At 46.6% G+C, this 115,343-nt stretch carries 91 protein-coding genes (1 of these 91 running past the window's edge); 60 read left to right on the forward strand and 31 right to left on the reverse strand.

Going from position 1 to position 115,343, the window contains the following annotated elements:
* A partial coding sequence (locus BGP75_RS19365; protein WP_143821117.1) for an ATP-binding cassette domain-containing protein occupies positions 1-480 on the reverse strand: 480 nt, incomplete at its 3' end.
* 32 nt (positions 481-512) lie between these two features.
* Positions 513-1,682 carry an ABC transporter permease gene (locus BGP75_RS19370; protein WP_369832145.1) on the reverse strand — a complete coding sequence of 390 codons (1,170 nt, stop codon included), beginning with the start codon at positions 1,680-1,682 and terminating at the stop codon, positions 513-515.
* A gap of 375 nt (positions 1,683-2,057) precedes the next feature.
* Between BGP75_RS19370 and BGP75_RS19375 the strand changes: the two genes are divergently transcribed.
* The 5 genes from BGP75_RS19375 to BGP75_RS19395 all read left to right on the forward strand — a co-directional run bounded on the left by BGP75_RS19375 (position 2,058) and on the right by BGP75_RS19395 (position 7,150).
* Complete coding sequence (locus BGP75_RS19375) at positions 2,058-3,017, forward strand: sugar ABC transporter substrate-binding protein (RefSeq protein ID WP_198939412.1); 960 nt, start codon at positions 2,058-2,060, stop codon at positions 3,015-3,017.
* A 292-nt stretch (positions 3,018-3,309) separates the two neighbouring features.
* A complete protein-coding gene (locus tag BGP75_RS19380; protein WP_076720538.1) occupies positions 3,310-4,155 on the forward strand; it encodes a MurR/RpiR family transcriptional regulator in 846 nt (281 codons plus the stop codon).
* 43 nt (positions 4,156-4,198) lie between these two features.
* Positions 4,199-5,020 (forward strand): 5-deoxy-glucuronate isomerase, encoded by an 822-nt coding sequence (iolB, locus tag BGP75_RS19385; protein WP_076720540.1) that lies wholly within the window; start codon positions 4,199-4,201, stop codon positions 5,018-5,020.
* A gap of 64 nt (positions 5,021-5,084) precedes the next feature.
* Entirely contained in the window at positions 5,085-6,083 is a 999-nt protein-coding gene (gene iolG, locus BGP75_RS19390; protein WP_076720542.1) for an inositol 2-dehydrogenase, read from the forward strand.
* Between the two features lie 209 nt (positions 6,084-6,292).
* On the forward strand, positions 6,293-7,150 hold the full coding sequence (locus BGP75_RS19395; RefSeq protein ID WP_076720543.1) for an ABC transporter substrate-binding protein: 858 nt from the start codon (positions 6,293-6,295) through the stop codon (positions 7,148-7,150).
* Positions 7,151-7,177: 27 nt separating this feature from the next.
* Here BGP75_RS19395 and BGP75_RS19400 read toward each other — a convergent pair whose 3' ends face one another.
* Positions 7,178-8,107 carry a LysR family transcriptional regulator gene (locus tag BGP75_RS19400; RefSeq protein ID WP_076720631.1) on the reverse strand — a complete coding sequence of 310 codons (930 nt, stop codon included), beginning with the start codon at positions 8,105-8,107 and terminating at the stop codon, positions 7,178-7,180.
* A 98-nt stretch (positions 8,108-8,205) separates the two neighbouring features.
* On the opposite strand from BGP75_RS19400, the gene BGP75_RS19405 reads away from it, so the two are divergent.
* Positions 8,206-9,090 (forward strand): MBL fold metallo-hydrolase, encoded by an 885-nt coding sequence (locus BGP75_RS19405; RefSeq protein WP_076720544.1) that lies wholly within the window; start codon positions 8,206-8,208, stop codon positions 9,088-9,090.
* Between the two features lie 198 nt (positions 9,091-9,288).
* Here the strand turns inward: BGP75_RS19405 and BGP75_RS19410 are convergent, their stop codons facing one another.
* Both BGP75_RS19410 and BGP75_RS19415 read right to left on the reverse strand, forming a co-directional pair.
* Positions 9,289-9,675 (reverse strand): VOC family protein, encoded by a 387-nt coding sequence (locus tag BGP75_RS19410; RefSeq protein WP_076720545.1) that lies wholly within the window; start codon positions 9,673-9,675, stop codon positions 9,289-9,291.
* 37 nt (positions 9,676-9,712) lie between these two features.
* On the reverse strand, positions 9,713-10,015 hold the full coding sequence (locus BGP75_RS19415; protein WP_076720632.1) for a Dabb family protein: 303 nt from the start codon (positions 10,013-10,015) through the stop codon (positions 9,713-9,715).
* A gap of 339 nt (positions 10,016-10,354) precedes the next feature.
* Here BGP75_RS19415 and BGP75_RS19420 point away from each other — a divergent pair, with 339 nt between their 5' ends.
* The 11 genes from BGP75_RS19420 to BGP75_RS19470 all read left to right on the forward strand — a co-directional run bounded on the left by BGP75_RS19420 (position 10,355) and on the right by BGP75_RS19470 (position 24,304).
* Entirely contained in the window at positions 10,355-11,374 is a 1,020-nt protein-coding gene (locus BGP75_RS19420) for a Gfo/Idh/MocA family protein (RefSeq protein ID WP_076720546.1), read from the forward strand.
* Positions 11,375-11,595: 221 nt separating this feature from the next.
* Positions 11,596-13,236, forward strand: a complete 1,641-nt coding sequence (locus BGP75_RS19425; protein WP_076720547.1) for an acyl CoA:acetate/3-ketoacid CoA transferase — start codon at positions 11,596-11,598, stop codon at positions 13,234-13,236.
* The gene (locus BGP75_RS19430) at positions 13,233-14,012 is read left to right on the forward strand and encodes an enoyl-CoA hydratase/isomerase family protein (protein WP_076720548.1); all 780 of its coding nucleotides are present in this window, start codon (positions 13,233-13,235) and stop codon (positions 14,010-14,012) included. Before BGP75_RS19425 ends, BGP75_RS19430 begins: the two co-directional genes overlap by 4 nt.
* A gap of 5 nt (positions 14,013-14,017) precedes the next feature.
* Positions 14,018-15,562: an aldehyde dehydrogenase family protein gene (locus tag BGP75_RS19435; protein ID WP_076720549.1), complete on the forward strand. Its 1,545-nt coding sequence runs from the start codon at positions 14,018-14,020 to the stop codon at positions 15,560-15,562.
* 203 nt (positions 15,563-15,765) lie between these two features.
* A complete protein-coding gene (locus BGP75_RS19440) occupies positions 15,766-17,046 on the forward strand; it encodes an ABC transporter substrate-binding protein (protein ID WP_076720550.1) in 1,281 nt (426 codons plus the stop codon).
* Positions 17,047-17,173: 127 nt separating this feature from the next.
* Positions 17,174-18,106, forward strand: a complete 933-nt coding sequence (locus BGP75_RS19445; protein WP_083704926.1) for a carbohydrate ABC transporter permease — start codon at positions 17,174-17,176, stop codon at positions 18,104-18,106.
* Positions 18,103-19,014 carry a carbohydrate ABC transporter permease gene (locus BGP75_RS19450; RefSeq protein ID WP_076720551.1) on the forward strand — a complete coding sequence of 304 codons (912 nt, stop codon included), beginning with the start codon at positions 18,103-18,105 and terminating at the stop codon, positions 19,012-19,014. The genes BGP75_RS19445 and BGP75_RS19450 overlap by 4 nt, the downstream gene beginning before the upstream one ends.
* Before the next feature lie 40 nt (positions 19,015-19,054).
* The gene (locus BGP75_RS19455) at positions 19,055-20,173 is read left to right on the forward strand and encodes an ABC transporter ATP-binding protein (protein ID WP_076720552.1); all 1,119 of its coding nucleotides are present in this window, start codon (positions 19,055-19,057) and stop codon (positions 20,171-20,173) included.
* Positions 20,174-20,248: 75 nt separating this feature from the next.
* The gene (locus BGP75_RS19460; protein WP_076720553.1) at positions 20,249-21,772 is read left to right on the forward strand and encodes a GMC oxidoreductase; all 1,524 of its coding nucleotides are present in this window, start codon (positions 20,249-20,251) and stop codon (positions 21,770-21,772) included.
* A complete protein-coding gene (locus tag BGP75_RS19465; RefSeq protein ID WP_076720554.1) occupies positions 21,772-22,569 on the forward strand; it encodes a 3-ketoacyl-ACP reductase in 798 nt (265 codons plus the stop codon). The genes BGP75_RS19460 and BGP75_RS19465 overlap by 1 nt, the downstream gene beginning before the upstream one ends.
* A gap of 151 nt (positions 22,570-22,720) precedes the next feature.
* Positions 22,721-24,304: a GMC family oxidoreductase gene (locus tag BGP75_RS19470; RefSeq protein ID WP_076720555.1), complete on the forward strand. Its 1,584-nt coding sequence runs from the start codon at positions 22,721-22,723 to the stop codon at positions 24,302-24,304.
* Between the two features lie 162 nt (positions 24,305-24,466).
* On the opposite strand, the gene BGP75_RS19475 is transcribed toward BGP75_RS19470, so the two are convergent.
* Positions 24,467-25,489 (reverse strand): LacI family DNA-binding transcriptional regulator, encoded by a 1,023-nt coding sequence (locus BGP75_RS19475; RefSeq protein WP_076720556.1) that lies wholly within the window; start codon positions 25,487-25,489, stop codon positions 24,467-24,469.
* A 222-nt stretch (positions 25,490-25,711) separates the two neighbouring features.
* Between BGP75_RS19475 and BGP75_RS19480 the strand changes: the two genes are divergently transcribed.
* From BGP75_RS19480 to BGP75_RS19520, 9 genes are all read left to right on the forward strand, one after another.
* Entirely contained in the window at positions 25,712-26,875 is a 1,164-nt protein-coding gene (locus tag BGP75_RS19480; protein ID WP_076720557.1) for a dihydrodipicolinate synthase family protein, read from the forward strand.
* Positions 26,876-27,031: 156 nt separating this feature from the next.
* Positions 27,032-28,168, forward strand: coding sequence for a glycerate kinase (locus BGP75_RS19485; protein ID WP_076720558.1), 1,137 nt, complete (start codon positions 27,032-27,034; stop codon positions 28,166-28,168).
* Positions 28,169-28,320: 152 nt separating this feature from the next.
* Positions 28,321-29,766 (forward strand): pyruvate kinase, encoded by a 1,446-nt coding sequence (gene pyk / locus BGP75_RS19490; RefSeq protein WP_076720559.1) that lies wholly within the window; start codon positions 28,321-28,323, stop codon positions 29,764-29,766.
* A gap of 343 nt (positions 29,767-30,109) precedes the next feature.
* Entirely contained in the window at positions 30,110-30,589 is a 480-nt protein-coding gene (locus tag BGP75_RS19495; RefSeq protein ID WP_076720560.1) for a GNAT family N-acetyltransferase, read from the forward strand.
* Positions 30,590-31,201: 612 nt separating this feature from the next.
* Positions 31,202-31,579 carry a hypothetical protein gene (locus BGP75_RS19500; RefSeq protein ID WP_076720561.1) on the forward strand — a complete coding sequence of 126 codons (378 nt, stop codon included), beginning with the start codon at positions 31,202-31,204 and terminating at the stop codon, positions 31,577-31,579.
* 62 nt (positions 31,580-31,641) lie between these two features.
* Positions 31,642-32,202: a DUF4124 domain-containing protein gene (locus BGP75_RS19505; protein WP_158070138.1), complete on the forward strand. Its 561-nt coding sequence runs from the start codon at positions 31,642-31,644 to the stop codon at positions 32,200-32,202.
* A 71-nt stretch (positions 32,203-32,273) separates the two neighbouring features.
* A complete protein-coding gene (locus BGP75_RS19510; RefSeq protein WP_369832147.1) occupies positions 32,274-33,134 on the forward strand; it encodes a DMT family transporter in 861 nt (286 codons plus the stop codon).
* 207 nt (positions 33,135-33,341) lie between these two features.
* Positions 33,342-33,590: a hypothetical protein gene (locus BGP75_RS19515; protein ID WP_076720564.1), complete on the forward strand. Its 249-nt coding sequence runs from the start codon at positions 33,342-33,344 to the stop codon at positions 33,588-33,590.
* 277 nt (positions 33,591-33,867) lie between these two features.
* Entirely contained in the window at positions 33,868-34,380 is a 513-nt protein-coding gene (locus BGP75_RS19520; RefSeq protein WP_076720565.1) for a universal stress protein, read from the forward strand.
* A gap of 132 nt (positions 34,381-34,512) precedes the next feature.
* On the opposite strand, the gene BGP75_RS19525 is transcribed toward BGP75_RS19520, so the two are convergent.
* A complete protein-coding gene (locus BGP75_RS19525; protein WP_076720566.1) occupies positions 34,513-34,785 on the reverse strand; it encodes a SemiSWEET transporter in 273 nt (90 codons plus the stop codon).
* A 371-nt stretch (positions 34,786-35,156) separates the two neighbouring features.
* On the reverse strand, positions 35,157-36,002 hold the full coding sequence (locus BGP75_RS19530; RefSeq protein ID WP_083704928.1) for an aspartate/glutamate racemase family protein: 846 nt from the start codon (positions 36,000-36,002) through the stop codon (positions 35,157-35,159).
* A 411-nt stretch (positions 36,003-36,413) separates the two neighbouring features.
* Here BGP75_RS19530 and BGP75_RS19535 point away from each other — a divergent pair, with 411 nt between their 5' ends.
* The 4 genes from BGP75_RS19535 to BGP75_RS19550 all read left to right on the forward strand — a co-directional run bounded on the left by BGP75_RS19535 (position 36,414) and on the right by BGP75_RS19550 (position 41,243).
* Complete coding sequence (locus BGP75_RS19535; RefSeq protein WP_076720567.1) at positions 36,414-37,361, forward strand: LysR family transcriptional regulator; 948 nt, start codon at positions 36,414-36,416, stop codon at positions 37,359-37,361.
* Between the two features lie 47 nt (positions 37,362-37,408).
* Positions 37,409-39,091: a transporter substrate-binding domain-containing protein gene (locus BGP75_RS19540; protein WP_076720568.1), complete on the forward strand. Its 1,683-nt coding sequence runs from the start codon at positions 37,409-37,411 to the stop codon at positions 39,089-39,091.
* A gap of 55 nt (positions 39,092-39,146) precedes the next feature.
* Entirely contained in the window at positions 39,147-40,568 is a 1,422-nt protein-coding gene (locus BGP75_RS19545; protein WP_076720635.1) for a sigma-54 dependent transcriptional regulator, read from the forward strand.
* Positions 40,569-40,649: 81 nt separating this feature from the next.
* Positions 40,650-41,243, forward strand: a complete 594-nt coding sequence (locus BGP75_RS19550) for a hypothetical protein (protein WP_076720569.1) — start codon at positions 40,650-40,652, stop codon at positions 41,241-41,243.
* A gap of 83 nt (positions 41,244-41,326) precedes the next feature.
* Here the strand turns inward: BGP75_RS19550 and BGP75_RS19555 are convergent, their stop codons facing one another.
* Entirely contained in the window at positions 41,327-41,740 is a 414-nt protein-coding gene (locus BGP75_RS19555; protein ID WP_076720570.1) for a hypothetical protein, read from the reverse strand.
* A gap of 521 nt (positions 41,741-42,261) precedes the next feature.
* On the opposite strand from BGP75_RS19555, the gene BGP75_RS19560 reads away from it, so the two are divergent.
* The 5 genes from BGP75_RS19560 to BGP75_RS19580 all read left to right on the forward strand — a co-directional run bounded on the left by BGP75_RS19560 (position 42,262) and on the right by BGP75_RS19580 (position 51,410).
* Positions 42,262-43,695 (forward strand): aspartate ammonia-lyase, encoded by a 1,434-nt coding sequence (locus BGP75_RS19560; RefSeq protein WP_076720571.1) that lies wholly within the window; start codon positions 42,262-42,264, stop codon positions 43,693-43,695.
* Positions 43,696-43,772: 77 nt separating this feature from the next.
* Positions 43,773-45,077: a dicarboxylate/amino acid:cation symporter gene (locus tag BGP75_RS19565; protein WP_076720572.1), complete on the forward strand. Its 1,305-nt coding sequence runs from the start codon at positions 43,773-43,775 to the stop codon at positions 45,075-45,077.
* Positions 45,078-45,585: 508 nt separating this feature from the next.
* On the forward strand, positions 45,586-47,226 hold the full coding sequence (locus BGP75_RS19570; RefSeq protein WP_076720573.1) for a methyl-accepting chemotaxis protein: 1,641 nt from the start codon (positions 45,586-45,588) through the stop codon (positions 47,224-47,226).
* Positions 47,227-47,512: 286 nt separating this feature from the next.
* The gene (gene nosP / locus BGP75_RS19575) at positions 47,513-48,676 is read left to right on the forward strand and encodes a nitric oxide-sensing protein NosP (protein WP_369832146.1); all 1,164 of its coding nucleotides are present in this window, start codon (positions 47,513-47,515) and stop codon (positions 48,674-48,676) included.
* Positions 48,669-51,410 carry a PAS-domain containing protein gene (locus BGP75_RS19580; RefSeq protein WP_233152982.1) on the forward strand — a complete coding sequence of 914 codons (2,742 nt, stop codon included), beginning with the start codon at positions 48,669-48,671 and terminating at the stop codon, positions 51,408-51,410. The genes nosP and BGP75_RS19580 overlap by 8 nt, the downstream gene beginning before the upstream one ends.
* Before the next feature lie 45 nt (positions 51,411-51,455).
* On the opposite strand, the gene BGP75_RS19585 is transcribed toward BGP75_RS19580, so the two are convergent.
* Both BGP75_RS19585 and BGP75_RS19590 read right to left on the reverse strand, forming a co-directional pair.
* Entirely contained in the window at positions 51,456-52,127 is a 672-nt protein-coding gene (locus BGP75_RS19585) for a response regulator transcription factor (protein ID WP_076720574.1), read from the reverse strand.
* A gap of 361 nt (positions 52,128-52,488) precedes the next feature.
* Complete coding sequence (locus BGP75_RS19590; protein ID WP_076720575.1) at positions 52,489-52,896, reverse strand: helix-turn-helix domain-containing protein; 408 nt, start codon at positions 52,894-52,896, stop codon at positions 52,489-52,491.
* A 202-nt stretch (positions 52,897-53,098) separates the two neighbouring features.
* On the opposite strand from BGP75_RS19590, the gene BGP75_RS19595 reads away from it, so the two are divergent.
* On the forward strand, positions 53,099-53,737 hold the full coding sequence (locus tag BGP75_RS19595) for a glutathione S-transferase family protein (protein WP_076720576.1): 639 nt from the start codon (positions 53,099-53,101) through the stop codon (positions 53,735-53,737).
* 217 nt (positions 53,738-53,954) lie between these two features.
* A complete protein-coding gene (locus tag BGP75_RS19600; RefSeq protein ID WP_076720577.1) occupies positions 53,955-54,977 on the forward strand; it encodes a substrate-binding domain-containing protein in 1,023 nt (340 codons plus the stop codon).
* A gap of 170 nt (positions 54,978-55,147) precedes the next feature.
* On the opposite strand, the gene norR is transcribed toward BGP75_RS19600, so the two are convergent.
* Complete coding sequence (gene norR / locus BGP75_RS19605; protein WP_076720578.1) at positions 55,148-56,707, reverse strand: nitric oxide reductase transcriptional regulator NorR; 1,560 nt, start codon at positions 56,705-56,707, stop codon at positions 55,148-55,150.
* Between the two features lie 262 nt (positions 56,708-56,969).
* On the opposite strand from norR, the gene BGP75_RS19610 reads away from it, so the two are divergent.
* The 15 genes from BGP75_RS19610 to BGP75_RS19680 all read left to right on the forward strand — a co-directional run bounded on the left by BGP75_RS19610 (position 56,970) and on the right by BGP75_RS19680 (position 75,388).
* Positions 56,970-57,416 carry a cytochrome c gene (locus tag BGP75_RS19610; RefSeq protein WP_076720579.1) on the forward strand — a complete coding sequence of 149 codons (447 nt, stop codon included), beginning with the start codon at positions 56,970-56,972 and terminating at the stop codon, positions 57,414-57,416.
* A 37-nt stretch (positions 57,417-57,453) separates the two neighbouring features.
* Positions 57,454-58,917 carry a cbb3-type cytochrome c oxidase subunit I gene (locus tag BGP75_RS19615; protein ID WP_083704929.1) on the forward strand — a complete coding sequence of 488 codons (1,464 nt, stop codon included), beginning with the start codon at positions 57,454-57,456 and terminating at the stop codon, positions 58,915-58,917.
* Positions 58,918-59,051: 134 nt separating this feature from the next.
* Positions 59,052-60,881 carry a nitric oxide reductase activation protein NorD gene (locus BGP75_RS19620; RefSeq protein ID WP_076720580.1) on the forward strand — a complete coding sequence of 610 codons (1,830 nt, stop codon included), beginning with the start codon at positions 59,052-59,054 and terminating at the stop codon, positions 60,879-60,881.
* Positions 60,882-60,955: 74 nt separating this feature from the next.
* Positions 60,956-61,732, forward strand: coding sequence for a CbbQ/NirQ/NorQ/GpvN family protein (locus BGP75_RS19625; RefSeq protein WP_076720581.1), 777 nt, complete (start codon positions 60,956-60,958; stop codon positions 61,730-61,732).
* A gap of 30 nt (positions 61,733-61,762) precedes the next feature.
* Positions 61,763-62,413 carry a cytochrome c oxidase subunit 3 family protein gene (locus BGP75_RS19630; protein WP_083704930.1) on the forward strand — a complete coding sequence of 217 codons (651 nt, stop codon included), beginning with the start codon at positions 61,763-61,765 and terminating at the stop codon, positions 62,411-62,413.
* Positions 62,414-62,417: 4 nt separating this feature from the next.
* Positions 62,418-62,717, forward strand: a complete 300-nt coding sequence (locus BGP75_RS19635; RefSeq protein WP_076720582.1) for a cytochrome C oxidase subunit IV family protein — start codon at positions 62,418-62,420, stop codon at positions 62,715-62,717.
* Between the two features lie 497 nt (positions 62,718-63,214).
* Entirely contained in the window at positions 63,215-63,688 is a 474-nt protein-coding gene (locus tag BGP75_RS19640) for an isoprenylcysteine carboxylmethyltransferase family protein (RefSeq protein ID WP_076720583.1), read from the forward strand.
* Between the two features lie 204 nt (positions 63,689-63,892).
* Complete coding sequence (locus tag BGP75_RS19645) at positions 63,893-65,485, forward strand: pyridoxal-dependent decarboxylase (RefSeq protein ID WP_076720584.1); 1,593 nt, start codon at positions 63,893-63,895, stop codon at positions 65,483-65,485.
* 174 nt (positions 65,486-65,659) lie between these two features.
* Positions 65,660-66,646: a carbon-nitrogen hydrolase family protein gene (locus BGP75_RS19650; RefSeq protein WP_076720585.1), complete on the forward strand. Its 987-nt coding sequence runs from the start codon at positions 65,660-65,662 to the stop codon at positions 66,644-66,646.
* A complete protein-coding gene (torT, locus tag BGP75_RS19655; RefSeq protein ID WP_198939413.1) occupies positions 66,643-67,851 on the forward strand; it encodes a TMAO reductase system periplasmic protein TorT in 1,209 nt (402 codons plus the stop codon). The genes BGP75_RS19650 and torT overlap by 4 nt, the downstream gene beginning before the upstream one ends.
* A 114-nt stretch (positions 67,852-67,965) precedes the next feature.
* The gene (locus tag BGP75_RS19660) at positions 67,966-71,499 is read left to right on the forward strand and encodes a response regulator (RefSeq protein WP_083704931.1); all 3,534 of its coding nucleotides are present in this window, start codon (positions 67,966-67,968) and stop codon (positions 71,497-71,499) included.
* Positions 71,486-72,433, forward strand: coding sequence for a diguanylate cyclase (locus BGP75_RS19665; protein ID WP_158070139.1), 948 nt, complete (start codon positions 71,486-71,488; stop codon positions 72,431-72,433). Before BGP75_RS19660 ends, BGP75_RS19665 begins: the two co-directional genes overlap by 14 nt.
* A gap of 39 nt (positions 72,434-72,472) precedes the next feature.
* Complete coding sequence (locus BGP75_RS19670; RefSeq protein WP_076720587.1) at positions 72,473-73,939, forward strand: hypothetical protein; 1,467 nt, start codon at positions 72,473-72,475, stop codon at positions 73,937-73,939.
* Between the two features lie 158 nt (positions 73,940-74,097).
* Entirely contained in the window at positions 74,098-74,865 is a 768-nt protein-coding gene (locus BGP75_RS19675; protein WP_076720588.1) for an NAD kinase, read from the forward strand.
* A gap of 37 nt (positions 74,866-74,902) precedes the next feature.
* On the forward strand, positions 74,903-75,388 hold the full coding sequence (locus BGP75_RS19680; RefSeq protein WP_076720589.1) for a paraquat-inducible protein A: 486 nt from the start codon (positions 74,903-74,905) through the stop codon (positions 75,386-75,388).
* A gap of 87 nt (positions 75,389-75,475) precedes the next feature.
* On the opposite strand, the gene BGP75_RS19685 is transcribed toward BGP75_RS19680, so the two are convergent.
* Positions 75,476-75,841, reverse strand: coding sequence for a hypothetical protein (locus BGP75_RS19685; RefSeq protein WP_076720590.1), 366 nt, complete (start codon positions 75,839-75,841; stop codon positions 75,476-75,478).
* A 294-nt stretch (positions 75,842-76,135) separates the two neighbouring features.
* A complete protein-coding gene (locus BGP75_RS19690) occupies positions 76,136-78,016 on the reverse strand; it encodes a methyl-accepting chemotaxis protein (protein ID WP_076720591.1) in 1,881 nt (626 codons plus the stop codon).
* Between the two features lie 353 nt (positions 78,017-78,369).
* Between BGP75_RS19690 and BGP75_RS19695 the strand changes: the two genes are divergently transcribed.
* The 3 genes from BGP75_RS19695 to BGP75_RS19705 all read left to right on the forward strand — a co-directional run bounded on the left by BGP75_RS19695 (position 78,370) and on the right by BGP75_RS19705 (position 82,176).
* Positions 78,370-78,579: a cold-shock protein gene (locus BGP75_RS19695; RefSeq protein ID WP_076720592.1), complete on the forward strand. Its 210-nt coding sequence runs from the start codon at positions 78,370-78,372 to the stop codon at positions 78,577-78,579.
* 841 nt (positions 78,580-79,420) lie between these two features.
* On the forward strand, positions 79,421-81,007 hold the full coding sequence (locus BGP75_RS19700) for an isocitrate lyase (protein ID WP_076720593.1): 1,587 nt from the start codon (positions 79,421-79,423) through the stop codon (positions 81,005-81,007).
* Between the two features lie 431 nt (positions 81,008-81,438).
* Complete coding sequence (locus tag BGP75_RS19705; RefSeq protein WP_083704933.1) at positions 81,439-82,176, forward strand: Crp/Fnr family transcriptional regulator; 738 nt, start codon at positions 81,439-81,441, stop codon at positions 82,174-82,176.
* Positions 82,177-82,266: 90 nt separating this feature from the next.
* Here the strand turns inward: BGP75_RS19705 and BGP75_RS19710 are convergent, their stop codons facing one another.
* Both BGP75_RS19710 and BGP75_RS19715 read right to left on the reverse strand, forming a co-directional pair.
* Entirely contained in the window at positions 82,267-84,444 is a 2,178-nt protein-coding gene (locus BGP75_RS19710; protein ID WP_076720595.1) for a malate synthase G, read from the reverse strand.
* A 195-nt stretch (positions 84,445-84,639) separates the two neighbouring features.
* Positions 84,640-85,581: a LysR family transcriptional regulator gene (locus BGP75_RS19715; protein WP_076720596.1), complete on the reverse strand. Its 942-nt coding sequence runs from the start codon at positions 85,579-85,581 to the stop codon at positions 84,640-84,642.
* A 515-nt stretch (positions 85,582-86,096) separates the two neighbouring features.
* Between BGP75_RS19715 and BGP75_RS19720 the strand changes: the two genes are divergently transcribed.
* A complete protein-coding gene (locus BGP75_RS19720; protein WP_076720597.1) occupies positions 86,097-87,278 on the forward strand; it encodes an NAD(P)/FAD-dependent oxidoreductase in 1,182 nt (393 codons plus the stop codon).
* 144 nt (positions 87,279-87,422) lie between these two features.
* On the opposite strand, the gene BGP75_RS19725 is transcribed toward BGP75_RS19720, so the two are convergent.
* Complete coding sequence (locus BGP75_RS19725; RefSeq protein ID WP_076720598.1) at positions 87,423-89,162, reverse strand: SulP family inorganic anion transporter; 1,740 nt, start codon at positions 89,160-89,162, stop codon at positions 87,423-87,425.
* A 170-nt stretch (positions 89,163-89,332) separates the two neighbouring features.
* Here BGP75_RS19725 and BGP75_RS19730 point away from each other — a divergent pair, with 170 nt between their 5' ends.
* Positions 89,333-90,175 carry a LysR family transcriptional regulator gene (locus BGP75_RS19730; protein WP_076720599.1) on the forward strand — a complete coding sequence of 281 codons (843 nt, stop codon included), beginning with the start codon at positions 89,333-89,335 and terminating at the stop codon, positions 90,173-90,175.
* A 96-nt stretch (positions 90,176-90,271) separates the two neighbouring features.
* Here BGP75_RS19730 and BGP75_RS19735 read toward each other — a convergent pair whose 3' ends face one another.
* Positions 90,272-93,037: a cation-transporting P-type ATPase gene (locus BGP75_RS19735; RefSeq protein ID WP_083704934.1), complete on the reverse strand. Its 2,766-nt coding sequence runs from the start codon at positions 93,035-93,037 to the stop codon at positions 90,272-90,274.
* Between the two features lie 311 nt (positions 93,038-93,348).
* On the opposite strand from BGP75_RS19735, the gene BGP75_RS19740 reads away from it, so the two are divergent.
* Positions 93,349-93,759 (forward strand): HPP family protein, encoded by a 411-nt coding sequence (locus tag BGP75_RS19740; RefSeq protein WP_076720600.1) that lies wholly within the window; start codon positions 93,349-93,351, stop codon positions 93,757-93,759.
* 46 nt (positions 93,760-93,805) lie between these two features.
* On the opposite strand, the gene BGP75_RS19745 is transcribed toward BGP75_RS19740, so the two are convergent.
* The 4 genes from BGP75_RS19745 to BGP75_RS19760 all read right to left on the reverse strand — a co-directional run bounded on the left by BGP75_RS19745 (position 93,806) and on the right by BGP75_RS19760 (position 99,716).
* Positions 93,806-96,124: an ATP-binding protein gene (locus BGP75_RS19745; protein WP_076720601.1), complete on the reverse strand. Its 2,319-nt coding sequence runs from the start codon at positions 96,122-96,124 to the stop codon at positions 93,806-93,808.
* Between the two features lie 100 nt (positions 96,125-96,224).
* Positions 96,225-97,733, reverse strand: coding sequence for an ABC transporter substrate-binding protein (locus BGP75_RS19750; RefSeq protein ID WP_158070140.1), 1,509 nt, complete (start codon positions 97,731-97,733; stop codon positions 96,225-96,227).
* A 191-nt stretch (positions 97,734-97,924) separates the two neighbouring features.
* Positions 97,925-98,884 (reverse strand): diguanylate cyclase domain-containing protein, encoded by a 960-nt coding sequence (locus BGP75_RS19755; protein ID WP_076720603.1) that lies wholly within the window; start codon positions 98,882-98,884, stop codon positions 97,925-97,927.
* 217 nt (positions 98,885-99,101) lie between these two features.
* Positions 99,102-99,716 carry a TetR/AcrR family transcriptional regulator gene (locus BGP75_RS19760; protein ID WP_076720604.1) on the reverse strand — a complete coding sequence of 205 codons (615 nt, stop codon included), beginning with the start codon at positions 99,714-99,716 and terminating at the stop codon, positions 99,102-99,104.
* A gap of 152 nt (positions 99,717-99,868) precedes the next feature.
* Here BGP75_RS19760 and BGP75_RS19765 point away from each other — a divergent pair, with 152 nt between their 5' ends.
* A complete protein-coding gene (locus tag BGP75_RS19765; RefSeq protein WP_076720605.1) occupies positions 99,869-100,729 on the forward strand; it encodes a crotonase/enoyl-CoA hydratase family protein in 861 nt (286 codons plus the stop codon).
* 110 nt (positions 100,730-100,839) lie between these two features.
* Positions 100,840-102,876, forward strand: coding sequence for an NADPH-dependent 2,4-dienoyl-CoA reductase (locus tag BGP75_RS19770; RefSeq protein WP_076720606.1), 2,037 nt, complete (start codon positions 100,840-100,842; stop codon positions 102,874-102,876).
* 61 nt (positions 102,877-102,937) lie between these two features.
* On the opposite strand, the gene BGP75_RS19775 is transcribed toward BGP75_RS19770, so the two are convergent.
* The 9 genes from BGP75_RS19775 to gloB all read right to left on the reverse strand — a co-directional run.
* A complete protein-coding gene (locus tag BGP75_RS19775; protein ID WP_076720607.1) occupies positions 102,938-103,705 on the reverse strand; it encodes a Crp/Fnr family transcriptional regulator in 768 nt (255 codons plus the stop codon).
* Positions 103,706-103,960: 255 nt separating this feature from the next.
* Entirely contained in the window at positions 103,961-105,124 is a 1,164-nt protein-coding gene (locus tag BGP75_RS19780; RefSeq protein WP_076720608.1) for a phosphoglycerate dehydrogenase, read from the reverse strand.
* A 116-nt stretch (positions 105,125-105,240) separates the two neighbouring features.
* The gene (locus tag BGP75_RS19785) at positions 105,241-106,362 is read right to left on the reverse strand and encodes a phosphoserine transaminase (protein ID WP_076720609.1); all 1,122 of its coding nucleotides are present in this window, start codon (positions 106,360-106,362) and stop codon (positions 105,241-105,243) included.
* A 355-nt stretch (positions 106,363-106,717) separates the two neighbouring features.
* Complete coding sequence (locus BGP75_RS19790) at positions 106,718-108,307, reverse strand: ABC transporter ATP-binding protein (protein WP_076720610.1); 1,590 nt, start codon at positions 108,305-108,307, stop codon at positions 106,718-106,720.
* Between the two features lie 59 nt (positions 108,308-108,366).
* Entirely contained in the window at positions 108,367-109,389 is a 1,023-nt protein-coding gene (locus BGP75_RS19795; RefSeq protein WP_076720611.1) for an ABC transporter permease, read from the reverse strand.
* 88 nt (positions 109,390-109,477) lie between these two features.
* A complete protein-coding gene (locus BGP75_RS19800; RefSeq protein ID WP_076720612.1) occupies positions 109,478-110,560 on the reverse strand; it encodes a microcin C ABC transporter permease YejB in 1,083 nt (360 codons plus the stop codon).
* Positions 110,561-110,563: 3 nt separating this feature from the next.
* Positions 110,564-112,363 (reverse strand): extracellular solute-binding protein, encoded by a 1,800-nt coding sequence (locus BGP75_RS19805; protein ID WP_076720642.1) that lies wholly within the window; start codon positions 112,361-112,363, stop codon positions 110,564-110,566.
* Between the two features lie 362 nt (positions 112,364-112,725).
* Positions 112,726-114,498: a LysM peptidoglycan-binding domain-containing protein gene (locus BGP75_RS19810; RefSeq protein WP_233152983.1), complete on the reverse strand. Its 1,773-nt coding sequence runs from the start codon at positions 114,496-114,498 to the stop codon at positions 112,726-112,728.
* A 146-nt stretch (positions 114,499-114,644) separates the two neighbouring features.
* A protein-coding gene (gloB, locus tag BGP75_RS19815; RefSeq protein ID WP_076720613.1) for a hydroxyacylglutathione hydrolase crosses the window boundary here: on the reverse strand, positions 114,645-115,343 show its 3' portion. It continues 111 nt past the right edge of the window; the window shows 699 of its 810 coding nt (coding positions 112-810); its start codon lies off the right edge, out of view — the gene reads right to left on this strand; the stop codon is at positions 114,645-114,647.

Here is a 115,343-nt window from a genome sequence, read left to right on the forward strand (position 1 = left end):
GGCTCGGGCAATGGCCAGGCATTGTTTCTCACCGCCGGACATGGTGCCGATGGCATGCTCCGGATCTCTCACATCAATTCCCATATCTGCCAGACCGGCACGGGCGATTTCGTTGGCACGCCTGGTGTCAAAGACCCTGAAAGGCCCCCATTTTTTGGTTAATTCTCTGCCCATAAAAAAGTTACGGGTCACACTCATCAGCGGGACCAGTGCCAGATCCTGATAAACTGTTGCGATCCCCGCGTCGAGCGCATCGCGAGGGGAGTTGAATATTACCGGCTTACCTTCATAGTAAAACTCACCTTCGCTGGGCTTGTGGACACCGGCCAGGGTTTTGATCAGGGTTGATTTACCGGCACCGTTGTCACCCAGCAGGCAATGAACTTCGCCGGCTTTGACCTGCATGTCGATATCTTTCAGGGCGATGACTGAACCGAAAAAACGGCTGACTTTTTTTAGCTCTAGAATGTATTCGCTCATGGTTTTTCTCCTTCCTTTGTCAGCTCAGTCAGTTAGCGCGTTTCAGTCACACGCTTACGGACGTAATTGTTGAACAACACGGCCATCAGCAGCATGACCCCCAGGAAGACCCGGAACCAGTCGGAATCGATTCCGGTAAAGAAAATACCCATCTGCACCACACCGAAGATCAGCGCGCCGAAACAAGCACCAATCACGGTACCGTAGCCGCCAGTGAGCAGGGCACCACCGATAACGGCGGCGATAATGGCTTCAAATTCCTTAAGCAGACCCCGGTCCGCAGCGGCGGAGCCAAACTCAAGCACCTGACAGGCGGCGTAAACGGTGGCGCAGAAGGCGGTAAAAACAAACAGCATGATTTTGACCCGATCCACCGGGACACCGACATTCCTGGCCGCTTTGTCATCTCCACCGGTAGCGAAGATCCAGTTACCAAATGAGGTGCGCAGTAAAACCCAGCTGCAAACAATTGCCAGTACAATCCACCAGATGACCACCATGGGAATACCTTCAACAATGGGTGTTCCATCGGCATAGGCTTCCAGCAAACCGGCATCGGCCAGCCATTGACAGAGTCCCTGGCCGATCTGACCACCAAACATGGGGGCCAGCCAGTCGTTCTCGGCCAGATCACTGACGCCACTGATAATGGTTTTATTGGTGAACAGAATAGAAAGGGCGATGGTGAGACCGCGAAGAATAAACAGAAAGGCCAGCGAGACGATAAAGGAGGGCAGGCCGGTTCGGACCACGGTGTAACCAATCAAGGCGCCGATGGCCATGGCACCGGTAAAGGCGAACAGAATACTTAACCAGACCGGCCAGCCCCAATAGGTGGCAGGGATGGCGATCATCATGCCGGCAAAGCCAATCATTGAGCCGATGGACAGATCAAATTCCCCGGCGATCATCAACAGACAGGCGCCAATGGCGATAATCCCAAGTTGGGCGGAAACGGTGGTCCAGTTCATGATTCCGTCAGCATTGAACATACCGGAGTCACCGGCTACCAGGGCGAAGAAGATAAACACCAGCAGAACGCCCGAGGCGGAGCCCAGCTCGGGACGATTGAGGAGCGTCCGGGTCAGAGAGACGCTGCGTACGCGCTCATCGGTCGCTTTTGAGTCGTTGTCTAGTGTGGTTGTCGTAGACATGATCTTTAACCTTGATTGTAATTGTTTTGTATTCTGGTCGTCGCTCATCGAGTACACCTCTTCCTACTTCATGTCTTTCCTACTTCTCTAAGGCCTGGTTTCAGCTTAGTACGAAAGGATTTGAAAGAGCTGATCGATAACCCGTAAATCAAGATAGAACAAATATTCCAAAAAAACAACACGTGGAATAAAAATCACAAAATGTTTTGTCTGTTCGTCATTTGCTTGTATGTGAATACTGGTGAATTGAAGTTTGTGCGTAAAAAGAGTTGACATCAGATGGCATAAAGGGGAAATTGTAAAAATGGAATAAAAATTCCATAAAGACAAAAACAAGAATAAACATTTATTTGTCAAATCTAAACAGGAAAGATGTGCATCTGATGGCTATTCCTGTCTCACCTCAATGCTGGAGGAGAACAAGTGAAAAAGATAATAAAAACCACGTCTGCGATCGTACTGGCAGGTATTGCTACAGCAGGTGCCATCATGGCGCCGGTAGTGGCTCAGGCTGCTGATGAGCGAATTGTAATGATCAGTCATGCTCCTGATTCAGATTCATGGTGGAATACCATCAAGAATGCGATTAAGGAAGCGGGAGACCATGTTGGTTCCAAAGTGGAATACCGAAACCCACCGACTGGCGACTTGGCGGATATGGCCAGAATTGTCGAGCAAGCGGTTGCAACTAATCCAGACGGTATCATCGTAACCATTGCCGATTATGATGTATTGAAAGGTCCATTGTTTAAGGCGAAGAAAAAGGGCATTCCTGTTATCACGATTAACTCGGGTACTCACCAGCAGAGTGAAGACCTGGGAGCATTATTACACGTAGGGCAGCCAGAGTACGACGCAGGATACGGTGCTGGCAAACAGGCCAAAAAAGCCGGGGTTACAAGCTTTCTATGTGTAAATCACTATATAACCAACCCTGCTTCCGTTGAGCGCTGTAAAGGTTTTGCAGACGCAATCGGTGTTGATCTGGATGGCAGTATGATCGATTCTCAAACCGACCCCACGGGTATTGAGAAAAAAGTACAGGCTTATCTGCGGAAAAATCCTAACACTCAGGCCGTGTTGACGCTGGGACCAACCTCCGCCCATCCAACAATCCGTGCGCTGGATAAGATGCGCCTTTCTGGCAAAATTTATTTTTCTACGTTTGATTTGAGTAATGAAATTGCCAAAGCAATAAAAGCCGGTACGATCAATTTTGCTATTGATCAGCAGCCCTACCTGCAAGGATACATTCCTGTAATGGCGCTGACTCTGTACAGTCGATACGGCATCATTCCGAGCAACAACATTAATTCCGGTCCTGGTTTTATCAATAAGGACAACATTGAACTGGTAGAAAAGCTGGCGGGAGAGGTTCGGTAGCTATAAATGGCGGTAGTTATAACTGTTGTCAGTTATTGCCACAGAGCTGGCTGCAGTGAAGGCTATCGCCTTTACTGCAGCTACCAATTTTCTCCTCAGGGAACGACTTACATAGAGTACAGGTAGCAACAACAAAGACGGGCGCTTGTAACCTCATGACGTTAAACCGTTGCGCTTAATTTAAAGGAAAATGAGATTGAATCAGGCAAAAATGGAAAATTTGTTCCATTTTGATTCTGACGCGTTTATAAAAGAGTAAAAGGGAGCTTGTTATCAGAATGAGGGTAGAGTTTTGGATAAAGCACCGGAAAATCTTAACGATTTAAAATCGGCTATTGCTGATGCCCACCCAGGGCTTAGCAAGCGTTTGAGGCAGGTCGCTCAGTACCTGTTGGATCATCCAAATGAAATTGCATTTGGTACTGTTGCCGTTATTTCGAAAGACGCGGGTGTGCATCCATCGACCCTGGTGCGGTTTGCTAATGCATTTGGTTATACCGGCTTTACCGAAATGCAACGCCTGTTCCAGCAAAAGCTGTTGAAAGAGTCACCCAGTTACACTGAAAGAATTCGTATAGCCAGAGAAGAGTTAGGTGAAGAGGGGGAAGAGTCGCCCACTCAGTTGTTAGGACAATTTTCAGCCGCTAATGCCAATGCTTTAGATCACCTTAAGAATACGATTTCGGGAGAGGATCTGGAGCGGGCGGTGGACATTCTTGCTCAAGCTGAGGCAACTCATATTGTTGGTGTACGAAGAGCCTATGTTGTGGCTAGCTATTTCTCCTACGCACTTTGCCATATTGACCGAAGAGCATTTTTGGTTGATGGGGTTGGCGGAATGTACCGAGAACAGGCAGGTTCCATGAGTAGTAATGACGCAGTTATCGCCGTCAGCTTTCATCCTTACGCTCAGGAAACGCAAAATGTTGCAAAAGCTGCAGCGGAAAAAGGTATACCGTTAATTGTGATTACAGATAGTCAGTTGAGTCCTCTGGCGTCAATCGCTTCTGTCTGCTTCACCATTAAAGAGGCAGAAGTGCACTCGTTCAGATCACTGACTTCATCGCTTTGCCTTGCGCAATCATTATCGATAGGTCTGGCCTACCGGCTGGACAAACAAAAAGCACTTACTGCCTGAGCAATCGCCTGAATGTCTCGGCAGAATAACAAGGTTAACGAACATGGCAGAATTGTTATCGAGACCGTCAGCCCCGGATGCATCAGGGTGTATTCAGCGTATTACTCCAGAATCAGCAGGTTGGGAATACGTGGGGTTTGAGGTCTATCAGCTTAAACCCGGTCAGGTGTTGGAACAGCAAACCGGTGATCAGGAAGTTTGTTTGGTTCTGGTTACCGGAAAAGGGGATATAAAAACAAATAAAGAAGAATGGCATGGTCTTGGTGACCGGATGAGTGTCTTTCACCAGCAGGCTCCTTACAGTGTTTATGTCCCACCGAAGGATAGCTATCGAATGGTTGCAACCACCGAAATGGAGCTGGCCGTTTGTAAGGCTCCGGCAGAAGGCAAGTTTCCAGCGCGGATTATCAAGCCTGAAGACTGTCAGTATGAGACTCGTGGTATTGGCACCAATCAGCGTCATGTATGCAATATTTTATTTGGTAATTTTGCGGCAGAAAAACTATTGGTGTGTGAGGTGATCACGCCCGATGGGAACTGGTCCAGTTATCCGCCTCATAAGCATGACCAGGATTCAGTGCCTGAGGAAACACGCCTGGAGGAAACCTACTATCATCGTATCAATCCTCCGCAGGGGTTCGCTTTTCAGAGGGTGTATACCGATGACCGCAGACTGGATGAAACCATGGCTGTTGAAAATCACAATGTGGTGATGGTACCCGAAGGTTATCACCCGGTAGGAACCCCTCACGGTTACGATCTGTATTACCTCAATGTGATGGCCGGACCCAAGAGAACATGGATTTTTAATAACGACCCAGATCACGAATGGATTATCGACGCAGATAAAAATAGAGCGTCCTAAATACTTTTATTACCTTTCCAGACAGTTTTTGCCCTGGTTGGCAGGGTGGCTACGGAGAACGAAAATGATTCGATTTGCGCTATTTGGTGCTGGCCGCATAGGCAAAATGCATGCTGACAATATTGCTGCTCATCCTAACGCTGAACTGCTTTATGTCTATGATCTGTACCAACCTTCTGCGACAGAAACAGCGGCGAAACATCAGGCTCAGGTAGCCGAGTCTGTTGAGCAGGCATTGAATGATGATCAGGTGAATGCCGTACTTATTGCCACGAGCACTGACACACATGTGGATCTATTGATCAAAGCGGCCAAAGCAGGCAAGGCTATTCTTTGTGAAAAGCCTATTGATTTGGATACTGACAGAGTAAATCGTTGCTGGGAAGAAATTAAAGATTGTGATGTGCCTATTCAGATCGGTTTTAACCGACGTTTTGACCCCAGTCATAATGAGGTCAAGCAAGCTGTTAGGGCCGGCGATATTGGTGAACTGGAGCAATTGATCATTACCAGCCGTGACCCCGGGCTGGCGCCTCTGGAATATCTTAAGGTTTCTGGTGGAATTTTTCGGGATATGCTAATCCATGATTTTGATATTGCGCGCTTTATTCTTGGAGAAGAACCGGTAGAGCTGCATGTAATCGGCAGCGCTTTGATTGATCCGGCTGTGGAAGAAATCGGTGATATTGACAGTGCGATGGTGTTGTTGAAAACAGCGAGCGGTAAACTGGTTCACATTAACGCTTCCCGTCGAGCAAGCTACGGTTATGACCAGCGTATCGAAGCTTTTGGATCTGCGGGAATGGTGCAATCCAATAATCAGACTGCAACTTCTGTCAGTCGTTATACGGAACAGAGCACAGCAGTTAAGGGACCCTTGTTAAATTTCTTTATCGATCGTTACGGTGCTGCTTACGATTTACAGCTCGGTGCATTTATCGATGCCGTCTCTGCAGGAGAGCCCGTTTCGCCATCATTCGAGGATGGCCACCGTGCTCAGCAACTGGCGGACGCTGCCCAGCAGGCTCTGGATACAGGTGAAGTTGTTAGGCTTCAATGGTAGCTGGTCGGTACTCGGTTTTTAAGGGTAAGTCTAAGAGGTGAGTTCAGGGGGGGGGGGGGAGCGGTAATGATTTATTGCTCAACCCATTTGTGTTCAGTCGGTTTATATTCGATCTTGTTTATACTCAATCTGTTTATTCTCAGTTTACATAGTTGTATCAGTGATATTTTTAAGGGAATATCCTAGGGTTCCAATAAGACGGGTGGCTTATGGGTCTCAAATTTCTCAGTTTTCTTTTCCTGATTACTTTTTTGTCTTTGGCGCAAGGGCAGCCTGTCACGGTGTCTTATCCACGCCCGGCTGATAATGTACGTTGGAGCTATCAGATCGATTTATTGAAGTTGGCGCTGGAGCATTCGGAGGCAGAATACAGGCTGGTTGAGTCAGAGCTTGTTATGACTCAGTCGCGAATGGTGGCTGAAATACGTAGTGATCGTTTATCTGTTGGTTGGATGGGAACTTCCCGGGAATTGGAAAAAAACATGATTCCGATCCGTATTCCTTTGATGCGAGGATTGTTAGGGTATCGTATCTGTATCATTCATGCCGATAATCAACCTTTGTTTTCCGCCATCAGACGCTTGGATGACTGGCGAAAAATAAGTATTGGCCAAGGATTGGGTTGGGCCGATGTCGGTATTTTGAAAGATGCGGGCTTTGATGTCTATGAAGCCACTTATCAATCGCTATTTCCTATGCTGGAAAATGGTCGTTTTGATTGTTTTCTGCGGGGGATCAATGAAGCCAATGCCGAGGTCGCTGAGTGGAAGGGGGCTAACCCCAATTTAACCGTTGAAGATAACCTGCTGTTAGTCTATCCCTTTGCAATGTTCTTTTTTGTCAGCAAAAATAACCCCCTGTTAGCCGATCAGATTGAAAAAGGGCTGGAAGCAGCCTACGCTGATGGCTCTTTTATGCAGTATTTTAATAATCACCCCAGTATTCGACGGATTCTTGAAGATACTCATGTAGCGTCCCGCCGCCGCTTTGATATCGACAACTCCTCCTTGTCTGAGGAAACTCGCCTTATCCCCTCTGTTTACTGGCATGATATAGAGAAGCCGTGATTGTCTGAAGACTCAGAAGAACGGACATTAATCTACCGGAAATCCTCTTGGCTGATAGTCCTTGTCCCAATCCGGTGTTCCTCCAAAACGTTTCACCAGAAAATCTAGGAACGTACGCAGTGTTGCTGGCATATGGTGACGCGATACATAGGCTCCCCATATGGTCAGTCCCGAAGGTTCCCAGTCAGGTAGCAATCTTGTCAACTTTCCTTCTCGAATGAGAGGGCCTGCCAGATAGGTGGGTTGTAATGCGATTCCTGCTCCGGCAATTGTAGCCCGGTTAAGCACCATCACTTCATTCGCGCTTAGATTTCCACTAACGGGTACATCAATCTCGGTGCCTTGTTTCTTAAAACGCCATTGCCCTTTACCGAAATTGGAATAGGTTAAACAGTTGTGATCCGTAATGTCTGCAGGGACTAACGGAGTGCCTTTGCGTTGAAGATAGTCTGGGGAGGCACAGACTACAGAGTGACAAGGGGCGATACGCCGAGCAACCATATTTGGATCTAATTCACCGGCGATACGGATAGCCAGATCGATACGGTTTTCAATCAGGTTAACGCTACGATCTTCTATCAGCAAATCAATGGAAACATCGGGATATAGATCCAGGTAGCTTGCTACTGCACTGGCGAGATGGGCCGAGCCAAAGGACATACTGGTGGTTACCCTTAACTGTCCATGAGGGGGGCCATCTTTTTGGCCTATTGAGCCTTGGAGATCTTCGGAAAGCTCCAGCATTTTCCGGCAGCGTAACAGACAGGCCTCTCCTGCCTCAGTCAAAGAGATTCGTCGAGTTGAACGTTGTAACAGGCGACAGCCCAACCAGCTCTCAAGCTCTTTTACGTGGCGTGTAACTTTAGCGCGAGACATCTCAAGATTATCTGCCGCAGCGGTAAAACTACCCCTAAGAGCGACTTCTGAAAACACTCGCATAGCTGCCAATCGGTCCATATGTTCACTTTTTTGAAACAAAGAAGTCTATTTTGCCCCGTTTATTAGATCGAAACAAGAAACTAGACTGACTGAAAATTCACTTGAGGAAAATTGTTATGATCAAGCTTAGAGCACTCTTATTACATGCCGTAATCATTTTATTTTCAGTGGGCCCTGCTATTGCCGATGAGCAAGATGGTGCTGCTCTGGAGATGAAGGTGTATAACTCTGATGCGGCGAGTTTTCATGTTAACTCGGTGTTACTTACGGGTAAGCGGGACGCAATACTGATTGATGCTCAGTTTACCCGTGCCCATGCTCACCGTCTTGTGGCCGAAATTCTGGACAGCCGCAAGAACCTGATAGCGGTCTATATCAGCCACGGAGACCCTGACTACTATTTTGGTCTGGAGATTATCAAGCAGGAATTTCCAGATGTTAAAGTGTATGCCAGTTCTCCAACTGTTTCCTGGATTAAAAAGACAGTTGATAAGAAAGTGGCGTTTTGGGGGCCAAAAATGGGAATGGAAGCTCCGTTATCTCCTGTTATTCCTGCAGTGTTACCGGGCAATAGCCTTGATTTAGAAGGACATAAACTTGAAGTAGTGGGCCTGAACGGCGAACAGCCCCAGCGTAGTTTTGTCTGGATACCAGCCCTTAAGGCTATCGTTGGTGGTGTTAATGTTTTTGCCGGTTTGCACCTGTGGACTGCGGATACTCAAAGCAAAGAAGAGCGTGAAGCCTGGGCTGGAGTGCTGGACAGAATGATCGCTCTTAATCCGGATACCGTGGTTTCGGGCCATGCTGCTGTAAATGCTCCTCAGGATGCTTCTCAGATCACCTATAGCCTGGACTATTTAAAAGTTTATGAGAAAGCTCTGGAGAAGACAGAGACCTCAGAATCTTTGATTAAGCTTATGCAGCAGGCATACCCAGATGCAAAACTGGAGATTGCATTGGATATAGGCGCCAAGGTAAATAAGGGGGAAATGAAGTGGTAATGCTTATCTCGTAAAAGTCACCTCTTTGTCAGTAAGTTTCTATTAGGCCAGGCCGATTGGATTTAGTCGGCCTGTTCCTGTTGGCAGGTTCTTTAGTCGTAAACAATCAAGAAACTTTAACTCTGTCGGTTGCAGCGGCTTCGCAGACGGAGTTAAAGGTCTGACAAAATATCTCTGGTACTTACCACTTCTGGTTTTCTATTTTTCGTAAAGCTCTATAGGTAATTGATCCGGGTCTGGAAAAAAAGTGAAGCGCTTGCCTGTCAACTCATCCAGTCTGACAGGTTCTACAACGATCCCTTTTTTCACCAGCTCGGCCACAGCCTGATCGATATCGCTGACCTTAAATGCAATATGTCGAAGTCCCTGGGCTTCAGGTCGGGAAGGCCGTGCTGGAGGATTTGGGAAAGAAAACAATTCGATCTGAGTACCATCGGGCAGGGCCAGGTCCAGCTTATATGAATCTCGCTCTGTTCGATAAGTTTCCCGGATAATGCTGCCTGGAACGACTTCGGTATAAAAGTGTTTAGATCTTCCGTAATTCGAACAGATGATGGCTAAATGATGAATGCCGATGATGTCCACTGACTTACCTCCAGGATTTTTCCGAGCTGGGCTGCCGTTAGAAATCGATTACCAGTACGGGTTCGTTGCAGTCCTCTAACACTGCTGCAATCAGTTTTTTAACGACTTCGTGATCCGGGTGGGGGAGATAGTTGTCCCGCGACTGAGCGTCGGCAAATTGCATATAGAACGCGTGAGTATAACCCCGGGCGATTCCTTCAGGACTGTTGTTTTCGCCTCCGCAGTAGGATTCCAAACCGGGGATTTTGTTGACCAGAGCTGCCAGGGCATCAAACATGGCTGTTAACTGTTGTTCAGGTACGTCATTTCGGCATTTAAGCAATACCATATGGCTGATCATAATTATTTTTCCAGTGTTTGTGGCTCGTTTCATACGGGAACAGCCAAGCGGTGTTCCTGCAATAGTTTTCCGTCAGATAGCGGATTGTTTTAGTGAAAATGGCTATTATAAATTGGAACGTTATAATTGCAACCTAAAGAGTCGATTGGAAAGGATCGTTCTTTCTCAGAAGATAATGATTTACTTGTACTTGAACAGAGATAGCGATGTATTTATGAGAAAGTACTTGACTATTCTGAGTGTTTTTGAAAATAATTAGAACGTTCCAATTTGGAACGTTCTAAAATTACAACTAAATCTTGGATTACCAAAATTCAGATGCTCAGCGGGGTAAGGTTTATGAAAACTGGTTGGGGTTTTATCGGAGCCAGCACCATTGCAAAGCAATGGATGATCGATGCGGTCAGGGCTCAGCGAGGTCATGATGTTGTCGCGGTGATGAGTAGCGACTTGGCACGAGGTCAGGCCTACGCCGATGCAAACCAGATAGGCAAGGCCTATGACTTAGTTGAGGCTCTGTTGGCTGATGAAGAAGTCAATGCCGTTTATGTTTCTACAACCAATGAACTTCACAAGGACCAGGTTTTGGCTGCTGCCGCCGCGGGCAAGCATGTACTTTGTGAAAAGCCCCTGGCTGTTGAGCTGAATGATGCAGTAGAGATGGTCATCGCTTGCCGTAAGGCAGGTGTGGTGATGGGAACCAATCATCATCTGCGTAATGCAGCTACCCATCAAGCTATTCGTCAGCAGATCGAATCTGGCGTTATTGGTAACGTGGTAGGAATGCGAATATTCCACGCAGTTGAGCTACCTGGTAACTTGCAAACCTGGCGAATAAACAAACCCCAGGCTGGTGGTGGTGTGATTCTCGATATCGTAGTTCATGATGCAGACACCGTACGCTACCTTCTGGGAGAAGACCCTGTCGATGTGATGGCCTACGCCCAAAATGGGGGGATGGCCTCTGGGCTGGAAGATGGTTCTATGACCATCATGCGGATGCCTAACGGAGCCTTGGTTCAGTCCCACGAATCTTTTGTGGTACCTCATGCCGGTACGGGTCTGGAAGTGCACGGCACTAAAGGCAGTATTTTTGCCCGCGGAGTCATGACTCAGAAGCCCGTGGGCGAAGTTGAAGTGGTAACCGACCAGGGGCGCCGATTCCTTGATATCGACCATCACAATCTATATGTCCACTCTCTGGCTAAGTTTGCCACTGCTATTGAAGACGGAGGAGAGGCGGCTGTAACGGGTGTGGATGGTATTAAGTCGTTGGCTGTTGCTCTTGCTGTGTCGAAATCGGCCGCTGAAGGTCGACGTGTTGAGGTTAACTATCCGGATATCCCGCCGGGTACCTAAACCCTTTTGGCATCGTAAAAACGTTTTCGGAGACGTAAATATCTTTAGAGTCATAAACATTATAGGTGTCGTAAAAGCCTTTCGAAATCGTAATACATTTTAGCAATCGCAATACATCTTTCTTGTAGTCGTGATTTAACCAACAGGTCCGTCTATTCCATTCTTTATAACAACTTTCTCAAGGCGGCATTGCTTAGAGAGAGCCGTGAGAGAGGTCGAAAATGTCCAAGGTAATCTCATTTGAGCAGGCAGCCCAACTGATCGACGATGGTGACATTGTTACGGTGTCATCATCGAGCGGCTTGGGGTGTCCGGACCGGATGTTAAAAGCAATTGGTGAGCGTTTTAATAATGAAGGCGAACCAAAATCCATTACAACGATTCATCCCATCGCTGCTGGTGATATGTATGGCATTAAAGGGATTGATCACATCGCTAAAGAGGGGTTGTTGGCTAAAGTTATCGCTGGTTCTTACCCTAGCGGACCTTCCAGCATGGAAATGCCGGATATCTGGAAATTGGTCTCTGAGAATCGAATCCCCGCCTACAACGTACCTAGCGGGATTCTCTTCGATATTCATCGGGAAGCGGCAGCCAGACGTCCTGGTGTTATGACATCGGTTGGATTGGATACTTTTGTCGACCCCAAGCGACAAGGCTGCGCTATGAACGAACGAGCGCAAGCCGAGCCTATTGTTCGTCATGTTGAGTTTGATGGTTCTGATTACCTGTTCTTCCCGGCCATTTGTCCTAATGTCGCTATTATTAGGGCCACTTCCGCAGATGAAAAAGGCAATCTTTCTTTTGAGCAGGAAGGTGCTTATCTCGGTGGATTGGAACAAGCCCTTTGTGTGCGTAATAGCGGTGGTATCGTCATTGCTCAGGTTAAACAAGTCGTGCGTAATGGTAGTCAACGTCCCTATCAAGTGCACATTCCTAACAATCTTGTGGACTACATTGTTGTCGATCCAGAGCAAATGCAGACGACTCAAACACCCTACGATCCGGCTATATCAGGGGAGGTTTTACGTCCTGACAGCAGTTTCGAAACGGCTGAGTTTTCACCAGAAAAAATTATAGCGCGCCGGGTATCCCAAGAGTTGGCAGTCGGCCAGGCGGTGAATCTCGGCTTCGGTATCTCAGCCAATGTTCCCCGAATTCTGTTGGAAGAAGGACACGACACTAAAGTGACATGGGTCGTCGAGCAGGGGGCGGTAGGAGGGGTCCCGTTGCTGGGATTTGAATTTGGTTGTTCGGCTAATGCCGACAGCATCTTGCCCAGTCCTCAGCAGTTTACCTACTTTCAGGGAGGAGGATTTGATCAAAGTTTCCTGTCTTTTATGGAGATCGATGAAGTTGGAAACGTTAACGTGTCCAAGCTGGGGAAAAAACCCTATCTGACTGCGGGCTGTGGTGGTTTTGTGGATATTACAGCCCATGCCAGGAAAATTGTCTTCAGTGGCTTTTTTACAGCTGGTGCTAAGTACTTACTGGAAGATGGACGTATTGAAGTCATTCAGGAAGGAAAGTTCCAAAAGCTGGTGAAAGAAGTTGAACACGTGACCTTTTCTGGAGCCAAGGGGATAGAGCGAGATCAGGAGGTGCTCTATGTGACTGAGCGTTGCGTGATGAAGCTTACTGCACAAGGCCTGGAAGTTGTTGAGGTCGCTCCAGGAATCGATTTGGAGCGCGATGTTTTGGCCCAGGCAGGTTTTCCTCTGGTTGTATCTGCTCAACTGAAGTTGATGGATAAAGCGCTTTTTTTCCCGCAAACGTTTGGTCTCATTCTTGAACAAGCTCCAGATCCTTTACTCGGTCGCTGTGCAGAAAGCTCCAGATTTACAGAAGGAGTTGCTCTATGAACACAGGGCAAGTGACTGTTAACTGCGAAAATCATATAGCGGAAATCCTTGTTGATCGTCCAGAGAAACTTAACGCTCTGACGGTAGAAATGTTGGATGCCCTTTATGACGTGGTTTTGAAGCTGGATGAAGATAGCTTGACCCGGGTAGTGATTCTTCGCACAGGGGGGGAGCGGGCATTTTGTGTTGGTGCGGATATTCATGCCTGGGCTCAATACAGTCCTCTGGATATGTGGCGCACTTGGGTAAAGCGCGGGCATAGGGTTTTCGATGCGTTGGCCGGTTTACGCCAACCCGTGATCGCAGTCATACAAGGGCCGGCACTGGGGGGCGGGTTTGAGTTGGCGATGGCAGCAGACCTGCGTATTGCTGATGAGCAGGCCCATTTTGGATTACCCGAAACAGGGATCGCCACTTGCCCTGGCTGGTCTGGTTCTTATCGATTAGGCAACGTTATTAACTCAAGTTTGATTAAAGAAATGGTATTAACCGGACGTGTCTTCAGTAGTCATCGTGCTTATGTTCACGGATTGGTTAACGAAGTGGCTGATGCCGGGAAGGCTTTGCAGCAAGCTCGCTTTATGGCACAACAGATTGCCACACGAGCGCCGGTATCTGTGCAGTTGTCGAAACAGATGATAGATGCTGGAAGCGGCGAAAATACAGGCATGATTATCGAATCAATGGCCAGTGGGCTCAGTGCGTTAACAAATGATGCTAAAGAGGGCGTAAGTGCCTTTCGTGAAAAGCGTCAACCTAATTTCAACGGAGAATAAATAGCATGGCAAATCAGTCCCCTTCATCAGCAGGCTTACACTGGGTAGAGGGTCCTCGTGTGACTAAGGTGCCGAGCGAGCCTTTTGTTGGCCAGCTGTTTATTGACGGAGAATGGCGCGACGCCTCTGATGGCGGTCGTGTTACCCGTACCAGTCCTGCTTATGGGGTTTTAGCCGGAGACTATGCCAGGGCCACGATTGCAGACACGGAAGACGCTATTAATGCTGCTCGCAAAGCCTTTGATCACGGAGAATGGCCTAAGATGACAGGCGCCCAACGAGGGGCGATTCTTCATAAAGTCGCGGATCTGGTGATGGAACGGCAAGAAGAATTTGCCTTACTGGAGCTTATGGAATCCGGTAAACCGATCAGCCAGGCGCGGGACGAAATTGAGTGGGCTGCTGAACTGTGGCGCTATGCAGCCGTCTGCGCTCGAGGTCTTCATGGTGACAGTCATAACACCCTCGGTGAAGACATGCTGGCAATGGTTGTGCGTGAACCTATTGGTGTGGTCAGCGTGATTACTCCTTGGAATTTTCCGTTTCTGATCGTAAGTCAAAAACTACCCTTTGCTCTCGCAGCCGGATGCACGGCTGTAGTCAAACCCAGTGAATTGACATCTGGTACTACGGTGTTATTGGCAGAGTTGTTAAAAGAAGCTGGATTACCTGCGGGTGCCGCCAATATTTTGGTGGGTAAAGGTTCTGAGATAGGCTCCACCATGACCAGCCACAAAGAAATCGACATGGTGACATTTACCGGTTCATCAGCGGTGGGTAAGGCATTGAGTGCTTCTGCAGCACAGACTCTAAAAAAGGTGGCGTTGGAGCTCGGGGGTAAGAACCCGCAGATTATCTTCCCTGATTGTGATTGGGACGCTGCTGTTGATGCAGTGGTTTTCGGTGTCTATTTTAATGCGGGTGAATGTTGCAACAGCGGTTCCCGAATTCTTGTACATGAATCCATTGCGGAAAAGTTTGAGCAAGCGGTTATTGAACGTTCCCGCCAGGTACCTGTGGGTGATCCATTGTGTGAAGAAACTAAAGTCGGTGCGATTATCTCTGAAACTCATATGCAGACAATCAAAGGCTTTGTTCAAGGTGCCCGAGAAGCAGGAGCAAAAGTGACTCTGGGTGGTGAGCAATTGGAAACCGCGGGACTTTACATGCAACCCACCATTTTGTCTGCAGTTTCACCAGATATGGAAGTCGCCCATGAAGAGATCTTTGGACCGGTATTGAGTGTTCTGACATTTAAGGATCTGGACCAGGCAATAGAAATTGCAAACGACTGCCTGTACGGGCTCTCCGCTGGCGTCTGGAGTGCCAATATCGAAAATTGTTTGGCTATTGGTCGTAAGGTCAAAGCGGGTACCGTTTGGATAAATACCTGGATGAATGGCTACCCGGAGCTGCCTTTTGGTGGATACAAAGAGAGTGGGCAAGGTCGCGAGCTGGGGCGATTTGGTATTGAGGAATTTACCGAACTAAAAACGATTCAAATGCACATGGGACCCCGTACCGGCTGGTGGTTACCAAAAAATAAATAGCCAAAATAAATAGCCAAAAATAAATGCTGGTTGCCGACATCAATGATGCTGCTGAAATTACCTTAGTTAGAGCCGAAGCAACTTGATCTTTGTGTGATCAATTTTATTTGTCACATCTAGAAATTGGAACGTTACGATTTTGTGCTGGCCGCAATCAATGGCATCAAAGGGTGCCTTAACCTAAACGATGAGAGGAATCTCAAATGACCGCAAAAATAACTATTAAAAAGACATTTGGTGCCATTTTACGCAGTGCTTCACTGGCTGCTGTAACCAGTGCCGGGTTGGTCTCTGGCGTTCAGGCATCAGAAGTGGAAGTTTTACATTGGTGGACGTCTGGAGGTGAGGCTAAGGCTCTTGGTACCTTGAAGAGCACGCTAGAGTCTCAAGGGGTTGATTGGAAGGATATGCCTGTTGCCGGCGGTGGTGGTAGTAGTGCTATGACGGTTTTGCGTTCCCGTGTTATGTCAGGAAACGCTCCGACAGCTGTGCAGATGCTGGGGTTCGATATTCTTGATTGGGGTGAGCAAGGAGTTACCGCTGATCTGAATGATTTGGCCCGTGCAGAAGGCTGGGATCAGGTTGTTCCTAAAGCTTTACAGAAATTTGCCAAGATTAACGGCCAGTGGATCTCTGCTCCGGTTAACGTTCATTCCACCAATTGGGTCTGGGGTAATAAGGCGGTACTGGATAAAGTTGGTATTGCTGTTCCTGAAAATTGGAACGATTTTATTCATGCCATGCGAAAGGTAAAAGCCGCAGGGTACGTACCTTTGGCCCACGGTGGCCAAGCCTGGCAGGATGCTACCGTTTTTGATGGTGTAGTGATGGCGACCGGCGGTATCGACTTTTACCGTAAAGCATTGGTGGACCTGGATCAGAATGCGCTGTCTTCCGACACCATGAAAGAGGTATTTGAACGAATGCGTCAGCTCCGTGGTCTGGTGGATGATAATTACCCGGGCCGGGATTGGAATCTGGCCTCTGCCATGGTGATTAACGGCGAAGCGGCTTTTCAGATGATGGGTGACTGGGCTAAGGGTGAATTTCTTAATGCCGGCAAGACCCCTGGCGACGATTTCGTTTGTTTCCGCACGCCGGGTACTCAAGGCACAGTGACCTTCAATGCTGATCAATTTGCCATGTTTGAAGTAGGTCGGGATCGTCAGGATGCTCAGGTCAAAATGGCTAAGGCAGTATTGTCCCCTGAATTCCAGATTGCCTTCAACACCGTTAAGGGTTCTGTTCCTGCTCGTACTGATGTCTCAGATGAAGCTTTTGATGCCTGTGGCAAGAAAGCCATTGGAGACCTGAAAGAAGCGGTAGCCAGCGATAGTCTGGTAGGCAGTCTGGCTCACGGTCATGCCGCTCCAGCTGCGGTTAAGAATGCCTTCTACGATGTTATTACCGCTCACTTTAATGGTGATATGTCTGCTGCTGATGCTGTTAAGCAACTCGCGGCCTCAGTAAAGAATGCATCCTAAATGATACCACTCCCTTTGCTTGCAGCCTGGTCTTCTAACAACGTTGAGTAGGAGGGAGTGGGGTTCTTTCGATTTTTTTGACTTTTAGATCTGTAGTTTTGTGTATTTATGTGAATAGGAGAGTGTTATGAAACAGCTCGTAGATCGGACCCCGAGCTATTTAGCTGACGAGAAGCGCTCCGATAAGGCTATTGGCTGGATGCAGGATCAACTGCCCAAGCTGGTCCTGGCACCCTCTTTTACAGTTATTTTGCTGTTTGTGTATGGCTTTATTTTGTGGACGGTTTATCTGTCCTTCAGTGCTTCAAGAATGTTACCCAACTACGAATGGGTTGGATTAGACCAATGGGAACGTCTCTGGAATACCCTGACGTGGCAAATTGCCCTGGACAACCTTTTTATCTTCGGCAGCTTGTACATAGTGCTTTGTATGTTAATCGGTCTGATGTTGGCCATTTTATTGGATCAGAAGATCCGTGTTGAAGGCGGGTTACGAACCCTTTATCTCTACCCTATGGCATTGAGTTTCATCGTTACTGGAACCGCTTGGAAATGGTTTTTAAATCCAGGCCTGGGTCTGGAGCGCACCATGCACGAATGGGGTTTTGAGAGCTTCAAATTTGATTGGTTGATCGATTCTGAAATGGCCATTTATACCGTAGTGATTGCTGGTGTCTGGCAGGCTTCTGGGTTTGTGATGGCTATGTTTTTGGCGGGACTTCGAGGTATTGATAACGAAATTCTCAAAGCTGCACAAATTGATGGTGCACCCGCTTGGCGGATTTATACTCGTATTATTATTCCCCAATTGGGGCCTGTATTTATGAGTGCCTTTGTGGTGTTGGTTCACCTGGCCATCAAAAGCTTTGATCTGGTCATTGCTCTCACCGGGGGAGGTCCTGGCAATGCGACGGAGCTACCGGCGACATTTATGTATTCATACTCCTTTACCCGCAACCAAATCGGCGTTGGTGCCAGTAGCGCGGTATTTATGCTGGCAATTATCGCAGCCATCATCGTGCCTTATCTTTATTCCGAATTGAAAGGAGGCCGCAAATGAGCGCTCGATCTCAAGACCGTCCATCTCAAGACCGTCTATCTCAAGACAATGCCTTGCGTTCGGCTATCTATTGGCGTGCGCTGATTTACACACTGTTGATCGTTATCGCGGTTATTTATTTGGCGCCTCTGTTTGTCATGGTTGTGACATCATTGAAATCATTGGAAGAAGTGCGCCTTGGTAACATGATGGCGCTGCCGTTAGAAATTACCTTTGAGCCTTGGGTCAAAGCCTGGGGGACGGCTTGCCTGGGACTTGATTGTAATGGAATCAACGGTTATTTCTGGAACAGCATTAAGATGACTGTACCGGCAGTGGCGATAGGCACACTGCTGGGAGCCTTTAATGGTTATGTACTGACCAAATGGCGATTTAAGGGTCACAATATCGTCTTTGGAATGATGTTATTTGCCTGTTTTATTCCATTTCAGATTGTCCTGTTGCCCATGTCACAGGTGCTGGGAATACTGGGACTGGCGAATACGACTTCTGGCTTGGTAATGGTCCACGTGGTCTATGGTCTTGGTTTTACCACGCTGTTCTTTCGTAACTTCTATGAGGCATTCCCTGATGAGTTGGTTCGGGCAGCGATCATGGATGGGGCCAAATTCTTTACGATCTTCTGGCGTATTTTATTACCAAATTCTGGTCCGATTATTGTTGTTACCGTGATCTGGCAGTTCACCAATATCTGGAATGACTTTCTCTTCGGCGCTTCTTTTGCCTCTGGTGAAAGTGCACCCATAACCGTCGCGTTGAATAACCTGGTTAATAGTTCTACCGGGGTTAAGGAATACAACGTCCATATGGCTGCAGCTATTACAGCCGCCTTACCGACTCTACTGGTGTATGTGGTTGCCGGGCGTTATTTCGTGCGCGGTTTGATGGCCGGTTCGGTGAAAGGTTAAGACGATCACAAGAATAATTACAGCAATATAGGTAACAGTTATGGGTTTTTTAAATATCGATAACGTCATCAAACATTACCATGACGTAGAAGTACTAAAACGAATCAATATTGAAATTAGTCAGGGTGACTTTCTGGTATTGGTGGGGCCCTCGGGCTGCGGTAAATCAACCTTGCTAAACATGATTGCCGGGTTGGATGAGATTACAGATGGTGATATCTGGATCAATGGTAAACAAATGAAAGGGGTTCACCCATCTAAGCGGGATATCGCCATGGTGTTCCAGTCCTACGCTTTGTATCCCAACATGACTGTAGCGCAAAACATAAGTTTCGGTTTGGAGATGCGTAAAGTTTCAAAGCCAGAGCGTGAAACGGCGGTGTCGCGAGTGTCAAAAATGCTGCAAATTGAGCCCTTGCTAAATCGAAAACCCTCACAGCTCTCCGGCGGCCAGCGTCAACGGGTCGCTATGGGTCGAGCGTTGGTTCGTGATCCTCAGGTGTTTCTGTTCGACGAACCCTTGTCCAATCTTGATGCCAAATTGCGAGTAGACATGCGAACCGAAATCAAATTACTGCATCAGCGCCTGGACGCCACTATTGTCTATGTCACCCATGACCAGATTGAAGCCATGACACTGGCCACAAAAATTGCCGTAATGAATGGGGGTGTCGTACAACAATTCGGAACCCCCGAAGAAATCTATGATAACCCGGTCAATACTTTTGTTGCTGGATTTATGGGGTCTCCTTCTATGAATCTGGTTCCTGCCAAAGTTATCAAAGTTGAAGGTCGACTGAGTTATCAGATTGAGACCAAAAATGCAGGCGAGCCACTTCTGTTGCCTGTGGGGCGGGATGAAATGGCGATCAGCAAGTATCTGGATCAGGAGATAACAGTTGGCCTGCGCCCAGAAACTATTACCGATCCAGAAAGTGCCAATCACACTGAAGGAACAGTCCATGAGGCGAATCTGTTGGTGGATCTGACTGAACCTACAGGAGCCGATATGTATGTCGTTACCTTACTTGGTGGTCAGGAAGTGGTTGGCAGGATGAGAAATCGCGCAAAAGCTGCTGCGGGTGAAAATGCACGCTTTGCCTTTGATGTTTCACGCAATGTTGCTTTTGATAAGGCTTCAGGTGAACGTATTCAATGAGGCGCAGGTATTCAATAAAGCGAATGCATTTCATAAGAATTTAAACGGCTTTTTCGGATTTTGCAGGTTGAAGTTGTGAAACGAAATACTACTCAAAATGAATACGATATTGTCATTGTCGGCTCGGGTATTGGTGGCGCTACACTGTTGAATCGTTTGGCGGAAACTGGTGCCCGCATATTGTTGATTGAACGTGGACAGTCATTAGAAGACAGCTGTGCAGCACGGGACAGCAAGGCTATCTTTGTTGATGAGAAATTCCGTCCTGATGAGCAGTGGCTGGATGGCAACGGACAATGCTTTAACCCAGGTAACTATTACTATGTTGGTGGTAATTCCAAATTCTATGGTGCCGTTATGTTGCGCTATCGGGAAGAGGATTTTGGTGAGCTGGCGTTTGAAGAAGGTATATCACCAGCCTGGCCATTTAACTATCAGGAGTTAGCGCCCTTTTATCATCAGGCAGAAACCTTGTATCAAGTCAGAGGAAAGGAAGGGCAGGACTGTTGTGAGCCTTCCGGTGCCAAGGGATATATTGGAGAACCGGTAGCTGATGAACCTTCCATAGCGCGGGTTAGAGACAAGCTAGCAAAAGCCGGTGCTAAACCCTTTAGTCTACCTCTGGCATTGGATATTGACCGTTGGATGGATCGGGCTAAAACTCCCTGGGATGCTTTTCCAGATACGGGGACGGGAAAAATGGATGCGGAGTCGGCAGCTTTGAACCCGGTACTTGATTATCCAAATGTGACCTTGATGACAGATGCTTGTGTTCGCCGTTTCCACACCGGTGCTGATGGAAAGCAAATTCAGTCAGTTGAACTGGTGCATTCAGGTCAGGTACTCAGAATCAGTGCTGCCTTATTTGTGCTTTCTGCGGGAGCTATCAACAGCGCCGCGATTTTACTGCGATCCCGTAATGATAAAAATCCCGAGGGACTGGCTAACAGTTCTGGCCAGGTGGGACGAAACTTTATGAATCATAATTGTACTGCGCTATTGGCTCTGAATCCTTTTAGGCGTAACAGCGCGGTATATCAGAAAACGCTGGGCATCAACGATTTTTACCTTTCGGATGGCAGTGGTGGAGGGCCACTCGGCAATATCCAGCTGCTGGGGAAAATAGATGGCACGATGCTGAAAGCCAACCTAAAAGCTGCTCCACAATTTGCCATGGATTGGGTGGCGCGCCATTCGGTTGATTGGTATGTGATGAGTGAGGATCTTCCCAATCCGGATAGCCGAGTGATGATTGATAGTTCAGACCGTATTGTTCTGGATTGGCGTCGCAGCAACATGACCGCCCATCGCAAATTGTTAAAGAAGGCGAAGAGGCTGATGCGGGCGGCAGGTTTTCCTATCCTTCTCAGCCAGCCCTTTGATCGTCGAACCCCGTCCCATCAGTGCGGTACCGTACGAATAGGTAATGATCCTGGCAGCGCACCTTTGGATTCTTATTGTCGTAGCTATGACCATAAGAATCTTTTTGTGATGGATGCTTCCTTTCTGCCAACTTCAGCAGCAGTCAATCCGGCACTAACTATCGCTGCTCAGGCCTTGCGGGTTGCTGAGCATATTAAGATTACGGAGTTGCAGTAATGACGTCCTCAAATGAACTAAAGACTAAGACAGAATCTCGTCCAGTGGCCTTAGTGACGGGTGGTCGCCAGGGTATCGGATTGGCCATTGTTACCAGGCTTGCTGCGGCAGGATTTGATATTGCTTTTACGGCTCGCAGTTCCTCCGATAAATGTACTGAGATTATCGCTCAATGTGAAACTCTGGGTGCCAGAGCTAAATATATTTCCAGTGATCTCGGAGATGTGAGTAGTCATCAAACGCTGGTTGAGCAAGTCGTATGCTGGGGTGGTGGCTTGGATTGTCTGGTAAACAATGCTGGAGTTGGGACCCTGGTTCGAGGAGATTTGCTAGATCTGACTACTGAGTCCTTTGACCATGTGATTGGGGTTAATTTGCGGGGGACCCTATTTCTTTCCCAGGCGGTAGCCCGGTGGATGCTGGATAATCCTTCTGACCATTATCGGTCGATTATTTCCGTCTCATCAGTCAGCGCTTTGATGGTCTCACCGGAAAGGGCCGATTACTGCATGTCAAAGGCTGCTCTGGCGATGATGACCAAAAGCTTTGCCTTGCGCTTTGCTGCAGACAATATCGGCGTTTTTGAGTTGCGCCCCGGCATTATTCAAACCGGTATGACGGAAGCAGTGTCTGGAAAATATGACAAACGGATCGCTGACGGTTTGGTGCCAGCCAGGCGCTGGGGCATTCCAGATGATATTGGTCGCGCCCTGTTGCCTTTTGCTGTCGGTGATATGGCTTTTGCCAGCGGCAGTGCCATTGAATTGGACGGTGGACTTTCTATTAATCGGTTGTAGCCACCCATTAACAGGCGATATCCGTTAATTAACAGGCGATAGCCGCTAATTAATAGCTTATAGCGGATAATTAATAGCCTATAGCGGACAAATATTAGCCTATAAAAGACAGGTCGAGAGCAAGCATATCCTGTATTAAGGAATTTCTATAATGTACGACTACATAATTACTGGTGGTGGCCCTGCAGGCTGTGTACTGGCCAATCGGTTGAGTGAAAACCCCGATGTTCAGGTGTTACTTCTGGAGGCTGGAAATCCTGACTCCAACCCGTTGATCCATATGCCAGCTGGGTTTGCCAAGCTGACCGGAGAGTCAGCCACCTGGGGCTATTCGACAGTGCCGCAGAAGCACTTGGACGATCGTGAAGTCTGGTATCCACAGGGCCGAGTCATGGGGGGTGGTAGCTCTATTAATGCTCAGGTATATACTCGAGGTCACGCACTGGATTACGATGAATGGGCAAACGAAGAGGGTTGTGAGGGCTGGTCTTTTGAAGAGGTACTGCCTTATTTCTGTAGAGCGGAAGACAATATACGACTGAATAATCGTTACCATGGCGCAGATGGGCCTCTGAAAATTTCCGATCCCGTACCCCATAGGCTTACCAGTACATTTGTTCGTGCAGCTCAGCAGGCAGGATTTCCCTACTCATCAGACTTTAATGGTGAGACTCAGGATGGTTTTGGCTATTACCAGGTGACTAACCGTAACGGAAAACGCAGTAGTGCCGCCGTCTGTTATATAAAGCCGGTAATGAAACGATCGAATCTGACCATTATCACCAAAGCGGTGGTAACCAGGGTGCTGGTAAAAAATAATCGTGCCGTTGGTGTTGAGTATTCAAAGCGAGGCAGCAAAGACGTCTATCAGGCAATGGCTTCTCAGGAGGTGCTGGTGACATCCGGAGCCGTAGGGTCACCAAAGCTGTTACAGTTATCAGGGATTGGTCCTGCTGATCACCTGCGCTCATTAGGGATTGATGTCGTTCATAACCTTCCTTCTGTTGGTGAGAATTTCCACGATCATATGGATGTCTTTCTGGTCAGCGAATGCAGTGGTGATTACAGTTTTGACCGCTATAAACCCTTACATATGAATGCGTGGGCGGGATTGCAATATCTGTTGTTTAATACGGGTCCTGTCGCTTCCAACCTCTGTGATGGTGGTGGCTTCTGGTACGCTGATCCAGAGGCTAGATCTCCTGATATCCAATTCCATTTTCTACCGGGATCCGGTCTGGAGCACGGCCTGAAAAAGATCCGCAATGGGGTTACGTTGAATTCGGCCCTGTTACGACCTAAGAGCCGTGGAACTGTTCGCTTGCGTACCTCAAATCCGGCAGATACCCCGCTGATTGACCCAAATTACTGGGCAGAGGAATATGATCGGAAGATGTCAGTTGAAGGCTTTAAACTGGCTAGGGAAATTATGTCTCAACCTGCCTTTAAACCCTTTATAAAACAGGAAACCATGCCTGGTTCAGAATTAAAAACCGATGAACAGATAATGGCTTACGCACGCCGATACTCAAAGACCGACTATCATCCTGTGGGAGCCTGTAAAATGGGTGGTGCCAATGATGAGCGTAGTGTCGTGGGGCCTGATTTACGGGTCAGGGGGATAGAAGGGTTAAGGGTTGTAGATTCTTCAGTGATGCCACGGATCGTCAGCTCAAACACCAATGCACCGACGATTATGATTGCAGAAAAAGCGGCGGATATGATTCGGCTCTGATTATTTATACCGTTATCTTCTGTTTGTTGGTGATTTTTGAACACTTATGGAATTTGAATATAAATGGAAATACTACACTTTCGATTCATTGCGATAGGAATAGCCTCTGTGGTGCTGATATAGCATTAAAGGTCTGCTTTGCTTCAGCGTCTTTTTTATTCCCTAATTTTCGACAGCTAGTCGAGAGGACTCTCTTACTATGACTTTAGGTAAAACAGACTGATTGGAAAAGGGTCGATCAGTATTTTTCAGACGCTGCATCAGACTGTCTGCAGCCAGTTTTGCCAGTTGATCGGTAAAAACGTGAACACTGGTCAGTGGTGGGCTGAAGGCACTACAGGCCATTACATCATCAAATCCGGTTACGGCGATATTCTGACCAACTTTAAGGCCTGCTCTATCCAGTCCGAAGCAGGCCCCAAACGCCACAATATCACTGTAACAAACAATCCCTTGAGGCGGTTCGCCCTGCTTGATGCGCTTTTCGATAGCGATGCTGGCAGCTTCCTGGGTGGGTGCACAGGGAATTACCTCAATGTTTTCAGCTTTTATCCCGGCTTTTTGGACGGCAGCAGTAAAGCCATTGAGACGTTGCTGATAAACAGGAGTGTGGGGGAGGCCCCCTAGAAATACCAGGCGTGTCATGCCTTGCTCCAGCAGGTGTTGTGTTACTGCTAAAGTGCCGTTGATGTTATCCGGGGCAATGTAATCGCACTCTCCTCCATCAATGGGTCTCATGACACTGACAACCGGAACGCCTCTGGATATATGCGGATCCAAATCACTTTGTGTTGTGCCAAAGACGGGACAGATTAGAATTCCTGCTGCACCATGTTCACAAAAGGTGCGTATGACTTTGTCCTGTTGATGGGTATCTTCTGAGGTATTCGCCATCATCACCACATAGCCGGAATCAGTGAAACTGCGTTCCAGAGATACAGCCAGCTCGGCGAAAAAAGGATTAGTCAGGTCATTAATAACCATACCAATCATTTCTGATGAACGACGACGAAGGTTGGCTGCTGCTCGGTTGTAGACGTAACCAATTTTCTTTGCAGCCTTCATTACTTTCTTGCGGGTTTCAGGCTTGATTTTTGGACTGTCCTGTAGTGCTAAAGACACGGTCGATTTAGATACACCTGCGGTTTTTGCCACATCAGAGATAGTTAGGTTCTTTTGGCTCACGACGACCCCTGGTAAAGTAATGTTGACTGCGCTGAATCGTTCCACTTGAAAATCAAAGAGTGTTGTTGTAACGTTCTAACGGTGTTCAAGCTTAGCAAAATCAAGCCAAGCCCACAACTGAGCTATTCTATCTTAAACCTATAGATAAGCAATTTAGCTTAATACCCTTCAGTTACAATGCCTTCAGCGGTTGTTTCAATAAATTCAGAGGAATAACAAAAGGTGCATATTTTATTACCTAACACAAAAAATAAATTGGAACGTTACAATTTTAAATCTTCAGGTTACGGTAACTATGTACCGAAGCTTCCTTTTAATCGAGCCGTCTATGCAGCTGCTCACGTGGTAGTTGATCCCTTAGCAGAACGTCATCCCTGGGGGGGGGCTTCTGCGATTGATTGGGATGCTACTTTGGGCTACCGGGAACACCTGTGGCGGATGGGGTTTAAGGTTGCTGAAGCAATGGACACCTCTCAGCGAGGCATGGGGGTGGATTGGCCTACCTCCCTGGAATTGGTTAAACGTAGTCTGGAACTTGCCAAAGGAATTGAGGGGGCTGATCTGGCCTCAGGAGCAGGCACTGACCAGTTGGTAGATTTTGCTGGTATTACGCTGGATGATGTAAAACGTGCCTATATTGAGCAGATCGATGCGATTGAAGGGGCCGGTGGACGCATCATCTTGATGGCCTCGCGAGCTTTGGCTCATGTGGCTAAGTGCTCTGATGACTACATTGTGCTATATAACGAACTCATTCAGGGGTGTCGTTATCCTGTCATTCTGCATTGGTTAGGCTCGATGTTTGATCCGATGCTGAGTGGTTACTGGGGAAGTGATGATGTATCGAAGAACATGGATACAGTCATGACGATCATAAAAGAAAACGAAGACAAAATTGATGGAATCAAGCTTTCATTGTTAGAGAAGGAATACGAGTTTGAACTGCGTAGACGTTTACCAGTCAATGTCAAAATGTTCACAGGTGATGACTTTAATTATCCAGAGCTGGTTGAAGGGGATGGTGAACACTTCTCCCATGGGTTGCTGGGTATCTTTGATCCGATAGCACCTGTCGCAGCCCGAGCCCTTGAGCAGTTGGCCCAAGGGGATGCTGGTCAATATCGTGCATTGATGGAACCAACCATTGCTTTGTCCCGCAAAATCTTTGAATCTCCCACTCAGTACTATAAGGCTGGTGTTGTATTTATTGCTTGGCTTAATGGTCACCAGGAGCATTTTATTATGGCGGGTGGCATGCAGTCAGCCCGGTCAATTTCTCACTATTCTGAAGTCTTTCGATTGGCGGATAGGGCTGGGGTACTTAAGAACCCTGAGTTGGCGGTCAATAGAATGCAGCAGTTGCTAGCTTTACATGGGGTTCGGTAGCTTTTATGTCAGCAACGGGTTGTGTCGGCAATCGGCTATGCTGTTAACTCATTAGCAACAGATGTTACTTAAATATCTGTTACTTAAGTAATTTATGGTTAGCTGGTTGCTACAAAAGAACAGCTGCAAAAAATAGATATTAATAAAAGAGCCGTTATGAAAATACTGATTGCACCGGATTCGTTTAAGGAAAGCCTTGCGGCAGAACAAGTAGCTTTTGCGATCGAAAGCGGGTTTCGTGAGGTGTTTCCGAACGCCTCCTATGTTTGTTTGCCGGTAGCGGATGGTGGGGAAGGAACGACCGATTCGCTGGTGTCTGCCACCAAAGGTATTTTGCATCATGAAAGTGTCACTGGACCGATGGGAGAGGCTGTTAAAGCCCAGTGGGGGACATTAGGCAGGGGTCAGACTGCAGTGATTGAAATGGCGGCAGCATCAGGTCTTGAGCGAGTAGCTAAAGAAGATAGAAACCCCTTGCTGGCAACCAGTTATGGTACTGGTGAGTTGATTATGGCAGCAATGAACCAGGGTATCAGGCATATCATTGTAGGCTTGGGGGGGAGTGCCACTAATGATGCTGGAGCTGGTATGATGCAGGCATTGGGACTGAAGTTATCAGATGCCGCCGGAGAGGAATTGCCACCGGGAGGTGGGGCTCTGAGTCGGTTGGCTGCTATTGATACCAGTGCGCTAGATCCTAGATTGAGCCAGGTTAAATTTGAGGTGGCTTGTGATGTTGACAATCCCTTGATTGGACCTCAGGGAGCCTCAGCCGTGTTTGGCCCGCAAAAAGGTGCTGACTCACAAATGGTGTCGCAATTGGATGCCAATTTAGCGCATTTTTCTGACTTGATTCGACAGACAACAGATCTGAACGTTTCTCAGATCCCTGGTGCCGGGGCTGCGGGTGGTCTGGGGGCTGGGTTTCTGGCATTTACCAACGCGGAGCTGAAAAGTGGTATCGATATTGTTCTTGATGCTGTGGACATCGACAGTCAGCTCGCTGATACCGATTTGGTTATTACCGGTGAAGGACGTATCGACAGTCAAAGTATTCGAGGAAAAACCCCCGTTGGTGTGGCCAAGCGAGCTAAACTGTATAAGTGTCCTGTCATAGCCTTGGCTGGCTCCGTTGAAGGAAATTCAGGCTCGATCTACGAACAGGGTATTGATGCGGTGTTTAGCGTCGTTCCCGGAGTTATGGCTATTGACGATGCATTGCAAAAGGCTGAAGTGAATATACGGGAGAGAGCCCGTAATATTGCTGCTGTTTGGGCGTTGGCCAGGGGCTAATATCCATAGTCTGTCTTCTATAACCTGATACTTGTCGCCTATAAATAGCAGAATGAAGACAGTAGTCATGTCCATCGAACCCACTATATCAGCATTACCTGCGGCCCCGTGCCAAAACCTATTATTCGGAGTTATTGAACAGAGTGATTAGAATGAGAAGAACCAAAGTTATTGCGACTCTAGGCCCCTCCTGCAACACTCCGGAAATGATCGGACAGCTGATTCGTTCCGGTGTTGATGTTGTGAGACTTAATTTTTCTCACGGAACAATAGAGGACCATAAACAACGAGCTGTCTGGGTGCGAGAGTGTGCCCGGAAGGAAGGACGGTTCGTTGCCGTTCTGGGAGACCTTCAAGGTCCAAAGATTCGTATTTCCCGATTCACTGAAGGAAAAGTCGAACTGGAGGCTGGACAAAGTTTTATTCTTGATGCTGATATGGATATGGGCGCCGGTACCAAAGAGTCAGTTGGAATCGAGTACAAAGAGCTGGTCGATGATAGTTGTCCGGGAGATATTTTGTTGCTTGATGACGGGCGCTTGGAGCTGGAAGTTAAGTCAGTTCAGGGCCCGCAGATACATTGCCAGGTGAAAATAGGAGGTGTGCTGTCAAACAACAAGGGGATCAATCGTAAAGGGGGCGGACTGTCAGCCAGTGCCCTGACGGACAAAGATAAGCGGGACATTGTGGCTGCGGCAGAAATAGGTGTGGATTATCTGGCTGTTTCTTTTCCTCGTAGCGCTGAGGATATGAACTATGCAAGGGACATCCTGGAGCCGACGGGCAGCAAAGCAGGATTGATCGCCAAAATAGAGCGAGCTGAGTCGGTGGCAGATACCGACGTGCTGGATGATATTATTCGGGCTTCCGATGCAGTGATGGTTGCGCGAGGTGATCTGGGGGTGGAAATCGGTGATGCGGAGTTGATCGGTGTCCAAAAGCATATCATCAAGCGGGCGAGGACTCTTAATAAAGTAGTCATTACGGCCACTCAGATGATGGAATCCATGATTCAGAGTCCGATGCCCACCCGTGCTGAAGTATTTGATGTGGCCAATGCGGTGCTTGATGGAACGGACGCGGTTATGTTATCAGCTGAAACAGCGGCGGGTAAATACCCGGTTCAGACTGTTGAGGCGATGGTTCGGGTTATCCTTGGGGCGGAAAGACAGGCTCAGACCAGGCAGTCAAAACACCGTATGTACCAGGAATTCACCCATATCGATGAATCCATCGGTTTGGCAGCAATGTATGCGGCTAATCATCTTAAGGGTGTAAGAGCAATTATCAGTATGACTGAAACGGGAAAAACTCCTTTACTGATGTCGAGAATCAGTTCTGGCCTGCCTATTTTTGCACTTACCCCCAATGCTTCTACGCAACGACGTGTTGCACTATTCCGAGGGGTACAACCAATGCCTTTCGACCCATCTGAAATGCCCAATCATGAGGTTAATCAGCAGGCAATCAACCAACTGATTACCGATAAAGTAGTGACAGACGGAGATCTGGTCATTATTACCAAGGGGGATTACGTCAATGTTCATGGCGGTACCAACACAATGAAAGTTGTACGGATCGGTCAGAAGATACATTAGTAATGAGGTAATTCCCTGATGAAATCGCAAGCTGGTGAGAGTGGTAATTCAGAATAAGCTGAAATTGTCCGGAGGCAATCAGGGGCTTGTCATGCCATACGCCTTACAGCTGCATTTTAACCCAGACTTTGAATCTGTTGTCACCTTCCTGGCGACAGGTGTTAAAGGAGACCTGATACGGAGAGCGGACTCTGGCAGGTACGTTTGGCCTGGACCAGAAGGATTAGGTTGCAAAAGGTGGGTCAATACCAATAAAAGTTGAAGGTGCAATCATTATCAAATCAAGGCTGCCGGACGTTTCGCAACACCACTTGAAGCATTGGGGGTTAAACGTCAACATTATATGTACTGCTTAGAATACGTAAAGCTCAGCGAAATAGAGCCTATAGAATTTTTACCTTTGTTAAATAAACAAACCACAAGAGATCATCTAATTGATCACGAGTTGTTTGACTCTAATAAGGTAAAGGAGTGGATACAGGCCAAGATTAATGTGGATGCCTCTCCAGGCTGCAGGGTCAGGGCTATTAGGGTTGATAAACAGCTAGCCGGGTGGTGCGGAATACAGCTTGAAGATGGGAAGTATGAGATTGCTGTGGTCATAGAGGATAGGTATTGGGGTCTGGGAAAGACGGTTTTTCCTGATATATTGACTTGGGCTAAAGAGCTTGGCCACACAACGGTTTTTATTCATCTCCTTCATACTCGACCAGAATATAAGTTCTTACGGAAGATGTCTAAACGCGTATACGAGAGCGAACTTCTGGGAACTAAGTTCACAACTTACGAGTTAAAGGTGGAGACTGTAGATAAAACGGTGTGATTGTCAATTGGGGCAGATCCGAATGCCACTTAGGTATATTTTCTCTGACGATCAACGGCATACGGGCAACATTTATATTCTGTATTTGAAACGGATTTGGTCTTCTAGGTTTATGATGAAGCTTATTATTTTTTCATAGCACTTTTTCCTTATCATGTTGATTTTATTATTCCTTGCAAATGGTAGGAATACAGGGTATCCCAACATGGAAAGACATCTTGGTACCGTTTCAGGGACCCCTTCAAAAATGTGAAAAAGTTATGACTATGAGGGAAACTGCGTGTGGGTGCTGTATGTGTTCAGGCATCCTCAAAAAAGGCACCACTATAAACCTGACTTCTTGTTGCTCATGAACTGAGGATCTGTAATCAGGTGAAGTTGAATCGTTGTGAATAGTGATAAATCGAGAACATGTACGGATGCACTACATGACTCTGATCATGGATGTCCTGATAAACCTGCCCTAAATTACTGTCTGTCGCGCTTGCAGGTTTGTTCTACCGGTAATTTTTTAACCGTTTGATTATAAAGATGCCTTATGGAATGCTTGCGAGTTGATTAACCTGAATAAGCGGCCTGAGTACAGGCGCTAATATTTCTAAGAAAGCTGTTATGAGTAATAAAATGAGCAGGATTTTCATTATCTTATCACTAATCGTATTGGCCGGTTGCAGCCAATCACTGGATATTCAACTAGAGCCTGAAGTGAGTGTGGTTCTTAGTGACGACAGGGAAAAAGTATTACGCCTTACTTCCAACGATAAAGCGTATACTGATCTCAATCAGTGGCTACGTGAGCATAACTCTGATTGGTATTCTACTTCTGGTCGTTACCCGGGTGGCGTGTATATAAAATCTGGAGATGACGGAATTCAGGTTACTGAAACTCATGTGGTGCTGTATTCAACTACAGGTTCAGAGCCAAAGGCAATATATATACAAACTCATGAAAAGGATGAGCTGACAGAGGTTCGAAATATTGGTCAATGAATGGATCTGGTTACTAACCGTTTTTGAGCTACAGGTGGCAGTGTCTGTCCAGAACTATGAAAATGTTTATTTTTAAGGTGGTTTTACTGGTTTTGGTGGTTCTTGGGGCGGGTAACTATCTGGTTTATTGGCAGACCGGAACCTTAGCTTTTGATTACCGGAAGCTATCTTTTGCGAATATTGTTGAGGAAGTACGAAATTTTTCCTTGCAGCTGCCAGATATCTCTCTTGATACTCAAAAAGGTATGACCAATAAGAGTGATGACTCTGAAAATGCTCGTGGATCTAAAACCAAGGACAAAATTTATAAATGGGTCGATGAAAATGGCGTGACACAGCTTTCCTCGACTCCTCCCCCTGTTGGTCAGGAGGCTCAACTGTTACTGATTGATCCTGATACTAACGTTATCCAGAACAGGGCTGTCAATTTGGCAGCTGGCTCGTCTTCAGCTTTTGATCAGCGGGGAAAGACTAATATAACGACGGGTTCAGGTTCGCAGTCTAAGGGTCAGAACTATTCTCCAACAGAGGTCAAACAACTGATGGATGATGCCAGGAACGTTCAAAACCTGTTGGATGAGCGTTTTGAGAACCAACGAAAGATTATCGAGCAGCAGAAATAAAGGCATTTATTATTCTCTCCGAGCGAATATCTCCATCATTTCTATCCCCTCAATTAAGGGCAGAGCTGGCTCTGGTTTTAGTTACATTCATCGCTGCATCCGGTTGGATTTTCTCCAAAGAGACTTTGGATGGGATGCCACCCTGGTTATTTATCGGCATTCGGTTTTCGTTGGCAGGTATTGTTCTCCTGTTCGCTGGTTATCGATATTGGTCGCTACTGTCCAGCGTCACTAATATAAAACATTGTGTACAGCTAGGCTTGGTGATGGCTGTAGCTATGCTCTTTTGGATCCTCGGATTGCATCATGGTACCCACATGGGAGAAGGGGCGTTTATTACCAGTCTGGGAGCGGTAATGGTCCCACTTGTTGGGCGGTTATTTTTTGGTGAGCGTCCACCGCTCAGTACCTGGTCTGCTATACCTTTGGCGGTTGCGGGTTTGGCATGTTTGTCATTAGAAGGTGGCTTTCAATTTGAAATTGGACAGATCTATTTCTTGAGTGCTGCGGTGTTATTTGCTGTACATTTTTCGCTGGTTTCTCGCGCTGCTGTTTCTATGCCTGCCATTATGTTGACAGCTGTTCAATTGATAGTTGTAGGTATCGTTTCTCTAACTGTGTCTGCATTTATGGAAGAGTGGCCCAGCTCTTTTTCGACTTCTATCTGGGGCTGGCTGTTAGCGAGTGCGTTGATAGCCACGAGCCTGCGTTTTTTTCTGCAAACCTATGGTCAAGGATTAACTCCCGCCAGTCACGCTGCGTTAATCATGGTTTTAGAGCCGATCTGGACCGCAATACTAGCTTTGATCTGGTTTGGGGAAAGGATGCAGGGGCTGCAGGCTTTGGGCTGCTTTCTTATTTTTGCCGCATTGTTGATTAGCAGATGGCGCTGGATTCAAAAGCTGGTACGGGCAATGGGAACGAAGGGATGAGGCTTTTGGTGCTTAATTCGTTTGGGGGAATATCTGATACATTGATTGATTTGTCTCTTTCAGTATTCCCGGATCGTTAAGCTGAGATTCACTAATCGGCTGGGGAGGCGACATAAGTCAAATTTGCTCCACCTATTCTGAATGTTGTCGTGCGTTAGCATGGTATGATCCCAGCTACTTTCCTTATCTAGATACTGCGTGGTTTCCATGAAGAAAAAGGGCTTTCTGCAAAAAGCGTCTTTGGTAATGGGTATAGTCAGCGAGGTTATCTCGCTGTTCTGTTTAGTTATGCTGATTATTTATTCCCGCGAATTAGGGATGGAAAATGTAATCACCGCGAGCTATCTGGCATCTACATTTTTCTTTTTCTGTTGCGGTATTGTCTTGATTTGCATTGCTAAAGCTGATTTACCCAGCCTTAGTTTCGATGATCAAGACAATGCAGGACGTCAATAAAACGGCTGTCTGTCTGAGCGAATGGCAGCTGTTTATACTTGGTTTCCAGTGGCTACTCCCCGTTCTATAGCTGATGAATTTTCGAGGATTGGATGAGCTTGATTATGTTCAGTTCCAGAGAACTACGATTTGGCATTTTTAGCTATACTTTATTTGAAAAGCGGGCAGGCTTTCTGCGCAATAGTTCATTGATCTTAACTGTGCAAGACGATGGTATTCGCCAAGCGCTTAAAGTTTCTGCCATCGGATTATAATTGCTGGAGAGAATGTAACAAAAATGTCGATATCTAATATTGTTGTTGCTGATGATGGTTCAGACCATGCGATCTCAGCCTTGAACATTGCCATTGAACTTGCTTTGAAGTTTGATGCCAAGTTAACAGTTGTCCATGTATTGACTCACGATCATCCTGCAGAGGAGCTAAGACATTTGGTCGAAGTTGAGCATATGGCAGGCAATGGTCGCGCTTTAACTGGGGTAGCGGGGGCTTCATCTCGGGATTTGCCGGTTGCTGAAGTTGTCGCAGAGGAGCGGGTCATTGCTGTACTGGGCGAGCAGATCGTCAAGAGTGCCCGGACTAAAGCGACTGAGTCGGGTGTAAAAAATGTGTCATCTGTTATCCAGTCGGGTGATTATGCAAACTGTATTCTGGAGGTTGCAAAAGAAGAGGGCGCTGACATGATTGTTATGGGCCGTCGCGGCCTCAGTAATCTTAAAGGCTTGTTATTCGGTAGTGTTTCCCAGAAGGTCTCGCAACGAGCGGAGTGTTCTGTTTTAACCGTAAAGTAGCTGAATCAATGCGGTTGCAGTCACCATAAATGTATCGGGATAGAGCTAAGGTTAAACAGGTTTTATTCAGTAAATGAAAAAGGCAAGACTACTCAGTCTTGCCTTTACGTTTTCAGGGGGGGGCTCCGAAACCTAGGAACGATTTCTCTGGGAGCGTTTCTTCAATGTCATGACTAACACACAGCCGGCCAGTAGTAGCGTAACGATATTGGCCAGCAGCATGGGCAGATCGCCAATGATAACGGCATAGGTGAGCCAGAGAGCTACGCCCATCGTAAATATTGAGTACATACTCAGAGATATACCATCAACATTCCCTGTTTTAAGTATTTGTATAACCTGAGGTATAAAGGCTGCTGTGGTACAGCATGCTGCAGCGAGTCCGATAAAAGTCATCATTTCCATGAGAGCCTCATTTATACAAATACAATCGTCGACAAAAAATCACCTGGTAGTATGTTTCCGTCTGGTACAGTGTTTCCGGGTGATAGCATTTCTTCAGAGAATTTAACCGTGAAAGGGTTGTTGGTGAAGCTTGCTGAATTGCGGCGATTTTAGTGCCGGTGGGACGCTGGTGCAATATAAATTACAGTTAAATTGATGAAATTTATTAACTCTAAATCAAAGGGAAATTCACCTCTAACGGTCATCTTATAATTCCCTGCTATTTAGCTCGCCAGCAGTGTCAGAAAGCTTGAAAAGGACTCGTTATTTTGCTGTGCTGTCTTCCTGGCATCTGGTCGCTCTAGAGCCCACAGAGAACACAATGGATTTATTCACAGCGCCTGTTTGTTGTCTTGTTGATGCCATTCAATGCAGGCTTCGGCAAGGGCCAGAGTTGCGTCGAGAGAGTGTTCTTTAATCGGCGATTTAATACTGTCGAGTGCTATAGGTATTTCCGTACAGCCCAGAATAATCTGTTCAGCCCCTTTATCCAGCATCATATTGGCGCTGTCCAGTAGTAGCTTGGCGCCGCTGACGACCTGTCCGGATTTAACTTTGTAGATTCCCTCCATTACCTGCTGTTGGATACGTTGTCCGGGGGAAAGGCAGGTTATCCCCTGAGATTCCAACACCTCTCTGTAAAAACCGGCTTTCAGGGTGCCATCAGTCGCTAGCAAAGCTGCTGTTTTAACTTTTTGATCACTCAGCTTTTTTGATGCTATTCGGGCTATATGCAGTATTTCAACAGGACTGACTGCTGCCAATTGGGGATACCAGAAATGTGCTGTGTTACAGGGAATGACAATGCAGCCAGCACCTGCAGATATCAGTGTATTTAATCCTTGTTTCAATGAGGGTAATGGAGATTCTGCTTTCTGCATCAAAAATGCAGTTCTATCAGGGATCTGTGGCACGGAGTGTATCAACAGAGGCAAATGTTCCTGATCACACTGTGCCGGTGTCAGGGAAAGTATCTTATTAGCGAAATCCATTGTTGCTAAAGGTCCCATTCCGCCAAGAATACCTATTAGTTTTGATGTGGTTGTTATCGGCGTTGCTTCTATTGAAGCTATATCTATTGAAGCTATATCTATTGATGTTATATCTACTGGTGCTATTTGCTGAAGAAAATCTGGGCCTAAGGTCGAAGAGTGGGCCGGGTATTTCTGTATGTTCATGGTGTGATCCGTCAATCTAAACAGGTAACGCTGCTTGGCAACCTGGGTGCCAGCACGGCTAACGGGTATGGGGTGATGAGTACTGTATTTGAACGATAGACAATACCGGCAGGAGAGACCAATGCCGTTTGGGTCTATGTCATGCGCAAGCAGCATCAGTTCGAAGAAAGTGCTGAGTTTTGGAGTTTTGGCAGCCTTATGCACTGTTAGTATATGTTAGGCTAATCAGGAATAGTCCCGAAACAGGTCTTTCAGCCACAGGCCTGAGCGTTAGAATATGGAAGATACAGGTAAGAGTTTATAACTGTGTTATCAGGACTACAGGCTGTGGAATACAGATGTTACAGAATTGTCGTTGTAAGCTATAAAAAGGGGTGAGGACGTGCTGTCAGGTTTTGGCGTTGCGGGGCCATGAATATTGAAACCAAGTGGCTGGAGGATTTTTTGTCTCTGGCAGATACTCAGAGCTTTTCTCGATCTGCCGAAGAACGGTTTGTCACTCAGCCAGCTTTCAGTCGTCGTATACGCTCGTTGGAGGATGTGGTTGGTTGTGAGCTGATTGACCGTTCTCAGCAACCGGTACAGCTGACTCCTGCTGGAAAGTTGTTTCGAATTACCGCTCGAAATCTGATTGAGCAGTTAAAAGGCTCAATCACTCACATGCAGGCGCTTAATCAGCGTACCGAAGCGGTTATTGATTTTGCCCTTTCCCATAGTCTTTCCTTGTCATTCTTTCCCAAGTTTGTTCAGGACTCGGGTGAAAGCTTGCGGGGTATCAGAAGCCGTCAACTTGTGGCTAATGTTGATGACAGTGTACAAGCTCTCAAGAATGGAATCTGTGACTTTCTCCTTGCTTTTCATGATGTGTCTCTTGAAGGGCAGCGTTTTCAGCACTTGTCGTTAAGAAAGGATAAGCTGATTCCTGTTTGTCAGACTAACGATAATGGTGAACCTCGATACCTGTTGGATACTGATGATAAAAAGGATATTCCCTATTTAACTTATCCTCAGGACATCTATTTGGGACGAAGGGTTGGCCAGCTGATTTCCAGAACCTTTCCTCAATCAGCTCTTTCTCCCTGTTTTGAATCTCCTTTGGCAGACAGTTTGAAGTTGATGGCTATGCAGGGTATGGGAGTGGCCTGGGTTCCCGGTTTTATAGTTGATGATGAATTGCGACAAGGCTATCTGGTGCAATGTGGAGATCAACGATGGGAAATACCCTTGAGCATTAATCTATATCGCTGTAACAGACCCTTGTCAGCCAGCGCTGAAAAGGTGTGGACGACCTTATCAGAACGCTATTCAATGCCCGAAATCGCTTCAGCTTCTGACCCATTGTCTGGAAAACAAAGCTGATGATCCGGTTAACCGCCTGTTTTAGATGCTTATGCTGGATATGGTTGATGCTCAACATGGTTGTTTCTAGTGTCGCTTTTGCTCAAGAAAGCCCGGATAGTTCTTTAAACCGCACGATTCGAATAGGAGGGGATCATAATTACCCGCCCTACGAATTTATCGATGAGAACGGACAGCCCAGTGGTTACAACGTTGAATTGACTCAAGCGATAGCTGAAGTAATGGGCATGAAGGTTGAGTTTGTATTGGCTGGATGGGATCAGATGCGAATAGGTCTGGAGAATGGTGAGCTGGATGCTCTTCAGGGAATGGCCTACTCGGAAGAAAGGAGTAAGTTATTTTCCTTTGCTCCTCCCCATGCGATTGTTCATCAGTCAGTTTTTGGCCGTAAGGGAGCAGCTTCAGTATCCGGGCTAAAGGATCTTCGTGACAAGTCGGTTATCGTTCAGCGGTTGGGAATTATGCATGACCAGATGGTGCAGAATGATGTGGGAGCTGAACTCATTCTTGTGGATACTCATGCCGATGCTCTGCGCTTGTTGGCTTCAGGCCAGCACGATTACGCCTTGGTGGCAAATCTGCCTAGCCTGTATCTTAGCCGTGAGCTGGGACTTTCTAATATTGTCCCGCTAGGAAAACCGTTTGTAGCGCAGCGCTATGGCCACGCTGTTAAAAAGGGAAATGAGGAACTGCTCGCGCAAATAGGCGAAGGTCTGGCAATTCTCAAAAATACCGGACGTCAGCAACAGATTTACGATAAATGGTTTGGCCCCCTGGAAATCAGTGGCTTACCCTGGAAGCAACTGGGGCAGATTGCTGCTGGAATTTCCGTTTTACTGGTTCTGATTCTTGGCGGAATAATGATTTGGAATCGAGCATTGAGTCAGCAAGTTTCCCGGCGAACGGAAGAATTAAGAATGCAACAACAGCAACTGATTCAGGCAGATAAGATGACTTCCCTGGGTGTTCTGGTTTCTGGAGTCGCTCACGAAATCAACAACCCCAGCAGCCTGTTGCTGTTGAATCTGCCATTGCTTAAAGATGCCTGCAAGGATGCTGAGGAAATTCTCGATGCTCATTATCAAAAGCAGGGTGAGTTTTTTATTGGAGGGTTGAAGTATTCCCGGATGAGAGAAGAAATTCCGGCCATGTTGGATGACATGCTGGACGGCAGTAACCGAATTAAGAGAATTGTCGATGATTTACGGGATTTTGCCCGCCAGGGGCCAGCTGATCTCAGTGAATCGGTGAATCTTAATGAGGTGGTAAAAGCTTCCATTCGTCTGGTAGACAATAGCATCCGTAAGGCTACCGAACAGTTCGACGTACAGTTTGCCGAACAGCTACCCAGGGTCAGAGGAAATGCCCAGCGAATTGAACAGGTGGTTATTAATCTTATTGTTAATGCCTGCCAGTCGCTACAAAACAGAGATCAGGGGGTTCGGGTAAGGACGTTTTACCGATCCGCTAACAATGCAGTCATTCTGGAAGTGATGGACGAAGGTTGCGGAATAGAACCACAGCATCTGTCTCGATTACAGGACCCGTTTTTTACCACAAAGAGAGAATCAGGCGGCACCGGCTTAGGGTTATCTGTTTCTGCTTCGATTATTCAAGAGCATGGAGGCACACTGGAATTTGACTCCCGGCTGGGAGAGGGAACGCGTGTTACCCTGAGCCTGCCTGCCGATGTCGGTGTTAACCCCCATGAAGAATCGCTAAATTTATGAAGTGTTACTACTCGAAAAAAGTCCTCTTCAGCTTAAGTCAGATAATGGCCTGCTTATGAAGAACAATGGTTACCCTGATTTCGGAGTACTGTTAGTCGATGATGAGACTTCATTTTTAAGAAGTCTCAGTATGCTGCTTGAGCGCAAAGCCGGCATTGATCACCTTTATCGCTGCCAGGACAGTCGGGAGGTTATGGGTCTTCTTGGCGAGGAAAATATTGGTTTGGTTCTGCTGGATCTGACGATGCCATATTTGTCCGGAGAAGATCTTCTAAAGCAGATCGTTGAAGAGTACCCGGAAATAGGAGTGATTATAATCAGTGGTCTCAATCAACTGGAGACTGCTGTTGATTGCCTGCGTCTCGGGGCCTTTGACTATTTTGTCAAGACAACCGAAGAGGGGCGTTTGGTTGAAGGTATCAGACGTGCTGTTCGAATGCAGGAAATGCGGCAGGAAAATCAAGAACTAAAACGTAGATTTCTCAATGACCGGGTCGAACAACCTGAGGTATTTGCAAACATAATCACTACCGACAAAGGTATGCGGTCCGTTTTTCAGTACCTGGAATCGATAGCATCAAGCTCTCAACCTGTACTGATTAGTGGTGAAAGTGGTGTCGGTAAGGAGTTGATCGCAAAAGCGGTACATGAACTCAGCATGACCCGTAGCTCGGGGGATGGAGGGCCTCTGGTCAGTGTAAATGTGGCCGGGCTCGATGATGAGCATTTTTCTGATACGCTGTTTGGTCATCATCAGGGGGCTTTCACGGGTGCAAGCCGATCCCGAGCCGGGATGGTGGAGCAGGCCACAGGCGGTACCCTGTTTCTTGATGAAATAGGGGACCTGAGCCAAGCATCTCAGGTAAAGCTATTGAGATTGCTGCAAGAGGGTGAGTATTACCCGTTAGGCAGTGACCGCCCGAAAAGAATGTATGCTCGAATAGTCGTCGCTACCCACCAGAACCTTGCTGAGAAACAAAAAAGAGGTGAGTTTAGGAAAGACCTTTTTTATCGACTCAATATTCATCAGGCCGAAATCCCACCGCTACGTCAACGCAAGGGAGATATTCCGCTACTGCTTGATTTTTTCCTGCAAGAGGCTGCCGATGAGCTGAATAAAAGTAAACCTACGGTTCCGAAAGAGCTGCCCGTTTTGCTTATGAATTATCCGTTTCCCGGTAATGTTCGTGAGCTGCGGGCACTGGCTTATGACGCTATGAGTCGGCATCGGTCACGGATGTTATCAATGGATGTGTTCCGACGAGCATTGCAGACTGTTGATACAGAAGTGGAAGCAGGCTTCTCTCAGCCAGGTGTGTTTAATCCGGATTTACCATTGCCGAGTTTACAAGAGGCGTCAGAACTATTGGTTGATGAGGCAATGAGTCGGGCTCAGGGAAACCAGTCCTTAGCGGCCCGCCTGTTGGGAATTTCCCAACCAGCTTTAAGCAAACGGTTGAAAAAAAAGAAAATCTGAATATTGAAGCTATGCTGAGTAATAGGATATTACGAGCCGACTGTGGACTTTTAATCGTTCGGTTTTATAGGATATATACGAATGATTATTGAACCTGATTTTGCAACAAGAATTAGCCATTTGGATATCGATGGAATAGATTGTAGTACCGATAGTATTTATCTGTTGGATGAGTTTTTGAATATTGCCGGTTATAACCAGTATTATCTGCAGTTTGCAACTGAAAATGGGGCAAAGCATATAGAAGAACGCTATGGGTTGGGAAAGAGTGTCCTCTCGGCCATATCTGGTGATTTAAAAATCTACTATCGAAATTCTTATACTAACGCATTAAGAAATAATTCAGTTTTCGTTCAGGACTATCAATGCTCGTCTTGCGATAAATTTCGGTTATTTCATCAAACTGCTTACCCGATACATGGAAGAGTTGGGCTGGTGCTGACGAATCATTGTGTGATCGAAAGGGACGTTAAAGACAGCTCTGTGCGGCTGGGACAGGAGCATTACAATTTACATGGTTTTGTTGTTCAGTGCAGTAACTGCAGGAAGATTCAAAACCATTCAAAGCTGAATAAATGGGACTGGATTCCCGAAGCTTTAGAGCAACAACTCCCTAATACCTCACATTCATTATGCCTGCATTGCCTGGATCATTATTATCCTGATCTGGACTGATTTAAAGCAGCTGTCGCTGCCACAATAGAAAAATTTGCGTCACATTGTTCATAACTAGACATAAAACGTCCTTATTGATTTTCCTAAAAAGCTTCTTCAATAGTCATGTTATTAATTGGAGAGATATCCGCTTCGATCTTACTGATCTCAGATCTATTCAAAACCTTTAAGTTTGCTTCTAAACCTGGAATCACCAGCATTATGGAACGCCAACTAAATGGTAGGTAATCCAGACTAGCGATAACGATTTTATCTTCTTTTTTCAACTGGTTAAACCACTGACGAAGATCTTCTGATCCAGTCGTTATTTCAGGAATAAGCCATATTTCACTATCGTATACGAGTAAATAGCAAGTAGAATCATTTCCTTGAATGTCGCTTCCAACCAGCAAACAGTAAAATTTTTGAAGTTCACTGATTGAGTGACTACTCTTTAATTTGTTTTTAATAAACAGAGAAATTTCATTCTCTTTAATGCTAATTCTTCCTTTCGACATTCAATATCCCTTCCATTTTTGTCTGGGCTTATGTTGTTTATTTACTTACTTAATCCAGCTCGATCAGCTGCAACATACTGATTTATTTTTTTTGAAGTATCTCATATTTATTGCCTGGATCATTATTATCCTGCTCTGGACTGATTTAACTATACCTGATCGATCGAAAGGAATTCGATACCTGGCCAAAACCTCTATAACTATTTGACTAGCTATAACCAACCTATCGTTGCTATAAGTTGATGATATATAACAACTATATCATTTTTTGTCTTAGTGGTTATTCCTCTGGTTATAACACTTCCAATCGTTAAGTTTTCCAGAAAAATATCAAAAAAATCTTTAATAACAATCAAGTAGCCTTTTTTTTACAAGCTGGCACCACTATTGCTCTGTTCTGATTACTTATCCTGTGGAAGTCATTGAGGGTAAAGCTAAAGAACCTGCGAACAGATCCCCTAACAGCTAACTGTTAGATAAATAACCAATACATAAATTAAAAGAGCATAGAGGTTTTATAGATGAGCGATAGCTCTCCGGTTTCAGCAGAGTCCAAATTTAGGCGGGAAAAAGACCTGTTAGGCACTGCCTGGGTTCCTTCAGGTGCCTATTACGGGATTCAGACGCAAAGGGCATGTGAAAACTTTGATCTGAGTGGCGTCAGTCTCAACCACTTTCCCCAGCTTGTGCGTGCGTTGGCGATGGTAAAACTGGCTTGCGCCAGGGCGAATAGACAGCTAGGGCATTTGGAAGAGTCAAAGGAAAAGGCTATTGAAGCCGCAGTTTCTTTAATTCTGGATGGTAAATTCCACCACCAGTTTGTCGTGGACATGATCCAGGGAGGGGCTGGCACCTCCACGAATATGAATGCCAATGAAGTTATTGCGAACCTGGCCCTTGAACAGTTTGGGCGCGCAAAAGGTGATTATAGCTATCTGCATCCCAACAATGACGTCAACATGTCTCAGTCGACGAATGATGCTTATCCAACGGCCGTTCGGCTATCAATACTGTTAAAACATGGAGATCTGGTACAGGCCCTGTCTTCCCTGCAAGCTGCATTTGAAAGCAAAGGACTGGAATTTGCCTCGATTTTAAAAATGGGGCGAACCCAGCTCCAGGACGCTGTACCGATGACGTTGGGACAGGAGTTTCAGTCGTTTGCTACAACGCTGGGTGAAGATATTGAAAGGGTTGCCGGGTTAGCTGAACTATTGAAAGAAATTAACCTGGGAGGCACCGCAATAGGCACCGGAATCAATACCGAGCCCGAATATGCCGCTCTGGCTGTAGACGAGTTATCCAACATCAGTGGCTTTGAGTTTAAGCAGGCAACCGATCTGGTTGAAGCCAGCTCTGATATGGGCGCATTTGTCCTGTTTTCCAGCATGCTCAAGCGGTTGGCAATCAAACTATCGAAAATCTCTAATGATTTGCGCTTGTTGAGCATGGGACCCCGGTGTGGGCTTGGGGAGATTAACCTGCCAGCGCAACAACCGGGGAGTTCCATTATGCCAGGAAAAGTTAACCCGGTTATTCCTGAAGCGGTAAATCAGGTGGCTTATCAGGTCGTGGGTAATGATATGGCGGTGACCATGGCCGCAGAGGCGGGACAATTGCAGTTGAATGCGATGGAACCACTGATTGCTTACAACGTGCTGGAGTCCATCCGTATGCTGACTCAGGCAATGACGATGCTTGAGAATCGTTGTATCAGGGGGATTACTGCCAATGTCGAGCGTTGTCAGGATCTGGTTGATAACAGTATTGGAATTGTGACCGCCCTTGTGCCCTATATCGGCTATGAAAACGCGACACGAATCGCCAAGAGCGCCTTGGAAAGTGGTCAGAGTGTACTCGGGCTTATTCGGCAAGAGCAGCTTCTTGACGAGCAGACACTGGCTCAGTTGATGAGACCCGAAACCATGATCCGCCCCCGCAATCGTCATCTTTAACCAAGATTAACAGGAAGGATCCCCTTTCCTGAAAAACAACTTACTACTTCCCATTACAATCATAAAAGGAAAAAGTCATGCAACAGACTCTTGACCAAACCATGCCTGAAACAGGCCGCCCCGGACTTTGGAGAGGGCTTGCCCTTTGGAAAAAAATACTTATAGGAATGGTGTTGGGCGCTATTGTCGGTACCCTTATGGGGCCAGATGCAGAGATGCTGAAACCCATAGGTACCCTGTTTATAAACGCAATAAAGATGCTTATTGTGCCGTTGGTTTTTTGCTCTTTGATCGTGGGGGTTACCTCCATGGAAGATACCCGGAAAATGGGTCGAGTCGGGCTGAAGTCCGTAGCCTTCTATCTCGGGACTACAGCGGTAGCTATCACTATCGGACTAAGTCTTGCGACTTTGCTGGCACCTGGCGTCGGTTTGAACATGGAGCTGACAGAAGCAGCTGCTGCCGGTAAAGAAGCACCGACGCTGGTCCAGACTCTGCTGAATATGATCCCAAAGAACCCCGTTGGAGCTTTGGCAGCAGGGAACATTTTACAGATAATCGTTTTTGCATTGGGTCTCGGTTTGGCTCTTAACTTCTGTGGAGAGAAAGGAAAGCCCGCTGTACGTGTTTTCGAGAGCTTGGCTGAGGCTATGTACAAGTTAACTGAAATGGTGATGTATCTGGCGCCATTTGGTGTATTTGGTCTAATGGCCTGGGTTTCAGGAAAATATGGACTGGATATCCTGTTACCCCTGATTAAAGTGATCAGTGTCGTCTATATCGGCTGTCTGATACATGTGCTGGTTTTCTACACCGGTTTGATCAGCGTATTAGGTCGATTGAACCCACTGCGTTATCTGAAAGGGTTGATTAATCCGGCTGCAGTGGCATTTACCACTACGAGCAGCTCAGGAACACTACCTGCGACGATTAAGAGCGCTCGGGAAGAGTTGGGTGTGTCAAAGGGAATTTCCAGCTTTGTTTTACCCCTGGGGGCGACCATCAACATGGACGGTACCGCTCTCTATCAAGGAGTAACGGCACTCTTTATTGCCCAGGCTTTTGGGGTCGACTTGGAGTTTGCTGATTATGTAACCATTATTCTGACTGCCACATTGGCGTCAATCGGAACAGCGGGCGTACCGGGAGCGGGTTTGATCATGCTGTCTTTGGTGCTTACCACCGTTGGTTTACCTTTAGAAGGTCTCGCTATTATTGCGGGCATTGATCGTATTTTAGATATGGCCCGCACAACGGTAAACGTATGTGGGGATATGATGGTGACGCTGCTGGTTGCCAAAAGTGAAGAAGAGCTGGACGAAAACACATTCAACAAAGTGGCGGCTGATAACGAAGCTAAAGCTAAGTCAAGCACTGTCTAGTTCCATGTGCTCACTGGCTTTTGCAGCCCCGTACTAAACTTAACCCCTGGATTTCAGACTCAAGCCTATTCGTTGTGCTTTAACCCCGCATCTGTTCAACGGCATTTGCGGGGTTTTTTTTGAGTAAGACTTTCCTTATCTATACTGTTGTCTGCATTCTCAATTGGCGTATGTCGGTGTCCTTTCATTGGTTGCACTTTTTTCTGTTGTTATTAGGTTATTTCTTTTAGTTCTAATAAAATGCCATCTTCTATGTGGAATAAGCAGTCCTGAATCAGCCAGGCAATAACCGAAATCAATGTCACTTGATCTTAATCATATTATGCTAAATTAGCGTGCTGATTGCTGAAGCGAGTCATCTACGATGAGGGCTGATACCGCCTTTCAGTCTTATGTTGGTTGTAGTCAGTTTTTTTCAGTTGGTTGTATTGTTGGATGCAGATATAAAGACCGGCAATCGTAAAAAAATGGTTACGGTTGCTACTGTTCTATTAAGGAGTAAGAGTAGATGAATAACTTGGTAAGTCAGCTCAAAGTACGAAGCAAACTGATGCTAGTGGTAGCCGTTGCTCTCGTGGGTATTATGAGTAGCCAAGCATTGTCGCTAACGGAGCTATGGAAGGATCTGAATAAGTCTAAGGCTCAGCAACTTCAGTATTATGTAGATATCGCTTATTCGGTATTAGAGCGCGAAGCGGGTCTGGTTTCTGAAGGGAAGATCTCAGAAGATCAGGCCCGGAACGAAGCTATTGCCGCCTTAAGAGCCCTGCGTTATGCCGGTCTGGAGTATTTTTTTGTGCTGGACCAGCAGCATACGATGATTATGCATCCTTTTAAACCAGAACTGGAAGGTACCAGTGTTAAAGCTGTTAAAGATCCTAACGGGAAGCCGCTCTTTGCTGAGATGGTAAAAGTCAGTCAGTCCAGTGGTGATGGTTATGTTGACTATTTTTGGGACCGCCCGGGAGAGACCGAACTGATTGGCAAGCTTACTTATGTTAAATCGTTTCCCCAATGGGGATGGGTCGTTGGTACAGGTGTCTATACGGACGATATAGATAAAGCCTTCTGGGATGAGGTTTGGGTTATCGCCAGAAATACCACCGGGATTATTGTGCTGATGCTGGTAATGGTTGTTCTTATCAGCCGTGCCATTGTGCTTCCGGTCGTATCGTTACGGGACCAGATGGTTCAGGTTACCAAAACACGGGACTTAACCAACAGATCGAATTTGTCAGGCTCTGATGAAATTGCAGAGATGGGTAAAGCTTTTGACGGCATGCTGGACAGTTTTAATGAAGTGCTTCATGAGATATCTGCTGCAACCTCGCAGGTTGCAAGTGCATCCACTGAACTGTCGGTAACAACTAATCAAACACAGGCCGGGATGGAGTCTCAGAAGGATGAAACCCGTCTGGTTGCCACTGCCATGACCGAAATGTCGGCGACGGTGCATGATGTTGCCGAGAATATTTCTGACGCTGCGACAGCGTCTCATAATGCATCATTAGCCGCAGATAATGGTAAGAATATAGTTCACCAGGCTATGAGTTCCGTAACAGATCTTTCCAACAAATTGCTGCATGCGGAGTCCTTGACTCATACCCTCGAAACTCAGAGTGGCAATATTTCAGCCATTATTGAAGTGATTACCGGTATTGCAGAACAAACCAATTTGCTGGCGCTCAATGCGGCAATCGAAGCAGCAAGAGCAGGGGAGCAGGGACGTGGTTTTGCCGTAGTCGCAGATGAGGTGAGAAATCTCTCCACTCGAACGCATGAATCTACCCGTGAGATTAATGATCTGATTCAAAATCTTCAGTCTGGATCTCAAGCAGCCGCAACAGCAATGATGGAGAGTAAAGCGGCTGCTGAACTGGTGGTTGATCAAGCCAAACGGGCGCAAAGCTCTTTGGATGAAATTACAGAGTCAGTGTCTCGTATCGATGTTATGACCGCGCAGGTTGCAAGTGCTTCTGAAGAACAGTCTGCGGTTGCTGAAGAAATCAATATGAACATTGTAAACATCAGTAAAATATCAGAACAGAGTGCTGTTGGTGCTGAACAGATCGCTAGGTCCAGTGAAGAGCTGGCGCAGCTTTCTGATCATTTGAAGCAAATGTCTGAACGTTTTACAGTTTCTGCTTAGCATCCTTTATATTCTGGGTGCTTTATACAAGCCCTCTATAGGAACTGATTGTTATAATCAGTTCCTATCCTCTCCGATTGATCATATGAAGTACCTATAAATAGGTACACAAGTAGTATTTGCTATCCCCTGACTGATTCCTAGAATAAAGTAGCCAAGTCATCTACAAACGAGTCCCTGGCACCAGCCTGGATAAAATTTAGTGGACTGATTCGCAGACCTTCTATGAGTGTTGTTCGTACACATAGGCGATGGCATTGATTAGCCTGGACAGAAGGAGCTTAACTTGCTCGCAATTAATTCAATCAATCCTGATCCTGTGATTACCGCCGTATCTCATGATAAAGATCCAGCTCGGGCTGCGAAAGTGCTGTTTACCGCTCTGAATCAGGATCGCCTGAGCATAGTACTTTTTTTCTGCTCTACGGATTATGATCTGGAAGCCTTATCTACTGAACTGGGGCGTTATTTTGGTGATACGCCGGTGGTGGGTTGTACGACTGCGGGGGAAATCACTCCTCTTGGATACAGTTCTGGAAGTATTACCGGGATAGGCTTTTGTGCTGATTATTTCTCAATACAGAGTGCCCTGGTAAAAAACCTTACCTGCTTTACCTTTGCCGATGCGCAGCGGTTGGTCCATAAGTTGATAGATGACGTAAACCGGCAACAGGTAGCACCCATTAAGGGGCATACTTTTGTATTGTCACTTCTGGATGGGCTGTCTATTCGTGAGGAGCAGCTTTTAAGTGTCCTCAAAGCCAATCTCGGCAGTATTCCTTTGCTTGGTGGTAGTGCTGGTGATGACTTGCACCTGAAAGATACCCATGTCTATTACGATGGCCATTTTCATTCTGACGCTGCCATTCTGATTATGGTTAACACTCGCTGTGATTTTGAAGTTTTCAGTATCCATCATTTGGTTGATACTCCAGAAAAGCTGGTTATCACTGAAGCAGACAATAAAAACCGCCGTGTAGTTGAGTTTAATGCAGTCCCTGCTGCTCAGGAATATGCTGAAACGCTGGGGCTGAACATCGAAGAGCTAAATTCTCTGGTATTTGCATTAAATCCATTGAGTGTGCGCATTGGAGAGCGCTATTACCCAAGGGCGATTCAAAAAGTAAATGAAGATCTCAGTCTCTCATTCTATTGCGCGGTGGAGACCGGGGTCGTTTTGACACGGTCCAAGCCCCAGGGGTTGATGGAAGAATTGGAAAGTCTTTTTTTACAGCTACGCAGCCGGCTTGGAGATCCGAAGCTGATTATTGGGTACGACTGTATTTTCAGACGTTTGGAAATTGAGCATCATGGCTTGGTTAATGAACTGTCCAGCATTCTCAGTCAGAACCGGGTGATCGGATTTAATACTTACGGTGAACAGTTTGATGGAATGCATCTTAATCAGACATTTACCGGGGTTGCTTTGGGGGGAGTAAGGTTTGAATGAGGCTGAATTTGCCAAAGAGCAGATTTTTCTGAACGCTGATACTGATGTTGGGCGAGAGCAGCTCATTGCCCAACTGGTATCCTTACGGGAAGAGAATCGTCGCCTTAAAAGTATTAATAAGGCTCTGGTTGAACGTGTTGAGTCAGGTCCCAGTAACCACATAGGTGCTTACGACAGCTTCGAGTACTCTGTGTCATTGGCAGAGCAGGTACGTGAGAGGACAGAAGCGCTTAATGCTGCTCTGGCCGAGATAAAGCAGAGTAATCAGGCGCTGAAGCGTGCCACGAATGAAGCTGAAACAGCTCATCAGTATTTAATGGATGCCATTGAAAGCGTTTCTGACGCTTTCGTTCTTTATGACCGTGATCGGCGTTTGCTGATCTATAACTCAAAGTTTGAAAACTTCTGGAAAGGGTCTGATTTTACTATACGACCCGGCATGCATCAGCAGCAGATTCTTGATTACTCACGTGAGTCCGGTTTGATTGAAGGCTATTACGAATGTCTTAATGGGACGGAGAGTTGGGAAAAATATTCACTTCTGGGAGATGGTCGTGTTTTTCGACTACGGAGTGCTGGTTGGGTCCAGATGAGTGAGCACCAGACTAATGATGGTGGATTAGTGGTGCTCTACAAAGATATTACGGCTTTGATTGAAAATGAACGAGCGTTGCGCGAAGAGGCATTGGCCAAGAAGTCCAGAGTTTTGCTAAGTACACTGGACAACTTGTCTCAGGGGGTGGTTTTAGTCAATCAAAATAACCAGCTGCAAATTTGGAATCAGCGCTTTGCAGAGTTGATCAATATTGATACCGGGGCTCTTAGAATAGGCCTGGATTACACTGAGCTAATGGCACAGTCAGAAGTTGTTGATTTGAATCCAGGCAGTCGAGATCCTTTAGGATTGCCCTGCCATGACCAGGAACAGCAGCTTTCCAGTGGACAGGTGATTGAGGTAAAAACCCATAGCATCGCGACTGGAGAGTTCGTCAATACCTATACGGATATTACTGAACGCAGCCTTTCTGCTCAGGCGTTGGCCGCCAGTGAGCATCGCATTCGTCTAATTACCGATGCGGTACCGGCACTGATTGCCTATGTAAACAAGAGTCGCGTTTACGAGTTTACCAATCGAGCTTACGAAAGCTGGTATGGCTGGGATCGACATGCCATTGTCGGAAGCCATCTGGAAGAAGTGCTTTCGACAGAACAGTTAGCGGTTCTCGCTCCTTATATAAACCGGGCTCTGAAGGGGGAAGCAGTAAAGTTTGAAATTGCAGATCCTACAGCAGGTGGAGTTGAGCGATTTGTAGTGAAATCCTACGTTCCTCATTTTGATGCCGGAGGGGAAGTACAGGGATTTTATGTGCTGGTGCAAGACATTACCGAACAGCGCCTTATTTCCGAGGAATTGAAGAGTGCTTATCAGCACCTGGAATTAAGAGTTGAAGAGAGGACGGCGGAGCTACAGGCTGTTAATAAGCAGCTGAAAGCGCTCAATCGACAGTTGCTTCAGGCTAAAAAAGAAGCTGAACAGGCGAACTACAGTAAAACAAAATTTCTTGCCGCAGCCAGTCATGATTTATTACAGCCGATGAATGCTGCGAGGTTGTTCTCAGCATCCTTACTTGAGCAACCCCTTAAGGACAAACCCAGAAAATTAGTGGATGCGTTGAGCTTTTCACTGGAGGATATGGAGTCTTTATTGGTATCTCTGGTTGATATATCAAAACTGGATGCTGGGGTGGTAAAACCTGACTTGCTTGCATTCCAGGCTCAGGATCTGCTTTCCAATCTGGCGAATGAATATGCCACGCTGGCTAATGATTACGATATTGAGTTTGATTTTGTTCCGTCCAGTGCAGTCATTCACACTGACTCTCAGCTTTTGGCGCGAATACTGAGAAACTTTTTGAGCAATGCTTTTCGCTATACCAGTCAAGGAAAGGTATTACTCGGCTGTCGTCGCAGGCAGGGATTTCTGTCTATTCAGGTGTGGGATACGGGGATTGGCATCGATCAGAGCAAATTGGGGGCAATATTCGAAGAGTTTAATCGATTACCTCAAGATGAGATTCAAAAGCTCAAACCCAATCGAGTCAAACAGTCAAATGGGTACTCACCGTCAGGGCGCCCACAAATAGATAAGTCACAGCGGGATAAAGGGCTCGGCTTGGGACTGGCCATTGTTGATAAAATGGCCGGGGTGCTCAAACACCAGATTATGGTTCGATCTGAACCGGGGAAAGGATCCTGTTTCTCTGTCGAGGTACCTTATGGAAGGGTTAGTCCGATTGCAAGCAGCCCAGGTAATCCTCCTGGAACAGTCCAGCCTGGGGCGGAGGAATTATATGGCTGTCGTGTTTTGGTACTCGACAATGATCCTTCTATTTGTGAAGCCATGGCAACCTTGATGGCAGGCTGGGGCTGCCAAGTGACAACCGCACTGAACGTGGATGAAATAGTTTGCGGCAATTTGGCTGCAACAGCCGACTTGATTATAGCTGATTACCATTTGGATAATGGCCAAAATGGGATTGACGCCGTTGCTTATCTTGAGAGAGAGCTTTTACTGAGCGTTCCGGTTCTGATGATTACCGCCAACTACAGCAATGAGCTGAAACAGCAGGTCCGGGCGCGTGGTTATCGGTTACTTAATAAGCCCGTACGTCCGGCAAAACTGAAAGCGGTTGTTCATCATTTATTGAGTCCAAAATCTTCTGCTGACAGGTAGAAATTCAAGAGGTAGTTTTCAGCGGGCACTTTGTTGCTGTCTGTTCTATCGCTTTATCAGCTCGTCAAAATTAACGCTGCCTGTACAGAGGACGGCCTGTATACGGTTGTGTACATTAAGCTTACGAAGCACTGCGGAGACGTGAGCTTTTACTGTTGTCTCTGCGATATTCAGGTGATAGGCGATTTGTTTATTGGACTCTCCCTGATTCATCCTTTCCAGAACCAGCAGTTGTTTACGAGTCAGGGAACGGAGCTGTTCTGTAGAGACCATCTCTTCCGTTTCAGGGGTGGAACTGATAATAGGAGCGGCAACATCAGTACGTATGACGTCAGAAGGCAGGTATACCTGACCTTCGATAACCTGCTCCAAAGCGTCAGACATTTCTGCCCGTGGAAGGGATTTGATAATAAATCCAACGGCTCCATAAGTCATTGCCTGTAGAATAGTACTCTTGTCCTCTTCTGCTGAAACAATAACCACGGGTATAGTCGGGGACTGATTGCGAAGTTGCAATAGTCCGTTAAGACCGTCCATGCCTGGCATTTTGAGGTCCAGCAAAACCATATCCAGCTCGTCATGCTGCTCAGCGATGGACAAGCAGGATAGCAGATCCTGAGCTTCAAAAAGCTCTGCCTGAGGAAAGCGATTACGAATGACATCAGCGATGGCTTCACGAAAAAGAGGGTGGTCGTCGGCAATTAGCAGTTTGTACACAGGGCTCCTCCAAAGAGTGTTTGTATCCCGGGTAGCCTTTTTGATGTTGCTTAAGAAAGGCAGGCAAACCCCACCGTGGATGCACCATGGTAACCTCTTGTCCTTGTTGTTCAAGGACTTTTTTGTGTCGACATTGATCTTCCACAGGTTCGGTGAAGCGCTGTTGCTGCCTGGATGCCAATCCCGGTTAGTATCAGATCATGATTCATTTCCATTATGAGGAGCAACTGACCGCCAGTTTGCTGGCCCAGTCCGGCGCTGGTTCCGCATAGCTTTCCAGCTTAGAGTGCTCTATAAGGAGCACTTGATTGAAGAGCACTTGGTTAATCGGTTTTTGGTTAAAGTATTATTGGGGCGGGTTTTATGAGGAACGAATCTGGGGAGGAGATGTTGAGCTATCAACGTTCCAGGTACCTGCAATATGTTTAGTGGCCCACTCCGACATTGCTTTTAATACAGTACCCAGATCATGGCCTTTATCAGTCAGACGGTAAGCGTACCTTGGTGGTCTACGCATATATTGTTCCTTAAATATGATTCCTGTCTGCTCAAGGCGTTTTAACCTGTCTGCGAGGATATTCGTCGGAATGCGTTCTGGTGATTTCTGGAAGTCTCCAAAGGTAGATTTACCAAAAAACAAATCGCGAATGATAAGCAAGGTCCATTTGTCGCCAAGAGTATCCAGTGTGCAAGCCACCGGGCAGGGGGATCGCTTATGATCTGACTCTTTCGTTGGCTGTGCAGTTGCTGTTTGGATCTTTGAACTCATGGCCTAAGCGTAACACTAAATAGCTTCTCAAAATAGATACTTTTATTATGCAAGTTACCGGTGTACTATGGTGTCACTTTTAAAATTAAAGTTACTAATTTGTATGTTTCTGACTCACCTGTACAACACCGGAATTCAGGTCCCGGCACAGTCAGGCTGGCTTAGATAACTAATTGGCTATACAAAAAACAGAGGAATCAATATGAAAATATACGGAGTCCCCCTGTCACCTTTTTCGCGAAAAGTGCTAATCGCCTTGAAGCTTAAAAATCTGGATTATGAACTGGTTCCGACCATGCCCGGAACCCAGACGCCGGAGTTTCTGACTATAAGTCCGTTAGGAAAAGTACCGGCATTGGTTGATGGTGATTTAACAATTTCTGATTCTTCAGTCATTTGTCAGTATCTTGAAGAAAAGGCGCCTCAATATCCGCTACTACCGGAAACCATTGGAGACAGAGCGAAGTGCCGTTGGCTGGAGGAGTATGCTGATAGCGTTGTTGCTGCGTCTTGTAGTCGATTATTCTGGGAAGTGGCAGTAAAGCCGATGCTTAAAAATGAACAGCCAGATAGGGAGCTTGTCAGTGTGATTAAAGAGCAACGTTTTCCTGAAATGGCATCCTATCTGGAGACTCAGGTTCCAGAGAGTGGTTTTCTGTTTGGCCAGTTCGGACTGGCTGATATCAGCATAGCAACGCACTTCATCAATGCCAGTTACGTGGATCAGGAAGTTGATGCGGATAAATGGCCTAAACTGGCTGCTTACTTGGAGCACTGTTGGAGTCATCAGGTAATTAAGGAAATGATGGAGGCTGACAAAGCCTATCTAAGGAACCTGTGAACAGAGAACCCAATGGACTTATTCATAGGTTCCCTGAAGTCTGCTCAAGGAAATTAAAAATCAATCGGCTGAGTTGGAGCGTTGGCTTCAACTCAGAGGCTTCTACATCCCTTCTACTGGTCCCTTGTTACGGTAAATTTCGGACGATTTTATATAATATACATGCTAAACTATAGCTTATGTTTGCTATATAGAATTTGTCTTCAGGAAGGGATTAATGGCAATCAATATTATTAAATGGAAAACAGTAATGAGACTTTTTTATCTTGTACTGTGTTTATTTATTTTATTCTTTTCATTTAATAGAATTGTGTCAGCTGAAATAAAGATTGCTGTTATCGGAAAAACAAAAAATGATAGTTTTTACCAGCAGTCCTTTAAAGGCTGTCAGCAGTTTTCAGGTAGCCATAAAGACGTAACCTGTTTCTATGATGGACCTGCAGATTATCAAGATATTAGAGGTCAGGCAGATGTTATCAGATCGGTTGTTGAGGACGGAGTAGATGGGATTCTGGTCTCTACCACTGACTCGGCATACTTGGTTAACCGCATATTAAAGCGGGTGAAAAGTCAGGGCATCCCCGTTATAACGTTCGATTCTGATTTATTGCCGGAGCATAGTGAATATCGTCTTGCGTATGTAGGTACTGATAATTTTGACTATGGTATGGCCTTGGGTAACTATGCAAAGAAATTTAAAACTGCGGGTTATACCGAAATATGTATTCAGTCAGGGCATAAGAGTACGCCTAATTTAAATGAACGTATTAGAGGTGTGCGTTTCGCCTTATCTGGAAATGATGGAAATCGAAGGCTAAATGGCGAAAATGGCTGGATCGAGAATATACGCTGTCCTCTGTATACCATGGGGAAGAGGAAGTCTGCTCTTTTTCAGTTGGGTATCATATTAGAACAAAAAAGAACATCAGTGTTTATTGCCGTGGCTGGGTTTGCCCAATTCTCTCCTGAATATATTCCTAAAATATTACCCCATAAGAAGAAAATAATTTCGCAACAAGTCGTTATTGTTTCAGCCGATACTGAAGATATTCAACTTCAAGCTTTGAAACAAAATCTTTCTACCGTCAATATTGGCCAGCGACCCTTTGAGATGGGACGCATAGGTACGGAGCTTCTTTACGACTACATAAAAAATAACACCGTACCTGAACGAGAGTTCTACTATCTGGACTTCCACTACTGTACACCTGAAAGTGTTTCTAGCTGTATAGTCAGGTGAAAACTAGATACCCAGTGCCAGTCTTCCTCCTAGCCCCAGCAGGCAAAGACCAATCCCTCTCTCAATCCATAGACTCCAGCGCTTGAAAGTTTTTTTGACGCGATTATTTGTTAACAGCAGCGCTACAAGGGCAAACCACTAAGAGTGGAAAGCGATAAACAAGCCAGGATCTACTCTTCGCTAAGGTTCAAGCGATTAAGTAGTCGGTAAAAGTTGCTTCGATTAATGCCCAATTCCCGGGCAGCGGCGGCTTGATTATTGTCGTGTTGCTGTAGAGTCTGACGAATTAGCCGACTTTGAAACTGATCAATTGCTGCCTTCAGCCTGATTGGTTTAGTGGTTCGGGATAATGCAGATTGAATTTCTATTTCGGCTGTTGATAAGGGTTTAGGGTCCTGATCGCTTTCGATATTCAGATGAACCGATTTAATTGTAATGGTTCGTGCGTTTCGATCTTGACTGGCAATGGCTTTTAGAGCCGCACGACTGAGCAAGTGCTCCAGTTCTCGGACATTGCCTGGCCAGTTATAACTCAGCAGCGATTGTCTGGCATCATCAGCCAGCCTTAGCCCCTGTACGCCGAGTCGACGCTGGTTTGATTCCAGTAAATAACCAGCCAGAAGGATGACATCCCTGCCTCTTTCTCTAAGTGGGGGAACCTGAATCGGGTAGACGCTGAGACGATGATAAAGATCTGCACGAAACCGGTGTTGCAACACTTCTTTGTGCAGATCTCGGTTGGTGGCTGCAACGATACGTACGTCGACCTGTATATGACGATCACTTCCAACTCGCTGGATTTCGCCATTTTGTAAAGCACGAAGCATTTTTGCCTGGATTGCCAGGGACAGTTCTCCCACTTCATCGAGAAACAGTGTTCCACCATCAGCAATTTCAAACTTGCCTGCCCGGTCTGCAATGGCGCCGGAAAATGCGCCCTTGACGTGGCCAAAGAGTTCGCTTTCAGCAATATTGTCTGGCAAGGCTGCGCAGTTTATATAAACCATTGGCTGTTTTGCACGGGAAGATTGTCGATGCACTGAGCGTGCTACCAGCTCTTTGCCTACCCCCGTTTCTCCCAGGACCAGCACCGTTAAGTGGGATTGAGCAGCAATTGAAAGCTCTTCTTTCAGACGTTTCATTGATGCGCTTCTACCAATAATTTCCCTTGAACTTCCTTCGCTGATGAGTGTTTGGGCAACCAGTTGCTGGTGTTTAGCCTTGGCTGCAAGCTCGTCCATTCGATGGGCAGCCTTAACAGTGGCTTCTGTCAGGCTGATAAAAGTCCTTAATTCAATCGGGTCCATCTCATCAAAAGTGCCCGGTTGCATCGCGTCCAGAGTCAGTACTCCCCAAGGGGTATCGTCCATGTAAAGAGAGAAGCCCATACAGTCATGTACATGGAGCAGGTGGTCTTCTGTTTCGACAAGTCCGTCATACGGGTCCGGTAGATCAGAGTCTGCTGCAAACCGGACAGGCTGCCTGGAATGGAGCAAACGAGCCAGTCGGGGGTGCTCTTCTACAGCGAAGCGGCGCCCCATTGTGTCTTGGCTCAGTCCGTCAATAGCCAGCGGTGAAAGAGTATTGTTTTCCAGTTTAAGTAATGCGGCCGCATCACAGGGAAAGATTTTCAGCATTGCATCCAGAAGTCTCCGATATCTTTTATCAGCAGGCAGGTCACGGGAGAGGTCCTCAACGATGGAGGTTAATGTATCAAAGAATGTTGTCATAATGACCTCAAAGATATCTTTATGACATCATGATGGTGTTGTCATAAAGATACCACTAAAATAAAAATTTAATAAAAACATGTATTTAAACTATGGCATGATATTTGTTAATAAACAAATGTAAGTTGACATATATAGATTTAAAAATGTTGGAGCATGCCATGTACACCATTACAGATCAGATACTTAACGAAGTCCTTTGCAGTACTGGAGGGGGAGCATCTTAACTAGATTATTGATCGATTGAGAGGAGCAGCATTCTATGGCTGAGCAATTTACCAAGAGTATGGCCCGAAATATCTACTATGGCGGTGGATTTGCAACTTTCCTGTTACTGCTGGGGTTGACCTTTGACACCATGCTGGAGCTGCCGGAGCGGGACCATAGGGAAAATATTACTGACAGTGTCGTTAAGGGTAAGGAGGTTTGGGAAAACAATGATTGCATCGGGTGCCACAGCCTGATGGGGGAAGGGGCATATTTCGCACCAGAGTTAGCCAATGTTTTCGATCGACGGGGTAATGCCAATGAGGAGGGGTTTAAAGGGTTTATGCAGGCATGGATGGCTGCACAGCCCCTTAAGGTGGAGGGGCGTCGTCAGATGCCACAGTTTAATTTGACTAAAGAAGAGGTGATAAATTTGTCGGATTTCCTGATTTGGACGTCGCGGGTCAATGACAATAACTGGCCACCTAACAAACAGGGGTAGGGGCTCTGTCAATAGAGTCTTATAGGAGTATTTCGCGATGAAGTTTCAATCACAACTGGTGGCTAAGCCCTACTTTATTTTCGCACTGGCGCTTTTTGCCGGGCAGATCGCTTTTGGTCTGATAATGGGATTGCAGTATATCGTAGGGGACTTTCTGTTCCCCTATATCCCCTTTAATGTAGCTCGAATGGTTCATACCAATCTTTTACTGGTGTGGATATTGTTTGGTTTTATGGGGGCTTCCTACTATCTGGTCCCTGAAGAAGCCAATATAGAATTACACAGTCCCGGGCTTGCCCGTCTGATGTTTTGGGTATTTGCAGCAGCTGGTGTCGCTACGATCCTTGGATATCTGTTTGTACCCTATGCTGAACTGGCTAAATTGACCCATAACGAATTGTTACCAACCATGGGTCGAGAGTTTCTTGAACAGCCAACGATTACAAAATTGGGGATTGTTGTTGTCTGTCTGGCTTATGTTTACAACATAGGAATGACCATTCTCAAGGGCCGAAAAACCGTAATAAATATGGTTTTGATAACCGGCTTGATTGGGCTGGCGGTCTTTTTTCTATTTTCGTTTTATAACCCTTCTAATCTGGTTCTCGATAAATTCTTCTGGTGGTGGGTGGTCCATCTCTGGGTGGAAGGTGTCTGGGAGTTGATTCTTGGATCGATCCTTGCGTTTACTCTGATCAAAGTAACCGGGGTGGATCGTGAAGTCATTGAAAAGTGGCTGTACGTGATAATCGCCATGGCACTGATCTCCGGATTGATAGGAATGGGGCATCACTATTTTTGGATAGGCCCGGGAGAGTACTGGTTGTGGTTGGGGTCGTTATTCTCAGCGCTGGAGCCTGTACCTTTCTTTATGATGGTGTTGTTCGCTTTCAAGATGGTGCGCGAACGCCGACATAATCATGGCAATAAAATTGCCGTTATCTGGGCGCTGGGGACTGCCGTGATGGGGTTTCTTGGTGCAGGAGTGTGGGGGTTTCTTCATACCCTGGCTCCCGTTAATTACTTTACACATGGTACACAACTTACCGCTGCTCATGGGCATTTGGCCTTTTTCGGTGCGTACGCAATGATTGTAATGACGATTACTTCCTACGCTATGCCGATTATGCGTGGTCGGCCCCAGGGTAATCCGCGGTCTGCACAACGACTTGAGAGTTATGCCTTCTGGTGCATGTGCGTCGGGATGTTGGGTATTACGCTTGCGCTGACAGTCGCAGGAGCATGGCAGGTTGCTTTGCAGCGAATTCCTGAAGATGGTCAGGCTCTCGGGTTTATGGTCACTCAGCAGAAGCTGATTCCGATGTATTGGGCGCGACTTGTGTTTGGGGTGATCTTCGCGACAGGACTGCTTGGGTATTTTGTAAGCTTTTTTGTTGGCTCAGGCTCTGAAATTGAAAAACAAAATAACAGCCTGGACCGGTATCCCGCCCATAATCCGGAAGCCGGTGTTTGCTGTGGTTCGTGCGGTGGTGCGAGCTGAGCCTGGATTTGATTGATTATTTTCAGGATTATCGAAAAGGGGGGGGCTGCACCAGCCCCCCGCTTAATCTTGCTGTTGCAGTTTCTATTGCAGGTAAGTCACATGATATTAAGTTCGACTGTTAGGGAAAAACCATGGAAGAGCTGATCGGAGAATTCTGGCATAAACTGATTTGTCGTCAGGCTGCAGATGAGTTCTCTGGGGCGGCAGTAAATCTGGAACAGTTCCAACATCAACTTTCGGCTTATTACCGTGGGATGGGCGGGGCTGCTGGTAAGCTGGTCGAGGCCGCAGATCTGCGCGGATTTAACAGTCATCGCCGCTGGGTTCAGCGTGTTGCAGGCAGTCATCAGCGTTATTCTGTCTGCTGGCAGGATGATAGAAGTCTCCGGCTTCCGCCAGTTCTTGCCTGTCTGCCGACAAAAGAGATGAATGAAAACCTCTACTTCTGGTTGGCTGCATTGGCTGCGGAACTACCCAGGATTAGCCATTGGTTTGGAGATAATCAACGGGCAACACAACGGTTGCTGACAAAGCGTCCAGGACTGGTTAAAAGGTATCAGAAACTGGCAGCGACAATTGTTGATCAGCGTCCTGACGTCAAAACTCTCCCGGAAAAGCTACAGGCTCGGGAACTGGCAATTCAACAGGCAATACTAGAACCCGGGAGTATAGAAAGACTGCCTCAGGGTGTAGGAGATCCCGTTCCGGTAGCCTTGTGGATTTATCCAGAACCACTTCGAGGTCTTGATCTTGATACGGAAGACCCTCTTGATCTTGATCAGCCCAATGGATCAGTGGAGCAATCCGGCGAACTGAAGACAATTCGCAAAGCTGCAGAACGGTTTGATGATACTAAGCAAACGGATGGTTTGCTGGTGTTTAAACTGGAATCTCTTTTCAGCTGGGCGGAGCAGGCGGATCTGGACCGAAGTCAGGAAGAGGAACTGGATCAGGATTTGCAGAGTGCGGCTGATGATCTGGATATTATCAGGTTGTCACGACAGCGTAGATCAGGTGCTGGGAAAGTTAAGTTTGATTTGGACCTGCCTGCGTCTCAAAACGATGATTTACCTGTAGGCCAGGGGATACTCCTTCCTGAATGGGATTTTCGCAGAGCCCGTTTCAAAAAAGATTATTGCCTGTTGCAGCCCATGCTTGCTGATGATGCGCCTCCTGTCCCATTGCCTGATTACCTCAGAGCAGATGCCCAAAAACTGCAGCGGTACTTTACGTTGCTTCGCCCGCAATCTCAGCTGCAAAGGCGCCAGCCCTTTGGCGAAGAGATTGACCTGGACGCCTGGATGTCTTTAAAAGCTCAATCGCAGCACCCGCTTGAAGGAGAAAATCTTTATCTGGCCAACAACCGAAGCTTTCGAGATTTATCCACTCTGGTGTTGGCAGATCTTTCCATGTCTACCGAATCAGGTGTCACTTCTGAGCTAAGGGTGGTCGATCTGATTCGTGACAGCTTGCTGTTGCTGGCGGAAGCCTTGTCAGTCTGTGGTGATCCATTTTCCATTTATGGCTTCTCATCCATTAAAAACAAGCAGGTCAGGTACCAGTTGTTAAAAAACTTTACGGAGCCATACGCAGATCAGGTGCGGGGGCGATTAATGGCGATCCAGCCCGGTTTTTATACGCGTATGGGGGCTGCAATTCGTCAGTCAACAGAAATACTCAAATTTCAATCTTCAGCGCAACGCCTGTTACTTATTTTATCGGATGGAAAGCCTAATGATATTGATCGCTACGAAGGTCGCTACGGTATTGAAGATACACGTCAGGCGATTCTTGAAGCCAAGGGTCAGGGGCTCAGGCCATTTTGTATCACGATAGACGAGCGGGGGAGTGATTACCTCCCGTATCTTTTTGGCGATCAAGGATTTGCTTTGGTTAGCGATATACAGCGATTACCGCAGCTGCTTCCGAAGCTTTATTTGAATTTAACAAACAGGGGTTAGGGATTTGCTTGCGGCTGTCCACGGGCGGCGATTGCGTAACAAAACAACGACCGGAGAATCATTAGGTACCGATTATGCTACAGCTTTCCAGTTACAAGCCTCAAGGACAAGAGGTAGAAATTTTCAAAAGTGCAGCGGATAACCATTTGCCAGTATTAATAAAAGGCCCTACTGGTTGCGGGAAAACCCGCTTTGTTGAACATATGGCAAACCAACTGGGAAGGTCTTTGTATACCGTAGCCTGTCATGATGATCTAACGGCTACGGACCTGATAGGAAGGCACCTTATTGCCGGTGATGGTACTCATTGGCAGGATGGTCCTCTGACACGTGCGGTGCGAGAAGGGGGGATCTGTTATTTGGATGAAATTGTTGAGGCCCGCAAAGATACAACGGTGGTGTTACATCCGTTGACGGATCACCGCCGCCTGCTTCCTGTGGATCGAACAGGAGAGCTGATTGAGGCGCACCCGGAATTTATGCTGGTGATTTCTTACAATCCGGGTTACCAGAATTTACTAAAAGGATTAAAACCGAGTACCCGACAACGGTTTGTTGCTTTGGAGTTTGATTATCCCTGCGCTTCCCTGGAAGAGGAAATAGTGTGCACTGAAAGCGGTATTGACCGACCCCGTGCTCAACAGCTAATCGCACTGGGAGCAGATCTTCGCCGCCTCAAGGATCACGATCTGGAGGAGGGGGCATCGACGCGGCTGTTGATTTATGCGGCGAAACTGATGCAGTCATCCTTAAGCGCTCGGGAGGCCTGTCTGGTCTCGTTAGCCCAGCCTTTGAGCGATGATCGTGAAACCCTGAAAGCGATGGATCGACTTATACAGTCCTATTTTTAGCCAGCGAATTTGTGCGTAGAGAGTTTAATTATGTCAGGGCTAAACCATACTCTGAGGAATGATTCTGGAGCAACTGGAGGCACACTGCTGCCCATAACGGCAGTATTGGAAAACAATGACGCAGCCCAGGAGAGTGTCCCGGGGAATATCGGAGTATGGATCTTGATTGCTGCTGAACTTACTGAGTTCGCATTGTTCTTCCTGGTCTATTTGGTTGTTCGCTCTCACAATCCTGAGTTATTTTCACAAGGGCCTGGTCGTTTGAACATGTTGGCCGGGACATTAAATACCCTGGCGTTAATTACCAGTAGCTATTGTGTTGCTCGGGCGATGGCCGCCATCAGAACCAATAATTCGTCTGATTGTTTGAAATGGCTGGGTTGGACCTTAGCTTTGGCGGCCTGTTATTGCGGTGTTAAGACCTGGGAGTATTTTTGGAATCTGGAAGCAGGGCTGAGCTCTCGAACCGATCTGTTTTTTACGCTCTACTACTACCTGACATTTAATCACCTGCTTCATGTGTTGATGGGTATGTGCACCATCGGATGGGTGGCGTTTCGGACATTTCTTGGAAGCTATAACGCTATTAATCATGAAGGGCTGGAAAGTGCTGCATGTTACTGGCATATGATTGATCTTGCCTGGATCATCATCTTCCCCCTGCTTTACGTTTTGAGATAACACTATGGGCATCAATAAAAATACTGAGACAGGCCGGCTGACTGGTTGTTGGCTGTTATTGATTCTGTTGACCTTGGCTAGTGCCTTTATCGCAGAATCGGCAGAGCCGGATGTTTCGATGGTGCTGTTGGTTAGTGCCGCTATCATTTGCAAGGGACAGCTTATCATTGACCGGCTGATGGGGCTGAAAAAAGCCCCACCCCTTATTCGCTTAATAATGCTTTGCTACTTTTATACTTTGCCCTCAGCAATCGCACTGGCTTTGCTGTTCCCTGAACAGTTGGCAAATTTAACCACGCTGTAGCCTTATTCCAAAACTAGGATCTATCGGTGAACAAGGCTGAAGTTACAGCTGTAGCCATTCTACTAGAAGAAAAAGTTTAATTAAAATAAGTCTTTAAATGCTTTTTGTCAAAAGTGGGCGGTGAATAAAATACTTGATATTTGGCTGATCTCCACATATGTTCTCCTTAGCTTTTGTAGGTACTCAATTGAGGCTCCGATAGATCTGCTTTCAGAATGGTCATTCTAACAAGCAGAGCAGTATTGATTCCTGTAGTACTCACGTGGGTGATACCAGGCACTACTCGGACCTTAAATATCAGCCATATTTTTAATGGCGATAGATTGAATGCCGATAATCATTCGAGTACTTCCAGGCGGTTAGTTGTGTACTTTTAGATGGTTAGTTGTGTGCCTTTAGGCGGTTGCTTGTGTACTTCTGGAGAAGCCCTTGTGTGCTTCTGGATAGTCATGCAGGTTAGATAGAAAAATTGTGAGTCGTCCTGTTACCGGGGAGTTATGGATAAAAATAAGGATAAGCGCGGAGCCGCGGTAAAGTTTCCTCCACCTCTTGTTTTCTTGGTTTTTATAGCCATGGCATATGGGTTGCACCGTGTTGTTCCTTTCGCTATCGGATTTTCTCCGGGCTTTAACTACAGCGGCTTGGCTGCTGTTATATTGGGTCTCGCTATTATTCTTTTGGCTGGATTGTCGCTTAAGCGTGCTTCAACAAGTATTGAGCCCTGGAAGCCAACGACACAGATAGTCTCATCAGGTGTTTTTGCTTATTCGCGTAATCCTATTTATATTGCTTTCAGCCTTATTTCTATTGGAATCGGAGTTTTTCTGGATAGCTTCTGGGTTGTCATTAGCTGTGTTCCCTCATCAGTAGCCGTTTATTACCTGGCGATCAGGAAAGAAGAACGGTATTTGGAAAAAAAATTTGGAGAGGAATACTTAGCTTATAAGCGCAAGGTCAGACGCTGGTTATAAGGATTCTGTGATCTCCCCGGAAAGTAGAGATATTTTCCGATATTTCATAGACTTATAGCTTGAGATTTACAGCTGTTTATTCAAACAATCGGATGGTTGCAGATGTGTAAGAATGCTTGGGGTGGCATTGGACAATCCCTAATACCCTTGAGTAAAGAGTAATAATAATTAACTTAATGATAAAAATGATCTAAGGAACAGAATATGCCAACAAAGGATAAATCGACCCAGATCAGAAGATCTCTTTCTCCGACTTACTGCCAGCGGGACTTTGATGAAGAGATTCCCACTCACAAAATTCCAGATGTTTCCCGTCCTGCTGATGTTGTTTATCGGTTGATTCGCGATGAGTTGGATCTGGATGGTAATCCATCGTTGAATTTGGCTTCTTTTGTAACGACCTGGATGGATGATGAAGCCAAACAGCTGGCTGAAGACTCCATCAACAAGAATTTCATTGATTTTGATGAGTATCCTCAGACCGCGGTGATTCATAACCGCGTAGTTAACATGCTTGCAGATCTTTTTCATGCGGAAATTCCTGAGGATTCTGATCTTAACAGTGAAAACCCTCCGTTTATGGGAACCGCAACAATTGGCTCATCTGAAGCAATCATGCTTGGCCTTCTCGCCCATAAATGGAACTGGCGTAAGCGCAATAAAGCAAATCCAAATCGGTCAGCCAAAGACCAGCCTTATCTGATTTTCGGTACAGATGTTCACACCTGTTGGGATAAATTTGCCCGATACTTCGATGTAAACGTTAAGTTTGTATATATGGAGCCAGGAAAATATCGAGTAACTGCCGATGACGTTGAGGCGATTCTTGAGCGTCGTATCGTCGACGACCCGGAAGTAATGGCTCAGTGTGAGTATACCGAGGAAGAAGCAGGCGACCGCAAAATTGGAGAACTGGTCAGCGCCGTCGGTTGTGTCGTTTGTACAACCTTCACCGGTGATATGGATGACGTTGCTGGCATTGATGCGATGCTTACCAGGAATGGTTGGGATATACCGATTCATGTGGATGGTGCCAGCGGTGGCTTTGTTTTGCCTTTCACCGAAACAGAAGAGAATGCGGAACTCTGGGATTTCAGGCTGCCAAGAGTTGCTTCCATTAATGTGTCAAACCACAAATATGGTTTGGTTTACCCTGGCCTTGGCACCGTGCTATTCCGTAATCCGACAGTCGTACCCGAAGAGTTGTTTTTTGATATCAACTATCTGGGCGGGGAAATGCATAACTATAGCCTAAACTTCTCCCGGGCCAGCAGTATGGTGTTACTGCAATATTACAATTTGCTTCGACTGGGCCGGAAAGGGTATGGCACGGTGATGAAAAACTGTATGGACAATGCGGGCTATCTGGTGGAGCAGCTGCAACAAGACGAGACGCTAAAGCAGCTGTTTGAACCGGTTAGCCGTACGGACCGTTTTCCTGTTGTGGCATTCAAGTTCGCAGACGACCTTCCGGCCGATATCAAATTTACTCTGCCAGAGCTCTCACACGAGCTGAAAAACAGTGGTTGGATTGTGCCAGCCTACACCATGCCGGCAAATGCAGAAGATGTGACTGTGATGCGGATAGTGGTGCGTGAAAACCTAAGCCGTGATATGGCAGAAATGCTGATACTGGGCCTCAAGGAATCAGTCAGTTATCTGACAAACCTCACTAAAGATCGTGCAGAAAGACCTGTTAAGGAAACGCAAATAACAGCAAGTACCGATGGCTATACGACGAGTGATATGGCAGATCCTTCAGAGACGGTAAAAGGACGCGCTCAGCACGTTTGTTAATATCAAGTCGCCGAAGAAATTGCTGTATAGATTTTTTGGCAAGTAAAGGTGTTTTAAACGGATGCTCATTTGTTGTCCGTATATGCGTGCAGGGTGAAAGCTGAGCGAATAGCCCGGCTTTCAATCAAGGAGTCGGCGCAGAGTGCCGACGGTTTTTGATTTTAAGGAATTGATATGATCTATTCGACCTATATTAAGGCCAGTGCACCTGAAAAAGGTGAAGGTATAAGATTGGCTATTTATCAAGGAAAAGGCCCCGCTGGTACTGAACAAGCAATAGGCCACAACTTTGAAACCTTGATTCAAGCTGTGGATGCAGCAAAACGCTTTGATGCCCAGTTGATCAGCTTCCCTGAGTTATTTATCAGTGGCTACGACCTGACGCCGGAAACAGGCCATGATTTGGCAATGGAAGTGGATGGGCCCTGGATGCGCAAAGTCGCCGAAGTGGCCAAAGAAAAAGAAATCGCCATCATATGCCCTTATCCTGAAAAAGCTCAGGTCGCCGGGGAAACTCGTTTTTACGACGCCATGGCATTGTTTGACAGAGACGGTCGACTACTAAAGAACTACCGTAAAACTCACCTGTGGGGACCTGATGAAAGAAAGGTCTGGTCATTCGGGTATGTTTATCCTGAAGAAGGTGAGCCCTATACCGTCAGCTTGGTGAATGGGTTTCCTGTTGGCGTGCTTAATTGCTATGAGGGAGAGTTTTTTGAATTAGCTCGAATTCTGGCACTGAAAGGAGCCAAGCTAGTGGTGATACCAACTGCTGCAGACGAGTGGGCGACCCTGTCTGATGGCAGCCGCACGAAGAAGCCCTATCCAGATATTTCGAAAACGCTTCTTCCTTCCCATGCTTATGAAAATGAGATGTTCATTGCTTACAGCAATCATTGCAATGAAGAAACTGTGGATGGCAAAGTCCAGGCCAGTTATTTAGGGAACAGTATGGTGGCTGATCCTCATGGACAAATGGTCGTCGCGGCGCGAAATGAAGAGACGCTATTGGTCGCAGACTGCATACCTGGTGACTATGGCCCCACTCATCCTGAGAATACCCACTACCTGAAAGATCGTCGCCCCGAACTGTACAAAGAACTGGTTGCGACTGAAGTGGCATATGCGGGAGGGTTTGGCTACCCGGAAAAACCAGAATGACAGATTCTTTCACCAACCTCAGTGATCTGAGAAATTCCAACGGAGCCTTGCATTATGTATACAAGGCTTTGAGGGAATCTAAGGTTTTGAGGAAGCGGAACCCTGGGCTGCAGAAACTTGCAGCCCAGGCTGTTTTACTGATGGGGTTTTCGGTCGGTCTGTCCAGCCATGCCTGGGCGGAGAATCCCTGGTACCCCTTTCCTGTTGAGATCCCTATAAAAAATGAGACTAATACGGCAGTGACAAAACTTGCCGTTGATTACACTCCGGTGAGCGGAACAGAAAAGCCTTGGAAGCTATGTGTATCCTTTCCGCATATGAAAGATTCCTATTGGTTAGCTGTCAATTTCGGAGTGGCCACTGAGGTTAAGCGGCTGGGAGCCCGGATGAGGCTATTCCAGGCTGGTGGCTATGATAATTTGGCTACACAGATCCGGCAGATCAGAGAGTGCGTTGCGTCGGGAACTGATGGGGTTATTATCGGTGCTATTTCATTTGATGGATTAAATGATCTTGTGAAAGAGATACGCGATGCAGGGATCCCTGTCATTGATGTAATTAACGGAATGTCTTCGGATGTGCTTTCGGCACGTTCCCTCGTGTCTTTTGAAGAAATGGGATATCGGGCAGGAGAGTATATCGCTCAGCGCCATCCAAAAGGTGGCCCTGTTGCTAAGATAGCGTGGTTTCCCGGACCGAAAGATGCCGGCTGGGTAAAAGTTGGTGATAGTGGGTTTAAAAAGGCAATTGCAAATGGTTCTGTGGAACTGCTGGCAACCCGCTATGGGGATACGGGAAAGCGAGCGCAGACCGCTTTGTTGGAAGAAGTATTAGAAGCCCATCCTGACCTTGACTACATAGCAGGTACAGCGGTAACAGCTGCTGCGGCTGTTAAAGTGCTCCGACTCAGAGGTTCCCAAAAGCAAGTCAAAGTAGTGGCTTATTACTTTACCCCGGATGTCTATCGGGGTATTAAACGCGGACATATTCTAGCGGCACCAACTGATTCTGCGGTCATTCAGGGACGTATTGCTGTTGATCAGGCAATTCGTATCCTGGAAGGTAAACCGTACCATAAACAGGTCGGACCAAAAATCTATGTCATTGACCAGCAAAACATAAACTCCTTTGATCGCAGTACATCCCTCGCTCCTAGTGGCTTCAGGGCCACCTATTCGACTAATGTGCGATTGAATGAGGAGTGACTGAATGACAACGACTGAGCCGGAAAAGGGTGCCATTGATGATTATTTCCAGACGAACAGGTTTCAGATGATCAGATTGTCGTTCCTAACGGAATCCTTTATGGGTTACCAGCAATGACTAAAAGACGGGTAACAGTAAAAGTTGTCTGCTTTATGCTGGCATTAGTCGCGTCGTTGTATGGAGTCAATCAATGGGGGATGAACCTTAAAAAACAGGCTTCAGACAGTTGGTTGGAGAAAGCCGGTAACGATACAAAGCAAATTACAGATACCAGTCTTTATTGGTTATCGTTGTTCCATACTCAGCTGAGGGGGCTCGCTTCCCTTTTTTATGGCTCTAGAAACATCTCCGAAGAAGAATATCTTAATGCTATTGAACTAACCGAAGGGGTCGAGATGGAGTCCGTGATCCCCCTGACGACTCTCGCATTTGCAATACAGCAGGACCCTGGAAACAGTCTTAACAGTCGTTTTCCGGTTCTTTTCAGTACGGATGTTGGCGGGGTGGTAGCCGTTGGTAATAACCTTATGGCTCAGCAGTCGACATCTGCTGTCGTTGAAGCAGCGCTGCGTCGCCCGGAAGCAGTAGCCGTTGGACCGATGTTTTTTGATCAAAACGGAGGGCGACAAATAACGTTAGCTATTACTGCCCCCAATGGCGGCCGGCAAGGTGTGTTGTTGTCAGTAGTGAATCTAACCGACTTCGTTATGGATTTAGACACTCTGCATATCCCTGATGGCTTAGTACTGCGTATTCTGGAACGGAGTAATGCTGAAGGAAGTGGTCTACCGGTCAGGAATAACAGCCGGGCTATTATTGGTTCAGAAACCGCTGAAAGAGGAGCTGTTGATACTTTTTATTACCCGACCCGAAGTGGCGATGCGCACTGGGATTATTATTGGGATGTGATGCCCGACTATCTCGGTGGTGTAGATACCACCTTAGGCAGTGTGGTGCAGGTTGGTGGGAGTGCTCTGGTTTTTGCCGTTTTTTCGATAGTTGGCTTTCTTTCTCTCCAGAATATCAGAGTTAACAGGTTAGTGATGGAGCGCACAATCGAGTTGGCTGAAGCATCGAAAGTCGCTGAGAGAGCCAATCAGGCGAAGTCCAACTTTCTCGCCAATATGAGTCATGAAATCCGTACTCCCATGAATGCCGTTGTAGGAATGGGGCATTTGCTCAGTCAAAGTCAATTGACTCCTCAGCAAAGAGAGCATCTTAATAACATGCAAAGTAGTGCTCAAAATCTGCTGGGCATCATCGATGACATTTTGGATGTATCCAAAATAGAAGCTGGAAAAATGAGCTTAGAGCTTGCTCCGTTTAATCTTGAGCAGGTGTTGGAGCAACTATCAAACCTGCTGGGAGTCAGGGCCGGGCAAAAAGGGCTGGAGATCTTATTTGATGTTTCCCCTTTGGTCCCGACTGATCTGGTGGGCGACGCCCTCCGGTTGAATCAGGTGCTGGTTAATCTTGTTGGTAACGCCATAAAATTCACAGAACAAGGTAGCATTCTTGTTGCGGTGCAGCCTCAATTTAAACCTACGGATAAAAACTTGAATCTGCTTTTTTTGGTTCGTGACACCGGAATAGGCATGAATCCAAAGCAGGTTGACGAAGTCTTTAAAGCTTTCAGTCAAGCGGATAGCTCAACGACGAGACGATATGGTGGTACTGGACTTGGCCTGCATATCAGTAAGCAGTTGGTTGAGTTGATGGGAGGCACTTTGCAAGTGGAGAGTGTCTACGGCAAAGGAAGTCAGTTCAGTTTCAATGCTGTTTTCCCTAGACAAGATAAGCAACATGAGCCGAATGTACTACCTCACAAAGCTCAGGGAAATCGTGTTCTGGTGGTCGATGACAACGAAATATCCAGAATGATTTTACGGACTCATCTTGAATCTTTTGGATTGGAAGTGACTACGGTCAACAGTGGAGTGGCTGCGTTACATGAATTAACCCGGGTAGCTGATGAGGATGCTGATCAGCAATACCGCATGGTGTTTATGGACTGGCAGATGCCGGAAATGGATGGGATTGAAGCTTCATTACAGATTAAGGGTGATCCAAAACTGATGAATAATGTCACCATCGTGATGGTGACTGCTTTTGATCGTGAAGAAGTGTTACAACATGCGGATCAAGTGGGATTGCAGGCAATTCTCACAAAACCTGTTAATCGCTCACATTTGTTTGACGTGGTTAATGGGATGTTGGTGGAGGGTGAGGCTCTTCGGTTAGAGGCTGATCCAGAGGACAACAGTGCGAATGCATCGCCCAAAAAGCAGGACCTGAATGGCCATGTGCTGTTGGTAGAAGATAATCCGATCAATCAGTATATTGCTCAGACATTGCTCGAAGGGATGGGGTTGGATGTTGAAATCGCCAACAATGGCTATGAAGCGGTAAGCGCCGTTGAAAATAGTGATTATGATGTTGTGCTTATGGACCTTCAAATGCCAGAAATGGATGGTTTTGAGGCGACATGGCAAATTCGCAAGAAGAAAACAGCTGAAGAACTCCCCATCTTGGCGATGACTGCTCACGTGATGGCCGAGGATCGGCAAAAATGTCTGGATGTTGGGATGAACGGGCATTTTTCTAAACCGGTTGATCCGAAGAAATTAAGAACAATTCTCGCTCAATGGTTACCTGTCGCCTGTGGCGAAGTTTCCCGCGCACCTGAAATGGGTTTCAGTGAAACCAGCGCCCACAAGACCAAGGCCGATAAAAGCAGGATGTCTGAAACAGGCGGGGTTGAGGAAAAGGGAGCAACAGATGGACAAAGGAGCAGTATCGATGATTCAGTAGTGGTCACGGATGTTGCCAAGGCATCGGGTTTATTGGATCAAAAGGATTCTAAACCCCGTGAGGAGGTGTCTGATGCCACTGGTAGGAGCTCTTCAGTGGCAGGGTTACCTGAAGCAATACTCGGCATCGATATTCAGGCAGGAATGGACCGGTTAGAGGGAAATGCAGAAATATATTTAAGAGTTTTGGATAACTTTTACCGCGAACACCAGACTACCGCAGATGATATCAAAAATACCCTGCTAGCCGGAAACTCAGAGCCTGCCAAGCTCATTGTTCATAACATGAAAGGATTAGCGCCAGTAATTGCTGCACCAAAATTGCAGATTTCAGCAGTGGCCCTGAACCAGGCACTCTGTTCAGGTGATGATGTTGGGACCGATCTTGTTAATCACTTTGTAGATGACCTAAGGGAAGTCATAACAGGGCTTAGCTCTGTTTTTGGTGAGCGCAATAATAATCAGAAGGTTAAAGAAACGAATGGAGGTGCTGAGACAGGCAGTAGTGACGTATCCCATCATTCGCCTAGCCAGTCTAGTCATAAAACCAACGGGGATGATGCTATCGCAGTCGTTAATCGAGCTGAACTGATACCCCGGTTAAAAACTTTGAGGGAATATCTTGAGAGTGGCAGTTTGGATGCCGATAAGTGCCTGATACAGATAAAACCCCTAGTTGAAGGTTGCAGCATACCTCAATGGCAGCAACTCGTAGATACTGTTGATGCATTGGAGTATCAAAAAGCTTTGGCTCATATTGATGCCTTAATAGGGTGGCTGGGTGTCAATGAAGCCGAAAACACAGACCAGGTTGGAACGACCAATGACATTGAATGAGCCGATGAGTGAAGGTGTGCCCAGGCAACGTATACTTATTGTAGATGACTCTATTACCACGATACGTTTGTTAGCCGATCTGTTATCCGATATGGCGGAAGTGTTTTTTGTAACGGATGGAAGAGAAGCGCTGAGCAAGGCTGAAGAAGTCTCTCCAGCGCTGATCTTGCTTGATGTGGAAATGCCAGAAATAAGTGGCTATGAGGTGGGCAGGATGCTTAAGCAGAATCCGGTAACTGCTAATATCCCGTTTTTATTCATAACAGCCCGCAGCGACGGAGAAGATGAAGAAAAAGGTTTGAGACTCGGGGCCGTAGACTACATATCAAAACCTATCCTTCCTGCTGTTGTCTGTGCTCGCGTGCAGCTTCAACTAAAACTCCAGTACATGACTGAACAGTTGCGAAAAGCCAATGCCAACCTTCAGCAGTTGGCTAACCGGGATTCCTTGACGGATGTATTTAATCGTCGGCGCTTTATGGAGCTGGCAAATAGCTCATATGCATTGAGCCGGCGCAGCTCGACCCCTCTTTCTCTTATAATGTTGGATGTCGATCATTTTAAGCAGATCAATGACAGTTACGGCCATGACAGTGGTGACATTACGTTGATCGAATTGGTTGCAGTTTGCAATGATGTACTTCGGGAGGTGGATGTTCTTGGCCGTATTGGTGGAGAAGAGTTTGCTATCCTGTTGCCTGACACTGAACAGCATGGTGCTTATAGTGTTGCCGAACGATTGCGGAAAAAAATTGCGGATATCAGTATCTCTTATGAAGACCAACAGTTTGGTATTACTGTAAGTATGGGGATTGCTGAGCTAGGAGAGGAAGGGGACACTGTTCATCATCTGATGAAGCGTGCTGATGATGCGCTTTATCAGGCAAAGCGGGAAGGTCGAAACTCTGTTTCAGTTTGTGATGTCGAAGGGTAGATAAGCATCCAGTCAAATTAAGAAGGAGGGCGACCCGTCATGATTTTTTCCAGGTCGCTTTTTATCGTTGTGCTTGCGCTGGCAGGAGCTGCCTGTAGCCTGACGCCCACTTCCTACAGTCGCCTGTCGGGATTAGATCGTGATGACTATTGCCGTACGCTTTTGTCAGAAATGCAGCAGCGTATTGATCAACAGGGAAGTCGACAGGCTCTTGGGCACCGTATTCATAGTTATCCTTATCTGAGATCAAATCGATTTCTCGCCAGTTTTAATTCTAAAAGCCTGACCGATAAACAAAAGGAGCAGTGGTACCGCCAACTGTTCGATTTGGGAAGCAGGGCAAGGCGTATTGAGCTGAATAATCTGTCCCGGCAATTTAGCCTGTTTGATCAACAGCAGATCGAAGTCTGCATAGAGGCATTGGCTCGGCAGGATCGAACTGCACAGGATTTCTTTTTATGGCTGGATGATGAAGTCAAGGTGCCTGATAACTACCTTTATGGAATGAGAGTGCTGGGGTTGTTTCCCCTGACTCGGATACCGGTACTGAGGGCGCTGAAGATTGAACAGGCCGAGGTAAAACAGAATTTTAACCAATATCAGATGGATGCTGCGCCCAGCGTTATCTACCGCCCTCCAGCGCGGCCCAGGTTAAGCAGAAAAGAAGTTAGCCTTATTCTCCGTGACGGGGCTCAGTCCAACGCACTGAATATTCCGGTAGTGAGTGCTCCACAATTGGACACGCTCTTTAAGAATTTTGCGCCTGCGTGGAAAGTCTTTACTAATGATCGTGCTGACAGAGTTGGGCAGATTGTGTCCAGTCAGAACGCCGTCATGGTAGACACAAGTAACCCGGTCAGCTATCAGTATCCATCCTATACTCGTTTTTACGGGGAGCTGCTTCTGCAACTCAACTATATGATCTGGTTTCCTGCCCGTTCAGCCGAAAGTTCCTGGGATCTTCACGCTGGGAAGCTGGACGGTCTGATCTGGCGAGTAACACTGAATACTGATGGCTCTGTACTCGCTTATGACAGCATCCACTCTTGTGGTTGTTACCACAAGCTGTATCCCGTTTCTGCGAGAACAAAAGATGCCTACGGCGAGGACCTTGGTGAGTGGGATGAAGAGCTTCCTCTTATCTTGACAGAGGGGATGCCGGAACATCCTGTTAATCGTATTTTGATTCAGGTTCAGGCTGCCAACCATTACATAATAGGAGTCAGCCGTTTCAAGCAGCAGACGGAAGCGGTCGAATATCAGATGCTGCCATATCTGCAGTTAACCCAGTTGAAGGACCGAAACCGGCCTGGGAGATCAAGCAGCCTGTTCGATGCTAAAGGATTAGTTCCTGACTCAGCCAGACCGGAGCGCTATTTACTGTGGCCAATGGGGGTGGAAGCAGCAGGCTCGATGCGTTTGTGGGGAAATCACGCGGTGAGTCTCACAGGCGTTCGCCATTTTGATGATCCACAGATATTGGAGCTGTTTTTTAATCACAATTGATTGTTGCCATAAGTCGTTAACAGGCTGCAATACTTTCGGGATTCAAAAATGGATCTGGAACTGGCTGCTTGGCGAAAAGCGGTGGGTCGTATAAAGTGCAGCCCAGTAAACAGGCTCCGCTATAAACAGATATTGCATTTTTCACAGGTGATTTGAGAGTGAGTGAAAATAAGATTGCTTTTGTTGCAGGTAAGTCAGCCTCTGCCCAGGGGGCACTGGATATCCTCAGCAGAATCTACCCTCATGTTGAGCCGGATGAGGCCGATGTTATTATCGCCTTGGGTGGTGACGGTTTTATGCTGCGGACCTTACACCGGTACTTAAAGTTGAAAAAACCGGTGTATGGAATGAATCGTGGCTCCGTCGGCTTTCTGATGAATGAATTCAGGGCTGATGACCTGATGGAGCGTTTGACCAGAGCGGAGGCCATTGAGTTGCATCCGTTACGAATGGAGGCTATCTGTAGTCGTGGTGAAAAGCACCATTCTTTGGCTTTTAATGAGGTTTCATTGTTTCGGGAAACCGGGCAGGCTGCACACATAAGAGTCAGTATAGATGGGGTTGAGAGGATTGAAGAGATGGTGTGTGATGGCGTCCTGGTAGCAACCACCGCTGGAAGTACCGCTTATAATATGTCTGCTTATGGACCAATATTACCGCTGGGTAGTGGGGTTCTGGCGCTGACGGCAATCAGCGCTTACCGCCCTCGCCGTTGGCGGGGAGCCATTTTGCCGCATCAGGCCACGGTCGAAATGGAAGTGTTGGACCCGGTAAAGCGCCCTGTTGGAGCGTCTGCTGATTCTACAGAGATTCGCGATGTCCTGCGGGTAAAGGTTTTTGAAGATCGGAGCCTTTGGAGTACGGTACTGTATGACCCCGAGCACAATCTTGATGAACGCATTCTGCGTGAGCAGTTTGCCAACTGATCACATTAAGTATGACTTTTCTGGATGACTAATCCATATGAATAGAACTCAACGGTTATTCCTACAGGCAATGTTAGTACTGGCATTGTTGTTATTTGTTGTTGGAGTCATTTCCCCTATAGTCACCATAGAAAAGTTTTACCTTGTTGAAAACACCTTCTCGATTTTCTCCGGTGTAGTTCAGCTTTTTCTTGAACAGCGCTATTTTCTGTTCTTGTTGATCTCCGTGTTCAGCTTGATATTACCTGTCCTGAAACTTGGCGTGCTATTTCAAATTCTGGAAAATCCACAGCATGAGGGTTCAAACCGCCATCGCTACCTTCGTTGGATGCATTTATATGGAAAATGGTCAATGCTGGATGTTTTTGTTGTGGCAATATTAGTGGTTTCCGTAAAGCTGGGTGCTATTGCGAACGTAGAAATGCACTATGGCTTATATGCATTTGCGCTGTCTGTGTTATTAACCATGGTTATTACTGCAAGGGTGGTGGCTGTGACAAAAGAGGAATCAACTAAAGTCTGAGAGCTGATCCCATCACAAACAACTCAAGTGATTTAGCAATGACCAGTCCAGCTGTCGTTTTTCAGCTATGAGGGCTTGGCTGGCTCCTTAGTTAAGAAGGAACCAGCTATATCCGTATTTGGTCGCAACAAAAGCAATAATAACCTGGCCTGCCTTAATAAATGTGCCCAGGGCTCCTGCGCCATTCTCCAAATGCTCTGTGGTCTCGTCAGAGGCGTTCTTTAATACCCGGGCGGTGATATAACTTCGCAGTATAAAGGCTGGGAGGTCCAGAAAAATCGCCGCTAGAGCGGCACCGACCGTAAAGAACGCAAAGACCTTGTAGGATAGAAGAGCTTCGAATCCTGCAAAAGAAAGCTGGAAATACAGAGCAGTGAACAGCACGACAACCGTTGCTAGCCAGCTGATATTGGTTTTGCCGGAATGCTTATATGGCTCTTTGGCACTTTGCATGTATCTATACCCTAAACAATCGCGAGTGTTTGTATCGTCGCCTATTATTCACGGGCTTTGCTGTGGGTCAATAGACAGGGATGAATACCAGAAGGAAAACTGAATTAGAAGACAGCAAATTTATCAAACCAGCCGGTCCTTTAAGATGTGCCTTGTGAACCGCTGTAAATACAAAAAACTGCAGTTATTGAATCACAACGGATGGTGAACGATGTCATTATTGACAAAAAAATCTCATTGATAATAATCCCTCTCATAAACTGAGGCTGTGCGGCTTATGAGAGGGTGAGGGCTTTAAACTTTAAACTGTGATAGCGATTTGTCCTGCTTGTGTGTCAGTTCCACCATATTTTCACAAAGTGAAGATTGTGCGTGGGCACTATGAGAAACAGATTGACTGATATCGCGAATATTCGTGGTATTTCGATTGATCTCTTTTGTGGTTGCGCTTTGTTGTTCGGCAGCGGTGGCTATCTGTAATGACATTTCATTGATTTCTCGAATATTGGTACGAATCTTCGCCAACGCCTGGTCTGCCTCAGCCGCAACCTGGTTTGTTTCGCTGGCTGTTTCACGACTTTGATTAATAGTTTGTTCCGCTTTGCGGACGCCATTTTGCAGTTGCTCGATCATGCGCTGAATTTCTTCAGTTGATTCCTGAGTCCGGGATGCAAGAGCGCGGACCTCATCGGCAACTACAGCAAATCCTCTACCTTGTTCCCCGGCTCTGGCTGCCTCAATTGCGGCATTGAGCGCCAGTAGATTTGTTTGCTCGGCAATACCGGTGATGACGGTGAGTATTGACTCAATATTGTTACTGTATTCCGCCAACTCATTGACTGTAGTTACTGCGGTATCCATATCCGATGACAGTTTTTCAATGGATGATGTGGTCCTGGATACCACCTGCGCACCCTGATCTGCAGCTGCATCTGCTATACGGGCTGACTCGGCTGCCTGCTGGGCATTTTCAGCGACATTGTGGGCAGTAGACTCCATTTCATTCATGGCCGTTGCCAGTTGATCAAGCTCGTGGAGCTGTTGTTGAAGGCTGGCCGCAGAAGCCGCCGCTGAATCCGAAGTTTGGGCCGTGTTACTTCGAATGTCTCGGGATACTGCTTTAATGTCAGTGATCAGCGTTTGCAGGTAAGTTAAAAACTCATTGAAGTCGGCTGATGCCTGACCAAATTCGTCTTTTGAACTTGAGTCAAGACGCTTAGTCAGGTCTCCGTCTCCACTGTTTATTTCAAAAAGAGAGCCACGAAGCTGTTTCAATGGCAATAATAGGCGCCCCATGGTCGCGTAGATAATAGCGGAGCATATCAGAGCGCTGATAATCGCCCCGATGATGGCATTGAGACCAAAAGCATTTGCTTCGGCCATTACCTTATTCTTTTTCAGGACAACGCCGATTAACCATTCGCTGCCGAAGAGGTTTTCTAATGGCCGATAGGCGGTCAGCACTTTTTTTCCATCCACTTTTAGTTCCTGAAGCTCACTATTAAGCTGAGGGCTTACTCCTTCAAACAGGCTATTTAATTGCTTACCGTTTAATTTGGCATTTGGGTGGCTGATTATATTGCCATCAGCGTTAAGTAAAAATGCATAACCCGTATTGTTGAAGTTCAGTGTATTGACCGCATCAGATACGGTTTTTAGACTGAGATCACCACCAAAGGCCCCTTTAAATGAGCTTTTATCATAGATATTGGCTACCGCTGATATCAAAATTTCATTAGTTGCTGCATCTGCATAAGGATCTGTAAGTACCGCTCTTTTGTGGGATCTGGCATAGGGGTACCAAGGGCGTTTTCGTGCATCCCAGTTTTCAGGGTTCCAGCTTGGATCATTGGTTATTCTGTTTCCATCGGTATCCAGTCCTCCAAAAATCAGAAGGAATTCCTTTTTCAATATCGGGGCATCAAACGTTCGCTGGATAGTCTCAGCGCTGTAATTGGCTGCTATTGATTCAGCCATAATATCGATTAATGCTAATTTTCCATTCAGCCAGTTGGTGATTTGATGAGATAACACAACTGAGGCTTCATCAATACTATTCTGTGTTTTTTCATAGAGGGCATCACGTACTGAGTGATATTGAATCCAGGAGAAAGTAGTAAATGCGAGGATTACAATGGCAGAGGCAACCAAAGCAATTTTTTGTGATACCTTCATAAAGGTGGCTCCAATAAGAGGCAAATTGAAACAGTCCTTGGTACACAATCGCCACTGGTGATATTTCTCAATTTATACTTATGCATATAATAGCAGACAGGTGGCTTAAGTCCTTCTAACTGCACAACTAAGTGCAGTTTCCCCTAACTTAAAGTGACTTGTAACTGTGGCGGGAGTGCTGTAAGGTAATTGCTGTGTAAATGGTTGCGCGATTTGTGTTTTTGTAGACGTTTCCTTCGAATAACCTCTGCTCCAACTCTCTTGCCTTCGCCTGCTACATGTAAAATCGGGCCGACATCGGAGATGCTATAGCTCCTCGGCTCTCTAATTACTTTTTATGAGAAATAAAGAATATGTCCGACAAGCAGACTGGAACAGTTAAGTGGTTCAACGATGAAAAAGGTTATGGTTTCATCGAGCGGGAAAACGGAAAAGACCTGTTTGTACACTTCCGTTCTATTCTCGGTGAAGGCCGCAAAACTCTTCACGACGGCCAGTCCGTTAGTTTCGTTGAAGTAGAAGGCCAGAAAGGCCCTCAAGCTGATCAAGTAGAAGCTCTGTAAGTTAGCTCTACCCAGCATACTGCGATAAAGCAGGCCTGAGCCCGGCTTAGAGTTCAGGTTTGTCTTTGCAGAGGGATCCTGATGACAGGTTCCCTCTCGTATTCATTTGTCGTTTTTTTTTGACGACGAGTGCCTTATCCGCTCTCTATTCCTGGCAAATTGTTCGTTTGTTTTCCTATATTAGACTCATATCGCATGGCTGTTTGTCGGCCTGCATGCCTGCTGTTACTCCAGCTCTGGGGTAATAGAGTTTGTCTGCGTGGCGCTTCTCGCTTGCTTTGATGCTTTGAATGTCATGGCATTTTGATAATTTCTTTCTGCAGCCCATATTTATGCTCAATCCCACCATCTCGAGGAGAGGACAGTCATATGGGCTGGCCGTTTTGATCTTGCGGATGTACCAGATTGACGTCGATAAATTTGATCCGTTCAAAGGGATCTCAAAAACCCTATTAGTCTTTAGTTTAAGTTGTGGGTGCAGCAGGGGTGTCAAATCGATATTAGAGGTGCTGCCAAACAGTACCCGGAATTGATCTGATCAGGAAAATCAACGCTGAAACTCTTCATTCTGATTGGGAGTTATCTAAAAATATCAATATAATACAAATGGATAGGGAGTATCATTGTGGTGCTTGTGAGTTGTTTCAATTGTAGAACGGGCACCTTGGGTATAAGCTATATTCATCGTATAAATAGCAAACATAATTGCCATTTATTTCAATTATGAAAAACTAATCTCTAGTATAGGTAGCAGCTCCATAAGAAAGCGCTCAGAAAAGTTTCATCACCAACACAGAGTGCCGGGACAACAAAAACCTGATTAGAGATGTGAGGATTCAACATGTCACAGTACAACCAAGACATCGATGCAATGGCTACGCTGCGTGAAGCAGCAGGCAGCTCATGGAATGCTATCAACCCTGAGTCAGCTGCTCGTATGAAGGCTCAGAACCGTTTTAAAACCGGTTTGGATATTGCTAAGTATACGGCTGATATCATGCGTGCAGATATGGATGCATACGATGCAGACTCTTCTCAGTACACCCAGTCCCTGGGCTGCTGGCACGGTTTCATCGGCCAGCAGAAGCTGATTGCTATCAAGAAGCACTTCGGTACCACCAAGAAAAAGTATCTGTACCTTTCTGGCTGGATGGTTGCGGCACTGCGCTCTGAGTTCGGTCCTCTGCCGGATCAGTCCATGCATGAGAAAACCTCTGTCGCTGGTCTGATCAATGAGCTATACACGTTCTTGCGTCAGGCTGATGCTCGTGAACTTGGTGGCTTGTTCCGCGAATTGGATGCTGCTGAAACTGCTGAAGCGAAAGCTGCTGTTCAGGACAAGATTGACAACTTTGAAACTCACGTTGTGCCAATCGTTGCTGATATAGACGCTGGGTTCGGTAATGCAGAAGCTACTTACCTGATGGCGAAGCAGATGATTGAAGCGGGAGCCTGCTGTATTCAGATTGAAAACCAGGTTTCTGATGAGAAGCAATGTGGTCATCAGGACGGTAAAGTAACAGTTCCCCATGAAGACTTTCTCGCCAAGATCCGTGCAGTTCGTTATGCCTTCCTTGAGCTGGGAATAGACAATGGTGTTATCGTTGCACGTACTGACTCTCTGGGCGCTGGTCTGACTAAGCAGATTGCTGTTACTAAGGAGCCAGGTGACCTGGGCGATCAGTACAACAGCTTCCTGGATTGTGAAGAAGTGACTCCAGAGGACATGAATAACGGTGATGTTGTTCTTAACCGAAATGGCAAGCTACTGCGTCCTAAGCGCCTGCCTTCTAACCTGTTCCAATTCCGTCCTGGAACCGGTGAAGACCGTTGTGTGCTGGACTGCATCACTTCTCTGCAGAATGGTGCGGATATGATCTGGATTGAGACGGAGAAGCCTCACGTAGGTCAGATAGGTGGCATGGTTAACCGTATCCGTGAAGTTGTGCCTAACGCTAAACTGGTTTACAACAACAGTCCTTCCTTTAACTGGACTCTGAACTTCCGTCAGCAGGTATTTGATGCCATGGTTGCAGAAGGTAAGGACGTATCTGCGTACAATCGTGATCAATTGATGAGCGTTGAGTACGATGAAACCGAATTGGCTCAATTGGCTGACGATAAGATCCGTACCTTCCAGGCTGATGCTGCTCGTGAAGCGGGTATCTTCCATCACTTGATCACTCTGCCGACTTACCACACTGCTGCGTTGTCTACTGACAACCTGGCTAAAGAGTACTTCGGTGAGCAGGGGATGTTGGGCTATGTTGCTGGTGTGCAGCGTAAAGAGATCCGTCAGGGTATTGCCTGTGTTAAGCATCAGAATATGTCAGGTTCTGACATGGGTGATGATCACAAAGAATACTTTGCTGGTGAAGCTGCACTGAAAGCGGCCGGTAAAGATAATACCATGAACCAGTTTAGCTAATAGCTAACACCGGCAACCGGGTCGATAACCGGTCGATAACCGGTTGATGGTAGGGAAAAGGGCGGAGTGATACCGCCCTTTTTTTGTTGTGAAAAGATTGTGGCAGGCGATCAAGGATAGTCGTTTGTTAATCGTATCTACGCTTTAGGTGTTGTCCGGCTTCATTGGATAAATTCAACCCCCTCCAAAACGACCAGACCAAGACTGCCATTTTCCAATATGTCGGTGGGCCCTTTATTTATTGCACTAATCTCTGATACGGGAATCATATTGCTAGGTTGCTTATTCCGTTGCTATATTTGATGGCGTAGCTATATTTGTGCATAGTTCAGCAACCGAGTGAATGACTTGTGGTTTTTAACCCGGTCGATGGTTGGCGAAAACTCAATGTCTGACAATGTTGTCAGGCATATGTAGGTGAGGGTTCTAATTTGACGAAGCGTGAAAGGGGTGTGTGGGCGTCTGCCGCCGGATCAAGGTTATCTGAGCTGCAACGCTCAGTAGCTTTGACCTATTTTAAGCGACATGAGTTATTTGAAGTTCTAACGGACAGTCAACTGGATATACTGATAGATTCTGTTCGTCAATTCGATCTACAGGCAGATGACTATTTGTACCATCAGCATGATCATGCTGATAGTTTTTTTCTGTTGGCAGAAGGCCAGATAAAGCTCTCAATCATTGGGGTGGATGGCAAACAGAAGGTTGTGGAAATCGTAACACCCGGTAAAACAATGGCTGAGCAAGTCATGTTTATGCCTGAACAGGCTTATCCTTTGTCCGCTCAGGCTATCAATAATACGACCTTATACTGTATCAGCAGGAATAGTTGTATTCAGTTGATACAGGAGAATACAGAATTCTGTATCCGCTTCCTCGGAAAGCTCTGCATTCGAGTGGATGAACGACTCAATGAAATGATCAGCCTTACTCAGGAGACAGCGGGTTTCAGGGTGGCTGGCTATCTGGTAGACCTGTTGCCGGAAAACTCGCAGGATGGTTACATTATTGTCCTTAACACCCCCAAACAGGTTATTGCTTCAAAGCTGTCAATTAAACCTGAAACTTTCTCTCGAGTGATGAGTAGTCTTACTCAGAAAGGAATTGTTAGAGTAAAAGGCCGTGAAATCTGTGTTAAAGATATTGAAGGGTTGAAGGCTTACAAATAGGCTAGTGCATGTTTAGTTGATGTCATGGGCTAAAAAAAGCTCCCGGAGAGGAGCTTTTTTTACTGTTGATTTTCAATCTGGAAGCTAAGGCTATGAGAGTCCTTTGACTGTCTGGCGGTGGGCATGCAGAAGTGGCTCGGTATACCCACTAGGCTGGGCTTTTCCTTTGAAGACAAGATCGCAAGCGGCCTGGAATGCTACACCGTCAAATGTCGGAGCCATGTTGATATAGGCGGAGTCAGCTGCGTTTTGATCATCGACTATGGCAGCCATACGCTTCATGGTTTCCATCACCTGTTCCTCCGTGCATATTCCGTGGTGTAACCAATTGGCAATATGCTGGCTGGAAATACGTAAAGTAGCTCGATCTTCCATTAGGCCTACGTTGTTGATATCAGGTACTTTTGAACAGCCTACCCCTTGATCAACCCAACGGACAACATATCCCAGAATACCCTGAGCATTGTTGTCGAGTTCTCTTTGAATTTCTTTTTCAGTGGGCTTCTGGCTGCCCATCAGAGGGATGGTAAGAATATCGTCTACGTTTGCCCGAGGGCGGCTTTTCAGCTTATTCTGAATGCTTGGTACACTGACCTTGTGGTAGTGAAGTGCATGTAAGGTCGCGGCCGTAGGAGAGGGTACCCAGGCAGTATTTGCCCCAGCCTTTGGATGGCCTATCTTTGCATCCATCATGTCTGCCATATTATCTGGAACAGGCCACATTCCTTTCCCGATTTGCGCCTTGCCAGGCAGACCACAGGCGAGTCCAAGATCAACGTTCTGATCCTCATAAGCCAGAATCCAGGACAGGGTTTTAAGCTGACCCTTGGGAGCAAAAGGTCCTGCATGCATGCTGGTATGGATTTCATCTCCGGTTCGGTCTAAAAAGCCAGTGTTAATGAAAACAACTCGTTCACTGGCCGCGCGGATACATTCTTTGAGGTTGACAGAGGTGCGACGCTCTTCATCCATAATGCCTACTTTAATCGTATTCTCAGGCAGGCTGAGAACTTCCTCGACACGAGTGAATAGCTCACAAGTGAATGCAACTTCTTCTGGGCCATGCATTTTAGGCTTAACTATGTTGATGCTGGCTGCGTTTGAATTACGGATGTGCTTGCCGTTGAGTGTGCCATTTCCCTTCAGATCGTGAATGGCAATCAGCGAAGTGACCACTGCATCCATGATGCCTTCTGGAATTTCGTTGCCTTCTCTATCAATGATGGCTGGATTTGTCATCAGGTGACCAACATTGCGGATAAACAGCATGCTGCGTCCTTTAAGTGTCTTCTCTGAACCATCCGCTGTTTTGTATACTCTGTCGGGATTGAGTTTTCTGACGATTTGCTTATCGCCCTTGATCATCACTTCTTCCAGCGAGCCTTTCATGAGTCCAAGCCAGTTGCTGTAGGCCAGTGCTTTATCTTCAGCATCAACTGCAGCGACGGAGTCCTCGCAATCCATGATCGTGGTGAGGGCTGCTTCTACGACAATATCCTTGATGTTCGCTTTGTCAGTTTTTCCGATAGGGTTATTAGCATCGATCTGAATTTCCAGATGCAGGTTGTTGTGTTTGAGCAAAATGGCTGAAGGTTCTGATGACTCCCCCTGATAGCCAACGAATGCCTCTTTGTCTGACAGGGTTGTTTTATTACCGTCAGTCAGAGTGATGCTGAGTTTTCCATCATGGATACTGTAGTTGGTGGCATCTTTGTGTGAGCCATTAGCCAGTGGGACCGCTTCGTTAAGAAAGTTGCGTGCGTATTCAATAACTTTGGCACCACGGACCGGATTGAAGCTGGTGGTCTTTTCTGCTCCTCCTGATTCGGGTAATACGTCTGTACCGTAAAGTGCATCATAGAGGCTCCCCCAGCGGGCATTCGCTGCATTCAGAGCAAAGCGGGCATTCATGATCGGGACCACCAGTTGAGGGCCCGCCTGAGTGGCAATTTCGGGTTCAACACTGGCAGTCGCGATAGTAAAGTCAGGCCCTTCCGGAACCAGATAATTGATTTCCTTTAAAAAATTCTTATAAGCAGTAAAATCCCCCGCGCCGTTCTGTTGATGCCAGGCATCAATCTTAGCCTGCAGGTCTTCCCGCTTGGCTAACAATGCTCTGTTTTTCGGGGCCAGATCGTTGACGATAGTTTCAAATCCCACCCAGAAGTCTTCAGTATTGACACCTGTTCCTGGAATGATGTCGTTGTTGATTAGATTCTGAAGAATGGTAGCTACCTGCATGCCACCAACCTGAGTGTGTGTTGTCATAATTCTTTGCCTCAAAACAGATGTCCGGAATTACACGCCGGAACGTTTAGTATCTAATGAAGAATAAATTGGCTCTATTAGTCTATTTTAATGTGCTGATTCTGGGTTAATCCAGTTTATCGTTCTTATAATCACTATTTCCCCAATGAATATCCTCCATTGGTCATATATTTACAGGCTATAGACTGACTGAGGTTATCCCCTCACTTCGTCGGCAACCTCTGCGATGAGTCTGCGTAACCATTGGTGGCCGGGGTTGTGCTGTAAAAGAGGACTCCAGGCCATTTTCAGTTTTATTGGTGGAATTTCAAAAGGTGGGGGCTTAATAACAACGGCAGGATTATTGATCTGAAGTTTAGCGGCCCTGTTGGGGATGGTGACAATCAGGTCCTGTTGTTCAGCCAATAGCATTGCCGTCTGATAATGGCGAGTAAAGACTCTTATGCGGCGTTTCTTCCCAATGCGGTTTAAGGCCTCGTCTACCCAGCCCAGGCGCTGAACATCGTCAGGATTGATGCCGACCCCGACTCCCCAGCCGGTTTTACTGACCCAGACATGATGAGAGTTCAGAAAGGCTGCTAAATCAAAGTCATTTAAAACCGGATTGTTGGCACTGATAAGGCAACAAAAATTGTCTTCCCAGACGGTTTTTTGGTGGAAAGATTGAGGAATTGAGTCGAATCGATTGATAACCATATCCACTTTGCCTTGTTCAACATCGAGAAAATTAACGTCGCTAGGTGTCATGATATCCAAAGTGGTGTTTGGGGATTCTTCCCGTAATCTGCGCAGAAGATGAGGAATCAGAGTCGACTCAGCGTAATCGCTGGCCATGATCCGAAAGACCCTGTCGGAGGATTTTGCTTCGAATGGGGTTTGTGGTTGCAGTGCTTTTTCCAAACGGGACAACGCATCCCTGATCGCTGGTTGCAGGACGTTGGCTCTTTCCGTCGGGGTCATTCCTTCACTGGTTCGGACAAGCAGGGGGTCTTCCAATAAATCCCGAAGACGTCGCAGGCCATTGCTCATGGCTGGTTGGCTGATACCCAGCAGGTTAGCTGCTTTCGTTACATTGCGTTCGCGCAACAGAACGTCGAGGTAGACCAGTAAATTCAGGTCGACACGATCTATATTCATCCAATCAATACCGAAGATAAAAGCTATAAATTAGGCAAATTTTACAGTGGGTTGTAGGATAAAGACAAATCAAAAGCCGCTGTACTCATGGGATGCTCAATAGAACTTGTTTTACGGCTGTTGTTATTCCCGCACGTTTTTGATTGTTTTGATTAAGATGGTATGGCAGATCCTCGTTGGTCATTTGACTTGTTGATGACATATGCTTCTCCAATTCCCTTCACTTCAGCGCTAGCTGTCGTAACACTCGCCTTAACAGGCATTGCACTTTGTTACCCCGCTTGATTGCGGGGTTTTTTTTGCCTGTCATCTACCGTTCAGGCTTTTTTTGGATGTCCTGTATTCTGCCCGTCCTGTTCTGGTGCTCTGTTTGGGTTGATTGTCTGAATTTCTACTAAAAAAATGATCACAGGCGGGGGGATTATTGGAAATTTTGAGTATTGATTCTGAACAAGGTGCGTCCAATAACATATAATCACCGCCTTTTAGGCGAACGGGCTGAGGGGATTTTGTAAATGGTGCATACTGATGTGGTAGTGGTGGGAGCAGGGGCGGCAGGGTTGATGTGCGCTGCCCAGGCTGGCTATCGAGGACGTCAGGTGCTGGTGCTGGATCACGCAAACAAGCCCGGGAAAAAAATTCTGATGTCCGGTGGCGGGCGCTGCAATTTTACCAATAGGTCGGTTTCACCAGAAAACTTTGTCTGCAATAACCCTCATTTTGTCATTTCTGCTCTAAAGCGTTTTACCCAACAGGATTTCATCGATCTGGTGGACCGCCATGGTATCGATTATCACGAACGTGAATGGGGGCAGCTGTTTTGTAATGATAGCAGCAAGCAGATTGTTCGCATGTTGCTGACCGAATGTGATTGGGCTCAGGTTAAGGTGCAGACCCGTACGCAAATCAGCTCAGTACAGAAACTCCAGTCTGGGGGGTATGAACTTCAATCAAATCAGGGGAGCATTCGTTGTCAATCTCTGGTGCTTGCAACGGGAGGCTTATCGTTCCCAAATGCTGGTGCTACAGATTTAGGCTACAGAATCGCACAACAGTTTAGTCTGGAATTAGTTGAACCTCAGGCGGCATTGGTTCCGTTTACCTTGCAGCCCAAGGAACTCAACCGATTCAGCAGCTTATCGGGAATCGCCATAGAGGTTGAAGCTCAGTGCAATGGTGCCTCATTTAGAGAAAACCTGCTGTTTACACACCGAGGCATGAGTGGGCCCGTTATCCTGCAGATTTCAAACTACTGGAGCCCGGGGCAAACATTCAGTATTAACTTATTTCCTAAAATTAATTTATATGACTGGCTATTGGAACAGCGTAAGCAGCACCCAAAAGCCGAATTGCGCAATATTCTGGGTGAGATGCTTACCAAACGCTTGGCTCAGGTGCTTTGTGACCTTTGGGATTGCGATGGCCCGATCAACCAATTTGATGAGAAGCGCTTGAAGGCGGTCAGTGAACAATTCAGTTGCTGGAAGATCAAGCCATCCGGTACGGAAGGATATCGAACGGCTGAAGTTACCCGGGGAGGGGTTAATACCGATGGGCTGTCCTCCAAGACCATGGAAGCGAAAAATGTTCCAGGGCTCTATTTTATTGGAGAAGTGATGGATGTGACCGGTTGGCTGGGGGGGTATAATTTCCAGTGGGCCTGGTCATCCGGATTCTGTGCAGGGCAGTTTGTTTAGTTACCGGCCAATAGCAGGTTTGATATATTTCTGCATAGTCCGCTTTTGATTCACGAGTAGGTGAGTGGAGTTCTGCCAGGAGGCTGTGTTTATTGTAAGCCCGCTTGAAATAAGCAGGCCTGAATTCAGGAAGGAAATTATTGCTCAACGGGCTGGGCACTCATTAAATATTCGTCGTTCACAGGTTTGGCAGCGGTTGGGATCCAGCTTTGGAAAAGTAGCCGAGATTGCTTCTTCTGGCGAGTCGAAAAATATATCCTTACCGATCCGTTCGAGATAGCCAATACCTTTAATCTCATCTTTAACATTTCCCTTCAATGAGCTCAGCATCATTGCTCCGCCTCTGTCTTTGAGACGTTTACCTTCCTGGATCAGCATTTCAGCACCGGCTATGTCTACAAAGTTGATCCCTTTACCTATGATCAGGAGAAACTTAACACCTCTTTCTTTATCAGTCAGTTTTCTGATGGTTTGCTGAATATGATCTGTCGCTCCGAAAAACAATGAGCCATCAATCCGAATAATTTGCAGCTGTGGACACTGTTCCAGACCAAAGCGGGCAACGTTTTTGATTTGGCGACGCGGATTATGCGGGATTGGGGCAACTTCAACGATTGTCGGCCTGGACGTACGCCTGAGATAAATCGCCAGCGACAGGAAAACACCGATATATATGGCGAATTCAAGCTCAATTAACAAAGTGGAGAGAAAGGTGACGAATAATACAGTTGCTTCACTTTTCTGGGCTTGGATAATTTGCTTTATGTGGTGAAAGTCAATCAGGTTCCAGGCAATGAGCAAGATGGCGCCAGCCATGGCCGGTAGTGGCAGGTAGGCAGTCATTCCTGGCGCGAGAACTATAATCAGAGCCAGAATAACAGCTGCGAAGATAGCAGCCATCGGTGTTTTTGCTCCCGCATCATAATTGGCACCGGAGCGTGTAAAGGAGCCTGAACCTGCATAACAAGAAAAGAAACTACCGATAACATTCGACAGTCCCTGGCCGATAAATTCTTGATTACCATTGATCTGCTGCTGTGAACGAATGGCGATTGAACGGGCAATGGAAACCGCTTCGATGAGTCCCAGCAAGGCTACAGCGAAAGCGCCTGACGTGAGCGCCTGTAGCGTATCCAGAGACAGATCGGGAATAGACAGTGGAGGCAATGTGCCAGGCAGGGCGCCTACTAATGCTACACCGTTGTCTGCACCGTCCAGAACCAGGCAGGTTAAGCTGCCAACCGCCATTCCAATCAGAAGATGGGGCAGTTTTCGATTAAATTTTCTCACCAATAAAGCGGAGAGCAGGGTTGCTGCGCCTATGGCCAGAGAGTAGTAATTGGTCAGCGCTGCTTTTTCCAGTAGTTGGTGTAATCCTTCGAGAAAAGAGATACCGCCTGGGATTGATATTCCCAACAGATGTTTTAACTGACTGGTGGCAATCAGGATAGCTGCTCCTGCTGTAAATCCAATAACCACGGTGTGCGAAATAAAATTGATCAGCGTACCCATACGAAACAGGCCGAGCCCCAGCTGCATCAATCCGGCCAGCAAGGTGATCGTCAAAACGGCCCCAATATAGGCACTTTCACTGAGATCGCCTATTCCGCTGGCAACACTCATCACAACAATAGAGATGGCTGCTGTTGGTCCTGATATAAGGTGCATTGATGAGCCAAACAGAGCTGCTATTATCGGTGTGATAATAGCGGTGTAGAGACCATATTCAGGTGGCAGACCCGCGATAAATGCGTAAGCAACACCTTGGGGTAAAACAATAACTGCACCGGTTAAACCTGCGATAAGATCATCTGTAAGCTTTTGCCGATTAAGATCACCTCCCCAGCAAAAAAAAGGGAACCATCGTTGTAGAAGTCTGTTCATGTTTGGCTCATCTGGGCTACAGCTGGGACTGAGAGGTTGGCCTGCGGATAGAGGCAGGACAAATGATATAAGGTTATAACGAAATTTGTAGAGGGGGATAGTAGGGGATTTCTGTTATCCTGAAAAACGAAAAATAATAGCCGTCATGAACAATAATATCGAAGGTTGATATGGACACTCTATTGCTGAAAACCTTTTTGGAGGTAAGCCGAACCCGCAACTTCGGTAAAGCGGCACAAAATCTTTGTGTGTCTCCTTCTACGATTAGTGCCAGGATTCGGCAGCTGGAAGAAAACCTCGGTTTGAAGTTATTCCTTCGCAGCCACCATCAGATAGGATTAACGCCTGCCGGTGAGAGGATGGAACGCCATGCCCGTTTTATAATTGAGGCTTGGGAGAGGGCCTATGAGGACACTGCCTTAAGTGAAAGTCATCAGCGGCGCCTGGTTATCGCCGGGGTCGCAAGCCTGTGGGATATTTTTCTTCAGGATTGGCTACAAAGCATTTACCGGGAAATGCCTACTTTAGGGTTAAGGGCCGAAGAGAGTACACCTCTTCGAGTGATTGAAAAGTTGGACCAGGGGTTGATCGATGTGGGATTTATGTACGAAGTACCCAAGCTTCAGGGGGTTGTTGTTAATGAAGTGATGAGCATTCCTATGGTATTGGTATCCACCCGCGCCGGTATTTGCGCAGATGAGGCGGTATCTGAAGGTTATGTTCGTGTTGAGTGGGGGACTACTTTCGCTACTTTGCATGAAAGTCACTTCCCACAGAGGCCATTGGCACCCGTTCGGGTTAACAGTGGACGAATTGCGTTAAACCTTCTGGAAAATTGCGGAGGGGCTGCCTATTTGCCCGAGAACGTAGTCTCCGTTGGTATTGATCAAGGGTTTTTGCATCCAGTAGCGGATGCCCCGGTGATTAATATGAAGGCTTATGCCGCTTATAATTTTCACGGCGAACATCAAGAACTGATTTCAGAGTTATTGGCTGATATGGGGAAAAGATAACTAAACCTATCGGTGGAAGCGGCGGTTCCTTAAACGGCGAACTTCAGCGTCACTTAATTATGACGCTGAAGTTCCGGATAATAAGGATCGAAAAGGTTATTCATTCGATTGAACGGGCAACAAACGGCGTATAATAAGTTTTTCAATTTCGACAAGAAATAAAACACTGGAAGCGATGATCGTAATACGCAGCCAAACTTCCCATCCGATTGCGGTGGTCCCGAACAGTGCTTGCATGGGGGGGAAGTAGGTAAAAATTAATTGGAACACTATAAGAATGGCAATGGCTATCAGTACATATTTATTCTCCAGAAATCCCGCCCTGTTAAGTACTGAATCAGTAATATAACGAGAGTTGAACAGGTAGAAAATTTCACACATTACCAGCGTGTTAACTGCGACGGTTCGTGCATGCTCAATGGATGCCGCTTGTTCCATTTCCCAAAGAAACAAGCCAAAGGTTCCTGCCATCAAAATGACAGATACAAATGCTATTCTCCAAATCAGATGTGGGGTTAATATAGCTTTGCTGGCATCACGTGGTGGGCGGTGCATGACATTTTGTTCAGGTGGTTCAAAAGCCAATGCCAGTGCCAGAGTAACAGCGGTTATCATGTTAACCCAGAGAATCTGTACGGGCGTTAATGGTAATTGATGGAATCCGAATAAAATTGCGGCAAGAATCGTTAAGGCTTGGCCGCCATTGGTTGGCAGTATAAAAAGAATTGCTTTTGTTAGATTGTCATAAACCGTGCGTCCTTCTTCTACGGCGTAGCTGATAGAGGCAAAGTTGTCATCGGCTAATATCATTTCAGCCGCTTCCTTGGCTGCTTCTGTGCCATTTTGGCCCATGGCTGTACCAATATCGGCGCGCTTTAATGCCGGGGCATCATTAACGCCATCACCGGTCATCGCAACGATATCTTTCTGCTTTTGCATCAGGTTTACCAGTAGCAATTTATGCTCTGGGTTCACTCGGGCGAAAACATCAACACGTTGCACTTCTTCCTGTAACTCGTTTTCATCCATTGAGTCCAGGTCCTGGCCGGTCAGAACCTCATCAACATTGTGCAAGTTGATTTGTCGAGCAATAGCTCGGGCTGTTAATGCATGATCTCCTGTGATCATTTTCACTCGTATTCCGGCGCGTTTACATTTTTTAATTGCGTTGATTGCTTCTTGGCGAGGTGGGTCTATAAGACCGAACAGACCGAGCATAGTCAGACCGCTTTTCACATCGTTGAACGTCAACTCCCGTTGGGAACTCTCGACCGTTCTTACTGCAATAGCCAGCACTCGCTGACCCTGGTTGGCCAGGGCCTCTATTTTTGCAAGCCAGAAATCCTTATCCAAAGGGCTGTCTCCATCAACAGACCGTTGGTTGTTGCATAGTTCTATCACCTGCTCAGGTGCTCCCTTGAGATAAATAAAGGCTTCACCCCTGTGACTGTGGTGTAATGTGGCCATAAACCGATGTTCAGATTCGAAGGGAATTAAATCTGAGCGAGGGTATTGTTTTAGTTCTGTTTCTATGTCCAGGCCCGCCTTCACTCCAGCGACTAGTAAAGCCCCTTCCATCGGGTCACCATGTACTAACCAGCTGCTGTCGGCGTTTTCCAGTGATGCTTCATTGCAGAGCAGCGAAGCTCGCAGTATCTCTATTAACAGCGGATGCTGTTCTGGCGGTACTTCTTGTTGTTCCAGAGATATTGCACCGTGGGGGTCGTAACCCGTCCCCGCCAGCTCAAATAGACTTTCAGCGGTGCTAACCGTTCGTACTGTCATTTCATTGCGGGTTAAGGTGCCTGTTTTATCAGAACAGATAACGGTTACCGCCCCCAGAGTCTCGACAGCCGGTAATCTGCGGATAACGGCGTTTCGACGGGCCATTCTCTGAACGCCAATGGCCAGTGTTATGGTCATTATCGCTGGTAATCCTTCCGGTATCGCTGCTACAGCCAGCCCAACCGATGCCAGGAACATTTCGGTCATTGAGTATTCTCGAATTAGAACACCAAATGCGAAGTTTGCAGCGGCTAACAGGAGTATACCGGCGGTTAACCACCGACCAAATTGAGCCATTTGCCGCAGTAACGGTGTTGTTACCAGTTCTACGTCTGCCACTAACTCGCTAATGTGTCCCAGCTCAGTCTGAGCGCCGGTAGTGACAACGACTCCAACTCCCTGGCCGTGGGTAACCAGAGTGCCTGAAAAGGCCATATCAATGCGATCGCCGATAACGCTGTCGGGTTTGACGGGGGATGTGGTTTTTTCTACGGCTACAGATTCTCCGGTTAGGGCTGACTCTTGAATCTGTAGTCCTTTGACACGAAATAGTCGTAGATCAGCAGGTACCCTGTCGCCTGACTGAAGCATGACGATATCTCCAGGTACCAGCTCCTCGGCTCTTATCGTGGAATGCCGTCCTGCGCGTATGACCATTGCTGTTGGGGAAAGCATCTGCCGTATCGCCTTTAGGGCATTTTCCGCTTTACCTTCCTGGATAAAACCGATAATTGCATTGACAACGACCACTCCAAATATCACACCGGAATCGACCCAGTGACCTAGGGTTGCAGTGACAATCCCTGCGCTGATAAGCACATATATCAGGACATTATGGAACTGATAACAAAAGCGTAAAAATGGCCCTCGTGTTTTAGCTTCCGGCAGCCTGTTTTTACCATGAATTTTCAGTCGGACCTGAGCTTCTTCTGATGAGAGACCACTTTCAGCTGATTGAAGTACCTTGAAAACGTCTTCAGTCTCTTGTGTATACCAGTTATCTGGATAAGAGGGAGGTGTATTGGGTGATTCGAATTCTTTGCTATCTGTCGTTACTGATCGGTTGATAATTTCCATACCAATACCTATGAGAGTGACCAAGCTGCAGAGGAGTCTCAACCCGACTGGGGTGTTTGAATTAATCTTCCCTTGTAAGCTTATCTTTTGTAAGGACTCCTTTTTTGCATGATGTTATTCTAGCTGAATATCATGCGTCTATCCTAGCGCCGTAAGTGAGAATTGCTACAGCTTTGTATAATATTGAAACTGCAAGGAAGTTATTAAATTTAAGCTAGAATCAACGGGTAGTAGAAACGATTGGTTAAGTCCTGCTTGCCGTCCAAGTCGTACTTACCAGCTTCGATAATGACTGAAAAGGAAATATCAGGATGCCTATAGTCGCAGAAATAATGACCTCAGACGTAGTCTATATATCGGAAAGCGCTAATTTAAGAGAGGCTCGGTCTGCTCTAAAAAAACTGAACGTGCGTCATTTGCCTGTGGTTGGTGAAGGAGGCGTTCTAGTAGGGTTGTTAACGCAGCGAGTTGTACTGGCTGAAGTTATTAAACTGGTGGATCAGGTCGGAGTGAGTGGTTTGGAAGATGAAGAGAAGCGGCACAGTGTTCGGGAGATTATGCAAACAAATTTTCAGGTTGCTGACCCATCCATGGATTTGAAAGTTGCAGGGCAGTATTTTTTAGACAATAAACACAGCTGTTTGCCCGTCATTGAGCGGGGCCAGTTAGTCGGGATTCTTACATCTCAGGACTTTGTAAAGCTCTGTGTTGGGTTGCTCTGAGGTCAATCAGATTTTGTGGATCTGGGGTAAAGTCGGCAGAGATATGTTAACAGGAGGTTTTTTCGATAGTTTGGATAAACTGTTCCAGTAAACGGGTGATCAGCTGGCTGTCAAACGATCGGGAAGCTTCCAGCAGATCCTGACTCCAGTGCAGCAGTGCAGTGTTCCGGTTGTTTTTGGCTAGCGTCATCATGTCTTCAGCAAAATATTCGATATCCTGGATTATCATTTTTCTGATTAGCTGGCGCGTCAGGGCCAGCTTCGTTAGCAGGATGGGAAATAATTCAGCAGGTGTTTTGAGCGCGTCACGACTGAAAATCACTCTTGAATCTGCTTCATTGGTGAATTCTGTTAACGGGCGGTAGCGGTTAGGTAAGAAACGCATGCACTCGGAAATAAGCTCTGCACGGTTTATGGGTTTACGTAAAAAACCGTCACAATATTCTTTGAGTTCCTCTTCTTCGTCTGACATTGCAGAAGCTGTCACAGTGATGATCGGGATATCCTTCAGGGCAGGATCGGATTTCAGAGCTTTACAAGCGGCATAACCGTCCATAACGGGCATTTTCATATCCATCAGTATCAAGTCCGGTTTATCCCTACGGACCGCCAACAGCGCTTCCTGTCCGTTGGAGGCCATCTGTGTGCTCAGATTCCAGGGCCGCAGGAAATTTTTCAGTAGCTCGCGGTTGAGTGCTATGTCATCACATATAAGCACTTTTCCCGGAGCGAATATTACTCGCTCAAAGTCCAGAGATGTGTCTGAGGCGGGTAGAGTTACTCTGTGAGAGAGCGCTCTGATGTTCGGTAGCCATACGCTAAACGTTGCCCCCTGTTCCGGTATGCTCTCTACTGAAATCTCACCACCCATCAGTCTGACCAAGCGCTGGGTGATGGTCAAGCCCAGTCCTGTCCCCCCGTACAGGGCTGAGTTCTGTCCGCTACGTTGTTGAAAAGCACCGAAAATAGATTGCTGCTGGTTTTTTGGAATTCCTACTCCCGTGTCGGCAACTGTTATCGTTAGATTGAGCTGATTGTGGTCTGAAGGAGTCCGTTGGTATTCGGCCTGCAAGGATATCTGTCCTTTTGAGGTGAATTTGACGGCATTGCTGATAAGGTTGATCAGTATCTGGCGCGTTCTGTTCTCATCCATTAATAAATTAGCAGGGAGTCCTGGTTGGATTTGTATCGGAAAGTCCAAGCCATTAGTTGCTACTTGATTGGCGAACATGGTTTCTATTTCCTGAAAAAGCATTGGAAGAGAAACCGGTCCCAGTTCTAAATCCAGTTTATTTGCTTCTATTTTGGACAGGTCCAGAATATCGTTGATTAAATACAAGAGAGTTTTGCCACTGCTGCTAATTGATGCGAGGTGCCGTGCTTTTTCTGGATCAGTTTCCCCGTCCGCTAATATCTGTGCAAATCCGAGAACGGCATTCATGGGGGTGCGAATCTCGTGGCTCATATTCGCAAGAAACTCACTTTTGGCTTTGTTCGCTTTATCTGCCCGTTGCTCTGAAGCAATTCTAGTCTTAATTTCCTGTTCCAGCTGATGCATATTCTTTTTCAATGCCTGAGTGCGTTCTGAAACGACGGACTCCAGCTCTTCCTGATAGTCGCGTAATTTTTCTTCGGCTGCTGCTCGTTGCTCCAAGTGGACTCTCAGATCATTGCGCATACGGTTAAATGAATCGACTAATCGGTCAAGCTCATCCCGGCGGGCTCCCTGCCTTTTGTGACGGTTAAGCTGCCAGTGATTGTCCAGGTCGTTAAAGTCGATGGCGGACGCCAGGTTGGCCAATTGTGCTAAATGCCGAGTGATTAACAGATGAATTATTATCAGTATGCAAAATGATACGATAAACGTCTTGATAAACTGTGTGACTAATATCAGAACCACTTTTTCCTGTAATCTGGCATAAACGCCTTTCATGCTGAATGTTGCCTGAAGCTCACCCACCTGAGCGGAAAAACCGCTACTTTCGTAATTCAGCGGAAAGGTTACGGTAATGCTGTCGTTAGCTTCATAGCTACCCTGCTGTACCAGCACATGGAGCTTGCCCTTACGATTCTCGCGCACTTCTGCGTGTATCATGTCCCTTAATTTAAGTGCTCCTTGCAGCTGTAAGGTTACCTGTTCACGATCAAGATTCCAGACGCCGGTTGCCAGAGGCAGTAGAAAACTCTTTTCAATTGTTTGTATATCTGCGTGAATTTGACTGACATCGTTTCGGTAGTCGTTATAAACCTGCAGGCCAGTACCAAATAGCGTCAGAGCAGAGCTGATTAGCAAAATGTATGCTAACAGTCTGGCGGACAGTGGATGGTTTTTGCGGTAGTTGCGGATACTACTGACTATCTTCATTGGTGCTGTCCGAAGGATACGTTTTGCTCTGCCTGCTTGCAGGTTGTATTACTGTGGGCTGGTCTTCGGAGCTTCCTGCTCCTCATTCAGTGTTACCTGGCTACTGAATACTGTCTTCGAGTCGGACAACATTACGGTAGGCTCGCCGCTGTTTTTCGATACCGATCGTCTCATTCAGTTTTCGCCATTTATGAGCAACGTCGTCGAGTGCCTGTTGGGCACTGCTTTTTCCCATCAGCGCTCGTTTTACGCCGATGGACAAGGCCTTCATATACAGACCTGCACTGATAATCCGTAGATCAAATACTCTATTCTTAATGGCTTTCTGTTGTTCAAATGTGGCGATATAAGCACGGGTTATCTCAGGTTTCCAGTCCGCGCCTTTTATCCAGAAATCAGTATTTAGGTCGCTGTTTCTAAAAGGATTGACTCCAAACCGTCCTATTAAAAGATCACTGTTATGATTTCTGGTATTGCCGAAAAATCCGAGAAAATCGAAAGAAGCTTCGGGGTATGCTGTGCTAGAGGCGACTGCTGAAGTCCATCCCCATGCTATGTAGGGAGCATAGTTAATAGCTGGAAAATAATCCCATTGCTGAGTCTTACGGTTCCATACTTCACGAGACCCTGGAGATATTAAGGCGGATACCTTGTTGTGTATCGGGGAGTTTTTCTCCATCGCATATATAAACGAGTCATCCCAACTATCAGTAAAAACGGAGGAGCCTTTTCCGAATGATTGATTGACATCGGCTAAGCCAAACTCATTACCACCCGGTGGGTAAAAGTGTTGGGACTCGGTAAAGTCCTTTAATGCTTCTACAAACCCCGGGGTGTTGATTAATGGCTCCATTGTTTCCAGATCGAAATAGAATCCTCCTTTTACTGCAGGGTGTTTGGCATAGGGAGCTGCTCGTTTTATATAGTTTGAGAACATCAGATCATCTTTTTTGGTGATTTCTACCAAGCCGTTTATCTGCTCTCCTGATACTAACGTCTTGCCATGGAAAAATGATGCGACCTGATTAACCTCTTTCCAGGTTCGAGGAACCAACAAAGGTATGCCGAAGCGTTGCTGGTACAGGGCCTTTAGTTTGCTATCCTGAAAGACATCCAATCGATACTGGAAGAAATGTCGATCACCATCGATTGGCACCTGTAGAACCTTTCCTTCCCAGATGGCTATCTGTTGGTGGTAGGGAATAATGTCTTTGTGTTGTGCTGAGTTCAGCATTTTGTCTGGCATGGGCAGCAGGTAGGGAGCGGTGTCCGGCAGCCAAAGCGAGCCAAAAAAAATGATGTCATACCAGTGGTTACGTAACCCCCACAATACCCGTGGGTAGAGTTCGCCAAAGGGGACATGGTGAAGTATCAGTTTAGCGCCTGTCAGTTGTTCAAATTGGCGGGCATGGCGCTCTACTGGCTCGCCCATGTTTGGTTTCTCATGGACGAGTATATTAAGCGTTACCCCTTCGAAGTTTCTATTTGCCAGGGATTCATAACTGTAGGGGTTGGAATGATAGGGATAAGGGGGATTGGTACCCGGATTAAAAGGGGAGGTAGTGTTGTTAATCTGAGATTCAGATGCCAGAGCGAAAGAAACAAACATAGCAAATACCATAAGGGAACCTGCGAATAAGTCCCTTATGTTCTCAACAGGTCCTTTGAGGCCCAAGGGGCCTGTTAGTAGGTTCCTTGGAGCCGTCAGAGTGGATTTCAGGAATTTTTGTCCAATATTGAGTAGAACCGCATTTGTAATCATCATATTGGTTCACTGGTATCCTGTATCCCGTTGGCTTATTACCTTTTGATCAGATGGGTGTTCTCTGTTTCGTAATAAACCTGATTTCTACCTTCTTGCTTTGCTCGATACATCGCTTGATCGGCACGGCCTAAAAGTGCCTGCCAGCATTCTTTGGGAAATGCCTGTACCGCTCCGATACTCGCGGTAACAGGCTGGCTTTCTCTGTAGTGGCTGAGATTTGAAAGCAATTGCTGTATACGGTTTAAGCTTCTTTTTATTGCCGTCAGGGGAGTCTCGGGGAAAATCAAACAGAATTCATCACCACCATAACGAATGGCGATGTCTGTTTCTCTCAGGTTTTCGCGTAACTTCTGCGCGACCAGAATGAGCAGTTCATCTCCGACCTGGTGTCCAAAGTTATCATTGATTTGTTTAAAGCAGTCCAAATCAATCATAGCAACACTCACTGGTTGGCCCTGGCGAGCCATACGAGCCAACTCGCTTTTCAGCCTGGGTTCAAGTATTCGGCGATTAGCGAGTCCTGTCAGCGGATCTTGCTCTCCCAGGGTCCGTTGCTTTTCCAAATCACGGCGTAATTCCAGATTTAGTAAACCCAGATACTGCCTTGCCTGTGATAATTGCAGGTGAGTTTCTACTCGGGCCAGCAGGATTTCCTTAATAAAAGGTTTGGTGACGTAATCAACGGCTCCAAGATGGAAACCACGAACAATCTGATCAGTGTCATCAATTGCCGAAACGAAGATGATCGGTATATCCCGGGTCTGATTCCAGGCCTTCAGGCGCCTGCAGGTCTCGAACCCATCATAGTCGGGCATCATGATATCCAGCAGAATCAGATCTGGTTTTATCCAGGGTAAGCGCTGTAAGGCTTCATGTCCGCTGGACGCTATAGCTATCTGGTAGCCGTGATGGCGAAGAATGTTTCCCAGCACTCGGATATTTTCCGAATTGTCGTCTACAATCAGAAGGGTCCAATCATCAGGCTTGCTATCCATAGCTGTACTTTCTCTATGGATCAATAGAGAGGCCTCTATTTTTCTTTCAGGATATTAAGTAATACTTTAGACCAAATAAACAGGAGTACCCAACTCTGAGTTAATCAGCTCGTCGGGGACGGTTAAATTAAATAAAGCAGATATGTCGGGATTTCAGGTCATTTCGTCTATCAGTAAGCTCAGCTGAGCTGGGATATACTTTTAAAAGTCGACATTGCTAGCTATTGATATGCTTGCTTATCAGCATCGAAACCGCAGTACGACCCATTTCCTCCAGGTCTTTACGATCAAGGTATATGCCGTCATTCATCAGACGACAAAGACCGTGCAGGGTTGCCCAGCAGGTTTGCGCTACCCGTAGTGATGATTCGGTATCGGGTAGCACAGCCTGTTGCTGCAGTTCTTCTACCCAAGACATCCATTGTCTGAAACTGGCTTTGGATACTTCTTTTAAGCGTTCCGTTGGCTCACCAATTTTCCAGATCTCTTTTCCAAACATCAGGTCGTAGGTCTCAGGGTGCTGATCTGCAAACTGGATATAGGCGAGCACGTACTTCTCAAATAAAAGCATGCCGTTTTGAGAGGTCAGCTCCGAGGGGATGTTCTGTATGGACTGTTCCTGTTGCAGAAACCCTAGTTCAGCAATGGCACAAAGCAACTCATTTTTATCTTTGAAATGGTGATACGGAGCTGTTCTGGAAACGCCGGTGCGGTCTGCGAGTCTGCGCATGGATAGCGCTTCGACTCCACCTTCTTTGATGATATCTGTGGCATTCATCAGTAGTGACTGACGAAGATCTCCATGATGGTAGTTACTTTTTGGTGTAGGCATAGGGAGAAATTTAACAAGCTATCTTGACACTGTCAAAATAGATCTTTATCTTGACAGTGTCTAGATATGGTTTTACTAGTCTGTTTCCAGATCTTCAGTTGCCTTGCTTTAGTTGTGACAGTGGCGCCAAACAACCCCATTAGGGAGGGGATATGACATACGAAACATTCAACTTAGTGGTCGAGGATCATATTGCTCATCTACAACTGAGTAGACCTGAATCCCATAATTCGATGAACCGGGCTTTCTGGCAAGAGTTTCCAGAAGCCATTCGATCTTTGGATGTGGCTGCAGACGCTCGCGTTCTGATTATTTCTTCTTCCGGCAAGCATTTCAGTGCAGGGATGGATCTTGAGGTCTTCACTAAGCCTGATCCTGAAATGTTCAGCGGAGAGGCGGGTCGCCGGGCGGAAGCTATGCGCAGGTTGGTTATACAGCTACAAGACTGTTTCAGTGTTCTGGAAGATATCCGCTTGCCAGTTATCACGGCAATTCAAGGGGGATGTATTGGAGGGGCGTTGGACCTTATCTGCGCGAGTGATATGCGTTACTGCACGGCAGACAGTTACTTTGTTATCAAGGAGACCGAACTGGGTATGACAGCAGATCTAGGTACCTTGCAACGGTTACCACAACTGATTCCAACCGGCCTGGCGCGAGAACTCGCCTATACCGCTCGAAAACTTCCCGCGACCGAGGCTTTGGGTTGCGGATTGGTGAATACAGTGTATGAAGATCAGTCATCGATGATCGATGGGGTGATGAATATTGCTCGGCAGATCGCCAGTCGATCGCCACTGGCGGTTTCGGGTTGTAAGCAGATGATCAATTATTCTCGTGATCACTCCCTGGCGGATAGCCTTAATTACATGGCCACCTGGCAGGCAGGGATGTTCCAGCCGACGGATATGATGCAGACCTTTGCTGCCAAAATGTCCGGTAAAAAACCTGAGTTTGAATCTTTACGAGCAGTTAAGCCTCCATTGCTGGCTCCCGAAAAAAACAAAGCCTGATCCCGGAAACAGGAAATCGGATTACCTGAGGAAGCCATCCTGTTGCCTGACGGGCGCAGGATAGAGGCTCATATAATAAATTGTATTTTTTAGAATGAAGAGAGATAAACATGAATGCTAGCCGCCAACATGAGCTCTATCCACATCTGCTTAAGCCACTTGATCTCGGTTTTACCAGTCTGAAAAACCGGGTACTGATGGGATCCATGCATTTGGGATTGGAAGAAACTCCAAATGGGTTTCAGCGGATGGCTTCTTTCTATTCTGAACGAGCCAAGGGCGGTGTTGGTCTTATTGTTACCGGTGGTATCGGTCCTAATCAAGAAGGTGCTGTCCATGGTGGTGCTGCGTTAATGGCCAGTGCAGAAGATGTAGCCAATCATAAGATTGTAACTGATGCCGTGCATGAAGCAGACGGTAAGATTTGTATGCAGATCTTGCACACGGGTCGCTATGCCTATAACCCTAAACTTGTCGCGCCCTCTGCGGTTCAGGCACCGATTAATCCATTTAAACCCAAAGAGCTGAATGAAGAGGAAATTGAACGGCAGATCCAGGATTTTGTTAATTGTGCATCTCTGGCTAAAGAGGCGGGGTATGACGGTGTTGAAATCATGGGTTCCGAAGGCTATTTACTTAATCAGTTCATCGTTGAGCGAACCAATAAGCGAGATGATGATTGGGGCGGGAGATATCAGAACCGCATTCGCTTCCCGGTAGAAGTGGTCAGGCGAGTTAGAGAGTCTGTTGGAGCAAAGTTTATTTTGATCTATCGCCTGTCAGTGCTTGATCTGGTGGAAGGAGGCAGTACTTTTGAGGAAGTCGTAGAACTTGGAAAAGCCATAGAAAAAGCGGGAGCTACCATTATCAATACTGGTATTGGTTGGCATGAGGCGCGAATTCCAACTATCGCAACTAAGGTTCCTCGGGCTGCTTTTACCTGGGCAACTGCAAGAATCAAGGCTGAGCTGACTATTCCGACCATCACTTCCAATCGAATCAATATGCCAGATGTTGCCGAGTCCGTGTTGGCTCGGGGAGATGCTGATATGGTTTCAATGGCAAGGCCGTTTTTGGCAGACCCTGAGTTTGTCATTAAGGCGGAAAATCAGCGTGCTGACGAAATTAATACCTGTATCGGCTGTAATCAGGCCTGCTTGGATCATGTTTTTGTCGGAAAATTAACAAGCTGCCTGGTCAATCCCAGAGCTTGTCAAGAATCTGAGTTAGTCATCAGCAGTACAGATAACCCCAAGAATATTGCCGTGGTTGGGGCAGGGCCGGCTGGTCTGGCCTTTGCTACGACGGCTGCGCGTAGAGGTCATCAAGTCACCTTGTTTGACGGGGCAAGTGAAGTGGGTGGGCAATTCAATATAGCCAAACGGATTCCAGGAAAAGAGGAATTTTACGAGACTTTACGATATTTCAAACGACAGATCGAGCTGACTGGAGTTGAGTTGAAGTTAGACACCTGGGTTACCGGTGAGCAGCTGCAGGCAGGGGGCTTTGATGAAGTTGTTTTGGCTACCGGTATTACTCCGCGTATACCAGACTTTGAGGGGGTGGATCATCCAAAGGTGCTGACTTATCTGGAACTGATGAACGGTGCTAAAGCCGGGGCCAAAGTGGCTGTGGTTGGTGCCGGCGGTATTGGGTTTGATATAAGTGAAGTGCTTGTTCATAAGGGTGAATCAACCAGCCTGAACATAGAAGCCTTTATGGCTGAGTGGGGCGTTGATATGTCAATGCAGGCACGTGCTGGGATAGAGGGAGTAAAGCCTCGTTTTGAAAGTGCGGCAAGGGAAGTGTATCTGCTGCAGCGAAAATCCTCCAAAGTTGGGAAGAATCTCGGAAAAACAACGGGGTGGATTCATCGCACTGATTTAATCAAGAAAGGCGTTCAGATGTTATCTGGTTGCGAGTACCAGAAGGTTGATGACCAGGGGTTGCACCTGTTGGTTAATGGGGAACAACGGATTCTGGATGTGGACACCGTCGTGCTCTGTACCGGCCAGGAACCCAATAAAGAGCTGGCTGCGCAAATCCAGGGTGTCCCCGTCCATTTGATTGGTGGCGCTGATGTTGCTTCTGAATTAGACGCAAAACGAGCGATCAATCAGGGAACCAGATTGGCTGCAGAGATCTGAATGGTGTCTTGAAAACAAGAGACAAAGAGCAGATTTTCAAATCTGCTCTTTGTCTGAGTGATTATTTGATATCCAGTATTTCGATGTGCCCGGATTCAGCTGATGGTGGAGTCTTCAGCAGGACAATGACTTTATGCGACTCTTTCTCGATATGTCCTTGTTTTTGCAGCTGAGTTAATGTCCGGCTGAATGACTCAGGGGTAAGTCCCAGAAAACTAGCCAAATCCTGTTTACTCATGGGCAGATGCAGTCGGCTGGTGGGACCCTTGTCACGGGCTTGATGCCAGTATAATTGGTAGAGAAAGTGCATCACTCGGCGTGTCGCAGACTCATTTCTAATCACCTTACCGCTGTATTCATCAGCGTGAATTTTCCCACCCAGACGATTGATAAATTGCTGTTGAAGGTAGGGTTGACCAGAAAAGAGATTCAGCAGGCTCTTATAAGGGATTTCGCAGACCCAGGTTGTTTCCATGGCTATGGCATCATTAGGGTAAGTTTTCCCGCCTATGGCATCGATTCCCAGTAGATCACCGATCAGGTAGAACCCCATGACAGACTGTCGCCCATCGGCAGTAACCGTTTCCGTTTTAATTGATCCAGACTGGATTGAATACAGAGATCGAAATTGATCCTGCTGTCGGTAGATGGTGTCACCAGCTGCGTAAGGGCCTCGTTCTTTAATGATACCCTTGAACTCGCTGACAGCTTCCTGGCCGAGCCCAAAGGCCAGGCAGAGCTTCTCACTTTGGCAATGTTTGCAATCCTGTTCTGACTTTATCAGGTGGAGGTGATTGCTATTACCGCAAGAACCATTACTTCTGCTCATGCTTTAATGTCCTTCAAATCTTGCTAATGTAATACTTTATGGCAGGAGTATATCAATTTGGAACTGCATTGATATATGTCAAATCAAGAAATTATAGACGTCTGCCCTTTAATTGATATTTGCTACATATTGACTAAAAGACAAGCAGAATAGCGGGTGAAAATGTATGGTTAAAGACATGGATATGTTGGGTCGCCGTCCTTGGCAGTCTATCCCGGATACCGTTGCAGAGGGAGGGGCTAAGCTGTTGCAGGATCAGGAAATTACCCGCAGATTAATGACCTCTTCGACGGCTTTTAGCGCATTGATAACCTCATCGCTCGGCTGCTGTTCAAGATCAATGATGTTGTAGGCAATATCATTGCGACTTTTGTTCAGCATATCGACAATGTTTAAGTCGTATTCGGCGAAGATGGCGGTAATACGTCCCAGTACTTTTGGGACATTACGATTAGTTATCGTTAAGCGATAGTCTGTGGTTCGCCCCAGCTCAATGTGAGGGAAGTTTACAGAATTGCGTATATTGCCATTCTCAAGAAACTCCATTAATTGGTCAGCTGCCATAACGGCACAGTTTTCCTCTGCCTCCGCAGTGCTTGCGCCAATATGCGGCATTTGAAGCATCTTTGGGTGCCCCAGAGTGTCATTGGCGGGAAAGTCAGAAACGTAGCGGTGCAGGCGATTGTCATCAAGGGCCTTAATGACTGCCGGACGATCAACAATTTCCCCCCGAGCGAAGTTCAGTAACACACAGTGTTGTTTGACGTTTGCCAGCAGGTTGTCATTAATCAGCCCTTGAGTCGATTCCAGGGCGGGTAAATGGAGACTGATATAATCACATTTTGAAAACAGGCTGACGAGGTTATCCATTTTCTGAACCTGACTGGAAAGACGCCAGGCTGCTTCGACCGATATCGCAGGGTCGTAGCCGATGACTTTCATGCCCAGTGACAGACCCATGTTGGCCACGAGAGAACCGATGTTGCCAAGGCCAACGACTCCCAGGGTTTTCCCCATAAGTTCAGAGCCGGCAAAACGTTTCTTCTCTTTTTCCAGCAAGGGATCCAGGCCAGCTTGAGGTTCAAGGGTGTCGACAAACGCCATACCCTGATAAATATCTCGAGCACCAAGCAGGAGTCCAGCAAGAACCAGCTCTTTTACAGCATTAGCGTTAGCCCCCGGCGCATTAAATACAACTACGCCTTCTTCGCTGGCCCGTTCAAGGGGGACATTATTTACACCAGCTCCAGCCCGGGCGATGGCTTGTAGGGATTTTGGAAACTCGACCCCGTGTAGCTTTTCGCTGCGAAGAAGAAAGGCATCGGGATTGGGTAGTTCGCTGGCGATCTCATAGCGATCTCGGGGGAAGCGGTCCAGACCTTTGACAGAAATTGCGTTATAAGTCCTTATTTGATACATGTTGGTTGATTCCAGTTTAGCGGGGAGTGTCCCCGCTGTTAATCAGTTGGGCTGCTTGTAAAGTCATCTCAACAGAGTTTTATAAGATCCGTCGAGTGTCTTTATTCAGATTCCTGTTAAGCATTTTTAACTTGCTGGTAACCCCAACCAAGCCAAGGTAGCAATGCTTCAACGTCAGCTGTGGAAACTGTTGCACCACACCAGAGTCTTAGACCGGCAGGGGCGTCCCGGTAAGCCCCAATGTCATATGCGACCCCTTCATTATCGAGAAGCTTTACCAAAGCCTTAACCTGATCTGGTTCGAGATCCAGTGTCAGACAAACACTGGTATTGGAGCGCTCAGCCGGATTTTCTGCAAGGAAATGGATCCAGTCGTTACTCTCTACGAAAGCCTCTACCGCTTTAAGGTTGTTCTTACTGATTTCAATGGCTTTACTCACACCACCTATTTCACCAACCCAGTTTAAGGCATCCTGATAATCGGCAACACAGAGCATTGACGGAGTATTAATCGTTGCTCCTTTAAAAATGCCCTCGATCAGTTTGCCTGCCTTGGTGAGCCGGAAGATTTTTGGAAGTGGCCATTCAGGCGTGTAGGATTCGAGACGTTCAACTGCACGAGGGCTTAGAATAAGAACTCCGTGAGCGCCTTCGCCTCCCAGGACTTTTTGCCAGCTAAAGGTGATTACATCCAGCTTCTCCCAGGGAAGTTCCATGGCAAATACAGCAGAGGTGGCATCACAGATAGTAAGCCCCTGGCGCTGGTCGGAAATCCAGTCGGCGTTGGATACTTTTACCCCGGATGTTGTTCCGTTCCAGGTGAAGACGATATCGTGATCTGGATTGGTTTGGGAAAAGTCTGGTAGCTTGCCGTATTCGGCGCTGAGGTGGTTGGCCTCCAATTTTAGTTGTTTGGTTATGTCTGTGTGCCAGCCTGCACCAAAAGACTCCCATGAACACACATCTACAGGTCGTGCGCCGAGTAAACTCCAAAGAGCCATTTCGACCGCGCCAGTATCCGAAGCCGGTACTATTCCAACACGGTAACCTTGGGGTAAGTCCAGTAGCTCTTTGGTATCGTTAATTGCTTTTTCCAGCGCTGCTTTTCCGAGGCTGGAGCGATGAGAGCGGCCTAATGTTGAAATGTCTAAATTTGTTACTGAATAGCCAGGGCGCTTACTGCAGGGGCCTGATGAAAAATTAGGATTTTGCGGTTTTGTAGCTGGGCGTGCTTCCACTCGTCGCTCCTTGGTTAGATGTGTTCTAGGTTAAGAATTACTTGTAGGTTGAATGTTTTCAAAGTTATTTGCGCTACGTTTGCTTATTCATTATCGCAATGCAGCAAGTCGACTGCAAAGTTACCAGAAAACCGGAAGTGTCTCAAAATTGTTTCGATATTGCCGCTAAAAGTCATGAATTAGCTCGAACTTAACGGATAAAAAAGAGAAAAGTTTCTTTCTTTCATGTCGGTGTGTGCTATCAGAGAAAGTGCTTACTATTGGAAAATGTGTGTGGGAATAATTTATCCTTTGAGGGTAAGTCTGGTAGAAGGTCTCTCGGTGGGGCTGATACCAGAGGCCTTTGCTTACCTCTTTAATAGAACGCTGTTTTTAGTAATTGCTCGGTATAGGGATGGGTCGGTTTTTGATAAAGATCTTCGCAGTTACCATCTTCGACTACTTTGCCCGCTTGCATTACAACCATCCTGTGACAGAGTGCCTTAACAACCCGCAGATCATGACTGATAAACAAATAGCTGAGATTGTGGCTTTGTTGTAGTCGTAGCAGTAGCTCTATTACCTGTTGTTGGATAGTCCGGTCTAAGGAAGAGGTAGGTTCATCAAGTATCAGCAGTTTTGGCTTGAGAACCAAGGCACGGGCAATGGCTATTCGCTGGCGTTGTCCGCCGGAGAATTCGTTTGGATATCGTGTTCTCCAGTCAGGGTTGAGTTCGACTTCCATCATGGCATTGACTATTTTTTCTTCGCGTTCAGCTGCGGTGCCGATATCGTGGATATCCATGCCTTCGCCGATGATTTCAGCAATAGTCATTCTAGGGCTTAGTGAACCGTAGGGGTCCTGAAAAATAATTTGAATTTCTTTCCGTAGGGGTTTCGTCGCTTTTTGGTCCAGAAGGTCAATACGCAGACCTTTGTACCAAATTTCTCCGGTACTTTTTTCCAGGCTCAAGATACTTTTTCCAAGGGTCGACTTCCCTGATCCGCTTTCCCCCACAACTCCAACCGATTCTCCGGGCATTATTGCAAGAGAGATGTCATCAACTGCTTTAACGTGATCGACAGTGCGTTGAAAAAGACCCTTTTTTATCGGGAACCAGCAGCGCAGATTGTTAACTTGCAAAATAGGTTCTTCTGTGGGAGTGAATTCAGCAGGGTTTCCGTGAGGTTCGGAAGCTATCAGTTTTTGGGTGTAGGGATGCTGAGGGTTTTCAAAAACAGCCTTAGTACTCCCTTGCTCAACCAGGTCACCTTTCTCCATGACTACGACCTGATTGGCTAGTTTTCTGACAATGTGGAGATCATGGGTGATGAATAGCACAGACATGCCGATTTCTGCCTGCAGTTCTTTGATAAGGTCTAATATCTGTGCCTGGATAGTCACATCCAGCGCAGTTGTTGGTTCATCGGCAATCAATAATTTGGGTTTATTAACCAGAGCCATCGCAATCATAACACGCTGGCGCTCACCTCCGGACAGTTGGTGAGGGTAGGTATTCAGTTTCCGTTCCGGGTCACGAATTCCGACCCGCTTAAGCCAGTATAATGCCAAATCAATACATTTTTGCTGTGAAAGTCCCTGGTGTCTTTCAATCGTCTCAGAAATTTGTCTGTGGATTTTATGCAGTGGATTTAATGAGGTTAGTGGTTCCTGAAAAATAACACTGATTTCATGCCCTCTGATCTGCTGCATTCGCTTCTCTGTGGCAGAAAACAAGCTTTCGCCGTTCCACTGAATGTCTCCTCCAAGATAGGTGAGAGGAGGCGAATTTAGCAGCCTAATTATGCTTAGAGCAGTGACGGACTTACCTGAGCCGCTTTCTCCCACAAGACCCAAAATCTGACCTTTGTGAAGATCAAAACTAATTCTGTTGACTACCTGATTGACGGTGCCGTTCTGCTTAAATCCGAGTGTAAGGTCTTTAATACTTAGAAGAGGCTGCATATAGATCCGTTATTCAGATGAGCTGGCAATGTTTGAGCTATTTGATAAAAGCTGGTTCATCAGTATTCACTCCGAGGGTCAAAGGCATCCCGAACAGCCTCGCCAATAAAAATAAGCAGTCCCATTAGCAGCGCGAGCACAACAAATGCAGTGATACCGAGCCATGGGGCTTGCAAATTAGCCTTGCCCTGAGCAAGCAGTTCTCCCAGCGATGGAGAGCCGGGAGGAAGGCCAAAGCCAAGAAAATCCAGAGACGTGAGAGTGACAACAGAGCCAGAAAGAGTAAAAGGCATAAATGTCATCGTCGCTACCATGGCGTTTGGCAATATATGCTTGAACATCAGCCGGCGATCACTCATTCCCATAGCCCGAGCGGCCAGGACATATTCGAAGTTTCGACCGCGCAGAAATTCTGCCCGCACGGCACCAACGTAGCTAACCCAGGCAAATAACAAGGTGAAGCCCAATAATATCCAGAAGGTGGGCTGTATAATACTGGCCAATATTATCAACATGAACAGAGTTGGCATGCTTGACCAGATTTCTATGAATCGCTGGAACAGCAGATCGACCCAGCCTCCATAGTAGCCCTGTATTGCCCCTGCCATCACACCAATCACGGCAGATACAATTGTTAAGGAAAAACCAAATAAAACAGAGATTCTGAATCCATAAATAACCCGAGCTAAAACATCTCTGCCCTGATCATCAGTACCCAACCAGTTATCTGGTGAGGGAGGGCTTGGGGCGGGGCTGGGGAGGTTGTAGATTATGGTTTTAAAACTGTAGGGAATAGGGGGCCAGATAAGCCAGCCGTTGGCTTCAATAAGTTCTTTTACATAAGGATCCCGATAGTCTGCTTCTGTTTCGAACTCTCCACCAAACTCTGTTTCAGAGTAACTTTCCAGTACAGGGAAAAAATAACTGTCATTGTATTGCACCAGCAATGGCTTGTCGTTAGCAACAAAGTCGGCAAACAGACAGATGACAAAGAGTATTGAAAAGATGATCAGTGATGCGACACCTAACCGGTGTGATTTGAATTTTTGCCAGCGGCGCAGATCTTTTTGGTTCAACTTCATTCTATCTCAGCCATCATATTGACAATTACAGCAGTCAGAAAGTCTGCTGCTCATGGGTGCGGCTTCATTCGTTCCCCGCACTCTTGTATCAGCGACTTTCGAAATCAATTCTGGGATCAACCCAGGTGTAGGTCAGGTCGGTTATCAGCGCCATGATCAAACCAAGTAAGGTAAAAATGTATAGAGTGCTGAATACCACGGGATAGTCCCGTTGAGTAATGGCTTCAAATCCTAACAGGCCAATACCCTCCAGTGAAAAGATAACCTCTATCAGTAGCGAGCCGGTAAAAAATATTGAGATAAATGCAGCAGGGAAGCCAGAAATAATTATCAGCATCGCGTTTCTAAAAACGTGCTTGTAAAGAACTTCCCTATCGGTAAGGCCCTTTGCTTTGGCTGTCATTACATACTGCTTATTGATTTCGTCCAGAAAGGAGTTTTTTGTCAATAAAGTCAGGGCGGCGAAGCCTCCTATGACACTGGCTGTTACGGGTAATGCCATGTGCCATGCATAATCGAGTATCTTGTCCATTAGTGAAAGTTCAGACCAGTTGTCAGAAACGATCCCCCTTAATGGGAATATATCGAAATAGGTGCCTCCTGCAAAAAGGATGACCAGTAAAATCGCGAACAAAAATCCGGGTATAGCATAAGCGATAGAAAGTATGGTGCTGGTCCAGCGGTCAAACTGATGACCATTTCGAAGTGCTTTAGAAATGCCAAGAGGTATAGATATAAGATAAATCAGCAATGTGGACCAAAGTCCCAGTGAAATCGATACAGGCATTCGTTCTATAATAAGGTCTATCACCGAGCCACTTTTAAATAAGCTGTCACCGAAGTCAAAAGTCAGGTATTCGATGATCATATTCCAGTATCGTTCCGACAAAGGTTTGTCAAAGCCAAAGCGCTTTTCAATATCAGCAATGACTTCCGGATCGAGCCCACGAGCTCCGCGATAGCCGCTATCGTTGGACTCTTCGGTTTGCACTTCAGCCTTATTGGCGTTGGTGACTCGATCTAAAACTTCTCCTTCAAGCCCCATTGCCTGGGCCATTGCCTGCTCGACAGGGCCACCGGGAGCTGTTTGTATGATGAAGAAATTGATTGTGATGATGATCCACAGGGTTGGGATCATAAGCAATAATCTGCGAACTACGTAGGCTGCCATTGATTATTGGTCCGCTCCAGGCTTTTTGTTGTTTTGCCACCAGGTATCTATTCCCAGAGAGTACAGCGGTCTGGACTCCGGTCGGCTAAACTTATCCCAATAGGCTATACGGAACGCGCTAAGATGCCACTGCGGAATGATATAAAAGTTCCATAACAGTGTGCGATCAAGCGCTCGTCCATAAGCTTGCAGTTTTCTGGGGTTTTCCTGGTGGGTGTTTATACCATCAATCAGGGCGTCGATAGCAGGATCTGTCACGTTGGCGATATTCCAGGTGGAATCCACAAAGTCAGAGCGCCAGATTATTTTAAGACTGGATGATGGGTATGGGTTAGCGCTATAGCGAAATGAAACCATATCGAAATCGTGTTCACGAACGCGATTGATAAACTGGGTACTGTCAACCTGACGAAGGTTTAGGGTGATGCCTATTTTAGCCAGGTTGCTCTTAAAGGGGGCGGCAATCCGCTCTGTCAACGGGCGGTAAGAAAGCAGTTCGAACTCAAAGGGTTTCCCTGTCTTGCTATTAACCAGTTTGCGGTCTTTAAGTTCCCAACCTGCACTCTTAAGTAAACGAAGAGCCTGGCGCATGTTATTTCGGATGTTTCCGTCGCCCTTGGTTGTTGGTAATTTAAACTCCTTGGTAAAAACCTGCTCCGGAATCTTTCCTTTAAGCGGGGTCAGGATTTCAAGTTCATCATCGTCTGGCAGGCCTGTTGCGGCAAATTCAGTGTTGGTAAAATAACTCTCGGTTCTTGTGTATTGATTGTAAAACAGAGCCTTATTCATCCATTCAAAGTCAATCATATAAGCTAAGGCTTCACGAACACGCTGGTCTGAAAACTGAGGGCGTTTTGAATTAAAGATAAAACCATCAGTCCGTTGTGGAATACTGTGAGGAAGCTGTTCTTTCAAAACCTTTTTATCGGTAAAGGCGGGGAAGTCGTATGCGGTGGCCCAGTTTTTGGCCTCGCTTTCTTGCCAAAAATCAAACTCTCCGGATTTAAAGGCTTCGAATGCCACGATAGCGTCTCGATAATAATCATATCGAATATATTTGAAGTTATTCCGGCCTTTGTTGACGGGTAAGTCCTTGGCCCAGTAATTATCTAAGTGCTCATAGATTATATACTGGCCAAATTTATAATCTTTAACGGTTATGCCGCTGCTGCCAATAGGAATTTCTTTTAGTGGTTCCTTAAAGTTACGGGATTCCCAGTAATGTTGGGGCAAGATGGTCAAGGTAAACAATGACAGCATTTGCTCCTTATTTGCACCTTCCAATGAGAACTTAACCTGATGTCGACTTAAGACTTCGACGTCTTTGACGAATGAATAATAGCGCTTAAATTGGACGACACCTTCAGTTGAGAATTTCTCGAAAGTGAACTTCACATCATCAGCTGTAATAGGGGTTTGATCTTGAAATCTGGCATCGGGATTAAGACTGAAGGTAACAAAAGAATAATCGTCTGCAAAATCAACCTTTTCTGCAATGAGTGGATAGTAAACTCCAATCTCATCGTCGGATGTCACAAAAAGGGTATCGTACAGCTGATCAGAGGCTGTCGCTGCATCACCACGTTGAGCGAAACGATTAAAGTTATCAAAGGTCCCTATGGAATGCAGGCGTAAAGTCCCCCCTTTGGGGGCGTCGGGGTTTACGTAGTCAAAGTTTTGAAAATCTGGTTGGTATTTTGGTGTGCCTCTCAAGGCGACCGCGTGGGCGCTAATAACCTCAGGTGAAGCCCAGACAGGATATACGGCTAAAGCTAACAAAAAAGTAACTATGATACGTGGCATAGAGAAGCCTTTCTCAAGTAACTGGTTGAAAATCATAATGCCTTTATATTACCAGCGTAATAGTAGCAGCATAATTCTAATGTACAATTGCTAAGGTGTTCTTATCCTATGTCTATAGAAACTGTGCTTAACAGCGATTCTCTGAAGGATCCTTTATTCTTCTGAGGGAGTCACATGAATACTTTGTGCTGATCTTTTTGAAGCTTCTTACTGTCTGGCTTTTTGAGTCTGGCTTTTCCTTGATCGCATTCAGGGTCTAACGCCAGTTGCAGAAGCTCAGTGATTAGGTAGGGAAACCAGGAATAGGTTCCCCGTATGCTGTTGAAAAAGTATAGTTTTGTTAACCATCCGGACTATCAGGTTTAACGGGATTTAGTCACATCAACATAGAGCGTCAGTCGTTGACCCGGTTGTAGATATTTAGACGACTTTAAAGTATTCCAGCGTTTGATGTCCTTTATCTTTATATTAAAGCGGCTGGCTATGCGTGAAAGTGAATCCCCGCTACGGACTCGATAGCCGATTTTACGAACAATATTTCGGCCGTCTTTTTCCTTCGACTCTGTGTTTTGCCAGATCGAGAGTTGCTTTCCGATTCGTAGAGGGTCTCCCGGAGCCATCTGGTTCCAGCTTGCCAGTTCTCGAACACTCACTCCAAATCGACGGGAAATTGTCCAAAAGCTGTCACCACTTTGAACAGTGTAGTTTTGCTTTTGCCTTCCTGATCGAAGCGCAATTCGTTTGCTCTTCTTCTGTTGTCGCTGATTGCTGCTGAGGGCATAGGCTTTTGGATCAGCGGAAGCCGTCGGGATCAATAGAACTTGTCCTGCTCGAATCAAGCTGCCACGCAGGTTGTTGGCCGTCCGAAGGCTATCAATCGTTGTATTGTTTTTCTTTGCTATGGATATCAGGCTATCACCGGAACGGACCTTATAACGGTTCCAGCTTACTCGTTTGTTCTTTGGGAGTTGGGCCAGTTTGGTTTTGAAGATGTCAGCCTGTTCTGACGGTATCAGAAGCTGATGTGGTCCGTTGGGATCTGTTGCCCACTGATTGAATCCAGGGTTCAACAGATAAAGCTCGTCGACGGAAATCTGTGCTAATTCTGCAGCCTGGGCCAGATCAATCTGTGCATGGGTCTCGACCGCAGTAAAGTAAGGGCGATCAGGAATCGGTTTCAGTGTCACACCGTAGGTTTCGGGCGAGCTGAATATCTTAGCCAGCGCAATCAGCTTTGGGACATAAGCGCTGGTTTCTTTGGGTAATCGCAATGACCAAAAATCGGTGGCTTTGTTGGCCTTCCTGTTTTTGCGCATAGCCTTGGATACAGTGCCTCCTCCAGCGTTGTAACCTGCAAGGGCCAGCTGCCAATCCCCGTCAAAGCGTTTGTTCAACTGCGTAAGGTAGGTCAGAGCTGCATCAGTTGAAGCCTGAATATCTCTACGTCCGTCATACCACCAGCTTTTCTTGAGGCCAAAATGTTTAGCGGTACCTGGGATGAATTGCCACGGGCCGGCTGCCCGGCCATGAGAGTAAGCGAAAGGGTCGTAGGCGCTTTCTATAATGGGTAGCAGGGCGATCTCTGCGGGGATGCCTCGCTCAATAACCTGATGGATGACGTAATAATAGTAGCGCTCGGCTCGTGCTGTAACTCGTGCAAGATAGCGCGGATGTTTTGTGTACAATTTAATCTGCGCATCAATCCTTGGATCCTCAATGTCCAGATTGAGACCAAAATGCTCACGGGTCAGTTGCCAGAGATCGGAGGAAGGAGGTGTCTGTTTTATATGGCCATGGCTGCCGGCTGATGACTCTGCAATGGCCGGTGCTGATAGGGTTGAATCCGGCTGCTTCCCAGGATCAGTTTCCAACGTTGGATCTGTTTGTGCATCTTCAAATACAAATGGCGTTCGAGCTGTGTCCCTCAGAGAAAACAATCGATCGTTTTCGTTATCAGAGGAATCAGGTAGTCTGTCTGGAGATTGCTTGGCAGTCTGGGTTGTCGGAGAAGGGGTCGTAGGAACTTCTGAAAGGCTTTGACAGCCTGCCAGCAGAATAGCAAAGGTGATAGTGGCAAATGACTTGCCGAAATCGGAGGCGTTATCCATAGCCAGAACCGCTTTAGTTTTCTGCATAGTGGCCGCCAAACTCCCAGGATGGAAATGCATTCGGAAAGCTGAGCACCGAAATTCCAAAAGCACAAGATTCTAGGCGGCCATGAAGAAGAGGTCAAGTATTGTTGTGCAGGCCCGGCACATTATGCCTTCCTTAAAAGCTGGACTTATCCCCTAAACTCATCTTTCCATTGACGAATGACGGCAAAAACTTCCTGTTCGTTGTTTAAGGTTCGTCCGGCATGATGGTTCGCCGCCAGTTGAACGCTTTCCGACGCCGTTCTCAAAAATGGATTGATTAGTTTTTCCTGCTGAATATTGGTTGGGATGGTCGGAATGCGTTGTTCCCGGAGTGATTTACAACGATTTATGGTTGCTTGAACTGCTTCGTTCTGCGGCTCCACCGCTTTAGCAAAGGCCAGATTGGCCATCGAGTATTCGTGTGTACAGTATACTTCCGTATTATCCGGCAGCTGTTTGAAAAAGCGCATGGCAGCCATCATCTGCTTGGCACTGCCTTCAAAAAGCCGGCCACAGCCCGCAAGAAAGAGCGTATCACCGCAGAACAGTTGTGGTTTATGCGCTTGGGGTACGGCCTGTTCCGCCTGTGTTCCATCGTAATAATAACAAATGTGGTCCAGCGTATGTCCTGGTACTGCTTTGACAGAAAGTGAATGGCCCAGAACTTTACAGCTGTCGCCGTCCTTTAGCGGATGAGTGATTCCGGCATAGGGGGACTCAGAGGGTCCATAGACCGGGATGTCTGAGAATTTTCTCAACGTATCTACGCCGCCTGTATGATCAGCATGGTGGTGGGTGATAAGTATTCCTTCGAGCTTGAGATCGTTTTCTTTTAGCTTCTCAAG

This window comes from Motiliproteus sp. MSK22-1, from assembly GCF_001968815.1.
Lineage (GTDB): Bacteria > Pseudomonadota > Gammaproteobacteria > Pseudomonadales > Balneatricaceae > Motiliproteus.

Coding starts and splice junctions, on each gene's coding strand:
- BGP75_RS19370 (WP_369832145.1), bottom strand. CDS start 1,682: ATGAGCGACGACCAGAATACAAAACAATTACAATCAAGGTTAAAGATC.
- iolB (WP_076720540.1), top strand. CDS start 4,199: ATGGCAGAATTGTTATCGAGACCGTCAGCCCCGGATGCATCAGGGTGT.
- iolG (WP_076720542.1), top strand. CDS start 5,085: ATGATTCGATTTGCGCTATTTGGTGCTGGCCGCATAGGCAAAATGCAT.
- BGP75_RS19395 (WP_076720543.1), top strand. CDS start 6,293: ATGGGTCTCAAATTTCTCAGTTTTCTTTTCCTGATTACTTTTTTGTCT.
- BGP75_RS19400 (WP_076720631.1), bottom strand. CDS start 8,107: ATGGACCGATTGGCAGCTATGCGAGTGTTTTCAGAAGTCGCTCTTAGG.
- BGP75_RS19405 (WP_076720544.1), top strand. CDS start 8,206: ATGATCAAGCTTAGAGCACTCTTATTACATGCCGTAATCATTTTATTT.
- BGP75_RS19415 (WP_076720632.1), bottom strand. CDS start 10,015: ATGATCAGCCATATGGTATTGCTTAAATGCCGAAATGACGTACCTGAA.
- BGP75_RS19420 (WP_076720546.1), top strand. CDS start 10,355: ATGAAAACTGGTTGGGGTTTTATCGGAGCCAGCACCATTGCAAAGCAA.
- BGP75_RS19425 (WP_076720547.1), top strand. CDS start 11,596: ATGTCCAAGGTAATCTCATTTGAGCAGGCAGCCCAACTGATCGACGAT.
- BGP75_RS19430 (WP_076720548.1), top strand. CDS start 13,233: ATGAACACAGGGCAAGTGACTGTTAACTGCGAAAATCATATAGCGGAA.
- BGP75_RS19435 (WP_076720549.1), top strand. CDS start 14,018: ATGGCAAATCAGTCCCCTTCATCAGCAGGCTTACACTGGGTAGAGGGT.
- BGP75_RS19440 (WP_076720550.1), top strand. CDS start 15,766: ATGACCGCAAAAATAACTATTAAAAAGACATTTGGTGCCATTTTACGC.
- BGP75_RS19445 (WP_083704926.1), top strand. CDS start 17,174: ATGAAACAGCTCGTAGATCGGACCCCGAGCTATTTAGCTGACGAGAAG.
- BGP75_RS19450 (WP_076720551.1), top strand. CDS start 18,103: ATGAGCGCTCGATCTCAAGACCGTCCATCTCAAGACCGTCTATCTCAA.
- BGP75_RS19455 (WP_076720552.1), top strand. CDS start 19,055: ATGGGTTTTTTAAATATCGATAACGTCATCAAACATTACCATGACGTA.
- BGP75_RS19465 (WP_076720554.1), top strand. CDS start 21,772: ATGACGTCCTCAAATGAACTAAAGACTAAGACAGAATCTCGTCCAGTG.
- BGP75_RS19470 (WP_076720555.1), top strand. CDS start 22,721: ATGTACGACTACATAATTACTGGTGGTGGCCCTGCAGGCTGTGTACTG.
- BGP75_RS19485 (WP_076720558.1), top strand. CDS start 27,032: ATGAAAATACTGATTGCACCGGATTCGTTTAAGGAAAGCCTTGCGGCA.
- pyk (WP_076720559.1), top strand. CDS start 28,321: ATGAGAAGAACCAAAGTTATTGCGACTCTAGGCCCCTCCTGCAACACT.
- BGP75_RS19495 (WP_076720560.1), top strand. CDS start 30,110: ATGTACTGCTTAGAATACGTAAAGCTCAGCGAAATAGAGCCTATAGAA.
- BGP75_RS19500 (WP_076720561.1), top strand. CDS start 31,202: ATGAGTAATAAAATGAGCAGGATTTTCATTATCTTATCACTAATCGTA.
- BGP75_RS19505 (WP_158070138.1), top strand. CDS start 31,642: ATGTTTATTTTTAAGGTGGTTTTACTGGTTTTGGTGGTTCTTGGGGCG.
- BGP75_RS19515 (WP_076720564.1), top strand. CDS start 33,342: ATGAAGAAAAAGGGCTTTCTGCAAAAAGCGTCTTTGGTAATGGGTATA.
- BGP75_RS19520 (WP_076720565.1), top strand. CDS start 33,868: ATGTCGATATCTAATATTGTTGTTGCTGATGATGGTTCAGACCATGCG.
- BGP75_RS19525 (WP_076720566.1), bottom strand. CDS start 34,785: ATGGAAATGATGACTTTTATCGGACTCGCTGCAGCATGCTGTACCACA.
- BGP75_RS19530 (WP_083704928.1), bottom strand. CDS start 36,002: ATGAACATACAGAAATACCCGGCCCACTCTTCGACCTTAGGCCCAGAT.
- BGP75_RS19535 (WP_076720567.1), top strand. CDS start 36,414: ATGAATATTGAAACCAAGTGGCTGGAGGATTTTTTGTCTCTGGCAGAT.
- BGP75_RS19540 (WP_076720568.1), top strand. CDS start 37,409: ATGCTCAACATGGTTGTTTCTAGTGTCGCTTTTGCTCAAGAAAGCCCG.
- BGP75_RS19545 (WP_076720635.1), top strand. CDS start 39,147: ATGAAGAACAATGGTTACCCTGATTTCGGAGTACTGTTAGTCGATGAT.
- BGP75_RS19550 (WP_076720569.1), top strand. CDS start 40,650: ATGATTATTGAACCTGATTTTGCAACAAGAATTAGCCATTTGGATATC.
- BGP75_RS19555 (WP_076720570.1), bottom strand. CDS start 41,740: ATGTCGAAAGGAAGAATTAGCATTAAAGAGAATGAAATTTCTCTGTTT.
- BGP75_RS19560 (WP_076720571.1), top strand. CDS start 42,262: ATGAGCGATAGCTCTCCGGTTTCAGCAGAGTCCAAATTTAGGCGGGAA.
- BGP75_RS19565 (WP_076720572.1), top strand. CDS start 43,773: ATGCAACAGACTCTTGACCAAACCATGCCTGAAACAGGCCGCCCCGGA.
- BGP75_RS19570 (WP_076720573.1), top strand. CDS start 45,586: ATGAATAACTTGGTAAGTCAGCTCAAAGTACGAAGCAAACTGATGCTA.
- BGP75_RS19590 (WP_076720575.1), bottom strand. CDS start 52,896: ATGAGTTCAAAGATCCAAACAGCAACTGCACAGCCAACGAAAGAGTCA.
- BGP75_RS19595 (WP_076720576.1), top strand. CDS start 53,099: ATGAAAATATACGGAGTCCCCCTGTCACCTTTTTCGCGAAAAGTGCTA.
- BGP75_RS19600 (WP_076720577.1), top strand. CDS start 53,955: ATGGCAATCAATATTATTAAATGGAAAACAGTAATGAGACTTTTTTAT.
- norR (WP_076720578.1), bottom strand. CDS start 56,707: ATGACAACATTCTTTGATACATTAACCTCCATCGTTGAGGACCTCTCC.
- BGP75_RS19610 (WP_076720579.1), top strand. CDS start 56,970: ATGGCTGAGCAATTTACCAAGAGTATGGCCCGAAATATCTACTATGGC.
- BGP75_RS19615 (WP_083704929.1), top strand. CDS start 57,454: ATGAAGTTTCAATCACAACTGGTGGCTAAGCCCTACTTTATTTTCGCA.
- BGP75_RS19620 (WP_076720580.1), top strand. CDS start 59,052: ATGGAAGAGCTGATCGGAGAATTCTGGCATAAACTGATTTGTCGTCAG.
- BGP75_RS19625 (WP_076720581.1), top strand. CDS start 60,956: ATGCTACAGCTTTCCAGTTACAAGCCTCAAGGACAAGAGGTAGAAATT.
- BGP75_RS19630 (WP_083704930.1), top strand. CDS start 61,763: ATGTCAGGGCTAAACCATACTCTGAGGAATGATTCTGGAGCAACTGGA.
- BGP75_RS19635 (WP_076720582.1), top strand. CDS start 62,418: ATGGGCATCAATAAAAATACTGAGACAGGCCGGCTGACTGGTTGTTGG.
- BGP75_RS19640 (WP_076720583.1), top strand. CDS start 63,215: ATGGATAAAAATAAGGATAAGCGCGGAGCCGCGGTAAAGTTTCCTCCA.
- BGP75_RS19645 (WP_076720584.1), top strand. CDS start 63,893: ATGCCAACAAAGGATAAATCGACCCAGATCAGAAGATCTCTTTCTCCG.
- BGP75_RS19650 (WP_076720585.1), top strand. CDS start 65,660: ATGATCTATTCGACCTATATTAAGGCCAGTGCACCTGAAAAAGGTGAA.
- torT (WP_198939413.1), top strand. CDS start 66,643: ATGACAGATTCTTTCACCAACCTCAGTGATCTGAGAAATTCCAACGGA.
- BGP75_RS19660 (WP_083704931.1), top strand. CDS start 67,966: ATGACTAAAAGACGGGTAACAGTAAAAGTTGTCTGCTTTATGCTGGCA.
- BGP75_RS19665 (WP_158070139.1), top strand. CDS start 71,486: ATGACATTGAATGAGCCGATGAGTGAAGGTGTGCCCAGGCAACGTATA.
- BGP75_RS19670 (WP_076720587.1), top strand. CDS start 72,473: ATGATTTTTTCCAGGTCGCTTTTTATCGTTGTGCTTGCGCTGGCAGGA.
- BGP75_RS19680 (WP_076720589.1), top strand. CDS start 74,903: ATGAATAGAACTCAACGGTTATTCCTACAGGCAATGTTAGTACTGGCA.
- BGP75_RS19685 (WP_076720590.1), bottom strand. CDS start 75,841: ATGCAAAGTGCCAAAGAGCCATATAAGCATTCCGGCAAAACCAATATC.
- BGP75_RS19690 (WP_076720591.1), bottom strand. CDS start 78,016: ATGAAGGTATCACAAAAAATTGCTTTGGTTGCCTCTGCCATTGTAATC.
- BGP75_RS19695 (WP_076720592.1), top strand. CDS start 78,370: ATGTCCGACAAGCAGACTGGAACAGTTAAGTGGTTCAACGATGAAAAA.
- BGP75_RS19700 (WP_076720593.1), top strand. CDS start 79,421: ATGTCACAGTACAACCAAGACATCGATGCAATGGCTACGCTGCGTGAA.
- BGP75_RS19710 (WP_076720595.1), bottom strand. CDS start 84,444: ATGACAACACACACTCAGGTTGGTGGCATGCAGGTAGCTACCATTCTT.
- BGP75_RS19715 (WP_076720596.1), bottom strand. CDS start 85,581: ATGAATATAGATCGTGTCGACCTGAATTTACTGGTCTACCTCGACGTT.
- BGP75_RS19720 (WP_076720597.1), top strand. CDS start 86,097: ATGGTGCATACTGATGTGGTAGTGGTGGGAGCAGGGGCGGCAGGGTTG.
- BGP75_RS19725 (WP_076720598.1), bottom strand. CDS start 89,162: ATGAACAGACTTCTACAACGATGGTTCCCTTTTTTTTGCTGGGGAGGT.
- BGP75_RS19730 (WP_076720599.1), top strand. CDS start 89,333: ATGGACACTCTATTGCTGAAAACCTTTTTGGAGGTAAGCCGAACCCGC.
- BGP75_RS19735 (WP_083704934.1), bottom strand. CDS start 93,037: ATGGAAATTATCAACCGATCAGTAACGACAGATAGCAAAGAATTCGAA.
- BGP75_RS19740 (WP_076720600.1), top strand. CDS start 93,349: ATGCCTATAGTCGCAGAAATAATGACCTCAGACGTAGTCTATATATCG.
- BGP75_RS19745 (WP_076720601.1), bottom strand. CDS start 96,124: ATGAAGATAGTCAGTAGTATCCGCAACTACCGCAAAAACCATCCACTG.
- BGP75_RS19750 (WP_158070140.1), bottom strand. CDS start 97,733: ATGTTTGTTTCTTTCGCTCTGGCATCTGAATCTCAGATTAACAACACT.
- BGP75_RS19755 (WP_076720603.1), bottom strand. CDS start 98,884: ATGGATAGCAAGCCTGATGATTGGACCCTTCTGATTGTAGACGACAAT.
- BGP75_RS19760 (WP_076720604.1), bottom strand. CDS start 99,716: ATGCCTACACCAAAAAGTAACTACCATCATGGAGATCTTCGTCAGTCA.
- BGP75_RS19765 (WP_076720605.1), top strand. CDS start 99,869: ATGACATACGAAACATTCAACTTAGTGGTCGAGGATCATATTGCTCAT.
- BGP75_RS19770 (WP_076720606.1), top strand. CDS start 100,840: ATGAATGCTAGCCGCCAACATGAGCTCTATCCACATCTGCTTAAGCCA.
- BGP75_RS19775 (WP_076720607.1), bottom strand. CDS start 103,705: ATGAGCAGAAGTAATGGTTCTTGCGGTAATAGCAATCACCTCCACCTG.
- BGP75_RS19780 (WP_076720608.1), bottom strand. CDS start 105,124: ATGTATCAAATAAGGACTTATAACGCAATTTCTGTCAAAGGTCTGGAC.
- BGP75_RS19790 (WP_076720610.1), bottom strand. CDS start 108,307: ATGCAGCCTCTTCTAAGTATTAAAGACCTTACACTCGGATTTAAGCAG.
- BGP75_RS19795 (WP_076720611.1), bottom strand. CDS start 109,389: ATGAAGTTGAACCAAAAAGATCTGCGCCGCTGGCAAAAATTCAAATCA.
- BGP75_RS19800 (WP_076720612.1), bottom strand. CDS start 110,560: ATGGCAGCCTACGTAGTTCGCAGATTATTGCTTATGATCCCAACCCTG.
- BGP75_RS19805 (WP_076720642.1), bottom strand. CDS start 112,363: ATGCCACGTATCATAGTTACTTTTTTGTTAGCTTTAGCCGTATATCCT.
- BGP75_RS19810 (WP_233152983.1), bottom strand. CDS start 114,498: ATGCAGAAAACTAAAGCGGTTCTGGCTATGGATAACGCCTCCGATTTC.